100 protein-coding genes, 5 tRNA genes and 5 pseudogenes (1 of these 110 cut by a window edge) are annotated in these 114,136 nt (G+C 68.2%); 75 read left to right on the top strand and 35 right to left on the bottom strand.

Annotated elements, in window-relative coordinates; all coding sequences use genetic code 11:
- The 3 genes from AC0Z9V_RS12770 to AC0Z9V_RS12760 all read left to right on the top strand — a co-directional run.
- On the top strand, positions 1-1,525 hold the 3' end of the coding sequence (locus AC0Z9V_RS12770; protein ID WP_485141744.1) for a DUF6531 domain-containing protein. Its footprint begins 4,373 nt before the window's first position; only the last 1,525 of its 5,898 coding nucleotides appear in the window; the start codon falls outside the window, past its left edge; it ends in the stop codon at positions 1,523-1,525.
- A gap of 885 nt (positions 1,526-2,410) precedes the next feature.
- The gene (locus tag AC0Z9V_RS12765; protein WP_208740507.1) at positions 2,411-3,187 is read left to right on the top strand and encodes a hypothetical protein; all 777 of its coding nucleotides are present in this window, start codon (positions 2,411-2,413) and stop codon (positions 3,185-3,187) included.
- Positions 3,188-3,298: 111 nt separating this feature from the next.
- On the top strand, positions 3,299-4,066 hold the full coding sequence (locus tag AC0Z9V_RS12760) for a type 1 glutamine amidotransferase domain-containing protein (RefSeq protein ID WP_208740508.1): 768 nt from the start codon (positions 3,299-3,301) through the stop codon (positions 4,064-4,066).
- Positions 4,067-4,164: 98 nt separating this feature from the next.
- Here the strand turns inward: AC0Z9V_RS12760 and AC0Z9V_RS12755 are convergent, their stop codons facing one another.
- The gene (locus tag AC0Z9V_RS12755) at positions 4,165-4,920 is read right to left on the bottom strand and encodes a MerR family transcriptional regulator (RefSeq protein ID WP_485141743.1); all 756 of its coding nucleotides are present in this window, start codon (positions 4,918-4,920) and stop codon (positions 4,165-4,167) included.
- Between the two features lie 111 nt (positions 4,921-5,031).
- Entirely contained in the window at positions 5,032-5,556 is a 525-nt protein-coding gene (locus AC0Z9V_RS12750; RefSeq protein WP_485141742.1) for a small multidrug efflux protein, read from the bottom strand.
- Between the two features lie 456 nt (positions 5,557-6,012).
- On the opposite strand from AC0Z9V_RS12750, the gene AC0Z9V_RS12745 reads away from it, so the two are divergent.
- The gene (locus AC0Z9V_RS12745) at positions 6,013-6,543 is read left to right on the top strand and encodes a hypothetical protein (RefSeq protein WP_485141741.1); all 531 of its coding nucleotides are present in this window, start codon (positions 6,013-6,015) and stop codon (positions 6,541-6,543) included.
- Between the two features lie 659 nt (positions 6,544-7,202).
- On the opposite strand, the gene AC0Z9V_RS12740 is transcribed toward AC0Z9V_RS12745, so the two are convergent.
- On the bottom strand, positions 7,203-7,379 hold the full coding sequence (locus tag AC0Z9V_RS12740) for a hypothetical protein (RefSeq protein ID WP_485141740.1): 177 nt from the start codon (positions 7,377-7,379) through the stop codon (positions 7,203-7,205).
- Between the two features lies 1 nt (position 7,380).
- Between AC0Z9V_RS12740 and AC0Z9V_RS12735 the strand changes: the two genes are divergently transcribed.
- A complete protein-coding gene (locus AC0Z9V_RS12735) occupies positions 7,381-8,517 on the top strand; it encodes a YaaC family protein (protein WP_485141739.1) in 1,137 nt (378 codons plus the stop codon).
- 70 nt (positions 8,518-8,587) lie between these two features.
- On the opposite strand, the gene AC0Z9V_RS12730 is transcribed toward AC0Z9V_RS12735, so the two are convergent.
- Positions 8,588-9,697 (bottom strand): hypothetical protein, encoded by a 1,110-nt coding sequence (locus tag AC0Z9V_RS12730; RefSeq protein WP_485141738.1) that lies wholly within the window; start codon positions 9,695-9,697, stop codon positions 8,588-8,590.
- A 335-nt stretch (positions 9,698-10,032) separates the two neighbouring features.
- Here AC0Z9V_RS12730 and AC0Z9V_RS12725 point away from each other — a divergent pair, with 335 nt between their 5' ends.
- Together AC0Z9V_RS12725 and AC0Z9V_RS12720 are read left to right on the top strand one after the other, a co-directional pair.
- Positions 10,033-10,203, top strand: coding sequence for a hypothetical protein (locus AC0Z9V_RS12725; protein ID WP_485141737.1), 171 nt, complete (start codon positions 10,033-10,035; stop codon positions 10,201-10,203).
- A gap of 47 nt (positions 10,204-10,250) precedes the next feature.
- Entirely contained in the window at positions 10,251-10,541 is a 291-nt protein-coding gene (locus AC0Z9V_RS12720) for a hypothetical protein (RefSeq protein ID WP_485141736.1), read from the top strand.
- Between the two features lie 95 nt (positions 10,542-10,636).
- Here AC0Z9V_RS12720 and AC0Z9V_RS12715 read toward each other — a convergent pair whose 3' ends face one another.
- Entirely contained in the window at positions 10,637-11,911 is a 1,275-nt protein-coding gene (locus AC0Z9V_RS12715) for an AlbA family DNA-binding domain-containing protein (protein WP_485141735.1), read from the bottom strand.
- 292 nt (positions 11,912-12,203) lie between these two features.
- On the opposite strand from AC0Z9V_RS12715, the pseudogene AC0Z9V_RS12710 reads away from it, so the two are divergent.
- Together AC0Z9V_RS12710 and AC0Z9V_RS12705 are read left to right on the top strand one after the other, a co-directional pair.
- Positions 12,204-12,601: pseudogene (locus AC0Z9V_RS12710) on the top strand (LexA family protein).
- A gap of 37 nt (positions 12,602-12,638) precedes the next feature.
- Positions 12,639-12,902 (top strand): annotated as a pseudogene (locus tag AC0Z9V_RS12705) (Y-family DNA polymerase); the annotation flags it as partial.
- Between the two features lie 378 nt (positions 12,903-13,280).
- Here the strand turns inward: AC0Z9V_RS12705 and AC0Z9V_RS12700 are convergent.
- Positions 13,281-15,290, bottom strand: a complete 2,010-nt coding sequence (locus AC0Z9V_RS12700) for a hypothetical protein (protein WP_485141734.1) — start codon at positions 15,288-15,290, stop codon at positions 13,281-13,283.
- Between the two features lie 767 nt (positions 15,291-16,057).
- Here AC0Z9V_RS12700 and AC0Z9V_RS12695 point away from each other — a divergent pair.
- From AC0Z9V_RS12695 to AC0Z9V_RS12665, 7 genes and pseudogenes are all read left to right on the top strand, one after another.
- A pseudogene (locus tag AC0Z9V_RS12695) lies at positions 16,058-16,225 on the top strand (Y-family DNA polymerase); the annotation flags it as partial.
- A gap of 231 nt (positions 16,226-16,456) precedes the next feature.
- Entirely contained in the window at positions 16,457-17,086 is a 630-nt protein-coding gene (locus tag AC0Z9V_RS12690; protein WP_485141873.1) for a DinB/UmuC family translesion DNA polymerase, read from the top strand.
- Between the two features lie 90 nt (positions 17,087-17,176).
- Positions 17,177-17,695: pseudogene (locus tag AC0Z9V_RS12685) on the top strand (DUF1643 domain-containing protein).
- Between the two features lie 128 nt (positions 17,696-17,823).
- Positions 17,824-18,276: a hypothetical protein gene (locus AC0Z9V_RS12680; RefSeq protein ID WP_485141733.1), complete on the top strand. Its 453-nt coding sequence runs from the start codon at positions 17,824-17,826 to the stop codon at positions 18,274-18,276.
- A 397-nt stretch (positions 18,277-18,673) separates the two neighbouring features.
- A complete protein-coding gene (locus tag AC0Z9V_RS12675) occupies positions 18,674-19,156 on the top strand; it encodes a hypothetical protein (protein ID WP_485141732.1) in 483 nt (160 codons plus the stop codon).
- A 245-nt stretch (positions 19,157-19,401) separates the two neighbouring features.
- A pseudogene (locus AC0Z9V_RS12670) lies at positions 19,402-20,160 on the top strand (DUF6994 family protein).
- 189 nt (positions 20,161-20,349) lie between these two features.
- A complete protein-coding gene (locus tag AC0Z9V_RS12665) occupies positions 20,350-20,490 on the top strand; it encodes a hypothetical protein (protein ID WP_485141731.1) in 141 nt (46 codons plus the stop codon).
- Positions 20,491-20,735: 245 nt separating this feature from the next.
- Here the strand turns inward: AC0Z9V_RS12665 and AC0Z9V_RS12660 are convergent, their stop codons facing one another.
- From AC0Z9V_RS12660 to tadA, 4 genes are all read right to left on the bottom strand, one after another.
- Complete coding sequence (locus tag AC0Z9V_RS12660; RefSeq protein WP_485141730.1) at positions 20,736-21,878, bottom strand: hypothetical protein; 1,143 nt, start codon at positions 21,876-21,878, stop codon at positions 20,736-20,738.
- Between the two features lie 397 nt (positions 21,879-22,275).
- Positions 22,276-22,365 (bottom strand) — tRNA-Ser (locus AC0Z9V_RS12655).
- 69 nt (positions 22,366-22,434) lie between these two features.
- Positions 22,435-22,923: a pyridoxamine 5'-phosphate oxidase family protein gene (locus AC0Z9V_RS12650; protein WP_133080361.1), complete on the bottom strand. Its 489-nt coding sequence runs from the start codon at positions 22,921-22,923 to the stop codon at positions 22,435-22,437.
- A gap of 39 nt (positions 22,924-22,962) precedes the next feature.
- Positions 22,963-23,460 (bottom strand): tRNA adenosine(34) deaminase TadA, encoded by a 498-nt coding sequence (gene tadA, locus AC0Z9V_RS12645; RefSeq protein ID WP_485141729.1) that lies wholly within the window; start codon positions 23,458-23,460, stop codon positions 22,963-22,965.
- A gap of 23 nt (positions 23,461-23,483) precedes the next feature.
- Here tadA and upp point away from each other — a divergent pair, with 23 nt between their 5' ends.
- From upp to AC0Z9V_RS12625, 4 genes are all read left to right on the top strand, one after another.
- Positions 23,484-24,119: a uracil phosphoribosyltransferase gene (gene upp / locus AC0Z9V_RS12640; protein WP_485141728.1), complete on the top strand. Its 636-nt coding sequence runs from the start codon at positions 23,484-23,486 to the stop codon at positions 24,117-24,119.
- Between the two features lie 111 nt (positions 24,120-24,230).
- A complete protein-coding gene (locus AC0Z9V_RS12635) occupies positions 24,231-25,568 on the top strand; it encodes an amino acid permease (RefSeq protein WP_133080364.1) in 1,338 nt (445 codons plus the stop codon).
- 485 nt (positions 25,569-26,053) lie between these two features.
- Positions 26,054-26,872, top strand: coding sequence for a winged helix-turn-helix domain-containing protein (locus AC0Z9V_RS12630; RefSeq protein ID WP_485141727.1), 819 nt, complete (start codon positions 26,054-26,056; stop codon positions 26,870-26,872).
- A gap of 38 nt (positions 26,873-26,910) precedes the next feature.
- Positions 26,911-27,447: a SixA phosphatase family protein gene (locus AC0Z9V_RS12625; protein WP_459268888.1), complete on the top strand. Its 537-nt coding sequence runs from the start codon at positions 26,911-26,913 to the stop codon at positions 27,445-27,447.
- Between the two features lie 6 nt (positions 27,448-27,453).
- Here AC0Z9V_RS12625 and AC0Z9V_RS12620 read toward each other — a convergent pair whose 3' ends face one another.
- Positions 27,454-28,872: a dihydrolipoyl dehydrogenase family protein gene (locus AC0Z9V_RS12620; protein ID WP_485141726.1), complete on the bottom strand. Its 1,419-nt coding sequence runs from the start codon at positions 28,870-28,872 to the stop codon at positions 27,454-27,456.
- A gap of 94 nt (positions 28,873-28,966) precedes the next feature.
- Positions 28,967-29,039, bottom strand: a tRNA-Arg gene (locus AC0Z9V_RS12615).
- 293 nt (positions 29,040-29,332) lie between these two features.
- Between AC0Z9V_RS12615 and AC0Z9V_RS12610 the strand changes: the two genes are divergently transcribed.
- Positions 29,333-31,213 (top strand): phosphoenolpyruvate carboxykinase (GTP), encoded by a 1,881-nt coding sequence (locus AC0Z9V_RS12610; protein WP_485141725.1) that lies wholly within the window; start codon positions 29,333-29,335, stop codon positions 31,211-31,213.
- Between the two features lie 98 nt (positions 31,214-31,311).
- Here AC0Z9V_RS12610 and AC0Z9V_RS12605 read toward each other — a convergent pair whose 3' ends face one another.
- Positions 31,312-32,718, bottom strand: a complete 1,407-nt coding sequence (locus AC0Z9V_RS12605; protein WP_485141724.1) for a phosphomannomutase/phosphoglucomutase — start codon at positions 32,716-32,718, stop codon at positions 31,312-31,314.
- Positions 32,719-32,811: 93 nt separating this feature from the next.
- On the opposite strand from AC0Z9V_RS12605, the gene AC0Z9V_RS12600 reads away from it, so the two are divergent.
- Positions 32,812-34,926 carry a RecQ family ATP-dependent DNA helicase gene (locus tag AC0Z9V_RS12600; RefSeq protein ID WP_485141723.1) on the top strand — a complete coding sequence of 705 codons (2,115 nt, stop codon included), beginning with the start codon at positions 32,812-32,814 and terminating at the stop codon, positions 34,924-34,926.
- 148 nt (positions 34,927-35,074) lie between these two features.
- On the opposite strand, the gene AC0Z9V_RS12595 is transcribed toward AC0Z9V_RS12600, so the two are convergent.
- Positions 35,075-35,162, bottom strand: a tRNA-Ser gene (locus AC0Z9V_RS12595).
- A 123-nt stretch (positions 35,163-35,285) separates the two neighbouring features.
- Complete coding sequence (locus AC0Z9V_RS12590) at positions 35,286-37,373, bottom strand: prolyl oligopeptidase family serine peptidase (RefSeq protein ID WP_485141722.1); 2,088 nt, start codon at positions 37,371-37,373, stop codon at positions 35,286-35,288.
- Between the two features lie 91 nt (positions 37,374-37,464).
- Here AC0Z9V_RS12590 and AC0Z9V_RS12585 point away from each other — a divergent pair, with 91 nt between their 5' ends.
- The gene (locus AC0Z9V_RS12585) at positions 37,465-39,528 is read left to right on the top strand and encodes an FAD/NAD(P)-binding protein (RefSeq protein ID WP_485141721.1); all 2,064 of its coding nucleotides are present in this window, start codon (positions 37,465-37,467) and stop codon (positions 39,526-39,528) included.
- Between the two features lie 108 nt (positions 39,529-39,636).
- Here the strand turns inward: AC0Z9V_RS12585 and AC0Z9V_RS12580 are convergent, their stop codons facing one another.
- From AC0Z9V_RS12580 to AC0Z9V_RS12570, 3 genes are all read right to left on the bottom strand, one after another.
- A complete protein-coding gene (locus AC0Z9V_RS12580; RefSeq protein ID WP_485141720.1) occupies positions 39,637-44,187 on the bottom strand; it encodes an ExeM/NucH family extracellular endonuclease in 4,551 nt (1,516 codons plus the stop codon).
- A 219-nt stretch (positions 44,188-44,406) separates the two neighbouring features.
- Positions 44,407-44,919, bottom strand: coding sequence for a septum formation family protein (locus tag AC0Z9V_RS12575; protein ID WP_485141719.1), 513 nt, complete (start codon positions 44,917-44,919; stop codon positions 44,407-44,409).
- Positions 44,920-45,070: 151 nt separating this feature from the next.
- Positions 45,071-45,158, bottom strand: a tRNA-Ser gene (locus tag AC0Z9V_RS12570).
- Positions 45,159-45,217: 59 nt separating this feature from the next.
- Between AC0Z9V_RS12570 and AC0Z9V_RS12565 the strand changes: the two genes are divergently transcribed.
- The gene (locus AC0Z9V_RS12565; protein ID WP_485141718.1) at positions 45,218-46,192 is read left to right on the top strand and encodes an NAD(P)H-quinone oxidoreductase; all 975 of its coding nucleotides are present in this window, start codon (positions 45,218-45,220) and stop codon (positions 46,190-46,192) included.
- On the opposite strand, the gene AC0Z9V_RS12560 is transcribed toward AC0Z9V_RS12565, so the two are convergent.
- Positions 46,189-47,220 carry an FUSC family protein gene (locus tag AC0Z9V_RS12560; protein ID WP_485141717.1) on the bottom strand — a complete coding sequence of 344 codons (1,032 nt, stop codon included), beginning with the start codon at positions 47,218-47,220 and terminating at the stop codon, positions 46,189-46,191. The genes AC0Z9V_RS12565 and AC0Z9V_RS12560 overlap by 4 nt on opposite strands.
- A gap of 181 nt (positions 47,221-47,401) precedes the next feature.
- On the opposite strand from AC0Z9V_RS12560, the gene AC0Z9V_RS12555 reads away from it, so the two are divergent.
- The 5 genes from AC0Z9V_RS12555 (at position 47,402) to AC0Z9V_RS12535 (ending at position 51,498) form a co-directional block, all read left to right on the top strand.
- Positions 47,402-47,656: a hypothetical protein gene (locus AC0Z9V_RS12555; protein ID WP_485141716.1), complete on the top strand. Its 255-nt coding sequence runs from the start codon at positions 47,402-47,404 to the stop codon at positions 47,654-47,656.
- A gap of 143 nt (positions 47,657-47,799) precedes the next feature.
- Positions 47,800-50,076, top strand: coding sequence for a carbon starvation CstA family protein (locus AC0Z9V_RS12550; protein WP_133080378.1), 2,277 nt, complete (start codon positions 47,800-47,802; stop codon positions 50,074-50,076).
- Complete coding sequence (locus AC0Z9V_RS12545) at positions 50,076-50,285, top strand: YbdD/YjiX family protein (protein WP_133080379.1); 210 nt, start codon at positions 50,076-50,078, stop codon at positions 50,283-50,285. Before AC0Z9V_RS12550 ends, AC0Z9V_RS12545 begins: the two co-directional genes overlap by 1 nt.
- Positions 50,286-50,417: 132 nt before the next feature.
- The gene (locus AC0Z9V_RS12540; RefSeq protein ID WP_459268897.1) at positions 50,418-51,023 is read left to right on the top strand and encodes a bacterial proteasome activator family protein; all 606 of its coding nucleotides are present in this window, start codon (positions 50,418-50,420) and stop codon (positions 51,021-51,023) included.
- A 7-nt stretch (positions 51,024-51,030) separates the two neighbouring features.
- On the top strand, positions 51,031-51,498 hold the full coding sequence (locus AC0Z9V_RS12535) for a hypothetical protein (RefSeq protein WP_459289257.1): 468 nt from the start codon (positions 51,031-51,033) through the stop codon (positions 51,496-51,498).
- Here the strand turns inward: AC0Z9V_RS12535 and AC0Z9V_RS12530 are convergent.
- Complete coding sequence (locus tag AC0Z9V_RS12530; protein WP_485141715.1) at positions 51,492-53,078, bottom strand: hypothetical protein; 1,587 nt, start codon at positions 53,076-53,078, stop codon at positions 51,492-51,494. The two genes, AC0Z9V_RS12535 and AC0Z9V_RS12530, sit on opposite strands and share 7 nt — an antisense overlap.
- 62 nt (positions 53,079-53,140) lie before the next feature.
- Here AC0Z9V_RS12530 and AC0Z9V_RS12525 point away from each other — a divergent pair, with 62 nt between their 5' ends.
- Positions 53,141-53,980, top strand: coding sequence for an aldo/keto reductase (locus AC0Z9V_RS12525; protein WP_485141714.1), 840 nt, complete (start codon positions 53,141-53,143; stop codon positions 53,978-53,980).
- Positions 53,981-54,062: 82 nt separating this feature from the next.
- Here the strand turns inward: AC0Z9V_RS12525 and AC0Z9V_RS12520 are convergent, their stop codons facing one another.
- The 5 genes from AC0Z9V_RS12520 to AC0Z9V_RS12500 all read right to left on the bottom strand — a co-directional run bounded on the left by AC0Z9V_RS12520 (position 54,063) and on the right by AC0Z9V_RS12500 (position 59,524).
- Entirely contained in the window at positions 54,063-54,434 is a 372-nt protein-coding gene (locus tag AC0Z9V_RS12520; RefSeq protein WP_133080384.1) for a flagellar assembly protein FliW, read from the bottom strand.
- The gene (locus AC0Z9V_RS12515) at positions 54,431-55,306 is read right to left on the bottom strand and encodes a flagellin N-terminal helical domain-containing protein (RefSeq protein ID WP_485141713.1); all 876 of its coding nucleotides are present in this window, start codon (positions 55,304-55,306) and stop codon (positions 54,431-54,433) included. Before AC0Z9V_RS12515 ends, AC0Z9V_RS12520 begins: the two co-directional genes overlap by 4 nt.
- A 12-nt stretch (positions 55,307-55,318) precedes the next feature.
- Complete coding sequence (flgK, locus tag AC0Z9V_RS12510; RefSeq protein WP_485141712.1) at positions 55,319-56,704, bottom strand: flagellar hook-associated protein FlgK; 1,386 nt, start codon at positions 56,702-56,704, stop codon at positions 55,319-55,321.
- A gap of 7 nt (positions 56,705-56,711) precedes the next feature.
- The gene (locus AC0Z9V_RS12505) at positions 56,712-57,197 is read right to left on the bottom strand and encodes a flagellar protein FlgN (protein WP_459268901.1); all 486 of its coding nucleotides are present in this window, start codon (positions 57,195-57,197) and stop codon (positions 56,712-56,714) included.
- Positions 57,198-57,310: 113 nt separating this feature from the next.
- Positions 57,311-59,524, bottom strand: coding sequence for a putative bifunctional diguanylate cyclase/phosphodiesterase (locus AC0Z9V_RS12500; RefSeq protein WP_485141711.1), 2,214 nt, complete (start codon positions 59,522-59,524; stop codon positions 57,311-57,313).
- A 306-nt stretch (positions 59,525-59,830) separates the two neighbouring features.
- Here AC0Z9V_RS12500 and AC0Z9V_RS12495 point away from each other — a divergent pair, with 306 nt between their 5' ends.
- The 13 genes from AC0Z9V_RS12495 (at position 59,831) to AC0Z9V_RS12435 (ending at position 69,917) form a co-directional block, all read left to right on the top strand.
- Positions 59,831-60,661, top strand: coding sequence for a flagellin N-terminal helical domain-containing protein (locus AC0Z9V_RS12495; RefSeq protein ID WP_133080389.1), 831 nt, complete (start codon positions 59,831-59,833; stop codon positions 60,659-60,661).
- Between the two features lie 139 nt (positions 60,662-60,800).
- Positions 60,801-62,174, top strand: a complete 1,374-nt coding sequence (gene fliD / locus AC0Z9V_RS12490) for a flagellar filament capping protein FliD (RefSeq protein WP_133080390.1) — start codon at positions 60,801-60,803, stop codon at positions 62,172-62,174.
- Between the two features lie 15 nt (positions 62,175-62,189).
- Complete coding sequence (gene fliS, locus AC0Z9V_RS12485; RefSeq protein WP_485141710.1) at positions 62,190-62,630, top strand: flagellar export chaperone FliS; 441 nt, start codon at positions 62,190-62,192, stop codon at positions 62,628-62,630.
- The gene (locus AC0Z9V_RS12480) at positions 62,623-62,988 is read left to right on the top strand and encodes a hypothetical protein (protein WP_133080392.1); all 366 of its coding nucleotides are present in this window, start codon (positions 62,623-62,625) and stop codon (positions 62,986-62,988) included. Before fliS ends, AC0Z9V_RS12480 begins: the two co-directional genes overlap by 8 nt.
- Before the next feature lie 125 nt (positions 62,989-63,113).
- Positions 63,114-63,455 carry a flagellar basal body rod protein FlgB gene (locus tag AC0Z9V_RS12475; RefSeq protein WP_485141709.1) on the top strand — a complete coding sequence of 114 codons (342 nt, stop codon included), beginning with the start codon at positions 63,114-63,116 and terminating at the stop codon, positions 63,453-63,455.
- Complete coding sequence (locus AC0Z9V_RS12470) at positions 63,455-63,847, top strand: flagellar basal body rod protein FlgC (protein WP_133080394.1); 393 nt, start codon at positions 63,455-63,457, stop codon at positions 63,845-63,847. The genes AC0Z9V_RS12475 and AC0Z9V_RS12470 overlap by 1 nt, the downstream gene beginning before the upstream one ends.
- Positions 63,847-64,149, top strand: a complete 303-nt coding sequence (gene fliE / locus AC0Z9V_RS12465; RefSeq protein WP_133080395.1) for a flagellar hook-basal body complex protein FliE — start codon at positions 63,847-63,849, stop codon at positions 64,147-64,149. Before AC0Z9V_RS12470 ends, fliE begins: the two co-directional genes overlap by 1 nt.
- Positions 64,149-65,789: a flagellar basal-body MS-ring/collar protein FliF gene (fliF, locus tag AC0Z9V_RS12460; protein WP_485141708.1), complete on the top strand. Its 1,641-nt coding sequence runs from the start codon at positions 64,149-64,151 to the stop codon at positions 65,787-65,789. The genes fliE and fliF overlap by 1 nt, the downstream gene beginning before the upstream one ends.
- Positions 65,786-66,808 carry a flagellar motor switch protein FliG gene (gene fliG, locus AC0Z9V_RS12455; protein ID WP_133080397.1) on the top strand — a complete coding sequence of 341 codons (1,023 nt, stop codon included), beginning with the start codon at positions 65,786-65,788 and terminating at the stop codon, positions 66,806-66,808. The genes fliF and fliG overlap by 4 nt, the downstream gene beginning before the upstream one ends.
- Positions 66,798-67,400: a FliH/SctL family protein gene (locus AC0Z9V_RS12450; RefSeq protein WP_485141707.1), complete on the top strand. Its 603-nt coding sequence runs from the start codon at positions 66,798-66,800 to the stop codon at positions 67,398-67,400. Before fliG ends, AC0Z9V_RS12450 begins: the two co-directional genes overlap by 11 nt.
- Complete coding sequence (locus AC0Z9V_RS12445) at positions 67,397-68,713, top strand: FliI/YscN family ATPase (protein ID WP_133080399.1); 1,317 nt, start codon at positions 67,397-67,399, stop codon at positions 68,711-68,713. Before AC0Z9V_RS12450 ends, AC0Z9V_RS12445 begins: the two co-directional genes overlap by 4 nt.
- A complete protein-coding gene (locus AC0Z9V_RS12440) occupies positions 68,713-69,147 on the top strand; it encodes a flagellar export protein FliJ (protein ID WP_485141706.1) in 435 nt (144 codons plus the stop codon). The genes AC0Z9V_RS12445 and AC0Z9V_RS12440 overlap by 1 nt, the downstream gene beginning before the upstream one ends.
- Complete coding sequence (locus AC0Z9V_RS12435) at positions 69,144-69,917, top strand: C40 family peptidase (RefSeq protein WP_485141705.1); 774 nt, start codon at positions 69,144-69,146, stop codon at positions 69,915-69,917. The genes AC0Z9V_RS12440 and AC0Z9V_RS12435 overlap by 4 nt, the downstream gene beginning before the upstream one ends.
- 457 nt (positions 69,918-70,374) lie before the next feature.
- Here the strand turns inward: AC0Z9V_RS12435 and AC0Z9V_RS12430 are convergent, their stop codons facing one another.
- On the bottom strand, positions 70,375-70,710 hold the full coding sequence (locus AC0Z9V_RS12430) for a hypothetical protein (RefSeq protein ID WP_485141704.1): 336 nt from the start codon (positions 70,708-70,710) through the stop codon (positions 70,375-70,377).
- Between AC0Z9V_RS12430 and AC0Z9V_RS12425 the strand changes: the two genes are divergently transcribed.
- The 3 genes from AC0Z9V_RS12425 (at position 70,709) to AC0Z9V_RS12415 (ending at position 73,184) form a co-directional block, all read left to right on the top strand.
- Entirely contained in the window at positions 70,709-71,491 is a 783-nt protein-coding gene (locus tag AC0Z9V_RS12425) for a flagellar hook-length control protein FliK (protein ID WP_485141703.1), read from the top strand. The genes AC0Z9V_RS12430 and AC0Z9V_RS12425 overlap by 2 nt on opposite strands.
- Before the next feature lie 15 nt (positions 71,492-71,506).
- On the top strand, positions 71,507-71,941 hold the full coding sequence (locus AC0Z9V_RS12420; RefSeq protein WP_133080403.1) for a flagellar hook assembly protein FlgD: 435 nt from the start codon (positions 71,507-71,509) through the stop codon (positions 71,939-71,941).
- Positions 71,942-72,011: 70 nt separating this feature from the next.
- Positions 72,012-73,184, top strand: coding sequence for a flagellar hook protein FlgE (locus AC0Z9V_RS12415; protein ID WP_208741777.1), 1,173 nt, complete (start codon positions 72,012-72,014; stop codon positions 73,182-73,184).
- A 13-nt stretch (positions 73,185-73,197) separates the two neighbouring features.
- Here the strand turns inward: AC0Z9V_RS12415 and map are convergent, their stop codons facing one another.
- Positions 73,198-73,980 carry a type I methionyl aminopeptidase gene (map, locus tag AC0Z9V_RS12410; protein WP_459289286.1) on the bottom strand — a complete coding sequence of 261 codons (783 nt, stop codon included), beginning with the start codon at positions 73,978-73,980 and terminating at the stop codon, positions 73,198-73,200.
- A gap of 66 nt (positions 73,981-74,046) precedes the next feature.
- Between map and AC0Z9V_RS12405 the strand changes: the two genes are divergently transcribed.
- The 15 genes from AC0Z9V_RS12405 to AC0Z9V_RS12335 all read left to right on the top strand — a co-directional run bounded on the left by AC0Z9V_RS12405 (position 74,047) and on the right by AC0Z9V_RS12335 (position 85,891).
- Positions 74,047-74,343 (top strand): helix-turn-helix domain-containing protein, encoded by a 297-nt coding sequence (locus tag AC0Z9V_RS12405; RefSeq protein WP_133080406.1) that lies wholly within the window; start codon positions 74,047-74,049, stop codon positions 74,341-74,343.
- A gap of 81 nt (positions 74,344-74,424) precedes the next feature.
- Positions 74,425-74,763, top strand: coding sequence for a flagellar FlbD family protein (locus tag AC0Z9V_RS12400; RefSeq protein ID WP_133080407.1), 339 nt, complete (start codon positions 74,425-74,427; stop codon positions 74,761-74,763).
- Positions 74,763-75,617, top strand: coding sequence for a motility protein A (locus AC0Z9V_RS12395; RefSeq protein WP_459289288.1), 855 nt, complete (start codon positions 74,763-74,765; stop codon positions 75,615-75,617). The genes AC0Z9V_RS12400 and AC0Z9V_RS12395 overlap by 1 nt, the downstream gene beginning before the upstream one ends.
- On the top strand, positions 75,614-76,540 hold the full coding sequence (locus tag AC0Z9V_RS12390; protein ID WP_347876204.1) for an OmpA/MotB family protein: 927 nt from the start codon (positions 75,614-75,616) through the stop codon (positions 76,538-76,540). The genes AC0Z9V_RS12395 and AC0Z9V_RS12390 overlap by 4 nt, the downstream gene beginning before the upstream one ends.
- Positions 76,541-76,580: 40 nt before the next feature.
- On the top strand, positions 76,581-77,492 hold the full coding sequence (locus AC0Z9V_RS12385; RefSeq protein WP_485141702.1) for a flagellar motor switch protein FliM: 912 nt from the start codon (positions 76,581-76,583) through the stop codon (positions 77,490-77,492).
- Positions 77,489-78,193 carry a flagellar motor switch protein FliN gene (gene fliN, locus AC0Z9V_RS12380; RefSeq protein WP_485141701.1) on the top strand — a complete coding sequence of 235 codons (705 nt, stop codon included), beginning with the start codon at positions 77,489-77,491 and terminating at the stop codon, positions 78,191-78,193. Before AC0Z9V_RS12385 ends, fliN begins: the two co-directional genes overlap by 4 nt.
- Positions 78,193-78,762 carry a FliO/MopB family protein gene (locus AC0Z9V_RS12375; protein WP_485141700.1) on the top strand — a complete coding sequence of 190 codons (570 nt, stop codon included), beginning with the start codon at positions 78,193-78,195 and terminating at the stop codon, positions 78,760-78,762. The genes fliN and AC0Z9V_RS12375 overlap by 1 nt, the downstream gene beginning before the upstream one ends.
- A 44-nt stretch (positions 78,763-78,806) precedes the next feature.
- Complete coding sequence (gene fliP, locus AC0Z9V_RS12370) at positions 78,807-79,646, top strand: flagellar type III secretion system pore protein FliP (RefSeq protein WP_485141872.1); 840 nt, start codon at positions 78,807-78,809, stop codon at positions 79,644-79,646.
- 1 nt (position 79,647) lies between these two features.
- Positions 79,648-79,923, top strand: coding sequence for a flagellar biosynthesis protein FliQ (fliQ, locus tag AC0Z9V_RS12365; protein ID WP_208739138.1), 276 nt, complete (start codon positions 79,648-79,650; stop codon positions 79,921-79,923).
- Position 79,924: 1 nt separating this feature from the next.
- Positions 79,925-80,683: a flagellar biosynthetic protein FliR gene (locus tag AC0Z9V_RS12360; RefSeq protein ID WP_133080413.1), complete on the top strand. Its 759-nt coding sequence runs from the start codon at positions 79,925-79,927 to the stop codon at positions 80,681-80,683.
- Between the two features lies 1 nt (position 80,684).
- On the top strand, positions 80,685-81,785 hold the full coding sequence (locus AC0Z9V_RS12355; RefSeq protein ID WP_133080414.1) for an EscU/YscU/HrcU family type III secretion system export apparatus switch protein: 1,101 nt from the start codon (positions 80,685-80,687) through the stop codon (positions 81,783-81,785).
- A 3-nt stretch (positions 81,786-81,788) separates the two neighbouring features.
- The gene (locus AC0Z9V_RS12350; RefSeq protein ID WP_459289301.1) at positions 81,789-83,837 is read left to right on the top strand and encodes a flagellar biosynthesis protein FlhA; all 2,049 of its coding nucleotides are present in this window, start codon (positions 81,789-81,791) and stop codon (positions 83,835-83,837) included.
- Positions 83,812-85,233: a serine/threonine-protein kinase gene (locus AC0Z9V_RS12345; protein ID WP_485141699.1), complete on the top strand. Its 1,422-nt coding sequence runs from the start codon at positions 83,812-83,814 to the stop codon at positions 85,231-85,233. Before AC0Z9V_RS12350 ends, AC0Z9V_RS12345 begins: the two co-directional genes overlap by 26 nt.
- Positions 85,234-85,237: 4 nt before the next feature.
- A complete protein-coding gene (gene csrA, locus AC0Z9V_RS12340) occupies positions 85,238-85,537 on the top strand; it encodes a carbon storage regulator CsrA (protein ID WP_485141698.1) in 300 nt (99 codons plus the stop codon).
- Between the two features lie 111 nt (positions 85,538-85,648).
- Positions 85,649-85,891 (top strand): acyl carrier protein, encoded by a 243-nt coding sequence (locus AC0Z9V_RS12335; protein WP_485141697.1) that lies wholly within the window; start codon positions 85,649-85,651, stop codon positions 85,889-85,891.
- A 107-nt stretch (positions 85,892-85,998) separates the two neighbouring features.
- Here AC0Z9V_RS12335 and AC0Z9V_RS12330 read toward each other — a convergent pair.
- The 4 genes from AC0Z9V_RS12330 to tmk form a co-directional block, all read right to left on the bottom strand.
- A tRNA-Thr gene (locus AC0Z9V_RS12330) sits at positions 85,999-86,074 on the bottom strand.
- 105 nt (positions 86,075-86,179) lie between these two features.
- Entirely contained in the window at positions 86,180-87,760 is a 1,581-nt protein-coding gene (locus tag AC0Z9V_RS12325) for an alpha/beta hydrolase (RefSeq protein WP_485141696.1), read from the bottom strand.
- Positions 87,757-88,950, bottom strand: a complete 1,194-nt coding sequence (locus AC0Z9V_RS12320; protein WP_133080420.1) for a DNA polymerase III subunit delta' — start codon at positions 88,948-88,950, stop codon at positions 87,757-87,759. Before AC0Z9V_RS12320 ends, AC0Z9V_RS12325 begins: the two co-directional genes overlap by 4 nt.
- Positions 88,947-89,594, bottom strand: a complete 648-nt coding sequence (gene tmk, locus AC0Z9V_RS12315) for a dTMP kinase (RefSeq protein WP_133080421.1) — start codon at positions 89,592-89,594, stop codon at positions 88,947-88,949. Before tmk ends, AC0Z9V_RS12320 begins: the two co-directional genes overlap by 4 nt.
- A 92-nt stretch (positions 89,595-89,686) precedes the next feature.
- Here tmk and AC0Z9V_RS12310 point away from each other — a divergent pair, with 92 nt between their 5' ends.
- Positions 89,687-90,871 (top strand): PLP-dependent transferase, encoded by a 1,185-nt coding sequence (locus AC0Z9V_RS12310; protein WP_133080422.1) that lies wholly within the window; start codon positions 89,687-89,689, stop codon positions 90,869-90,871.
- Positions 90,872-90,945: 74 nt separating this feature from the next.
- Positions 90,946-91,275: a DUF2516 family protein gene (locus AC0Z9V_RS12305; protein WP_133080423.1), complete on the top strand. Its 330-nt coding sequence runs from the start codon at positions 90,946-90,948 to the stop codon at positions 91,273-91,275.
- 7 nt (positions 91,276-91,282) lie between these two features.
- Here the strand turns inward: AC0Z9V_RS12305 and AC0Z9V_RS12300 are convergent, their stop codons facing one another.
- Entirely contained in the window at positions 91,283-92,083 is an 801-nt protein-coding gene (locus AC0Z9V_RS12300; protein WP_133080424.1) for a class I SAM-dependent methyltransferase, read from the bottom strand.
- A gap of 89 nt (positions 92,084-92,172) precedes the next feature.
- Between AC0Z9V_RS12300 and AC0Z9V_RS12295 the strand changes: the two genes are divergently transcribed.
- On the top strand, positions 92,173-92,919 hold the full coding sequence (locus tag AC0Z9V_RS12295; protein WP_133080425.1) for a phosphoglyceromutase: 747 nt from the start codon (positions 92,173-92,175) through the stop codon (positions 92,917-92,919).
- An 84-nt stretch (positions 92,920-93,003) separates the two neighbouring features.
- Here the strand turns inward: AC0Z9V_RS12295 and phoU are convergent, their stop codons facing one another.
- A complete protein-coding gene (gene phoU, locus AC0Z9V_RS12290) occupies positions 93,004-93,663 on the bottom strand; it encodes a phosphate signaling complex protein PhoU (protein WP_133080426.1) in 660 nt (219 codons plus the stop codon).
- Between the two features lie 169 nt (positions 93,664-93,832).
- Between phoU and AC0Z9V_RS12285 the strand changes: the two genes are divergently transcribed.
- Both AC0Z9V_RS12285 and AC0Z9V_RS12280 read left to right on the top strand, forming a co-directional pair.
- Positions 93,833-95,092 carry a sensor histidine kinase gene (locus AC0Z9V_RS12285; RefSeq protein ID WP_485141695.1) on the top strand — a complete coding sequence of 420 codons (1,260 nt, stop codon included), beginning with the start codon at positions 93,833-93,835 and terminating at the stop codon, positions 95,090-95,092.
- On the top strand, positions 95,089-95,769 hold the full coding sequence (locus AC0Z9V_RS12280; protein WP_133080428.1) for a response regulator transcription factor: 681 nt from the start codon (positions 95,089-95,091) through the stop codon (positions 95,767-95,769). Before AC0Z9V_RS12285 ends, AC0Z9V_RS12280 begins: the two co-directional genes overlap by 4 nt.
- 130 nt (positions 95,770-95,899) lie before the next feature.
- Here AC0Z9V_RS12280 and AC0Z9V_RS12275 read toward each other — a convergent pair whose 3' ends face one another.
- Complete coding sequence (locus tag AC0Z9V_RS12275; protein ID WP_133080429.1) at positions 95,900-96,430, bottom strand: hypothetical protein; 531 nt, start codon at positions 96,428-96,430, stop codon at positions 95,900-95,902.
- A 258-nt stretch (positions 96,431-96,688) separates the two neighbouring features.
- On the opposite strand from AC0Z9V_RS12275, the gene AC0Z9V_RS12270 reads away from it, so the two are divergent.
- The 6 genes from AC0Z9V_RS12270 (at position 96,689) to glgX (ending at position 103,306) form a co-directional block, all read left to right on the top strand.
- Positions 96,689-97,171, top strand: a complete 483-nt coding sequence (locus AC0Z9V_RS12270; protein ID WP_028280415.1) for a CarD family transcriptional regulator — start codon at positions 96,689-96,691, stop codon at positions 97,169-97,171.
- A 69-nt stretch (positions 97,172-97,240) separates the two neighbouring features.
- On the top strand, positions 97,241-97,996 hold the full coding sequence (gene ispD, locus AC0Z9V_RS12265) for a 2-C-methyl-D-erythritol 4-phosphate cytidylyltransferase (protein WP_485141694.1): 756 nt from the start codon (positions 97,241-97,243) through the stop codon (positions 97,994-97,996).
- Positions 97,997-98,039: 43 nt separating this feature from the next.
- Complete coding sequence (gene ispF, locus AC0Z9V_RS12260; RefSeq protein ID WP_133080430.1) at positions 98,040-98,567, top strand: 2-C-methyl-D-erythritol 2,4-cyclodiphosphate synthase; 528 nt, start codon at positions 98,040-98,042, stop codon at positions 98,565-98,567.
- 26 nt (positions 98,568-98,593) lie between these two features.
- A complete protein-coding gene (gene cysS, locus AC0Z9V_RS12255; RefSeq protein WP_485141693.1) occupies positions 98,594-100,066 on the top strand; it encodes a cysteine--tRNA ligase in 1,473 nt (490 codons plus the stop codon).
- A gap of 146 nt (positions 100,067-100,212) precedes the next feature.
- Positions 100,213-101,196: a 23S rRNA (guanosine(2251)-2'-O)-methyltransferase RlmB gene (gene rlmB / locus AC0Z9V_RS12250; RefSeq protein WP_133080432.1), complete on the top strand. Its 984-nt coding sequence runs from the start codon at positions 100,213-100,215 to the stop codon at positions 101,194-101,196.
- Between the two features lie 7 nt (positions 101,197-101,203).
- Positions 101,204-103,306: a glycogen debranching protein GlgX gene (gene glgX / locus AC0Z9V_RS12245; protein WP_485141692.1), complete on the top strand. Its 2,103-nt coding sequence runs from the start codon at positions 101,204-101,206 to the stop codon at positions 103,304-103,306.
- An 84-nt stretch (positions 103,307-103,390) separates the two neighbouring features.
- Here the strand turns inward: glgX and glgP are convergent, their stop codons facing one another.
- On the bottom strand, positions 103,391-106,003 hold the full coding sequence (gene glgP, locus AC0Z9V_RS12240) for an alpha-glucan family phosphorylase (protein WP_485141691.1): 2,613 nt from the start codon (positions 106,001-106,003) through the stop codon (positions 103,391-103,393).
- Between the two features lie 134 nt (positions 106,004-106,137).
- On the opposite strand from glgP, the gene AC0Z9V_RS12235 reads away from it, so the two are divergent.
- The 3 genes from AC0Z9V_RS12235 to glgB are packed head-to-tail and all read left to right on the top strand — an operon-like array spanning position 106,138 to position 113,746.
- Positions 106,138-108,177, top strand: a complete 2,040-nt coding sequence (locus AC0Z9V_RS12235) for an alpha-1,4-glucan--maltose-1-phosphate maltosyltransferase (RefSeq protein WP_485141690.1) — start codon at positions 106,138-106,140, stop codon at positions 108,175-108,177.
- The gene (gene treS / locus AC0Z9V_RS12230) at positions 108,177-109,943 is read left to right on the top strand and encodes a maltose alpha-D-glucosyltransferase (protein ID WP_485141689.1); all 1,767 of its coding nucleotides are present in this window, start codon (positions 108,177-108,179) and stop codon (positions 109,941-109,943) included. Before AC0Z9V_RS12235 ends, treS begins: the two co-directional genes overlap by 1 nt.
- Positions 109,943-113,746: a 1,4-alpha-glucan branching protein GlgB gene (glgB, locus tag AC0Z9V_RS12225; protein ID WP_485141688.1), complete on the top strand. Its 3,804-nt coding sequence runs from the start codon at positions 109,943-109,945 to the stop codon at positions 113,744-113,746. Before treS ends, glgB begins: the two co-directional genes overlap by 1 nt.
- Positions 113,747-114,136 lie beyond the last annotated feature (390 nt).

Genomic DNA, 114,136 nt, shown 5'->3' with positions numbered 1-114,136 from the left:
ATACGCCTGGGGCCCCACCGGCCAGCTGAAGAGCACCTGTGAGCGCACCCCCGACGGGGGTGTCACGTCCCGACACGAGCTGTGGGTCGACGCGCTCGGCGAGCTCGCCGGCATCGACGGCACGCGCCTCTGGTGGGACACCGCCAACCCCATCCCCACCCTCACCGACATCACCCCATTCAGTGACAGCATCGCGGGGGCAGGGACCACCGGCATCGCTGGTGTTGGTGGTGGGCAGGTGCTGTCCCTGCCCGGCGGCGTCACCGGGATCGGCGACGCCTGGACCGCGTCGGGATGGCGGGCCGCCCGTCCCACCGACGAGACCGACCCCTGGGCAGCTCTCGGCACCCCCATCATCCCGACTCCCGCTGGGATGACCGGGGCCGGCACTGCCGGACTCGATGCCAGCGCGGGGCCGGCCGGGGTGCTGCCGGCGGGTGTCGGCCTCACCGGTCATGGTGGTGTGGGCGTCGCGGGCCTGGAATGGCTCGGCGCACGCGCTTACGATCCGGCGACCAGGGGCTTCCTCTCCACCGACCCGCTAGCCCCGGTCCTGGGCGCGGGCTGGGACGGCAACCCCTACGCCTACGCCGGCAACAACCCACTGAACACCACCGACCCCACCGGGTTGAGGCCTCTCACCGACGATGAACTGAAGGCCTACGACGGTTCCACCGGCGGTGCCATCGCCGCCGCCGGGGATTGGCTCGGAGACAACTGGGAATACGTCGTCGGAGGTGCGGCCATCGTGGGCGGAGCGGCGTTGCTGTTCGTCCCGGGTGGGCAGGTCGTCGGAGCGGGACTGATCAGTTTCGGCGCCGACGTTGTGATCCAGAAGGCCACCACCGGTGACGTGAACTGGGGGCAAGCCGCCATCTCCGGTGGTCTTGGCATGGTCGGTGGCGGAGTAGGTATGGCGGCCGGCAGGATGGTCAGCAACCCCGTGGCCCGGGTGGCGGTCGCGAACGGTGTCGAGGGGGCGATCAGTGGAGCGGGCGCGTACGTTGCCGGGCCCGGACCTCACACTCCAGCGGGTCTCGCGCGGGCCACCGCTATAGGCGGCGGCACTGGAGCCATTCCGTTGGGTGGTGCCGCCCAGAAGGTCCGACTACCAGCCCCGCCAGTGACGAGACTCGCCGATCTTGCGCCCAACCCCTACGCGGGAGTGCAGGACGCGTCTGCGTGGCTGCAGAAGCTTGGAGTTCCTCGCGAATACAGGAAAGAGGCTCTGCAGTCATTCCAGCCGGGAACGGTATCGTTGGAGGTTGCTGGCTCCGCGCAGTACGGACTGCGATTCTTCGGTGGCGGGTCTGAGGCACTCGGCCGATACATAACGCCTAACCTCCCTGCCACCAGGAGTGATCTGGCTCTGCCGTCTGTGAACACGATGGAACGGTTGGCGCAATTCAGGATTACCGAAGGTTCCGAGTACATATCCGGGAGGGTTGGTCCCAACTTCGGGTATCCAGGCGGCGGCATTCAGTATTATGTCCCCGACCCCAACGTCTTGGTGAGAGTGGAGTGATGACCGTGGACTTGAGTAGCCTGCTGGCCTCTTTGGGGGAAGAATTGGCGCTCGACACTGGAAAACGCGCAACCAGCGCGTCCGACGCGTCTCTTGAATCCGTCATAAGTCTACTTCGAAGAGCTGAAATCTCGGCAGGAGCGGGCCAATCCGAACGAGTTCGAGAACTGTTGGACTCAGCCGCGCGTCAGGTATCGGATTCCTGGTCGTTCAAGTCGAGCTTAGGCAAAGAGATCCTTAGATGTAGTCAAAGGGCTGCTCGCTAGTCTTCGAGCCGGTTCGGGCCGTTCTCGCCACGCTGGACCCGAGATGTCCCGGCCGGCCCACTTCAGCATCCACTGGAATGCAGCTCGGGGAATGCTGCTACCCAAGTGAACCGCACAAAGTCCCAGTGGAAACGTGCTCCCAAGGGCTGCGGCGCCGCAGCCCTTAGGAGGGGCGAGCGGGGATCGGTGGGAAGGGGCATCTGGATTTCCGCCAGGGGTGGCAGCCAGGCAGGGAACTGACCTGTTTATCGCAACGAAGGCCCTGTCGTTTTCGTCTTGATGTAAGTTGCGAAGCCACCGACAGGTACCGCTGATGGGGGCTTATCTCATGAACTCTCCGGCCGGTCTCATACTGGGCTGTTGTTGAGAGCGCGGAATTCGTTGCCGAAAAGACAGAAGTAGCGCCATGGTGAGCGATAGTGTGAGTCCTGGCGCAGGGGATGAGGCCGTACCTGAGGGTTCTCGGGACTGTCATCATCGCTGCTTGCGTCTTCTTCCAAGGGGCGTTCGCGCAAGCGATCCTTGTCGAGGGCGGTTTTTTCGCCGGATAGATCGTCCTGAGCCCACTCATCACTTGTGGGACGGTCGGGTTGGCTGATCAGAGACGATGAAGAGGTTTATGAAACGCACTGCGCATAAAAGCGAGTCGGGGTTGGGATACCTGATCCTCGGCATTGCCATCGCCTGCGGCACTGCTGCGCTGATCGTCCTTGGACAACTCGAGGCGTCGTGGCCCGCATTCACAGCCCTCGCTGCGAGTGTCCTGCTGGGCGCGTGTCTGTTCAGATTCGGGGTGCGTCACGCTTGGTTGGCGCTGCTGTGCTTACTCGGCGCTCTGGCGGTCGGCCTGGTGCTTTTCGTCCGCATCGACGTGGCTGGTTCCGCGGGCATTGCCTGGATAGGAGGGTTCGTGGCCGGGACGCATCTGGGCGTTGCGTGGCGGATCGCAGCGAAGAACAGGAAGCCGGCTCCCGAGCGTGCTGCTTGGACAGTTGGCGGTCGAGGTATGCGCACTGTCGCGGAGGCAAGGGAGGCGGCTGCCGGTGCGTTGCGTGCTCTGGACGGCACGAAGGGCGGGCGGGTGTCCGTCGAGCGGGGTAGCGCGCGGTTCGAGGTGGCCGGTGCCGTGCACCCGGGCTTCATCTGCCATCGCACCACCGACGCCTCCGACGAAGGATCATGGGCGGTCCTGGTGCGCACAGGGCCGGTGCCGGATCAGTCGGTGGAGATACCGATGGGAGGCCCGAAGGGCTTCATGCCTCTGCGGCTCGTTCACGATGTCGAGTCGGTCGAGGAGGCGCTGGGCGACTTCTTCGCGGATCCGGGAGCGTCCTCGTTCGGATCAGAGTGGGAGAAAGGCAACCAGGCCGAGGGCACCCGCCTGCAGGCCCGCTAGTGTCGTTTCGTTGCTGAAAGCTGAAGTGCGGGGAATTGATGGACACCCGTAGACGACGGCCGAGTGCCGATACCCGGGCGTAGGGTGGGGAGCTGACGAAAGGAGCACCCCATGAAGAAGATCCTCATGGTTCTGACCAGCGTTTCCGAGATCGGCGACACGGGGGAGAAGACGGGCTACAACGTGGCCGAGGCTGCACATCCCTGGAAGGTCTTCAAGGACTCCGGGCACTTCGTCGACTTCGCATCGATCAAGGGCGGGCAACCCCCGCGCGACGAGGTGGACACCTCCGATCCCGTGCAGGTGGCCTTCACGGAGGATGAGACCACGCGCGCCGGCCTCTACAACACGGCCCGCGTCGACGTCGTGGATCCCGCCCAGTACGACGCCCTCTACCTCGTGGGAGGGCACGGCACCATGTGGGATTTCCCGGACAGCGAGGGCCTTCAAAAGCTCGTGGCTGCCGTGTACAACGGAGGCGGCCTGGTCGGCGCGGTGTGCCACGGGCCTGCCGGACTGGTGAATGTGGAACTGGACAACGGGTTCCGCCTCGTCGAGGGCCGCACGGTGGCCGCCTTCACCAATGACGAGGAGGTCGCCGCGGGCAAGGACAAGGTCATTCCCTTCTTCCTGGCGGACCGTCTCGAGGAACAGGGTGCAACCCATGTCTTCGCCGACGTCTTCGAGGAGAAGGTCGTGGTCGACGACCGGCTCGTGACCGGCCAGAACCCTGCGTCGGCAGCGGGCGTGGCCAAGGAGATGGAGAAGCTCTTCGCGGTGGTCATCCGCCAGGAGAAAGCCGAGGAACAGCACGAGTCGGAGGCCCTGCGCGCCGAGAAGGATGCGGTCAAGGCCGCGGCGGCCGGCGACGAGGACTGACGTCGGATGGTCTCGTCGGGTGACCCGCGGCGTCCGTTCCGCGGGTCCCCCGACGAGAGTGCGTAGGTCCGGCTACACCGAAGTGACGGGGCCCGGCCTCAGGGCGTCTGCTCGTCCGTCGTGCCCCGTTCCCTCTCGAGGATGGTTCCGGCGATGACGCTTGCCCGCGCAAGGACGTCGAGCTGTGCCGGGTTGTACAGCGACGCGATCGATTCGACGACGGTGTTCCGGGTGACCTCCAGACTTTTCGACAGGTGCTTCCCGGGCTCCGTGAGCCACGGGTAGTTCCTGATCGCATCGACGATGGTTGGTACATAGCGCTCGGCGGGTTCGGCACGTGCTGGTTCGTCGGCGTCAGGGGCCAGCTCGTCGAATTCCCTGCCCGGCGACTCCGGATCCTGCCGGATCATGGACCGCAGATCCTGCATCGCGTCGTCGTCGTACAGCTGGGAGTAGATCAGCATCAGGGACTGGTCCTGCTCGGACAGCCTGGGCGCCACATCCTCGAATCCTGCCGGCACGCCCGTCACGGAGGAGCCCTGGAGGATCGCCTGGATCTCCGCCCTGGCGCGCTGCAGCCTCTCGATGCTCACGGCGAGGTCCGCGTCGATCGACCTCAACGCCTCGAACGATGAATCGCCGTCGAAGGTCACGTCGTCGATCTGGTCGAGCGGGACGTCGAGATCCCGCAGGCGGCGAATCTTCAGGAGACGGACCAGGTGCCTGACCTGGTACTGCTTGTAGCCGTTGGACGTCCTGTCCGGCTGTTCGAGGAGACCGACCTGGTGATAGTGACGCACCGTATTCACCGTCGTCCCTGCCAGCTCGGCGATCTCGCGGGTGCTCCACGCCACTGTCGCCACTCCTTCCGCGTCCTCGTTCGCCGGGTCAGTCGCTGCGTCCGCTGTCCGTCAGCCGGCCCGTGGGGAACCCATCGTCCCACCCGCGGTGGTCGCAGGCTTCGGTCACCACCCGAGGAATCCGACGAGCCCGGCCGCGAGAGCCGCGATGACGCCGGTCCACAGGACGATGGCGATCGCCTGCCAGAACAGGACCCGCTCCTTCCGGACCCCCGATGCTGTGAAGAACGCGGCGGTGAGCTGCGTGGGAAGAGCAAGCGGGGCGAGGAGGCTCGCGCCCGGCACGCCGAATCGGGAGAGCCAGCCCTGCAGGCGGCGCTGCCCCTTCACACGCCGGGCCGATGGAGCAGTGGATGCGGGATCGGCCGGCCCGTCCCCGCCTCCTCGACCGGCGACGACCTTCTCCCGGACACGGGAACTGATCACGACGACGGCGAGCACGCTCAGGAAGTTGCCGATCATGGCAGCGAGCGCCGCCACGACCGGGTTGATCCCGAGGACGATGCCGATTCCGGCAGCACCCTCGCCTTCGATGTAGGGGACCGTTGCGGCGACGGCGACGCCCAGCGGCTGCACGATCTCCGGTAGCTGCTGTACCCACTCCTGCATGCCCTCGTACGGGTTGGCCATGACATTCTCCTTCGTCTCTTCCGGCAGCCGGCGTAGGTTGTCCCACCGCGAGTCAGCGCGTTCTGGTTGTGAAGTCACGAGCGTTGTGCCGGGCTGGATTGCTCCATGTGCTCACCATTGAAGAGGCTGTGCCAGGAACAGGGTCAAGGCGTCGGGACGAGGCATGCGCCACACCGGGGCGTCCACCGCAGCGGATCGGGGGCCGGTGCACTCCGCGCTGCGCAATGTCGCAACGGGCGTGAGGGGAGCAGGCGGTGGCGTCGAGGACATCACTCGATCGACGTTCTACTTCGTCGACTGGACGCCGGAACCGCAGATCCCTTTCCGGGGCGAAGCGAAAGGCCCCCATTCCCTCGTGAAGACGAGGGAATGGGGGCCTTTCAAAGGGCGGTGACGGTGGAGCCGGTGACGGCCCCGACCAAGGGAGCCAGGCCCAAACAAAAGCGGAAGAGGGGCGTGGCCGCCAACTCCGAGTGGTGGACGCGCACCCAGTGGGCGCTGGAGGCCACGCTCTCTGAGAACGAGATGATGAATGGCTACGGTCTCAGAGCGGTGCGCGCTCTAGCAATGAGTGAGGCGGCAAATCTTGAGGAGACGATGATGCTCGATGTTGTCTGGCAAGGATCGTCTACTCGGATGCAAGATGAAGCCATCGAACAACTCCTTGAGGACGCCCGTGAGCTGAAGATCCTTCCAGAGCCACAGAAGGTACCGCCACGCAGTGCAGACATGGACGATACGCCCGAATCGGTCCGTGATACGGCGAGGACTCCTCGCACCCGGTACGGCCCGAATGGGAGGGACCGGGTGCTGAGTGTCCTGCGACGTGAGATCTTGGCGGCAGGGCTCAAAGTAACCCTCGATCGAGAGCTGGGGCGTCCGACCTCGCCCCAGGTGATAAAGCTGTCTCTGTTGGAGCCGCCGCTCGCCAGGCAGGTCCGTGGCGCCGACGATTCCCATGCTGATAGTAGTGGCCCGGAGAGCTAGCGGCACCCGCCGGAGTACCGCATGATGTTTCGCATCCGACGAGTGAGACCATGGGTCTGTGGTCGCTGAAAGCACAGACATTTCTCCTCTAGTGATCCGATGCGAGCACTGGTATGAAGAGCTTGGTCGTTTCGGCGGGTGGCACCACCACGAAGGCCCTCACGCGTGCGACTGGGGGAACCACAATGACGAGTGTCCGTATTGGGCGAGCGTCGGTGGGCGACCGGGCTCCTGCCCTTCAGCCTGACACCGGCGAAAACTCTGCGACCTTTGAAAGCAGCCCGAAGGCTGCAACGTCGTGGACAGAGCTGGTCGAATACCGGTCACGGGTGACCAGAGCTGTGCGGTGACTGGGCGAATAGTGGGCGCCGATGACGCGCTCAAGGACGTCTCGCGTTGATTTAAGTGTGCATTAAGGGTCTGGGGCCATTACTGGTCAGCTTCTCGTTACATCAGGCCCATGATTGGTCCGCAGTTTGCCCGTGACCTGCTGTTGGCTTTCTGACTGGTCGGTCTCAGCCCAAATGCCGCCCGGGATTAGCCCGAGTTAGGGCCAGATGTGGGCTTGGCTGTAGTTCGGCGTACACCTGTGGCCGGATTCTGGTCACAGTCAGCCCACTTGTGGGCTGTATCTGATCAAAGCAGTGAAACTCAGCCGATCAGTCCTTGGCTGTGCTCGGTGCACGCTTGAACGTCGTGGTGAGGAAGCTGATCGCGATGCCAATGAAGTTCAGGGCCAACGCAGGCAAGAGCATCATCGACCCGATGTAGTCCCGCCCATCGATGCCCAGCAGGGGTTTGACGAGGAAAGCGAAGACCGCGTAGAAGACAGCCACGATGGCCAAAGATAAGAGCACAGGAGGTGACCGGGGTTTCCTCACCGGGAGTGCCGCCGTGAACCGGTCGGCATACTCGGCCGGAGCTCCCACCGGGTGCAGACGGGCCACAGCTGGACATCCCCAAAAGAGCAGCAACTTGGCGGAAGATGGTCTAATGCCAAGACGTATCTTCGAAGGTGACTCAGAGGATTACAAGGAAAGCTGGCGCAGAATCCGCGCGCTTCGCTCCAGACCTCCTACCTGGATGCCCGAGAGCCGGACACAACTATTCGTGAGCGCTCTGGAACAGGCTGAACAGCAGTTCAAGGCGGCTGAGCACATCGGTTACGAATCGAGGTCCCTCAACTTGTATTACGGGCTGTCTCAGGCAGGACGGGCGATATCAGCGGCGCTTACACCCACCGATAAAACGACTTCACCTGAGGTGCGGGGGCATGGGCTCAAACTCTTGCACCTAGACAGCCTTAAAGCAGACGCTCTCTTTAGCTGCGAGGTTAGAGGAGACGGCGGAACTGACTCATCATTCAGCAGGCTCGCATGGTTGCTCAATTCAGACCCCCTAAAGACGCCTGTGTCTCTGGCTGCAATTTGGAACATGGTTCTCGAAGTCTCTCTAGATTTCCCACAGCCCAACTACCCCCTTCCGCTCTTCGTCAATCGTGTCTATGACGGTTCGCTTCCAGGGCAGTACAGCCAGCGTCACTTCACGATCCCTCTGAGCGAACAAGACGCAGAGGAGAACGGTGCGGCAATAAAGCGTCAATACCCGGACCTTGAACCGGCCCTACTCGTTACAACCACAGGCAACGGACAGCACATCGATGATGCGGGTGCACGCCTTGATCTAGCAAAGTTTGAGCTTGAGAACTTCGAATCACACCTTCGCGGATACAGGAGGTCCACGGTACTCATGCCGGCGGCCGTTCCAGGACAGAAATCACTGGATCCAATCCTTAGCTGGTGGGTACTGCTCTACGGGCTGTCGATGATCACACGCTACAAGCCCGTTGTGTGGACGCAAGCGGTCGATGTTAACCAATCCCATCACGCAGTGCCGCTGGAGACAGTCCTTTCAAAGGCTAGTGAGGCGCTACCAGACCAGATCCTGTCGCTCCTGAACCGACCACCACGATAGAAGAGCGAGTGCTGAGATGCTGCCGACGCCCGTTTAAGCTATGTCCGCTGCCAGCCGGTGAAGGATGCTTTTATGCGCCGGGCCTCTGCTGATCTGCCTGCTCTTGCAGCTCTTGTAGGGCGCACAAAACAGAGGACATAAGCATCACTGCGACCAACGCATTCCCCTCGGTGTAATGGCCCGTGCTGGCGGCATGGACGGTCACGTGGCGTGACAGCGCCTCGGGTCTTGGCTTGTTCTCATGGGCATACCAGGAGGTGTAAAATACTCCGATGGGAGCAAGAGCCGCTTGGATCCGCACGAGAGTGTATGGAATCTGATCGAAGTTAAGATGTACCTGCTTCTTCACTGTGCCGTAGTTGCTGGAAATTGTCGCGGCAACAGCAGTTTCGGTGACTGTCACGGCAAGGGCCTGGGCCGGTTGATCAAATCCAGCTTCAAGAGCTGCAACAACCCTTTCCGCTAACGGAAGTTGATCCGTAAAGCTGGCGTGTGTGATGCGATGCAAAGATTCGCGGCAGTCGTGTAAAACGTCCTCCCGGTGATCGACCAAGACCTGCAGCCGAGCTATTCGATCGTTCGCAGCGAGCATCGCCGAGATGATTTCTGCCCGCGGCACCCAGACAAGTGGGATGCCTTCGGTATTGAGGATGGACTCCGCTAGATCGAAATCAATGTCCTCAGGCCAGTTGGGTGGGCTGGCTTCAGATATTTTCTCAAAAATCTTACTGAAGTCGGGAATCAGGCTGCTGAAGTCGACTTTCGGCATCTCAATCACACCGATTATCCTGGATATTGAATCCTGATTCGGTAGCGAGCCGAAGAGCTTTGAAACGTCGATCTGTGAAAATGCGCCCAGATTCGTTACATCAATCTTTGGAAATGCGATAGCAGCCAAGTTGGGCGTCTCGACTTTGGGGAAGAGTGCTGACGTGTCCGGCATAACGGGGGAAAATTTCGACATGTCTGGCATCTTGGGGGAATACTTCGATAGGTCTGGCATTTTCGGGAAGAATTTCGACATGTCTGGCATCTTTGGGAAAAATTTTGACATGTCCGGCAATCCGGCTTTTGAGGCCATGAACGGTGTTGATGGCGGCGGATTCTCGTCTGCCGCCATGTCAGCCGATGAAGCCGCTTTCTCGACATCGTCGGGTGTGTCCGCCTCAGATCCCTGCATAGAGCTATCGGGTGTGGGTGTCGTCGAACCCTGTTCTGGCTCCTCGTACTCGTCGTGGTCCTGGTGCTCGCCGTTATTCAATCTGCCCCCAATGGTTGGTCCTAAGTGGAGTTTACCGTCCGGCAGCAGGCGAATCGCTGATTGTGATCACTTCTCTGGCTCACTGTAATCGTGACGTGGTCCAGTCTCACCTACGCAAAGTTGCGGACCAGCCCGGTGACACCCTAGAAGTACCCCGCCCCCTCTGCGTTGGGGGCGGCACAGACCGCCCCGTAAAGAATCCCCTTCCGGGCCATCCGAAATCGATCAGAACGCCCTGAGCTACGCTGCGCTGCATGGATGAAGAGACAACGCCGGCGGATCTGTCGCGCGAGCTCGGCGTAAACGCCAAGAGGATCCGGACCTTTCTGCGGGAGCAGTACGGGCTGCTGTCACCGCATGAGACCCGGTGGTATCTGACCCCCGAGCAAGCCCAAGCTGTCAGAGCGCGCTTCGGCGCCAGCTGACGAGCAGGTCGTCCTATTCGATTCAGCACCAGAAGCGGAGGCGACGGGTGGACAGCGCAGCTGACCAGGTCGATGAGGCACCTCGCTTAGTCAGACCCGCCACCGCATGGGTACTGATGCTTCTGGCCGCAGTCATCGTCCTGCTGCTTCCCGACTGGACTGGTTCCGGCGCTCTTTGCCCTATTTGGATGTTCAGCGTGCCCGTTCTACTCGGCGTCGTCGGAGCGATCTTCGCCTTAAAAGACGGACATCTGTGGTGGGCAGTAATTGCGGCCCTATGGGGCTTCCTGCTGATCCAGGTACTCATCATTGCCACCACCCTCATAAGTGGTCCGTGACGATCGCGGGGGAGGGTTGTGAGGCGTGTTTGGCAACATCAGTTGGCACAACCGTGATTATCGGTGCGTGATCACGCCCCTTAGGGGGAGTGGCATCAGGGCGTAGAGATGACCCTCGGGGACTTCAAAACGTCAGGCCTGACGCGGTTGATCCCGCCGCTGTTGAGCGCATCAAGGACCAACCCACGCACCTGGTCAAGAAGCACATTAGGATCACTTGAAATCGTGAACACTGCGTCGATCGGCTCGAGATCAACGAGTGGAAGCAGTTCTTCCCTGTCAACCAGCTCGCCTTGGTCATACCGGCGGATCCAGATGGGATCCGTGCTCGACGACAGCTGGAAGCGCACATCGAAGTCAGCAGAGATGCCAAGAACCTCAGCGGCCGCCTCAACGAGCTGCGCCATGAACGCCGGCCCCTGATGCACGGACCACTCGTGTACATCGGCTGCTTGGTCTATGTTCTGGGCCGGCCTGTGCTGCCAGGCAAGGACAACCGTTCCGTTGTCGTGCACCTCCAGGAGCGAATGCACACCGGCTCCGGGGATCGGGAACTCGAGCACCCAGCGCCTCAATCCGCGACGCGAGCGGTCCCCAAGAGTTTCCATACGCGAGTCGTTGTCGGCGAGGAAGCGATTCGTGACCGTCATCGCTTTTCTGATCGCACCAAACTCGTTGGGCGTGATCGGTCCATAAGACGCCGGCCGCTCGCTCGTTGGGCTTGCGACAAGGGCGAGGCCTACATGCTCACCCTGAATTCGCTTCCCCGCCCGCACGAGATGAGCGATGAGAGCCGCCTCCCGGTCCGACTGGCCCCTAAAGCGCGCGCGGTACGCAGCCTCAATCTCCCGCTCGGCCATGAACACCGTTTTCGTTCCTGTGCGGCGGGGCACGCGGTGCGTCTCGGCGCCGTAGGACACGAAGTGCGGGGCCCGTGAACTCGCGAGCACATGCACGATGACGACGGTCTTCTCATCCACGAGTACGGAGTTGATGGAGAGGTCGTAGACCGGAGGCTGGATGTTGGATGCGGCCCAGCTACGGAGCTTCCGCTCGACACCATCGCCCCACTCGCCGGCGCCAAAGATAAATTTCGCCGCAGATGTCCCTCCGTCTTCCTCGACACCGAAGACGATCGTGCCCCCACCGCTGTTGGCCATCGCAGCGACGTCTTTCGCGAACTCGCGGTCCGGGGCGAAGTCCTTCTGCTTGGCGGCCTGATCTGGGTTCGGCGACTTCGCGGGAAGCACCTTCTTCCAGTCGAGTTCATTGCTCTCACGAATTTCCAGCTCGATGGCGACCTGCAGGTCGGCTGCCGTGATGTCGCGGTTACGCACGTTCAGGGCTCGGTGCAGAGCGGTGTCTGGCATTACGTGTCCTCGGGTTGGTCACTGGAAGTCCGCCCAGCGTATCGGTGGCTGTCCGAACCGAGACTCTTCTACGCGAGCTGATGTCACGCTCGCGCCGGGTTCATCATATTGTGGTTTAGCCGCGGTCGGGGCCTGGTGCGTCAGCGCCGCCGTCTACGATCGGGTGCTTGGGTTGCGGTAGCGCCCAAGGCCGCCAGGGCAAAGCAGGAAGGTGCGCGGACACATGGATGAGTTTGGCGCCTCAGGCACAGCACTAGGCCGGCCAGCTCCGGCTGCTGCTCGCACGAAGCTCATGCCATCGGGATTCGCATCTCCCGCCCAGGACTGGTTCGAGGACCGGATCGACTTCAACAGGCATCTCATCCCAGACATCACCAGCACCTACATCGTGCGGGTGTCCGGGCACGCCATGGACGGTGCGGGCATCTCCGATGGCGACGAGCTGATTGTCGACCGAGCCTTGCAGCCCAAGGATGGATCCGTCGTCATTGCTGTTCTCGACGGCGAACTCGTCATCCGGCGGCTACGTGTCACCAGCACAGCCCGTGAGGGCAGCCCTGGCTCAAGTACCTCGAGCACAGTCACGCTTATCGCATCCAGCGACGCCTACCCGGTCATCCCTGTCCTGTTCCGGATCCGGAAAGCTTGGTCATCTGGGGCGTGGCGACCAGATGCCTGCACCATGTCTGACCCGGACGCTGAATCTGCTGCCCGAGCCTCCACTTCTATGAGCTCCAGTGTGGCCCTGGTCGACGTCAACAATCTCTACGTCTCCTCCGAGCGGGCCTTCGACCCGTCCCTGGAGGGCAAGCCCCTGGTCGTGTTGTCCAACAATGACGGGTGCGTGAGCACCCGTAGCGCCGAAGCGAAGGCTCTGGGTATCCCGATGGGTGCGCCGTGGTTCCAGATCGCTGATCAGGCTAAAGCATGGGGACTGGAAGCCAGATCGAGTAACTACGAGTTGTACGGGGATATGAGCGCCCGCGTCATGAACCGTGCACTATTGCAGCCATTGCAACTGACGATGGTAGAAATCGAAGATTATCGACTGGCGTAGGCAACTTCATTGGAATTGATGTTAGCGTCCCAATCAAGATTTTCGTATGGGTCTTCTTGAGCTGCTCGGCGTTTCAAGCGAGCAACAGCGAACAGTAATTCATCAGAATAGGGAACTACAACAAACGGCCACCCTAGCTCGGGCGCATTTGACTGGTCACAGTTCGGGCTAATTTGACTGACCATGAAACGTAACGCAACAAGTCACAAATGATGTGGGGCAACGTAACCTCATTCAGCAACTGAGCAGCTAAGAGGTTACTCTTTAAGGCGACCTAGATTAGAAACCGCTCAAACATCCTCAAATTTTTGACTAGCTCTTGCTAACTTGGTTTAGTTTGTTTACTGAAGCCTCCTCTTTTGTATGGGTTCCAGCAGGGGAGTAAACATCATCGGTGAAAGTAAACTCTGTGGGCCACTTATAGCCGCGGCGAAAAGAAGGCACTTTTCGAAGTCTCCATCGCCACAACCAACCTGCGATCCGGAGCGCCAGAACCGTGGCGACTAGTCCTACTAGAAAAATCCATGGCCCCCAAAATCCCTGGTCAGATACCCACCTAAGTGGAACCAGAAGCGGGGTCTCGCCTTGTTCGGCCGGAGGAAAAGTTGAGAGCACCTCCGTAAGCGGAGGGACAGCGACCACAAGACCGATGACAGTAGCTAGGAAGGTAATCCACCAGGCGCGTCCAGCAGCACGTTCAGCACTTCGTGCGGAGTGCGCCGCAGCCGACAAATTGAGAGCGGTTTCGATTGTCCTTCGTGTGTCCGACATCCCAAAGGCATCAAAGTGCTGTCGAACAATTTCTCTCGCTTCGCCGGAACGTAAATTACGCTGACGCAACTCAGAGAATAGGCGGACTGCTTCACGGTAGCGTCGCCGTAACGGTCTTTCCCCGCCTGCCATCCGCGAAACAGCACTTTCTAACGAGTGGAGGCGAACATAAGTAAGTTGGGCGTACTCGAATATCAGTGCTGTGTTCAACTCTCCAATCCCGATCGGCGGGGCTCCTCTCCACTGTAAGTAAATTGCCGAACCTAATTCAGCAAATAATGAATGGTCTTTATCCAGAGATAAGTCTTGTGGAAATTTCACATGATCGGCTATATGCCCATCATGGGAACTTCTAATTGTAAGCCGAATAAGGTCGTCATGATGATTTTGCCTCCACTCCTCCGGTTCACAGCAAGGGCTAGTCGCAACGATTGACACTGGATACAAGCTCCAATAGCTAAATGAGCGCTTGAGTACTTGCAGAACAGCATCCAAATGTATGAATTGGAGATCAATCATTGACACGGGTTTTTCGTGTTCAATCGTTCCAAGAGGCTGGTTTGCGTCTAGTTCGTTTCCTGAAAAATCCATGCAATTTTCCAATTGGGTACCACGAACTAAAGGTAGCGCCATTTGAGAACGTACGAAGAGTGGTTCAGACCCCCATGTCATCGCTAAAATCTGTCGAACATTCAACTTCGTCTCAGCACTCAATACTAAGTCTATTTGCGCTACGCCTGATTCGTGAAGCAGCAAACGGGGTTCGAAAACGACATAGTGTTCTTCTTCCGAGCCAGGTAGGACAAAATGGTGGTAACTTTCTCTCAACATCAAGCGAACAAAACCGTCATTATCTCGATCCTCGCCGCCAAACAAATTAGCATCGCTTTTACGAATTGCGGCGGAAAGAACTTGCCTGTGGAGAAAATTCTCTTCTGCTTCGTCAATAATAGCTAACGTTTCACTCTCTGGGTCGCCTTCCAGCGAGTTTACCTCTGGTTCGTCGTTTTCTTCAGGTGCTCTTTTATGATCGAGCTCGTTTTCCCGATTATTAGAACGTGACACTCGAATGTGTGGTAGAACGTGTTTGACTGTAGAAATCGGAAAACGAAGAAAGAGAATTAGCAGGCTCCTCAAAGATTGATTATCTACAAACCTTGACAGAGAAGGTGCGAATACCGTAGACAACCATTTTCGCCTAAGATACATAAAGCCGTATCGAGGAAACTTCCACGCAAATTTGAGGGCCGCGATCCAAGAGTCCTCCCGCGTTACTTCCCCAAAACTCACCGCTGCAGAACGATTTCTTCTGATTAGACGAGCGTGTTTACGGAATTTATATGATACTCGGACGGCGGTTTCGGAAGGCCAAGCGGCTGAAAACGCAAGATCAGCGTCGAGGAGTTGTCGTACCCAGCGAGCAAGGTCAGTATTACCCTTCAATGCCACAGTGAGAATGTGATGCACCGAGGCGGACTCAAAAGAGGCTGAGTGCATCTTTGGCTTGCGTTTCAAATTTCCTCGATTTATCCAGAACTGAGAAAACTTCATTTGACACTGCAACCTTCCTATGGGGTAGTCCATTCTAACTGCTACTGGACGCTTGCAGCACGATAAATTCGGCGCCTTGAAGCTAGCGACTATCGAGCTAAGATCAGTGAGTAGGTTTGGGATATTATCGGGCGATGGTATGCATTCACGCCCGTTATCACGACGCCACGCGGCTGCGGGAGTGGATCCGTGAAGAGCTGATGCCCATTCGCGGGAATCTTTAGTTGGATAGATTGAGTACAAGCAGTTCTTGATAAAGCCACCTGCTTACAGGAGAGTGAATGGGTAGCTGTAAAGAAGACCGACCTGAATCAGACATACCCATACACGAGGATTGAGCTGCTAGAGCATGTGAATGCCAAGCGTAGGAGGCCTGGCAAGGACAAAACACTGATAGGCCATGATCACCAGGTCCTGTGCTGGAAAGATCATCCTCGTGACAACCCATGCATAACGTGAAAGCACAGCGCCGGTATGACCTGTATTTGTTCTGGTGACCCGGTGCGGCACATGGTCGACCTCACTGACAAGTACTGCAACGAAGTCCGAGGCGACTACCGCGAGTACCTGCGTCTGAGTAAGGCAGCGCGGCAGCGTTCAGGCTAAGTAGCTGTCCCAGAAATCTCGGGCACGCTGGATCCGAAGGAAGCGATTCGCCGTCTCCGGGAGATTAACGACTCCGGTCAGGACATCTAGATGCTTCGACGCACCAAGCAGACGTCCATCAGTGGACGTTGTGATACTCGTCGTTACCAGTAGAGGTCCTCGGTAGACACACCACCGACCTCGAGATCTACAGCATCGACGAAGCATTCCTGACCCTCGGCGGTACTCACCCTAAACAAAACACCACCGGCAGGACCATCAAGCAGAAGCTGCAGAGGAACACCGGGCTTCCCGTCTGCGTGGGCATCGCACTGACGAAGACTCTGGCGAAGCTCGCCAACCGGTGGGCGAAGGGCAACTCTGCTTTCGACGGGGTTTGCCACTGGGATCTCGTCCCGGTACGTCAGTGTGAAGCGCTCCTGCGCAGGCTGAAAGGCACCGACATCTGGGGTGTCGGTGTCAAAAACCCTGCACGCCTGAACGCCCTGGGCATCGACTCGGCATGGGACCTGACTCAGGCAGATCCAGTCCTGATCCGGAAGAAATCCTCAGTCGTGCTGATGCGCACTGTTTTGGAGTTGCAGGGCACGCCCTGCATTACTTCCAGCGAGTCCACCGGCAACGAGCAGGTCATGTTCTCCCGGTCCTTCGCGAATCCGGTCAGCACTCTGGATGCCATGCGGCAAGCCTTAAGCGTCTACGCCCAGGGTGCAGCGTCACGCCTGGCACGCAAAGACCTCCAGGGACGGGTACTTACCGCGTTTGCGGGCACCTCACCCTTCTGCGCCGGCACCAGAAGCTCGCCCAGCATCTGCATTCCATTGCCTGTGCACACCTCGGACCCGCTCGAACTCACCCGGGCCGCGCTCCGACTCCTGCCACTGATCGAAGAAGGCATCTCCTACATTCGCGCCGGTGTCATCATCACCGACCTCAAGCCAGTCGGGACACAGGACACCCTGCTGGACTTTGAGCTGGGCTTGGGCAACGACTCGGACCCGGAGGGCGAGAAAATCAGCGCGAAAGACACCGGCCCGCTCCTACATGAGATCAGCCAGAAGTTCGGGCGCTCCTCTATCGGATTGGGCCACGCCGGTTTGAAAGCCGGCTCGGATTGGACGATGAAACGCGACATGCTCTCGCCCCACTACACAACCAAATGGGCAGATCTTCCGATCGTCAAAGCCTGATAGAGCCACTCACCAGCGAGCAATGCCTCGAGGAGCCGAACCATCTTCAGGCGAGACCTCACCTACGGGATAGTGGGGCAAGATGCTTGTATGTCTGAGATTGTCATGTCGTTGAGACATCCACTAAGAACAGCTGTCGGCACAGCTTCCTTCCGGTACCAGCTCACTCGCCAGTGGCGGCAGAGGGATGAACCGTCACTTCTGACGGTAATCATGCTCAACCCGTCAATCGCTGATGCACTACAGGACGACCGCACCATCAGGCGCTGCATCTCGCTTGCTGATGCAGCAGGCGCGGACAGCCTTCGGGTGGTCAATCTCTTCGCATTGCGCAGCACCGACCCTTAGGGTCTGAAAACAGCCCCCGACGCAATCGGCCCAGAAAACGACAGCTACATCCTTGAAGCAGCTCGAACGAGCACCACGATGGTGGCTGCCTGGGGAGCACATGGTTCCGCTCGGACCAGGGCGCTGGAGGTGTTCGAGGTGCTCAGTCAGGAGGGCGTGAACCTGCAGCGTTGGGGAACAACCAAGGATGGACACCCCCGCCACCCGCTCTACGTCCACAGCTCCACACCGCTTGTATCGTGGAGCCCGCCGGCGGCTTAGACACCCGAGTCTGCACGCGCAGCCTGTCGACCGCGCTCAGTTCTGCCACGAAGCGCCCGATATGAAATTGTGTTTGAGGTAGCTTTCGCAGCGGCGAGGGTCGTACATCGAAACTGGGGCTCAGACGCATGAAGACGAAATTCTGGCTGGTCAGCACTCTCCTCGCCGTAACGGTGGTCGGATGCGGTAGCAGCACTGAACTGCAGATAGAACGTGACGCAGCGCCTGACAGCGTTCAATCATCCCCAGCGCCTACTGCCTCCGAACCCGCGTTGCCCGACGTCGCAGCGTTCGGGGACACCGTGACCTTCTCCGACGGTCTGACAGTGACGATACAAAGCGCAGGTCTGAAGCCTGCCTCGGCCTACGCATCTGGAGCTGTGGAGGGCAAGATCGCCGCGGTGCAGATCACGGTGACGAACGAAGGCGATGAGGTCGTGGACGCGGTCGGCGTCTCAGCACTGACCGCTACCGCAGGAGAGGCCGGAACACCGGCGCCCCCCGCAGGCGATGACGGTATTACCAACTCAAGTCTCGGATCGGTCCTGCCCGGAGAAACGAAGACAGGCGTCTTCGGGTAGGGTCTCTCAGCTGTTGACGCTCAAAAGGTCCGGTTGGAAATCTACGGCAACACTTTCGAGGACAGGGTTGTTTTTGCAGGAGCAATCTCCTGACACGAGTGTCGCGCCGATAAGAATGCGGTTCTCACAGCGCTTCACGGCCGAGTAGTGAGTCCCGCATGCACACATCCTCCCTGGATTCGCTGGGCGCTGCGACTACTGTGACCACACTGACTGCTACAAATATGGGGGGTCTCAGATGCGTCCAGACGACGAGCTATCAGCATTGTTGCGTCAGGCGTACCTGCCCTGCAGTAATTTCGGTATCTGCCGGGAAGCACGGTGGGCACCGACATCTGGGCACATACCGCGCGGATTTCTGGGAGCCACGGGTGCACTTGAGGACGTGGAGCTCGTGATGGTCTTCGCGGAGCCGGGGCATCCCCATCCCGCGGAGATTTATGACACTCAGGACGGTCCGGACACGTTGCTTGAGCATGGGATGCGTCATGCGTATCAGTCCTTTGCGGAGGGAACGGACCTGTTCCATCGCAATGTCCGCTGGTTCATGAATCAGCTGTACCCCGATCTCACCTTTGATGAGCAGCTTCGGCATGTGTGGCTCACCGAGGGCCGCCTGTGTTCAATCGACAACGAGATCGGCGGCCAGAGAGACCACCGATGCGCTCAGCGCTATCTTCGGGCCCAATTCGAGATGCTTCCGAACGCGACAGTCGTCGCCTTCGGAGGGAAGGCACGTGATTATGTTCGGCGCTTGAAAGTCGAACCCGAACATATAGAGGCGTACGCACTGGCACCTCCAGGGGCCAACCACAAGCCGGCGCGGCCGAGCTGGAAAAGGGCGCTCGGACTCATCAAGTCTCGGCAGGTCCAGGATTGACGACGACGAGCACAACCCTCGGTCTCATTCGCAGTAGCCGGCTTTTATTCGGCGTGGTTCGGTGTATGCCGAAAGGTCCGGAAGCGATCGGAGTACATCGAGAGCGCGGCGAGCCCGTCGTCTGGTGGTGCAGTTTGACTGGTGAAGGTAGCTAGGTCGAGGGACGCTGTGATGCCCGCGACACCTGCGACTAAACCGCCAGCCTCCTCCCCGTTTTGGGTCGACGCGCACTTACGCTCGCTGCCATGCGCGTCTTCGACATAACTTTCAACTACAAGTTCGACTCGGGAGGGAGGGACCCTGATTCGCACAGTCCGCGGCTCAAGGCCGACCACCAGCTGCTCTGGACGAAAGAGCTTCCCGACGGACAGATATTCCGCCCGGCGGTCCCGGCGCTGGCGAAGGTACGTCGCTTCAATTACCTGATGTTCGAGCAGAGCGCCGACAGGAGGTTCACGGTCAGCAGTGACGCCATCACGAGTTCCTACACCACATGGCTGACGCCGAAAGCTCTCGTCGAAGCCAGGAATCAACTGACGGATGATCAGCAGCTCCGCTACTTGAACCCGCCGTAAACGATCGGCAGCGCCATGATCTGGCCGATCAGAATGATCCACAAGCCGACCATGAACCAGGCCCGGGGTACACGCCAGAAGATCGCAGACCGGATGGATCTGACCCTCGAGTGCATCCGGTGCCACTACGCGGGAGAGCCCAGCAGCCCCCTCGAGGATGTCCTCACCAACTACAAGGACTTCTTCGAGCTCTTTGGAGGGTTTCGCGAGTTCGTGGACTTCTTCCACTTCCAGGACCTGGTGACGCCTGGCTACGACGCCGTGAAGTACTTCCTGCCGTTCAACGAAGTCACCCATTCGGGACTGCCAACGAGGACGGAGGAATACGTCACTTACCGTGAGGCGGTACTCGACTTCATCGCCGCAAGAGGCACACGGATGGCCACCTGGGTGGAGGAGAACCACCCTGACATAGAGGTCGTCCGGTAGCGTCGATCAACTTCTACGGTGCCTGACCAGTAAGTGCCTGGTCCACAGAATTCAGGAGCATTGCTGCATCACTTGTTGCTGTTGCGCAGCAACTCGGCGGTAAAGCGCCTGGCTGCCATGCAGTCGCCCCGAGTTCCGCGGGCCAACGAGCCATTCACGGAAGTGACTGTTCTCGGGACGTCCCGACTGATGAGCACGGATGAGCTGCTCAGGACACTGCGCCGCGAGATCTTCGCCGCCGAGATGAAGGTTGCTCTCGATAAGGAGCTGGGGCGTGAAACGTCTCCTGCCGTTAGGAAACTGGTCGGGGTGAAGATGTCACCAATCTGAGGTCGGGTCAGCCGTCGTTGCGCGGGAGCGAACATGTCTCGCCGTATTGCGGAAATGCCACAACATAATGTCAGTTATGTTGGGGGGTATCGAAGCCTGTGGCGGATCAAAGCACGACTCCTTCGTCCGTCTGCCACCCTGAGCGGCTGGTCGTAACGGCTTAGCCCCTACAACAGCTGACATACGAGAGCCCCACCGGTTTATGCCCGTGGGGCTCTCGTATTGGTGCTTCTCTCCTCTGGAATTTAGAACACAGGCTCCAGTGCCCACTGGTTCACAGAAAGTCCATCCCGGAAGCGCCACTCCTCGCGGCACTTCGGGCAGATGATCGCAACGTCGTGCTCCCGGAAGCCCGGGATGTTGTCGTGCTCTTCGACAATCAGTCCGTCGCCGCAGGGGCACTGGAAAGTGAGCCGCTCCACGCTGCCGCCGCCGGCCCCGTAGCCGTCAGAGTCCTCGGAGTGTCGGCTGACCCTGCGTGTGCGGATGCCAGGTGACGGTGACAGCGTGTCGAGCCACTCTCTGATCGCGGACCGCGCATCGTCGTAGGCCTCCGGGGAGCGCTGGATCTCGCCGAGCAGCACCAGCAGCTCGTCTGCGGTCGGTGCGATCCGGTGCATGCTCATCTGGATGCTGTCGGCGTAGTCGCCGGCGAAGACGCCGACGGGATCGTCCCGGTCTGCCTGGGCGACCAGCCAGTCGTGGAACGGGGCCAGTTCGGCACCGCCGGCCTCAGGCCCAGCCCAGCGCTCAGGTGCGGGCTCACCGGCCAGCACCTGTGCGATCGCCGTCCTCAGGTGCTCGTAGCCCGGCGGCCGGAAGTGGTGGGCCTGCGGCCGGGTTTGCCCGGATCGCACGGACTTCGACACGTAGCCGTGCTCGTTCTCCGGGATGCCGATCAGCAGGTTCGGCTCGCCGTCCTCGTCGTATTCGGCGATGGGCAGGCCGAGTGCGGCCGCAGCCCAAATGAGCCGGCCGTTGGTCACGTACCCGGCAGGCGTCCCTTTCAGGAAGTCCTCGGCGGTGTGCTTGAGCGTGTAGCTGCCGATCTCGGGGGACTCGGTCGCCGGCTGGCGGGAGAACATGCGCAGCATGTCCGTGATGAGCGCCATCTGGACGAAGTCGTCGCGCCCGTTGAAGGTCCACTTGGTCTCAGCACCGAAGCCCAGCTCGCCGAGTACGAACTCGTCACCCTCCTGGGCGAGGACATCGTGCTGGGTGAGGGTGTCGATCAGCTCCCGTGCGCTGATGCGATCGCCGAGGAAGCCCTGGGCAAGAGGGTTCTGGATTTGGTTCCGCGCGGTGGTGTAGTTGCAGCCCGTGAACTTGGCCCAGGCGTGAGCGTCCTGCTGCAGTGCGCGGTCGTGGGTGTGGTTGTCGGAGGTCATCTCTATCTCTGTTCTGGGCTACGTACCCCACGCCTACCGGCCCTTGTGACACGAGAGAGATCTCTACCTGACAGGGGGTGAATCACTGGATCGGCAACCGTTGTCCTCAGTGTCGTCGTCGCGTGGGAACTCGGACTCGGAGAGGGGCACACCAGCATGCCCACGAACAGGATAGCCGGAAGACACTGGCTCGTCCATGGGTTGAACTGATGGCGGTCGCTACGTCGATTGTCCAACAGCGAATTAGGACGAGGGGCGCCCTGTTTGAACCATCGGCCCACGCTGTGGCGCGTGCGGAAGCACCGCGATGGGGAGTTGATCTTCGAAAAATGCACCACAAATGCACCACCATGGCCCTGGGAATGCAGAAAACCCCCGGTTTCCCGGGGGTTTTCAGTGGCGGTGACGGTGGGATTTGAACCCACGTTGGCTTTTACACCAAACAACATTTCGAGTGTTGCACCTTCGGCCGCTCGGACACGTCACCAACGCCGCTACTTTACCGGGTTGGAGGCGTCAGACAAAAACGGGGCGCGCCGGCCGCCGGAAGGAGGCGCTAGGGCAGCTCGATGACCTCGTTCTTGCCGGAGTCCGGCTTGCTGCCCGTCACCAGACCCTTGACCATCTTCACGGCCGAGACGACGCGCGGCGCATCCATGGACCAGTATTCGGCGGTGTCGGCGTCGACGTGGATGAGGGCGACGGCGGGATCGTCGCGGCCGTTCTCGAACCATGCGGACACCGAGGGACCCCACAGCTCGTCGATCTTGGCCTGGTCCTTGGTCAGGGTCGCCGTGCCGGCGATGGACACGTAGCCCTTGCCCGTGTTCGCTGTGACGTTGACCTGCGGGTTCGCGCGGATCTCGTCGGCCTTCGGGGACGGATCCTCGGTGAAGAACCAGAGATCGCCGTCGAAGTCCCTGGCCTGCAGGGCCAGTGGCCTGCTGACGAGCTTGCCGTCCAGGCTCACCGTCGTGAGATTGGCGATGTCGGCCTTGCCGAGGATGTCCTGCACTTCCTTCAAACCGTCCTGCTGGTCTGCCACGTCTGCTCCTTCGTGAGGTCTGCTGCGTATTTACTAAGCCTACGCACTATTCGTTCGGGGGGCCCGCTGAGTGACGAAGAACTCCCCGAGCAGGCGCGCGCACTCGTCCTCGCGGACGCCCGCGAACACCTCGGTCCAATGGTTCAGGCGGCGCTCGCGCAGCACGTCGAACACCGACCCCGAGGCGCCCGCCTTCTCGTCCCAGGCCCCGAACACGACGCGCGGGATGCGAGCCAGGACGGAAGCCCCGGCGCACATCGCGCACGGCTCGAGAGTGACCACCAGCGTGCAGCCTTCGAGCCGCCAGGCGCCGAGCTGTGCAGCGGCCGCGCGGATGGCCTGTACCTCCGCGTGCGCGGTCGGGTCGCCGAGTTCCTCGCGCTGGTTCCACCCGGTGCCCAGCACGTCACCGCCAGGGTCGACGACGACGGCGCCGATGGGGACATCGGAGCTCGGGTGCGTCCGCACGGCCGCATCCAGCGCCAGCGCCATCCACGCCCGATGCTCGGCGTCCATGGCACGGGGGGAGGGGTTCATGGGCTCAATGGTACTTTTGACCCATGCGCGTACTGGTAGTCGACCACCCCCTGGTAGCCCACAAACTGACGGTTCTCCGGGACAAGGACACGTCGTCGCCGGTGTTCCGCCTCCTCACCGAGGAGCTCGTCACCCTGCTGGCCTACGAGGCCACACGGGACGTCCGCGTCGAGACCGTGTCCATCGAGACACCCGTCACGAAGACGGAGGGAACGGGGCTGGTGAAGCCCACGCCGCTCGTCGTCCCCATCCTGCGTGCCGGCCTCGGGATGCTCGAAGGCATGACGCGCCTCGTGCCGACGGCGGAGGTCGGCTTCCTCGGCATGGCCCGCAACGAGGAGACCCTCGAGGCCATCACCTACGCCGAGCGACTGCCGGACGATCTCACCGGGCGCCAGGTCTTCGTCCTCGATCCCATGCTCGCGACCGGCGGCACGCTCCGTGAGGCCATCAAGTTCCTCTTCGCGCGGGGTGCAGCGGACATCACCTGCATCTGCCTGCTCGCCGCTCCCGAGGGCCTCGCGACCCTGCAGGAGGAGCTGGACGGCCGCAATGTCACCATCGTGCTGGCCTCGATCGATGAGAAGCTCGACGAGAAGTCGTACATCGTGCCGGGCCTCGGCGACGCGGGAGACCGCCTCTACGGCGTCGTCGGCTAGCCGGACCCCGGAGCGTCCGGGCAGGTCCGGCCCACGGCAGGAGCCGGACAAGTTCCGTCGGAAGATCGCTGAAGGGTTGCGCCGGCGCGGTCGACGGGGTCGAATAGGGCGATGACCAAGGACATCAGCGCGACCGAGTCGAGTACCGAGGGCGGTCTGAAGCGGGCGATCGGTACGCCGCTGTTGTTCGCATTCATCGTCGGAGACACCCTCGGAGCCGGCATCTACACCCTCGTCGGCACCATGGCCGACGACGTCGGGGGCGTGATCTGGCTCCCGCTGCTCATCGCGCTGGTCCTGGCGCTCCTCACCGCGGGGACCTATGCGGAACTGATCACCAAGTATCCGCACGCCGGCGGTGCGGCGCGGTACGTCGAGCGGGCCTTCAACATCCCCTACCTCTCGTTCCTCGTCGGGTTCCTCATGATGGCCTCGGGCATCACCACGGCCGCTGCCCTGGCGAACGCCTTCGCCGGTGACTACCTGGCGGCACTCATCGACGTACCGGCTGCTCCGGCCGCAGTGGTCTTCATCATCCTGCTCACGCTGATCAACCTGCGCGGCGTCCGGGAATCCCTCGCCGCGAACCTCGTCGCGTCCGTGATCGAGGTGACCGGCCTGGTGCTCGTGATCGTGCTCGCCGCCGTCGTCCTCGGGAGCGGGAACGGTGAGCCTGCCCGACTCCTCGAGTTCGCTCCGGACGTCCCTCCGCTGCAGGGTGCCTTCGCGGCATCCGTCATCGCCTTCTTCTCCTTCCTCGGCTTCGAGGCTGCCGCCAACATGGCGGAGGAGGTACGTAACCCGTCGAGGGCCTACCCCCGAGCCCTCTTCGGCGCCATCGGGACCGCCGCGGTCGTCTATCTCCTCATCGCCCTCGGCGCGGTCATCGTCCTGCCGCCGGCCGAACTCGCCGAGTCCACCGGACCGCTGCTCGCCGTCGTGACCGCCAGCGGCGTCGGCATCCCGCCCTGGCTGTTCAGCCTCATCGCGCTTGTCGCCATCGCCAACGGCGCCCTGCTGTTCATGGTGATGGCGAGCCGGGTCGGATACGGCCTCGCGGAGGCCGAGCTGCTGCCGCGGGCGTTCAGCCGCGTGCTGCCCGAGCGCCGCACGCCGTGGGTGTCGATCGTCGTCGTCGCCGCTCTGACCATCGTGCTCTCACTCGTGGGTGATGTCGGCACGCTGGCCGAGACCACCGTGCTGCTGTTGCTCCTGGTGTTCCTGTCGGCCAATGTGAGCGTGCTCGTCCTCAAGAAGGACAAGGTCGACCACCCGCACTTCTCGGTACCGCGGGTCGTGCCGATCCTCGCGATCATCGCCAGCATCGCCCTGCTGACCCAGCAGACCGGCGTGGTCTGGCTCGGCGCCATCGGATACGCGGTGGTCGGATCGTTGCTGTTCCTCGCCGCCCGTGCCGGTCGCAAGCGACAGGAGCGCGTCTCCTCCTAGCCGGGGTGCGGCCTCCGGCCCTTCAGGTGCCTGCAGGGCACTGGAGGGTTGCGTCTGCCATCCGCTGGTGCGGGCTCCGGTGTGCGTTCGGACGGCGTTCGTTGTATGGACGGAAGGCGGCAGGACCCGCCAGGGACCGGACGGATCGCCGTGTCGTCGCGGTGGCGCGCTCTCGCGACCATCAGCCGTCCGCCACGCCGAGTGCTCGTATGCTGGACATTCAGGCATTGTTACTTGCGCGTAGGCGATTGTTACATGCAATAATTCGAAATGTGAATACCAACTCACCCGCATCTGCAGCGGTAGTTCCCTCCCTGGACGCCATGTCCGGAGCGGACCTCCGCTGTTATCGAATGCACGCGTAACGGTTATACCCAGACCCTCTTTACGCACTTCAAGCCCAACGGCGGGCATCCTTCTTCATCCCGACCGGGCACATCCCGCATTCGAGCCGCGATGACGGCATACTTCACGAGGTTGTTTTCATGTCAGTAAATCCGGGCTACGTCCATATCTCCCTCCGCTCCCCGCAGAACCGGCAGGCACGCCAGCAGTTCGCTCCCGCCTTCAACGCCCACGCGCCGCAGGTTCCCCACCCCCATTCGCGCCTTCAGTCGGTTCCCGGCGGAGACGCCCAGCCGCTGAGCGCTCCGATCCCCGTGGTCACGCCGAACGGCGTTCCCGGACCGCAGGCGGTCACCGGTGATACCACCGCTCGGGGTTTCGTGCTCTACGTCGCGCTCGACGAGGCCACCGCAGCAGCCGCGGGCACCACGTTCGCCAAGCTGGCGCAGGATGTCCGGTCCTACGTGCGGTCGCTGGTCCCGACGGCGGAGAGCCACGCAGCGGTCGCGTTGGCTCCGGCAGACGCGCCGGGTTCGGACATCGACGTCGTGCGTGCGGCACTCGGTGACCCGACGGTCGCCCGCCGACCCCGTGCCGACGCCATCCCGGCACCGTCGCAGGCCCAGCCCGCCCGCCCCACGGGCGTCCTCATCGACCTGTCGCGCCGCGAGGTGCACCTCGACGGTGAGACGCTGAACCTGACCTTCAAGGAGTTCGAGCTCCTCAACTACCTCGTGGAGAACGCCACGCGCACCGTGGGCCGTGAGGAACTCCTCAGCGGACTCTGGCGCAATGCCGACGAGGTGCCGAACGAACGCACCATCGACGTCCACATCCGGCGCCTCCGCTCGAAGCTCGGTCGCCTGGCCAACACCGTCCGCACCGTGCGGGGGCAGGGCTACCGTTTCTACGACCACCCCGAAGTGGTCGTCTGGGCCGCTCCCGAGTACTCCATCTAGGCTCATGCGCGGCCGGGGGAGGCCATAGACTTCGGACCATGGCCTCCCACCACCTGAAGAAGCTTCTGCTGCTGCGCCACGCGAAGGCCGAGTTCCAGGAGGGCGTGCCCGACCACGAGCGCTCGCTCAGTTCGAGGGGCCACGCGGACGCCCCGCTGGTGGGTCGCTGGATGCTCGACCACGACGCCGTCCCCGACTTCATCCTCGTCTCCACCGCCCTGCGCACACGACAGACGTGCACCTGGGTGTGCAAGGAACTCGGCGACAAGGCGCCCACGCCCAAGCTGGAGGACGACCTCTACGCCGCACGGCCGTCGGAGATCCTCTCCCTGATCAACCACGTGCCGCCGACCGTCACGAGCCTCCTCGTGATCGCCCACAATCCGGGCATCCAGGAGCTGGCGATGCGCCTCGCGTCGGTCCGGTCGAGCGAGCGCGCCGTCATGGATCTCGCGACCGACTACCCGACGGCAGGTCTCACCGTGATGACGTACGACGGCGAATGGGCCGAACTCGACGGCCGCGACGCCGAGGTCACCGACTTCGTGGTGCGCCGCGCGTCGAGCCTTCGCTGACCCCTGCTACATCCCGTACTTCTCCAGCAGCCGCAGCCAGACCTCGCTGACGGTCGGATAGGCCGGCACGGCGTGCCACAGCCGATCGAGGGGCACTTCCCCGACGACGGCGATGGTCGCCGAGTGCAGCATCTCGGAGACGTCCGGTCCGGCGAACGTGACGCCGACGAGCACCTTCCGGTCCTCGTCGACGACGATCTGCGCCCAGCCGCTGTAGTCGTCGGAATGGAGCGACGATCCGGCCACAGCGATCTCGAGTGATGTCTCGGAGGCGTTGACGCCGTCCTTCCGCGCCTGCTCGAGGGTGCGTCCGACCATGGCGATCTCCGGATCGGTGAAGACGACCTGCGGGACCGCCCTCCGGTCCGCGGTCGAGGTGTAGGGGCTCCAGTCCTCCGCGTGGTCCCCGAGTGTTCCCTGTACGCGGGCGGCGATGGCGTCGCCCGTCATGCGGGCCTCGTACTTGCCCTGGTGCGTCAGCTGGACGATGCCGCCCACGTCACCGACGGCGTACAGCCAGCCGCCGGCGTCGGGCACGCGCCCGGTGTCGTCCCGCGTGAGCTTCTTCGGATCGAGGCCGATGCTCTCGAGTCCGATACCGGAGGTGTGCGGGTGGCGGCCCGTCGAGACGAGCAGCTTCTCGGCGGTGACGCTCCGGCCCTCGCCGATGTCGAGCACGAACAGGCCGTTCTCCTTGCGCACCGAGGTGGTGGCGGTGTCCGTGTGCACGGTGAGCCCCTCGGCGCGCAGTGCGTCGAGGACCAGCCCCGAGGCCTCCGGCGGGTAGTTGCCGAGGATGCCGCTCCGCGCGATGACCGTGACCTCCGCGCCGAGCCGCGCGTAGGCCTGCGCGAGTTCGACGCCGGCCACCCCGCCGCCCAGGACGGCGAGGCTGGCGGGGACCTCCTTCGCGGACGTCGCCTCCCGGGTGGTCCAGTAGTCGAGGTCGGCGAGGCCGTCGATGGGCGGGATCGTCGGCGTCGAACCGGTGGCCAGGACGACGGCGTGCCGGGCCTGGTAGGTGGTCGTCGAGCCATCGCCATGGGTGATCTCCACCTCGCGCTCACCGGACAGTTTCGCCCAGCCCCGCTCCAGGGCGATGCCTGCGGAGGCCACCCACTCCTCCTGGGAGGAGTCATCCCAGTTCGAGGTGAACGAGGTGCGGCGGTCGAGGACCTGCCCGGCGTCGAGGGTCCCCGTCACTGCCTCGCGCGCACCGGGAACACCGCGCGCGGCCCGGAGGACGGTGCCGGGACGCAGGAGGGCCTTGGACGGCATGCAGGCCCAGTAGGAGCACTCACCACCGACGAGGTCGCTCTCGACGAGCACCGCCGAGAGGCCCTTCTGGACCACGCGGCCCGCCACGTTCTCCCCGACGGCGCCGGCGCCGATCACAATGACATCGATGGTCTTGGCTTCACTCATGGGCCGAGCCTTCCACCGACACGGCGAAGGATCAACCCGACGCAGAAAGGCCCCGACCGGAGCCGGGGCCTTTCGATGGTTCAGGGAACCGTTGTGCGCGCGAAGGGATTCGAACCCCCAACCTTCTGATCCGTAGTCAGATGCTCTATCCGTTGAGCTACGCACGCATCCGCAGGTCGTCGATCCGCAGTGCGAACCAGTCCTACAAGCGGGCCGTTTGGCCGTAGACAACTCTAGCGTGGATTCGCCGCGGCGCCTAATCAGCCGTGTGACGCGAAGAAAGCTAGACCGGTCTATGTGACCTTTGTCACAGCGAGGGCTGACGTAAGCGTTGGACATCGCCGCCGTGGCGCGGATCTCCGGGGTGCTGTGCCTATTGTTTCCGGGCCCACGCCCTTGCCTGAAATGTCCCACACCTAGCATCGATACACATCGAGCACCCCCAACGAAGGGAAGAGTAATGGGCGATCCCGTACGAGAGCTTGCGGTCGACACACCACCCACGGGTTCCGAGGTCGGAGCACCGGCGGTCGGGTCCGGTTCCGCGCCGACCACGCACGCCGGCCTGCTGGCCTGGGTACGGGACGTGCAGGAGCTGACGCAGCCTGCCGAGGTCGTGTGGGTCGATGGCTCCGAGGCCGAGAACACGCGGCTCGCGGACGGACTCGTCGAGTCCGGGACGTTCGTGCGGCTGAACCCCGAGATCTTCCCCAACTCCTTCGCGGCCTTCTCGGACCCCAAGGACGTGGCCCGGGTGGAGGAGCAGACGTTCATCTGCTCGAAGGACGAGCGGGAGGCGGGCTTCACGAACAACTGGATGGACCCGGCCGAGATGAAGGCCAAGCTCAAGGGTCTCTTCGCCGGATCCATGCGGGGCCGCACGATGTACGTCATCCCCTTCGTGATGGGCCACCTCGACGCCGAGGACCCCAAGTTCGGTGTCGAGATCACGGACAGCGCCTACGTGGTGACTTCCATGCGCATCATGGCGACCATCGGCAGCGCGGTCCTGGACCGGATGACCGAGCTCGGCGCCCCGTTCGTGCCCGCGCTCCACTCCCTCGGCGCCCCGCTCGAGGCGGGCCAGGCGGACGTGCCATGGCCGTGCAACGACGACAAGTGGATCGTGCACTTCCCCGAGGAGCGCTCCATCTGGTCCTACGGCTCCGGGTACGGCGGCAACGCCCTGCTCGGCAAGAAGTGCTACGCCCTGCGCATCGCCTCGGTCATGGCCCGCGACGAGGGCTGGCTGGCCGAGCACATGCTGATCCTCAAGCTCACCTCCCCCCAGGACAAGACCTACTACCTGTCCGCCGCGTTCCCGTCGGCCTGCGGGAAGACCAACCTCGCGCTGCTCGATCCCACGATCGAGGGCTGGAAGGTCGAGACCCTCGGCGACGACATCACCTGGATGCGCTTCGGCAAGGAAGGCGAGCTGCGCGCCGTCAACCCCGAGGCCGGACTGTTCGGCGTGGCCCCCGGCACCGGCTGGCACACCAACCCCAACGCGATGCGCGCCATCGCCAAGGGCAACTCCGTCTTCACGAACGTCGCCCTCACCGACGACGGCGGCGTGTGGTGGGAGGGCATGACCGAGGAGGTTCCGGCGCACCTGACCGACTGGCAGGGCCGGGACTGGACCCCGGACATGGACCACCCCGCGGCGCACCCGAACGCCCGGTTCTGCACGCCCATCGACCAGATCGACATGCTCGCCGAGGAGTTCAACCGGCCCGACGGCGTGGAACTCTCCGCGATCCTGTTCGGCGGCCGCCGCAAGACGACCGTGCCCCTGGTCACGCAGTCCCGTAACTGGGCCAACGGCATCTTCATGGGCTCCACCCTGTCCTCGGAGACCACGGCCGCCGCTGCCGGGGAGGTGGGGCGCGTGCGCCGCGACCCGATGGCCATGCTGCCGTTCATCGGGTACGACGCCGGCGACTACCTGCGCCACTGGCTCACCCTGAGCGCCGCGGCGGACCAGGCCCGGCTGCCCACGATCTTCCTCGTCAACTGGTTCCGCCGCACGGCCTCGGGTGGTTTCGCCTGGCCGGGCTTCGGCGACAACTCGCGGGTGCTCAAATGGGTCATCGAGCGGCTCGAGGGCACGGCCGACGCCGTCGAGACGCCCATCGGTTTCGTCCCCACCGGCGACGCCCTGGACCTCACGGGCCTGGACATGACCCCGGCCGAGGTCGAGGCAGCCGTGCACGTCGACGCGGTCGAGTGGGCCGAGGAACTCGACGGGATCGAGCAGTGGTACGCCCGCTTCGGTGGATCCCTGCCGACCGAGCTCAAGGATCAGCTCGACGAACTCAAGGAACGCTTCAGCAACGCCTGATCAGCCCCTGGAGATGCGAGAGGCCCCTTCCGCCGGAAGGGGTCTCTCGTCGTCCTGGTGCCTGGTGCCGGGATGCTTGATGCTGGGTGGTGGGGCCGCTAGGCGCGGATGACGGCGAGGACGCGCTGCACGAGGTCGTCGAGCGTCTGCGGATCCACGGCCTCCGCATTGAGGCGGAGGTAGGGCTCGGTGTTCGACGGGCGGAGGTTGAACCACCAGTTGCCGTGGCCGGGCGTGAAGGTGAGGCCGTCGAGGTCGTCGACCACCACGCCCTCCTGCTCGAACTCCGCGCGGGCCCGGGCGATCGATCCCGGCACGTCCTTTACCTTCGAGTTGACCTCGCCGGAGGAGAAGTACGGCTCGTACTCGCGGCCGAGCTCGGACAGCGGGCCGTCCTGCTCGCCGAGGGCGGCCAGGACGTGCATGGCGGCCAGCATGCCGGTATCGGCATTCCAGAAGTCCCGGAAGTAGTAGTGGGCCGAGTGCTCCCCGCCGAAGACGGCGCCCTCCGCCGCCATGACGGCCTTGATGAACGAGTGGCCCACGCGTGTGCGCACCGGACGGCCGCCGTCGTGCAGGATCAGCTCCGGCACCGCACGGGAGGTGATCAGGTTGTGGATGACGACCGGCTCGGTCTCACCGGCAGCCTGTGCGCGGGCGATCTCGCGCCGGGCCACCATCGCGGTGATGGCGCTGGGGGAGACGGGGTGGCCCTGTTCGTCGATGATGAAGCACCGGTCTGCATCGCCATCGAAGGCGATCCCGATGTCGGCGCCGTGCTCGACGACGGCGGCCTGCAGATCGCGGAGGTTCTCCGGCTCGAGCGGATTGGCAGGGTGGTTGGGGAACGAGCCGTCGAGCTCGAAGTAGAGCGGGACGATCTCGAACGGCAGGGCGGGGAGGATGCGATCGCCGAGGACGGCGGGCGTCGTGAGGCCGGCCATGCCGTTGCCGGCGTCGACCACGACCTTGAGCGGACGCGACGACGAGAGATCCACCTGCGTCCGGAGGAACCGGGAGTACTCCTCGAGGATGTCGCGGACGCTGGTCCTGCCCTGGACCTCCACAGCGGGGATCGAGCCCTCCTCGAGGTAGCGCTCGGCCCGTTCCTGGACGTCCTTGAGCCCCGTCTCCGAGGAGACCGGGACCGCTCCGGGGCGCGTCATCTTCATGCCGTTGTACTGGGCGGGGTTGTGGCTGGCGGTGAAGGTCACGCCGGCCAGGTCCAGGGTGCCGCTCGCGTAGTACAGCTCGTCGGTCGAGATGAGGTCCAGGAAGAGGACGTCTGCCCCGCGCAGGGTCGCACCGTCCGAGAACGCCTTCGAGAATTCGGGGGAGGAGGGGCGCATGTCGCCACCGACGAGGATCGTCTGGCCGGCCAGTCCCAGCGAGTCCACGAAGGCCGCTCCGACGGCCCTCACCGAGTCCACCGTGATGGTCTCGCCGACGATGCCGCGGACGTCGTAGGCCTTGAAGGACGCAGAAAGATCGAAGGTTGTAGTCACGCTCCGAAGTGTATCGGGTGGCATCACACCGTCCGTTGCGCACAGGGTGATCCCCCGACGGTGGCTGTCGGAGGTGGCTGGGATACTGGGTGGATGTCGCCGACCACCACGCTGAACGAGCAAGCAACCGCCATCCTGCACACCCTCGTCGGGTCGCCGGACGCGCACTTCCACGAGGGGCAGTTCGAGGCCATCGAGGCCCTCGTCGAGGGTGGACGTCGTGCACTGGTGGTGCAGCGGACGGGCTGGGGCAAGTCCGCCGTGTACTTCGTCGCGAGCCTGCTGCTCCGCGCGCGGGGTGCTGGTCCTATACTCATCGTCTCGCCCCTCCTCGCCCTCATGCGGGACCAGGTGGCCGCGGCGGCACGGGCCGGCGTCCGCGCCGAAGCGATCAACTCGGCCAATCAGACCGAGTGGCAGGAGATCACGGCCAAGCTTCAGGCCGATGAGGTGGATGTCCTCCTCGTCTCGCCCGAGCGGCTCAACAATCCGTCCTTCCGGGAGTTGTACCTGCCGGAGCTCGTGCGGCGTACCGGCCTGCTCGTCATCGACGAGGCGCACTGCATCTCGGACTGGGGCCACGACTTCCGGCCCGACTACCGGCGTCTGCGCGAGCTGATCATGGGGCTTCCGCAGGGCGTCCCGGTGCTCGCGACCACCGCGACGGCGAACTCCCGCGTGGTCAAGGACGTCGAGGAGCAGCTCGGGGCGGGCGGCACGGATGTCTTCACGCTGCGCGGCGAGCTGGCACGGAAATCCCTCCGGCTCGGTGTGCTGCGCCTGCCGAGCCCCCGGTTACGCCTCGCGTGGCTGCTCACGCACCTGTCGGACCTGCCCGGGAGCGGCATCATCTACGCCCTGACGGTGTCTGCGGCGGAGGACACCGCGCGCCTGCTGCGTGAGAACGGGCACGCCGTCCGCGCCTACACGGGACGCACCGATCCGGCCGACCGCGAGGCCGCGGAGACGGCGCTGAAGAACAACGAGGTGAAGGCCCTGGTGGCCACGAGCGCTCTCGGGATGGGCTTCGACAAACCGGACCTCGGATTCGTGGTGCACCTTGGGGCGCCGTCCTCGCCCGTCGCCTACTACCAGCAGGTGGGACGGGCCGGCCGCGGGACGCCGAACGCCGACGTGCTGCTGCTGCCGGGCGCCGAGGACCGCGACATCTGGGAGTACTTCGCCACAGCCTCGATGCCCTCCCAGGATGCAGCCCTCCGGGTACTCGACGCCCTGGAACCCGGCATCGTGCTGTCCACGCCGGCCCTCGAGACCCGGGTCAACCTGAAGCGCTCGCCGCTCGAACTGCTCCTCAAGGTGCTCGACGTCGACGGCGCCGTCCGCAAGGTGACCGGCGGGTGGGAGAGCACGGGGGTGCCCTGGACCTACGACGCCGAGCGGTACCGACGCATCAGCGAGGCGCGGATCGTGGAGCAGCGCTCCATGCTGGACTACGAGAACACCACAGGCTGCCGCATGGAATTCCTGTCGGCGTCCCTCGACGACCCTTCCGCCACGCCCTGCGGGCGCTGCGACAACTGCGCGGGGCCCTGGTACTCGGACGAGGTGGCCCACGAGGCATCGGACTCCGCGAGTCAGGCCCTCAGCAGGGTCGGCGTGGAACTCGAGCCGCGCGGCCAGTGGCCCAGCGGGATGGACAAGCTCGGTGTCCCCCTCAAGGGGAAGCTCAAGCCGAACGAGGTCAGTCTGCCCGGCCGCGCCCTGGCCCGTCTCACGGACCTCGGCTGGGGCAACCGGCTGCGTGAGCTGATGTCCGATGCCACCCCCGACGCTCCGCTGGACCCTGCCGTGATCGACGCCGTCGTGCGGGTCCTCGCGCAGTGGGGATGGGAGGAGCGGCCCGTCGCCGTGGTCAGCATCCCCTCCAGGCGGCGCCCGGAACTGGTCGGGTCGCTGGCGCAGGCCCTCGCGACCGTCGGCCGCATCCCCTACCTGGGGCGGCTGGACACACCGCACGGCTTCCCGCAGGGACAGCCCGGCGGCAACAGCGCTTTCCGCCTGGCCTCCGTCTGGGACCACTTCGCCGTTCCCGACGAGGGTGCCGCCTGGTTCGCGGCGAACCCCGGGCCCGTGCTGCTCGTCGACGACTTCGCCGACAGCCGGTGGACCATGACCGAGGCAGGGCGGGCGCTGCGCACCGCCGGGGCATCCAGCGTGCTGCCGTTCGCCCTGGCGCTGAAGGCCTGACCCGGCCCTGGTCCAGCCCGGGCCCGGTCCCGGGCGCTGCCCGGCGTCCGGGACCGGGCCCGGGTGCTGACCGGAATCCGCGACGGTCCCGGCGCGGTCCCATGGTTGAGCAAACGAAAAGACCCCCGCAGCTGCGGGGGTCTTTCAGCGGAGACGGGGGGATTTGAACCCCCGGTAGGCTTTAGGCCCACACTTCATTAGCAGTGAAGCCCATTCGGCCGCTCTGGCACGTCTCCATCGGCTATCTCTAGCCTCCCAAGGTTACCCAGAAGGTGACGGCAAGAGCAAAACCGCGGCTGCGGTCCGTACTGTGGGGCCGTACCGCGGGGCCGCACTGTGGGACTGCGCAGAGGATGCCGTCAGAGCGAGCCCATCAGCGCGCGCCAGAGGAACTCGAAGCTCATCGCGTGCATGCGGGCCGCCTGCCGGTTGTCGGCTGCGCCGGCATGCCCACCCTCCAGCGCTTCATGGAACCAGACGTCCTGGACGCCGAGGTCCTTCATCCTCGCTGCCATCTTGCGGGCCTGGACCGGGCCCACGCGGTCGTCGCTCGTCGCCGTCCAGATGAGGGTCTTCGGGTACGCGACGTCCTCGCGCAGGAGGTGGTAGGGCGAGAAGGTCTGCACGTACTCCCATTCCTCCGGCTTGTCGGGGTCACCGTATTCGGCGATCCAGGAGAAGCCGGCGGACAGTTTCGTGTAGCGGCGCATGTCCAGCAGCGGCACTCCGCACGAGATCGCACCGAACAGGTGCGGGTAGGTGGTGAGCATGTTGCCGACGAGCAGCCCGCCGTTGCTCCTGCCCGTGCAGCCCAGCAGCGCCGGCGAGGTGACCCCCCGCCGCACCAGGTCCTCCGCGATCGCCGCGAAATCCTCGTAGGCCCGGTGCCGGTCGGCATGCAGCGCGGCTCGGTGCCACTGGGGCCCGTACTCGCCCCCGCCGCGGATGTTCGCCAGGACGTAGACGCCGCGTCGGCCGTCCTGCGTGGTGCGCTCCAGCCACCCGCGGCCGATCACGCCGCTGTAGGCCGGGGTCATGGAGTGCTCGAAGCCGCCGTAGCCGGAGAGCAGCGTCGGGTTGCCGCCGTCGAGCGCAAGGTCCTTCGCCGCGATCTGGAAGTACGGCACGCGCGTGCCGTCGCTGGACACGGCGAAGTGCTGCTCCACGGCGTAGAGATCCTCGTCGAAGTAGGAGGGGGAGGATTTCACCGCGGTGGACTCCCCACCGATCGTGCCCCGGTACAGCGTCGACGGTGTCAGGAAGCCGGTGGCGACGAGCCAGTAGTCGTTGCCTGCCGCGTCGTCCTCGCCGTCGACGGCATAGGCGTCGACCGAGTGCAGCGGCGGGCAGGCGTCGAGAAGCTCGGCCGCCCAGTCCTTCGCCGGGTCGAGGATGCGGATCTCGGACGACACGTCGTGCAGCAGGTTGAGCAGCAGGTAGTCGCGGGTCCAGCTCCAGGACTGCAGCGACGTGGAGGCGTCCGGCGCGAAAACGGTCACGAAGGAGCGGTCCCCGGCGAGGAAGGACTCGAGCGGGATGACGAGCAGTGACCCGGCACCGTGGGTCGTGGATCCCGTCGTCCAGTCGGTGCGGGGCCGGATGATCAGCCACTCGCGGTGCAGCGAGATGCTGGCGTCCTCCGGCACCTCGATCAGGTGCCACGCGTCGTCCTGCCGCAGGTAGCTCCGGCGCGTGTAGAAGTCGATGGTGTCCACCGCGAGGTCCCTCTCGAACCCGGGGGTGGAGTCGTGCAGGACGAGGGCCATCATGTGGTCCTCGTCCACCGCGAAGTACTCTTCGGCCGACCCGAGGTCGCCGCCGCGCCGGAGCGTCCGCACGGTCCGCGGGTAGGAGCTGGACGTCATGGACCCGGGACCGAAGTCCGTACCCACGTACAGCGTGTCCTCGCCGGCCCAGCTGATGCGGCTCTTCGCCGTCGGGATGTCGAAACCGGCCTCCACGAAGGAGAGGGTCCCGAGGTCGAACTCGCGGTACCGGGTCGCATCGCCGCCGTCGGGGGAGAGCGCGACGAGCACCCGCGCGTGTGGCGTGCCCTCCGCCGGCCGGAGGAAGAGGGCACCCGCCCAGACCCACTCCGTTCCCTCGGCTGCACTGAGGGCGTCCACGTCGAGGAGGAGCTCCCAGTCGGGGTCGTCGGAGGCGTAGCTGTCCCACGACGTCCGGCGCCAGATGCCCTGGCGGTGCTCGGCGTCACGCCAGAAGTTGTAGTAGAAGTCCCCGTGCTTCCCCGCCATCGGGATGCGGTCGGTCGAGTCGAGTACTTCGAGGATGCCCCGCTCGCGGTCCTCGAAGGCCGGGGTCACCAGGGCGTCCTCGGTCAGGGCGTTCTGCGCACGGACCCACTCGAGCTGCCTGTCACCGTAGATGTCCTCGAGCCAGAGGAAGGGGTCGTCCGTTGTCGCGGTGGTCTCCGTCGGGTGCGTCATGGGGCAATCCTATGCAGGGCGTTCCGGGCGCTGCCATCGCAGCCCCCTGCCACCGGGCAGGGCGGGGTGCCGCGTTCGTTAGTCTTGACGGGTGGAGAACCAGGAGTCACGGCAGGTGGCCGTCATCGGCGGCGGACCTCGTGGCACCTCCGTGGTGGAGCGTCTCATCGCCCGGCACCGCGCCCTCGGCGCGGCCGCTGCAGGGCTCGTCATCCACGTCGTCGAACCTCACGACCCCGGTCCGGGGCATATCTGGCGCACCGACCAGTCGCGCCTCTTCCTGATGAACACGCCATGCCTGTACCCCACGGTGGTCCCGGTCGGACCCGCCGCGGCGGGTATCGCCGAGGCGCCGATAGCGGTGTCCTTCGACGAGTGGCGCCGGCGGGTGAACGAGGGCCTCGTTCCCGGCACGCAGCCGGCGGACATCGCCGAGTGCGCGGCGCTGGCGTCGAGCGATTTCCCGAGCAGGGCGCTCTACGGCCGGTACCTCACCTGGATGTTCGCTGAACTGGTGCGGCAGGCCGGCCCCGGCATCCGGGTGGAGCACCACCGCAAGGAGGCCGTGGGGCTGGCCCGGGGCGATGGGGACAGCGACGGCACCGGCGGCAGCGACGACAGGAAGGGCAGGAACGGCGGACAGGGCACCGACGGCACCGGCGGCAGTGACGGCACCGACGGCACCGGAACCACCGGCGGGACCGGTGGTTCCGTGCGCAGGTGGCGGATCGCCCTCGACGACGGCTCGGAGCTTCTCGCCGACGACGTCGTCCTGGCTGTGGGCCACGTTGCCGCGACCCTCACGCCCGAGCAGGAGAAGCTGCAGGATGCGGCCGCCCGGTACGGCCTGCAGTACTGGCCGCCCGCCGTCCCGGCCGAGGTCTCCTGGAACCGGCTGCCGGCGCGGAAGACCGTCCTGATCCGCGGCCTCGGCCTGAACTTCTTCGACGCCATGATCCAGCTGACGGAAGGGCGCGGCGGGCGGTTCACACGCCGCACCGACGGCCGGCTCGACTACGAGGCCTCCGGGAGGGAACCCAGGCTGGTCGCCGCCTCACGGCGCGGCGTACCCTACCGGGCCAAGGCATCCCTCGACTCCTACATCCCGCGCAGTGTCACGCTGCGCTACTGCACGCCCGACCGCGTGCTCGCGTTCCGGAGGTCCGGCATCCAGCCGGGCTTCGACCACGACGTCTGGCCCCTGCTGCACCGGGACGTGCTGTGGGCCTATTACTCGACGCTGTGCCGCACGTCGCCGCGAGCTCTCGGGGTGCCGCGGGCCGCGTTCCTCGAGGAGCTCGCGGCAGCGCTCGCCACGAGCGGCCCGGAGTGGGAGGACGCCGCCGGGTCCGCCGTCGGACGGTCCGTTCCGGAAGACCTCCGGCTGGACGTCGAAGCGCTCGCGCATCCCTTCGCGGGCCGCCACTTCGCGGACGGCGACGAATTCACCGATGCGGTGCTGGCCTACCTCGACGCCGATGCCGCCGGGTCGGCGAAGGGCGAGGACGATCCGCTCAAGATGGCGATAGGTGCCATGAACGCCGGCCGCTCCGTGGTCAAGCAGGCCGTGGCGGACGGCGGCATCTCGGATTCGTCGTGGAACGCGGAACTGCGGGGGTGGTTCGAACCGCTCGTCGAGGGCCTCGCCAGCGGGCCGCCGCCACTGCGGATCGCGCAGCTCGCGGCGCTCGTCCGGGCGGGGATCGTCCGGTTCGTCGGCCCGAACCCGGGCTTCGGCTTCGATCCGGACGAGGAGCTGTTCCGTGCCACCTCGCCGTGGGTCCAGGATGAATCCTTCTCCGCGCGCTACCTCGTCGAGGCGATGATGCCTGCCAACCGGGTGTCCACGAGCCTGTCGCCGCTCATGCGGAACCTCCTCGATCGGGGCACCGTCCGGCCGAAGACGCACATGTCGGAGGACGGGGTCCCGGTGACGTCGGCCGGGCTCGACGTCACCGCCCCGCCCTACCGCGCCGTCGACAGCAGCGGCAGGAAGCAGGAGTCCCTGTTCGTGATCGGTCTCCAGCTCGCGTCGGTGCAGTGGGGGACGGCTATCGCGGCGGAGGCCGGAGCGCCCCTCGATGCGGGCAGCAGGACCCTCCTCGACGCCGACGCCATCGCCGGGGAGATCCTCGCGCGGACCGTCCCCGCCTGAGACACGCCGGCCGGGCGTCCCAGATCCGGGTCCGATCCCGAAAAAGGGGACCTCCACCAGCATGGTGGAGGTCCCCTCGGTTCTTCGGGCCGGAGCCCGGCGATCTACCTAGCCTTCGAGGCAGCGGTGGTAGTTCGCCAGGTGGGCACGGTAGCTGGCCCAGCTGCCGTTGTTGGCGCCCTCGGCCGGCAGGGCCGGCTCGGAGCAGGCGGGCTTGCCCGGCTTGCCGGGTTTGACCGGCTTGACGGGCTTCTCCGGCTTGCCGGGCTTGGGCGGCTCGACCGGAGTCACCGCTTCGACCGTGACCGGAAGGGTCACCGTCGTCGCGCTCGGCGCGGCGGTCAGGACGATGCGCCCCTGTCCGCCGGCGGTCGCCGGGATCGTGAGGTCCACGGTGGCGTTGCCGTCCGAGACGGGAACGGACCCGAGTTGCGTCGTCGTACCGTCCGCCGCGACGAAGCTTGCGGCCAGCGTGGTGTTCACCGGGCTGCCCAGCGACGTGAGGTCGAGCTTCGAGACGGTGAAGGAGACGGCGGTGCCGGCCTTCACCGTGGTCGGGGCGCCCTGAACCTGCACACTGCGGCGATCGAAGGAGGGCGACAGCGGGCTGTTGGCCCGGATGTAGTCGATCCATGCGTCGCGGTCCACCAGTCCCGACTCGCGGGTGTCGGTTCCCTCACGGAAGGCCGTGAAGTTGTCGCCACCCTGCGCGAGGAAGCTGAAGGTCCCGATCCGGTAGTCCTTGGCGGGATCGAGGGGTGCGCCGTCGATCAGGACCGACGTGATCCTCGAACCGCGCGCGAGGGCCGGGTCGTAGGTGACGCTCACGTTGTCCGACAGGCCGAGGGCCAGGAAGGACCGTGAGCTGCCGTCCGGCTGCCACTGCTGCTCGAGCACTGCCTTGAACTGCGCACCGGTCAGGGTCGTGGTCCAGAGGTCGTTGACGAACGGCAGTACGGCGTTCGCCTCGGCGAACGTCACGACGCCGTCGGGTGCGTAGTAGAGCTCGTTGCGCAGGCCGCCTGGATTGACGACCCCGATCTCGGCTCCGCCGCGTTCCGCGGAGGAGAGGCTCGCCCTCAGCGAGTCGGCGACGAGGTTGCCGAGCGTCGACTCCGAGGTGCGGTCGTCACGCGTGGTGCCCGTGAAGGCCGTCGTGATGTCCTTGGTGACGGAACCCACCGGCTGGTTGCCGATGACCGCCGCCTGGGCGAGGGCCGCGTCGACGATCGTCTTCACCTCGGCGACGCGGGGGAAGGCGGCCACGAGGGCTGTGTCGGCGTCCGTGGTGCGGGCGACGTTGCGGGCCGTGTAGGACTCCACGTCGCCGGTCTCCGTGTCGACGCTCAGCGTGATCTGACCGACGAACTCGCCGTACGAGCCGGTCTGCAGCACGGGCCGGGTCTCGCCGGCCGCGCCCGGCACGGGAGCATCCCACGCGTACTGCTTGTGGGTGTGGCCCGTGAAGATCGCGTCCACCAGCGGCGTCGTCTCCGTGACGATCCGGGCGAACGATCCGCCGGCGGCGAGCTCCTGCTCGAGCGTCGCCCCCTCGACGACGCCGTCGCCGGCGCCCTCGTGGTACTCGGCGACGATGACGTCGGCGAGGTCCTGCTCCTCGATCTCCGCTGCGACGCGGTTGACGGCGTCGACGGGATCGCCGAAGTCGACGCTCGCGATACCACCCGGGCTGACGAGTGCTGCGGTCTCCTGCGTGACGACGCCGATCACGGCGACATCGACGCCGTCGACGGTGATGATCGAATACTCGTCGAGCGCAGGCTCGGTGGTGCCCTTGGTGTAGACGTTGGCCCCGAGGTAGGGGAAGTCCGCCTCATCGGCGACGCGTCCGGTCAGGTCCGCGAGACCCTTGTCGAACTCGTGGTTGCCCACCGCGGATGCCCGGAGGTCCAGTGCATCGAGGACATCGAGGGTCGGCTTGTCGTCCTGCAGCGCGGAGGCGAACAGCGACGCACCGATGTTGTCCCCGGCCGAGAGGAAGGCCGTCCTGTCCTCGCCGAACTCGGCGCGCAGCTTCTCGACGGTGCCCGCGAAGCGGACCGTGTTGGCGTCGATGCGGCCGTGGAAATCGTTGATGTTCAGCAGGTTGAGTTCGGCCGTCGTGTCGGCCGGCGCGAGGTCGAGTCCCACGATCACGGGATCGTGGTCGCTGGCCCGGTAGGGATCGGCGGCGTAGTAGTCGGTGACATTGTTGTTGAACCGGCTGTACTCGAGGGCGACCGACTCGACGGAGTTGATGTTCCAGGTGTCGACCCCGGTCACCGCGGCATCCGCCGCGGGCGAAGCCAAGATGTGGTCGAGGGAGCCGCTGAGGCCCGAGAAGACGTAGGAGTAGCTGTCGTCCTTCTCGCCCTGGTTGACGTATCCCGCCTCGTAGAGGACCTGCATCGGGTCCTCCTTCGTGTACGAGTTGAAGTCGCCGGTCAGGAAGACCTTGTCGGTCCCGGCCGACTCCTTCATGGAGTCCGCGAAGGCCACGAGTGCCTTGGCCTGGGTGACGCGTGCGGCGTTCCAGGCGCCCTGGCCGTCACCGTTGTCCGCATTGGTTCCGGAGCTCGGGCCCGAGCCCTTGGACTTGAAGTGGTTGACGATGGCGAGGAACGTCTCGTCCTCGGTACCGCCGGCCGGCTTGAAGGCCTGGGCGAGGGGCTTGCGTGCGTTGGAGAAGGCGACGTCGTCATTGAGGATGACGGACTCACCCACGGGCTCCACGACGGCCTTCTTGTAGATCAGGGCCGTGCGGATCAGGTCCTCGTCGGCGAGCGCCGGGACGGCGGCCGGCGAGCGGACATAGTCCCAGGTGCCTGGGGCCCTCTCGTTGAGTGCCTCGACGAGCGTCGCGAGGGCCGCGTCACGGTCCTGGCCGAACTGCGCCGAGTTCTCGATCTCCATGAGGGTCACGACGTCCGCGCCGAGGGCGTTGATCGCCGCGACGATCTTCGCCTCCTGGCGTTCGAAGTTCTCCTTGTCGGCAGCACCGCGGGCGTCGCAGCCGCCGTTGATCGTGATCGGGTTGCCGGCGCGGTCCGTGAAGTAGGTGCACCCGGCGAGGTCCTCACCCGTGGTGGGGAAGTAGTTGAGCACGTTGAACGAAGCGATCTTGACGTTGCCGCCGACCGGCTGGGGCGCGGCCGGACGCTCGCCGGCGAACTGCACGGGCTGCACGCCCGAGGGGGCCGCTCCATCGAGCTCGGCGAGCGGCTGGAACTTCCAGGCGCTGTTGCGGTAGTCGAGGACCACCGGGGAGGTGAAGGACGCGCTGTAGCCGACACGCACGGGCTGGGACGGCGTGAGGTACGGAAGAACCTTGCCGCGGTTGGCCTGCGTGAAGAAGTTGGTCGTGGCGCCGTCGTCGAGCCGGATGCTGCGGGCCGCGTTGTCGGCGGCGACCGCGGCGTTCTCCGGGGTGCCCGGACGTGCGACGTCGGTGGGCTGGAGGAGGCGCTCGGTGCCGGCCGCGAGGGTGACCTCGCCGTACTGGTTCAGGGTGTAGTTGTCGGCGACCGTGAAGTCGCCCGAGGGCTGGAACAGCATGCCCTCGACCGCTTCGCGGGCTGCCTCCGTGGCGGGGAGCGCAATGGTGGACGCCTTGGGCTCCTCGGCAGCCTCGGCGAGCTTCGTGGTGCCGCCGGCCGCGACGGTGAGCTGCGTCAGGTTGAAGAACTCTCCGGCGGTGCCGGTGACCTCGACGTAGTCACCCACGGCGACGGATGCGACGGTCGCGGGGGAGTAGACGAAGAGGGCGTCCGAGGCGGTCTGGTCGGCTGCTGCCGAGCTGCCCGCGGTCTGGAGGTAGAAGCCGGCGAAGCCGCCCGTGGGGTAGGCGGCGGTGACCTTGCCACGCGTGGTGACCGTCTGGCCGCTGAGCGGCGTGGCGGTCCCGGTGCCCTGGATGTCCCGGATGGGCGTGACCTTGCCGGGGGTGGGCGGCGTGGGGGTCGGCGTGGGAGTCGGCGTCGGAGCCGGACCGCCCGGGGTCGCGCCGCTGTTCGTCGGCGTGGTGTCCTGGAGGGTGAAGTCGGCGCCGTTGTCGTCCGTGTCGGCGAAGCCCGTGCGGTTGGCCGACTTCGGGCTGCCGCTGCCGGGAGCGGTGGCGACCGTGCCTTCGAAAGCGGTGGCGTTGCCGTAGCCGAGGGCGTCCACGACGCCCGGCGTCCCGTTGATGGTGCCCGTGGGCAGGACTCCCACCGTGGTGGCCTGGTCGGACAGGACCAGGAGGCCGCCGTTGGCGCCGGGGGCGAAGGAGGTTGCGAGGTCCGGGGTGGGCAGCGCCGAACCGGCCGTGCCGTTCGAGTTGCCCTGGACCAGGAAGTATCCCTTGGCAGGGATGGTGCCGCGGAGGGCGGTCACTCCCGGTGCGACAGTGCTCGAAGCGGGTGCGCGGTACTGCAGCGACCACCCGTCGAGGCTCACCGGCGCGTCCGTCGGGTTGTAGAGCTCCACGTACTTGTTGGTGAACGGCGTGCCCGCCGAGCCGCCCGAGACGAACGCCTCGTTGATGATGACACCGTCTCCTGCGACGGACGCCGTGGCCGGTGGGGTCTCCACCGCCGCGGCTGGCAGTGCGATCATCGGTGAGGCGATCAGCCCTGCCGACAGCGCCGCACCGAGCGCTCCCTTCCATGACGAATTACTCATTCGTTGGTTCTTCTCCTTGACGATGGCTGCGCAGCAGCCGCGAGTGAAGCCCGCCGACCCTCGATGGGTGGGCGCGTTGGCATGAGCACCATATGTGACTCAGGTGACATTTCCGTTTCCGGGAGAAGCCAACCAGTAGATCGTTAACAATGGGTTACCAAAAAGCCAGTGGCTCCGGAAGAATCGGGGCCCGCGGGCCTTATCCGTGGACGAATCGTCCTAGCGTGCGGCGTCCCTGAGCGTTCCGGTCACCGGTGTCTCGCCCGCGTCCGCGACGAAGCAGAGGATCTCCCGGTCGTCGTCCGAGGTCCAGCTGTCCTCGACCGGGTAGAAGTAGAGCAGTTCGAGCGCTGACGCGTCGTATGCCAGACCGACGAACGCAGCGAACTCCTCAGCGCAGAATTCGCTCGCGGCGGTGTTGGCGGCGGGCAGGCCGGGATAGTCGCCATCGGGCATCTCGGTCCTCGCGAACGCCTCGAAGGTATGCAGTTCGTCGCAGGGGAGGACGGTGATGTCCGAGACGTCCTCGGTGCCCGGGTCGTCGATGCAGTCGCCCACCTCGATCGAGAAGGCGTTGGTCCGGGCTTCCGCGGTCACGGTGCCCTCGGCGTCGCGCTCGGGGCCGTCCGGGGAGAGGATGCCGCAGCCCGTTGCGAGCGTGAGGGTCCCCAGGAACGCCGCCATCACCGCCCGACGGCGCAGCAATTCCCCCGTGTGTTCCCCAGTGCGCATCGAGACCCCGTCGTCGGCCACGGACCCGTGGCACGGCTGTTGCTCCTCGGGACAGTACCGCACCGACGACGGAGGACACCATCGCCGGGGTGCGCCGCCGGCACCGGGGAGGCAGAAAAGGAGGCCCCGCGGTGCGGGACCTCCTGATGAGCGGAAGGTAAGGGATTCGAACCCTTGAGACGGGGTGACCGCCCACTGGTTTTCAAGACCAGCTCCTTCGGCCGCTCGGACAACCTTCCGCCGCTAGTGTTTCATGAAGGGCGGGTGACGCCCAAATACCCAGCAGGTGGAGGCCGGTATGCGTGCAGTGGTGATCGATGGGGCGGGTGGACCCGAGGTGCTGTCGGTGCAGGAGGTCCCCGACCCGGTCCCGGGCGAGGACGAGGTGCTCATCGACGTCGTCGCGGCCGGGCTGAACCGCGCTGACGTGCAGCAGCGCCGCGGCTTCTACCCGCCTCCCGACGGGGCATCCCCGATCCCGGGCCTCGAGGTGTCGGGCCACGTCGCGGACCCGGGGACGTCGGCCTTCCACGAGGGGGATGCCGTCGTCGCCCTGCTGGCAGGCGGCGGCTACGCGGAGAAGGTGGTCGTGCCGTCCGGGCAGGTGGTGCGGGCGCCGGAGGGAGTGGGCCTGCTCGAGGCCGCCGCTCTCCCCGAGACGGCCGCGACCGTCTGGTCCAACCTCGTGCTGCAGGCCGGACTCGAGGAGGGCGACGACATCCTGATCCACGGTGCATCCGGAGGGATCGGCGTGATGGCCATCCAGGTGAGCCTCGCCCTCGGGGCCGTGCCGCACGTGACGGCCGGGTCCACGGCGAAGCTCGGTGTCGCCCGCTCCCTCGGTGCCCGGACGCTGATCAACTACCGGGAGCAGGACTTCGTACAGGAACTCCGGACGGCGACCGCCGGTAGGGGAGCGGACGTCATCCTCGACGTCGTCGGTGCGAAGTACCTGGCGCGGAACGTCGAGTCCCTGGCGACCGGCGGGCGTCTCGTGGTGATCGGGCTGCTGGGCGGGACGACGGCGGAACTGGACCTCGGCACCCTGATGGGCAAGCGGGCGAGTATCGCTGGCACCACCCTGAGGGCGCGGCCCGTCGGCGAGAAGACGGCCATCATGGCTGCGGTCCGCGACTGCGTCTGGCCGCTCGTCGCCTCGGGTGGCGTGCGGCCGTTCGTCGACCGCGTGTTCCCCCTGGAACAGGTCGCGGAGGCGCACACCTACTTCGATGGGGGCGAACACACCGGCAAGATCCTGCTGTCGATGCGCTAGGCGCCCGCGGCGGCCGACCGCGCACCGCGCTGCGCGGCGTGGAGCGCCAGCACGAGAGCGATGCCGACCGCGGCGCCGATGACCGTCTCGATCGCCCGGTCCGCGAGGAGACCGGCCGGGTCGGTCGGGTGCGCCAGTTCGGTGCTGACCAGGGCGAGCGGAGTGACGAACGCCTGCGCGAGGGCGTACTGCCGCAGGACGAACATCTCAGCGGCGAACTGTGCGACGGCGATGACGACGACAAGCTGCCACGCTGCAAGCCCGGGCAGGAGGACCAGGGCGGTCAGGACGAGCCCGGCGAAGGTGCCGAGGATCCGCTGCAGGCCCCGGTTGACCCGTGCCCGTGCGGACTGCCCCACGAGCGGGACGGTCGCGGCGACCATCGCCCAGTACGAGTGACCGATCCCGAGCGCCGTCGCCGTGCTGCCGGCGAGCAGGGCTGCCACGACGTAGAGGCCGGATTCCCGGCCCAGAGCCGCCAGGTGGTGGGCGGTGGGCCGGCCGGTGCCTCCCCGGGTCCAGCCGGTCCGGTGCTTCGGCCACAGGGCGCCCGACTGCCCGAGGAGCACCGCGAGTCCCACGGTGGCGACCGCCGTGGCGAGCCCCTGCCACAGGGGAGGCTGCCCGGGCACGGAGGCGATGGCCGCGAAGGCGAAGATGTGGAACAGCGAGCCGCCCGGACGGAGGCGGAACAGACCCGCCGCGAACGTGCCCAGCCCGGCGACCGCGCTGGTGAGCAGCACGAGCGTCCACGGTCCGACATCGGCGTGGGCGGTCAGCGCGGCAGCGAGGACCACCGCGAGCATCAGCCCGCCGCCGCGCAGCTGCGTCGCAAGGCGTTGCCGGTGAGGCTCGTTGCGGCCGTAGATCCCGGCGAACGCGCCGAACGTGGCGAAGATCGCGAGATCCAGGCGCCCGAGCACCAGGACGAGGAACAGCGGGATCCCCACGCCGGCCGCGCAGCGGAGCGCAGGATGGTGGTCGTCGGCGGAGGGGGCGATGCTCACGAGGTCGCGGAAGAGAGGCACGGACTGCGGGCTTTCGGTCGAAGGGATCGACGGCGCCGCTGGCATCGGGTGGCTCAGGCCACCGATCAACTTTACGCCCGTCCCGGTCCGATCGTCAGCACCGGCGGAATCACCAGCCTCCTTCCGGTGGCCGTGCGCCTGTGGAAGGGTGGCAGGACAGCCAACCGGAAGGAGTAGGACGGTGACCACCACCCAGCACGGCCACGACGGCGACGAGGGCGGCCTGCCGCGGGCGGCCGACAGCTTCGCCGAGAACCTCGGCGACCAGGTGCCCGACGGCGTCGACAACGGACCCACGGACGACGCCGACGAGCCGGCCGACGACCGCACCCGAACCCACTCGAGCATCAGCGAGGGCATGAACGCGAACGACGACGACGAGCCGCCCGCCGTGCTCGACGACGGCCTCGACGGAGGCAGTCACGGCTCCTCCTGATGGGGAGGACGGAAGCGCCGGCCACTCGCCGCACGGGCACGTGCGTTCGGCGCTTCCGAGGGGTTCGGGCGCTTGCCCTGTGACGCAGCCCTCACTAGGTTGCTACCTTCGTGTGCATCACACTTCCGCACCCGAGGAGCATCATGAGCAAGAAGCAGAACGGGTCCCACCGGCACGCCGACGTGCTGGCGACGGATCCGGACCTGCCCGCGGTCGCCGTCGACCCGCAGCAGGCCGAAGCAGAAGACCGCCGGTGGACACCGGCGAAGATCGCACTCTGGGTAGGCATCGCACTCCTCGGCGGAATCGCCTGGACGATGCTCGCCATCGTCCGCGGAGAGACCGTCAACGCCATCTGGTTCGTCTTCGCCGCGGTCTGCACCTACCTCATCGCCTACCGGTTCTATTCGAAGTTCATCGAGCGCAACCTCCTGAAGCCCGATGACCGGCGCGCCACCCCCGCCGAGTACAAGGCCGACGGCAAGGACTACGCCGCCACCGACCGCAGGGTCCTCTACGGCCACCACTTCGCCGCCATCGCCGGCGCCGGCCCCCTCGTGGGCCCCGTCCTCGCAGCGCAGATGGGCTACCTCCCCGGAACGCTCTGGATCATCATCGGCGTGATCTTCGCGGGCGCCGTGCAGGACTACCTCGTCATGTTCTTCTCCATGCGCCGCGGCGGCCGTTCCCTCGGCCAGATGGCACGCGAGGAACTCGGCGTCATCGGCGGGACCGCGGCCCTCATCGCCACCCTGACGATCATGATCATCATCGTGGCCATCCTGGCGCTCGTCGTCGTGAACGCGCTCGGAGAGAGCCCGTGGGGTGTCTTCTCCGTCTCCATGACCATCCCGATCGCACTCTTCATGGGCGTCTACCTCCGCTACCTGCGGCCCGGCAAGGTCACCGAGGTCTCCCTCATCGGCTTCGCCCTGCTGCTGCTCGCCATCGTCGGCGGCGGCTGGATCTCCGAGACCGCCTGGGGCGTCGAGATCTTCACCCTCGACCGCATCACCATCGCCTGGGGCATCATCATCTACGGCTTCATCGCCGCCGTCCTTCCCGTCTGGCTCCTGCTGGCTCCGCGCGACTACCTCTCCACCTTCATGAAGATCGGGACGATCATCATGCTCGCGGTCGCGATCGTCATCACCCGCCCCGAGATCAGCGTCCCCGCCATCACGCCCTATGCGACCTCCGGCACGGGCCCCGTCGTCGCCGGCACGCTGTTCCCGTTCCTGTTCGTCACGATCGCGTGCGGCGCCCTCTCCGGGTTCCACGCGCTGATCTCCTCGGGCACGACCCCCAAGATGATCGAGAAGGAACGCCAGACCCGGTTCATCGGGTACGGCGGAATGCTGATGGAGTCCTTCGTGGCCATCATGGCGCTCGTCGCCGCCCTCTCGATCGACCGCGGCATCTACTTCGCCATGAACTCCTCGGGAGCGGCGACCGGAGGCACCATCGAGGGAGCCGTGACCTTCGTCAACGGCCTCGGGCTCACGGGCGTCAACCTGACGCAGGAGGCACTCAGCACGATGGCCTCGAACGTCGGCGAGGAATCGATCGTCTCCCGCACCGGCGGCGCCCCGACCCTCGCGGTCGGTATCGCACAGATCATGCAGGGGGTCTTCGGCGGCTCGGGCATGATGGCGTTCTGGTACCACTTCGCCATCATGTTCGAGGCGCTGTTCATCCTCACGGCGGTCGACGCCGGCACCCGCGTTGCGCGCTTCATGCTGCAGGACAGCATCGGCAACTTCGTGCCCCGCTTCCGCGACACCTCCTGGCGGGCGGGCGCGTGGATCTGCACGGCCGTCATGGTGGCCGGCTGGGGGGCGATCCTGATCATGGGCGTCACCGACCCCCTCGGCGGCATCAACACCCTCTTCCCGCTCTTCGGCATCGCCAACCAGCTGCTCGCGGCCATCGCGCTCGCGGTGTGCATGGCGATCTGCGCCAAGAAGGGCCTCTTCCGGTTCCTGTGGATCCCGGCCCTGCCGCTCGCCTTCGCGGCAGTGGTGACCATCACGGCGTCGTTCCTGAAGATCTTCTCGCCGGTGCCGGCCATCGGTTACTGGGCGCAGCACACGGCCTTCAAGAACGCGCTGGCGGCCGGTGAGGAGAGCTTCGGCACGGCCACGAGCGTGGCCGCCATGGAAGCGGTGGTGCGCAACACCTTCATCCAGGGCACGCTGTCGATCATCTTCGTGGTGCTGTCGATCATCGTCATCGCGACGGCGATCCTCGCCACCATCCGGGCCTACCGGCACGGCGGCGGCAAGGAGAACGAGGACACCCCGGTGCCGTCGCGCATCTTCGCACCCGCCGGCCTGATCGCGTCTCCCGCCGAGAAGGAGCTCGAGGCGCAGTGGTCGGCCCTGGAGCCCGGCAGGCGGCCGGCGAGGACGGGGCACTGATGACCGTCCCACAGGTCCTGCACCGGGCACGCGACACCGCTCGCGAGCTGGCCTGGCTGTTCAAGGGCGTGATGGGGGAGAACGCCTACCAGGCGTATCTCGACCACCACGAGCGCACGCACCCCGGCGGCCTCCCGATGACCGAGCGTGAGTTCTGGCGGGACAAGACCGACCGCCAGGACGCCAACCCCGAAGGCCGCTGCTGCTAGGCAGCCGCCTCCTCCACGAAGCCCGGCGCGATCAGCGCCGGGCTTCGTCGTGTCCGGAGGCCGCCGCCACGGTACGGGAGCAAGGCCGGATCCGACGTGCCCGCCTTCCGGCGGTTGTGGGAGCATAGCGTCATGACTGAACAGCAGCCAGCCAGTCCCTTCGATCCAGCCCCCGGGGTGTCGCCCGGCACGCCTGAGGATCCCCGGCAGGGTGGCGGCAGCGAGGCTCCGGCGGACAACCGCCCGACATCGCTCGCGGAGCTCGTGGACGAACCGGCGAAGGTCATGCGCATCGGCACCATGCTCAAGCAGTTGCTGGAAGAGGTCCGCACCGCACCGCTCGACGACGCCGGCCGCACCAGGCTCGCCTCCATCCACGAGCGCTCCGTCAAGGAACTCGAGGACGGCCTCGCACCCGAACTGGTCGAGGAACTGCACCGGATCAACCTGCCGTTCGACAGCGAGTCGGTGCCCACCGACGCCGAACTGCGCGTGGCCCAGGCGCAGCTCGTGGGCTGGCTCGAGGGTCTCTTCCACGGCATCCAGGCGGCGCTGGCAGCGCAGCAGATGGCGAACCAGCAGCTCGCGGCCCGCCTCCAGTTGCGCGAGCTCCCTCCGGGCACCGTCATCGCGCCCGGGGTGGTCATCGGCGAGGACGGCGAGCCGAAGCGGACCCCGCCCGTGCGCCAGGCCCAGGCGGCCAGGGCGGACAGCCACGGGCCCGGCCAGTACCTGTAACGCGTAGGTGGCATTCTTCGCAGCAGCTCGACAGGGACGGAAGGACGACGCCGAACTCGGGACAGGGGTCTGGCGTCGGGCCCATGACCGCTTCCGCCGTGGGCTGGACCGCTACCACCAGATCCTCGAGGGCATCGAGGACGACGACGTCTACAACGAACTCGTGGTGATCGCCGACGACCTCGGCGCCATGCTCCCGCGCGTGCGTGCCGTCTGCACGAGCGCCCAGGCCTCGTCGCCGAGCACCGGCCTCGACATCCCCGGCGCACTCCTGCAGGTGCACCGCGCCCTGTCGCGTGCGGGCAATACCCTTGCGACGACCGCCGAGGCGGCCGCGATGACCCGGCTCGACGGCGAGCGGTGGGGCATCGCGTCCGCGGGGCTGGACAACGTGCGCCGCCGGGCCCAGCTCGTGGCGGACGACGTCGAGGAGGCCGAACGGGCGATGCCGGGCGGCCGGCCGCAGGGTCAGTAGAACAGCAGGGTGCTCCCCGGCGCGACGGCGATGTCCCAGACCTCCAGGTCCTGGCCGCCGCACACGCCGCGGCCCCCGGTCGGCACTCCCCGGATGAAGGGAGCCGACCGGTACTCGTCCACATAGGGGTAGCCGCGCTCGTTCAGCACGGTCAGCACGCGCCGCTCCGCCTCGGGGTCGCGGTCGGCGGAGGCCCGGGACGGCTCGCGCAGGTAGGCGGAGAAGCCGTCGGGCCAGCGGATCAGGACGGAGCGGCCGTTGAACTCGAACCAGACGCATGCCCCGCCCGCCCCGGTGCCCGCCCGGAACGTCCCGAGCAGGCTCTGCGGCAGGTTCTGGGCGTCCCGTCCCTCGGCCGGCCGGATGCCGACGATCGATTCCGGGTCCAGGGAGCCCGGAGCCGCACCGCTCGTCGCGAGCGGCAGCTCATCCTCCGGCATCGCATCGATGGCATCGCGCAGCTCGTCCGGAAGCACCGCCGGGTCCCCGGCGATCGTCGTCGCTTCCCCTGTCCGGCGGTCGGCCAGGGTGAGCACCGAGCCGTCGCCCTCGACCGGGCTGAGCACGCCGCCCGCGTCGCGCACCAGGAACACGAGCTGGTGTGGCGGGAAGAAGTTGCGGCTGTAGGGGCGCTCCAGGGTGCTCCGGCCGGTGACGTCGAGGGTCAGTACGTCCGGGTCCGCCTCGCCCTTCACGATCTGGACCACGGGGGCCCGCTGCAGGATCCGCATCTCGCCGTCGACGACCGTCGGTTCCACGCTGGTGGCGGCGATGACCGCGACCACGTCCGCGAGTCCGAACAACCGTGCCGCCCTGCCGGCGGGACCGGGTGCGGTCCGGGGCACGAGCGCTACGGCCAGGGCCGCGACGACCAGGACGAGGCACACCGCACCGACGACGGTCTGGATCCGTCGACGGCGTACCGGACCCCGCCCGTCTGCAACCGGCATCGGCCCGCCGTCCGGTCGGTCGACCGGTATCGGCCGACCGACGGTGCGGCTCTCCCCGGTGACGGCGGCACCGGGGAGGCTGCTGCGGCTGTGCTCGAGCTCCCGGTCGGGCAGGGTGCGGGCCGGGTCGACGGCGGCGAGGACGGCCGGCAGCGCCACGTCCGGGGCCGGCCCCATGGACAGCATGCCTGCGCACCTGGCCTCGACGGCGGGAAGCTGACGCACGTCCTGCCCCGCGGCCCGGGCAGCGTCCCCGGCGCTCAGGCCGTCCCAGTGAAGCAGGAGCAGGAACTCCCGCTCGCCGGGGGAGAGTGCCGCGAGTGCGCCGTAGAGGGGTGAGGTGCTGGGGACACGGGGTGGCAGGTCCTGAGGGACGTACCGTTCGAGGGCTGCCCGGGCCGCCAGCAGGACCGGTACGACGTCGGCAGCGGTGGCGGGCTCGATGTCGGGCTCGGTGTCGAGGACCCCGACGGCCTCCAGCGCTGCCGCCGAGGCGAGCCGCACCGACAGCGAGCGCCGGAAGGCATACCGGAAGGCGTCGTCGTGCAGCACGGCCCGCCGCCCGTCCCGCGTCGCGCGCATCGTCCGCACCCCCGCCTCCGGCCCGGTGCCGCCGTCCGGCGATACCACGCAGGCTGATAGTTGTCGGTGGGAACAGAAATAAATGGGAAGTGCCGTTGGTTCCCGCCTGTATGACTACTTCACCAAACCTTACGTTCAACGACGGCCAGATCATCCCCCAGCTCGGGTACGGAGTGTGGCAGGTCGAGGACAGCGTCGCCGAGGACGTCGTGGGCAAGGCCTTCAAGGCCGGCTACCGGCACATCGACACCGCCATGATCTACGGCAACGAAGCCGGCGTGGGACGCGCCATCGCCTCGTCCGGCCTCAGCCGGGACGAACTGTTCATCACCACCAAGCTGTGGAACGCGGACCAGGGCTACGACAGCACGCTCAAGGCGTTCGACGCGTCCATGGAGCGACTGGGACTCGAGAGCCTGGACCTGTACCTGATCCACTGGCTGCAGCCCAAGCAGGGCAAGTACCTGGGCACGTGGAAGGCGTTCATCGAACTGCAGAAGCAGGGTCGCGTGAAGAGCATCGGCGTCTCCAACTTCACCGTCGGGGCCCTCGACGAGATCATCGAGGCGACCGGAGTGGTGCCCGTCATCAACCAGGTCGAGACCCACCCGTACCTCAACCAGTCCGAGCTCCGCGCCTTCGAGGCGGAGAAGGGCATCCTGCACGAGTCGTGGTCGCCCATCGGCTCCGGCAAGGGACTGCTCGACGACGCCGTGCTGCAGGACATCGCGCAGAAGCGGAACGCCACACCGGCGCAGGTCGTGCTCGCCTGGCACGTAGCGCTCGGCAATGTCGTGATCCCGAAGTCGGTCACGGAGTCGCGCATCATCGAGAACTGGGAGTCGCTCGACGTGAAGCTCGAGGACGAGGACATCGACGCCATCAACGGCCTCGACAAGGGCGCCGCAGGCCGCATCGGCGCTGATCCGGCGACGTCCGACTTCGCCTAGGCCGCCCGCAGGCACCGCCTGCTGCACGGATGACAGGAGCCGCCCGGCGACGCCGGGCGGCTCCTGTCGTATCCTCCGGTGGTCAGGCGGCCTGGGTCAGCGCCGCGCGCAGCGGGTAGTCCGACCCCTCGAGGACCACCTGGGCGCACCGCCCGGTGGCAGGATCCAGGACGATCGGCGCCGCCAGGTTCACCGTGGTGCCGCCCGGGGCGGGATTCGCGACGACGAAGAGGTGGGCTTCCGGCACGTCCGGTCCGAGCACGTCCCGCTGCGCGTCCGAGAAGCGCGGGCTGTAGGCCGGGACGTACGTCGCGGCGTCGAGCAGGAACAGGCGCACGCCGGTGTCGTCGGCGGAGGTGAGGGTGAACAGCCCGTCGGCTCCCTGCACCTCCTCGAGGCGGAACTCGGTGCGCGGCGCGAGGCCCGGGGGAGGGGTCACGAAATCGGCCCTCATCGCAGGAAGTCCATGAGGGAGGGCTGGAGGACGCGCGCCGAGACGGCGAGGGCGCTCTGGTAGGCGGTCTCCTGCAGTTTGAGGTCCAGGATGATGGACGCGAGGTCGATGTCTTCCACGGCGGCGCGTTCTCCTTCGAGTGCCAGCGAGGCGTCGGCGACGGTGTCCTTGGCTTCGAGGAGCCGTGCGTGGCGTGTGCCGATCTCGCTGTGATGTGCGGTGAGGTCCTTAATGCGTTGCTGGAGTGGCGCGAGGTGGACGGACACGTCCCTGCCGGCGCGCAGGTCGGCGGCGATGGTGTCCAGCAGGGCGAATGCCGAGCCGGCGCCGCTGCCGAAGACCGCGGCCCCGTCCGCATCGACGCGCACCGTCCGGTCCGGTCCCACCCGTCGCTCGACCGTCCCGCCGGCGGGGAACGTGAGGTCCGCGCCGAGGGCGGTGGGGGCGTCCGTGTTCCCGGCGAACAGGAACCGGCCCGCATAGGTCGCGTTGGCCTGTGCCGCGAGGTCGCTCCGCAGGGATTCGATGTCGAGCGCGAGGGCCTCGCGGGCCGCCGGCGGCAGCGAGGAGTTGGATCCCTGCAGCGTGAGGTCGTTCACCCGGTCCAGTGCGCGCTTCGAGGTCGTCATCGCGTTGTCGAGCTGGGCCAGCCAGCCCTCCCCGTTGGAGATGTTCCGCCCGTACTGTTCGGTGGCGCGGATCTCCGCACGCACACGCAGTGCCTCGGCCGCCCCGGCAGGGTCGTCGGACGGGCGGCTGATGGCCTTCTGGCTGCTCGCCTTCTCCTGCAGGTCCGCGAGTCGTGCGAGGTTGGACTGCAGGGAGCGCTGGGCTCCGTGCAGCATGGTCTGGTTGGTGACGCGTGTGATCATGGTGGCCTTCCCCTAGCGTCCGACGATTCCCATGCGGTTGATGAGGACGTCGAGCATCTCGTCGACGGCCGTCATCACGCGCGCAGCGCCCTGGTAGGCGTGCTGGTACTCCAGCAGGTTGACCTGTTCCTCATCCATGCTGACGGAGGTGGCGCCGAGCTGCTGCTGCAGTGCGGTGGTCGCCGACACCTCGGCGAGCGCGTTGCCCTGCAGTTCCATCCGTGCCGCAGCGCCGAGGTCGGCGACGAAGGCGGACCAGGCGGCATCAGGGGAGCCGGTACCGGTGCCGATCCCGGAGATCGCATCGGCGACCGAGCCGTCGTAGGCGCCTGCACCGGGAGCACCCGCGGCGAGGTCCCCGAGCCGGACCGGGAGGACCGTCAGGGACGCGGCTGCACGGTCCGGCTGGTAGGCGAAGAACGGACCCTTGCCGGCGCCGCTGTGGAGCGTGTTCACCTGGTCGGCGAGCTTCGCGGCGAACGCGTCGTACCCGGCAGCGGCCTGCGCCAGCGCTCCTCCGGCGTCGGCGGGGGCGAGGAGCGAGAGCGTCGCTGCCAGTTCGCCGCTCTCGACGCCGGCGGAGGCGCCCGGCCGGTGGGTCCACTCGACCTGGACGGTGCCGGCGCCGTCGAACCGTGCCGGTCCGGTGACCTGCAGGGCGCGCGCCGTGGTGCCCGAGACCAGCGCGTTGCCGGCCAGCAGGACGTCGGCGGTGCCGTCGGTGTTGTCACGGACCGTGGCGCCGGTCAGCCCGGCGAGTGCGGCCGTCAGGGTGGTGCGGCGGTCCAGGAGCTCGTTGGCGGAGGTGCCCGAGGCGACGGCGGACCGGATCTGCCGGTTCAGGTCGGCGACCTGCGTGGCGGCGTCATTGACCTCGGTGACGAGGGCGCCGGCCGAGGAGCGGAGCGAGGCCCACTGGTTCTCGACATCGCGGTATCCAGCCGAGACGCGCGCCGTGAGTTCGCCGGCCGCGGAGAGCAGGGAGGACGCCGAGGCGTCCTTCTCGGGATGGTTGGACAGTTCCTGCCAGCCTGCCCAGAAGCCCTGCAGGGAGGCGGAGACGCCATGGGTGCCCGGCTCGCCCAGGCTGCCCTCGAGTGCAGAGTAGGCCTGGGCACGCACGGCGGTGTAGCCGGCTGCGCCCGCGGTGGTGCGGACCCGCGCCTCGAGATGGACGTCGTTGAGCCTCGCGATGCCCTCGACGAGCACACCCTCCCCGGCCCGCGTCCCGCTCGTGAACATCGTGGGACGGACCGGGGCCGCGGCCGAGGTCTCGAGCCGCTGGCGCATGTAGCCCTGGGTGGTGGCATTGGCGATGTTCTGCCCTGTGACGTCGAGGCCGGCCCGCGCGGCGGCGAGGCCGGAGTAGGCAGTGTTGAGTCCGCTGAAAGTGCTCATCGTCCCGCTAGAGGTCCTTGTTGAGAAGGGTCGGTCGGCCATGGCCCTGGGTGGTCACACCATCGGCCGCGTAGGTGCCCGCGCCCGTGTTGATGCCCGCCAGGGTTTCCTGCGTGGAGCGGCTCGCCGCCCGGAGGAACTGCTGGTTGCTGTCGCGGACCGCGGCGATCTGCGCCACGAGGACCGTCATGGCCCGGAGATGGTCGGCGAGGAGTTCCCCCCACGGCCCCTCCGGGGCGGCTGCCGCGAGTTCACGGAGACTGGCGCCGTCGTGGATACCCCACTCCGTCGCGACGCCGGAGGCGTGCACTGCGCGTGCGAGTCCGGTGTCGCGCAATCGCCCGAGTACCTGCTCCACCTCACGGGTGGCATGGTGCAGCCAGCGCGTCTTGCCGGAGGTCAGCAGGAGCTGTTCCTCCTCCAGCTTGAAGACGAGGAGTTCGAGTAGTTCACGCTCCTGCCAGAGCAGGGCGGAGAGATCCTGGGCGCTCACGGTGCCACCTCCTTTCCGGTGCCACGGGACGGGTGGAACCGGAAGAACTATCGGCAGGGCCCGGTGCGATGTAAGGCCGCCGGGCGTGTCGTCGACAATCTACCAGTCGGGGCCTATCCGAGGAGGGGGCTCCCCGATACGACCGGGGAGTGCCTGGTGATCCAGGGGGCCACCTCGGCGGCAGGGAGCGGCCGGGCGAAGTGGAAGCCCTGGGCGAGATCGCACCCCAGTGCGCGCAGCTCCACCAGCGTCTCCTCGTTGTCGACCCCCTCCGCCACCACCCGCAGGTCGAGGCTGTGCGCCAGGTCGATGATGGAGCCCACGAGCCCGCCGGCGCGTCGATCCGAGCGCATGGCGGTGATGAAGGACCGGTCCAGCTTCAGTTCGTCGGCGGGAAGGTCACGCAGGTACGCCAGGGAGCTGTAGCCGGTCCCGAAGTCGTCGATCGACACCTGGATGCCGTCGGCGCGGAGCCGGGCGAGGATCTTCGCGGAGCGGGCCGGGTCGGCCATCAGCATGTCCTCGGTGATCTCGAGCGTGAGGCACCCGGCGGGCATGTGGTGCCGCTCGAGAAGCGTGCGGACCTGTCGGGGCAGGCCGGGCTGGATGCAGGACCCGGACAGGTTCACGGCGACGCTGATCGTCAGCCCGTCGGCACGCCAGCGCGAGACCTGGTGCACGGCGGCCTCGAGCACGAGCGTGGAGAGCTCGGGCATCAGGCCGGCCTCCTCGGCGAGGGGGAGGAACGACGTCGGGGGCAGCTGCCCGATGACGGGATGGTTCCAGCGGATCAGGGCCTCGACGCTCGTGACGGCGTCGTCCGGCAGGTGCACCTTGGGCTGGTAGTGCAGCTCGAACTGGCCCTCGGCCAGCGCCGTGCGGAGCTCCTGCAGCGTGCGCAGCTTCCGTGCGCCGCCGTCGTCGTCCAGGGAACTGTAGAGATGGTGGCCGCTGCGCTCGGACTTGGCCCGGAACATCGCGATGTCCGCCTTGCGCATCAGGAGCTGGATGTCGGTGCCGTTCTCCGGTGTGAGGGCGATGCCGATGCTGACCCGAATGGTCAGGGCGGCCGTGCCGATCCGGACCGGTTCCAGGAGTTCCGCTTCCAGGCGCCGTGCCACCTTCAGGGCCTCCTCCCGGGTGACGCCGTCGAGGAACACCGCGAATTCGTCCCCGCCGAGGCGCGCCAGCAGGTCGTTGGGCGTCAGTGGCCGGGCGAAGCGCTCACCGACCTCGACGAGGAGGGCGTCCCCGACATCGTGGCCCAGGGCGTCGTTGACGTCCTTGAACCGGTCGAGGTCCAGGAAGAACAGGGCACCGGAGCGCTGTCCGCCGAGCCGACCGCCGAGATCCCGGACGAGCCCCCGGCGGTTCGGCAGGCCCGTCAGGTCATCCGTGGTCGCGAGGGCGGCCAGCAGGCGGTTCCGGAACAGGAGGGGCGCCGCGGCCAGGAGGACGGTGAGGGCGGCGAGGACCTGGGCGAGGGGCGCGATGGGCACCTGGCACCCGATGAGCAGGACGGACACGGCCGAGCCGGTGGCCACCATCAGCATGGTGACGGCGGGGAGGCCGCGGTCGTGGTGGCGGAGGACCGTGCCCGCTCGGGCGACGCCGTCGATCCACAGGGCGATGGCCACGATTCCCAGGATCCAGCCGGCGTCGATCACCGATCCGGCGCTGTACCCGTTCGTGCCCAGCGCGTAGGCGATGTCCGCGGCGGCGAAGAGCATCAGACCGGCCACGAGCAGCGGCCAGCGCGGCCCGAGATCGAGCCCGCGGGAGGTCATCAGGCCGCCGATGGTACTGATCAGCAAAAGATCCAGAAGGGGGTAGACGACGACGACCACCATCTCGAAGGTCGTGCTGCTGCCGGCTCCGGCCTGCAGGACCGGCGCGAGGAGCATGGCCATGACGGACGCGGCGGCCAGGGCTCCCACAAGGCTGTCCAGGAGCAGGGGCCAGGTGAGGCCCCTCAGCTTCCGCACGGTCATCACGAGGGTGCCGAGCATCAGCGGGTAGAACGCGAAGTACGCGACATCCGCAGCGGACACGACCGCGAGGGAGTGCTGCCCCTGCAGCACCAAGAGATAAAAGGCGTCGCCTGCCGTGTAGACGGCCACCGCCGCGGCGCCGAGCCCCACCTGCCACTGCGAACGGCACCGTGCCAGGACCGCGACGACGCAGACGGCGACAGCGGCGAGTTCCGCGGTGATGCCGAGCCACACCCCGACGACGTCGAACGGTGCCAGGTCGCCGAGCAGGAGACTGACGACATACAGTGCCGCAACGACCAACGCCGCGATGACGGGGACCCGGGAGATCCTCACCCGTGGGGCGCCATCCCTACCGATCTCAGGCGCATCAGCAGACACCGGGTACTTCCTCTCCTCAAGGATCAGGAACCTGATCATCGAAGACACTAAGGCTGTGATGCGGGCACGATCCCCGGTCCGGCCTCCCAGGGCCCAACCCACAGGGAAAACTGGGCGTTTGTTGCGTCGATCTGTGCCCGTCGAGGAATTCGGGAAAAAAGTTCTTCCGATTCCTTACATCCCGGAACGGACCTCCGATAGCTACTGGTGCCGGCCCATGGATGGGCAGGCGTTCGCAGCCCTTTCACGGAGGAATACATCATGGGTTTCCAGATCAACACCAACACCGCGGCCAACACCGCATACCGCAACCTCTCCAGCACCCAGAACGACATCTCGAAGTCGCTCGAGAAGCTGTCCAGCGGTCTCCGCATCAACCGCGCAGCCGACGACGCCGCCGGCCTGTCCATCGCCGAGGGCCTGCGCTCGCAGGTCAACGGCCTCGGAGTTGCAGCCCGCAACGCCCAGGACGGCATCAGCGTCGTGCAGACCGCTGAAGGTGCGCTGACCGAGGTCCACAGCATCCTGCAGCGCGTCCGCGACCTCGCGGTCCAGTCGGGCAACGACTCGAACAACGCGGACGCCCGCACGGCCATCAAGTCCGAGGTCACGGCGCTGTCCGAGGAGCTCACCCGGATCGGCAACTCGACGAACTTCAACGGGACGAACCTCCTGGACGGCAGCGCTACGCTGACGTTCCAGGTCGGCGCAGGTAGCACCGCGGCGAACGACCAGATCGAGGTCGACCTGTCGGGCGCGGACATCAAGACGCTCGGTACGACCATCGGTGCGCTGAACTTCGACACCGCGGCGAACGCACTGACGACCATCGCAGCACTGGACACGTCCATCAAGGACATCTCCACCTCGCGCTCCGAGCTCGGTGCCGTGCAGAACCGCTTCGAGTCCGCGATCAACAGCATCAACGTCTCGCAGGAGAACCTCTCTGCCGCCGAGTCCCGCATCCGCGACACCGACATGGCGAAGGAGATGGCGAGCTTCACCCGCTCGAACATCCTGTCGCAGGCCGGTACCGCGATGCTGGCCCAGGCCAACCAGATGAACCAGGGTGTCCTTCAGCTCCTCCGCTAGACGGTGAGCTCGTAGGCGAAAGGTGCACGGGGCGGGACCGATCCTGGACCGAGAGGTCCCGCCCCGTGCATTCGCCTGACCGACGGCACTCCAGCCGGTAGACCCTGATACACCGTCCCAGCCCCCGAGAGGTAGACCCATGGCGTTCTCCATCGACGGCATCGCCAGTGGGCTGGACACCACGAACATGATCAACCAGCTCATGCAGCTGGAAGCACGCCCGCAATCGATGCTCAAGGCGAAGGCGACCTCCACGCAGGGTTTCATCACCGCCCTGCAGCAGCTCAACACGCGGCTCGGATCCCTGACCGAACTCGCCACCAGGACGGCGAAGCCCGGAGCCCTCGACGTCTACAAGGCCACCGCCACCAGCGACTCCGTCACCGCGACGGCCACCTCGACGGCGGCCGCAGGCTCCCTCGACTTCTCCGTGAAGCAGCTGGCACAGTCCCAGTCCTCCGTCACGGGTGCGATGACGGCCTTCTCGCCGACCGCGACCACGCTGACCCTGCGCGCGGCGGACGGCACCACCACCGAGGTGAGGACCACCGGCACGCTCGACGACGTCGTCGCCTCCGTCAACAAGGCCGGTGCCGGCATCACCGCCGCGAAAGTGGGCGCCGGGACGAACGCCGACGGCGTACCGCAGTACCGGCTCCAGTTCACCGCGACGGAGTCCGGTGCCGAGCACGGCTTCGCCGTCTTCCGTGGAACGGCCGACGAGGTCACCGCCGGCACCGCGACCGACCTCTTCACGGAGACCGGAGCGGCGACCGTCCGAGCCGCCCAGGACGCGGAGGTGGTCCTGTGGGGCGGGACAGCCGCGGAGCAGGTGGTGACGTCGGCATCGAACACCTTCGCCGACATCCTGCCGGGTGTCTCCGTCACCGTCAGCAGGACCACCACCGAGCCGGTCTCCGTGACCGTCTCGCGCGACGCCGAGGCCACCACGAAGGTGGCGCAGGAGCTCGTCGACGCGCTGCGCAGCGTCTTCTCCTTCGTCGACACCAATACCAGGGTCACACCCGGCACGACCGCCGGTGCCGCGCCGATCTCGGGCCGGTTCACGGGTGACAGCGCCGTGCGGGGCATCGCCCAGTCCGTGCTCACCGCGGCGACCGCGCCCGTCGGCGGGACGTCGACGTCGGAGTTCGGCATCACGCTCACCCGCTCCGGGACCGTCGAGTTCGACGCCGAGAAATTCGCCGCCGCGCTAGCGAAGGACCCCGCGGGCACCAAGGACGTACTCATGCAGCTGTCCGCCCGGGTGGCGGATGCCGGCAAGGCAGCCTCGGACAAGTACGACGGCGAACTCACGCGCCGCATCACGAGCCAGGAATCGACGGTCCGCAACCTCAACGACCGCGTGTCCGACTGGGACCAGCGGCTCGAGAAGCGGCGCGCGACGCTCGAACGCACCTACTCGGCGCTCGAGGTCCAACTCTCACAACTCCAATCACAGGGGGACTGGCTGTCGTCACAGCTGGCGAACCTCCCCACGACCGGAAGCTAGCTCCAGATGCTCCAGATGAACGGTTACCAGGCCAAGCGCTCGCAGTACGTCCAGGACGCCGTCCTGTCCGCGACACCCGCGGGGCTGCTGACGATGCTCTACGACAGGCTGCTGCTCGATCTCGCCCGTGCCGGCGCAGCGCAGGAGGCAGGGGAGTGGACCGTCGCCTCGGAGAACCTGCTGCACGCCCAGGACATCGTCGGCGAACTGATGTCCTCGCTCCGCACGGACATCTGGGACGGCGCCACGGGACTGATGGCCCTGTACGCCTTCGTGCGCCAGACCCTCGTCGAGGCCAATGTCACGCGGGACCGCACCAAGACCGCCGAGTGCGCCGAGGTGCTGGAGCCGCTGCGCCAGGCCTGGCACGAGGCTGCCCGCACGGGCCAGCCGGCCGACGTCGCACCTTCGGACCACGACGCGCCGAGGGCCCTGGGAGTACTCGGCATTGGCTGACGACGCACGGCCGGCGGAGCACGCCCGGCCCACCGACACGGCAGCCCTCCTCGCCTGGACCTCGGTCCTGGACGCGCTGGAGGCGGCCGTCGACGACGCCGCGGCCGGTGACGTCGCGCCCACCGCGCTCATGCGGCAGACCGCGGTTCTCGGCAGCTGGACCCCGCCGGTCGTGGACGGCCCCATCCCCGGCGCCCTGGTGGCACGCGCCCGGCGCATCAGCGAACGCCAGCGCGCCGCACTCGCCCGCCTGACCGCCGAAGCCGGGACCCTGCGGCGGCATCGTTCGGCCCTCGGCTCGGTCCAAGCGGCCACGACGGCGCAGCAGTCCGCCGTCTACGTCGACGTCACGGGCTGAAAGTTCCTCCCGGAAGTACCTAACGACTGCCCGGAGACCATCCGATAGTCGCCACCGAGCATGGATCGCTCACCCCCCAGGCCATGGATCGGCCGCTCAGCCTTTTTCCAGAAGGTCCTGCCGCCGTGCTCGATTCCGTGTCCTCGCTCGCCCTCCGCAGCGCCCTCGATGGGCTCGCCCTGCGCCAGCGCGTGACGGCGAACAACATCGCCAACGTCAACACCCCCGGCTTCCACGCGCAGCGCGTGGACTTCGAGGACGCCCTGGCACGCTCGGTGTCGATGGGGAACGGCAGCGTCCGGGCCACCACGGACACCTCCCTCGAGCCGACCCGGCTCAACGGCAGCAACGTCAACCTGGACACCGAGACCCTCTCCAACATCGACACCGTGCTGCGCTTCCAGTTCGCCGCACGCGCCGTCGAGGGCCCCTTCACCAGCATCCGCACGGCCCTGAGGACCTCCTGATGACCTTCGACGCCATCGGGATCTCCGGCACCGGCCTGACGCTGCACCGCAAGTGGCTCGACGCCGTGGCGGACAACATGGCCAACTCCAACACCGTCACCTCCACCGACGGCGCGGCCTTCCAGCAGCGCTACATCACTGCGCGGGCCGACGAGAACGGCCAGGGCGCCTACGTGGCGGGGGCCGAGTTCGGCAGCGCCGAGGGCCGCCTGGTCCACGAACCCGACCACCCGCTCGCGGACGAGGACGGTTACGTCCGTTACCCCGACATCGACATGAGCGCCCAGATGGGCCAGCTCATCATGGCGCAGCGCGGCTACCAGGCCAACGCCGCCGTCGTCGACCGCGCCAAGGCCACCTACGAAGCAGCCCTCCAGATCGGACGCTCCTGATGCCCGTTCCCGCCATCGGCGCGGTCCAGCCCGTCGCCACCTCCTACCTGCCGTCCGCCGGTGCGGTGTCCGACGCCGGAGGTTCCGGCTTCGCGACGTCCCTCACCTCGGCGGTGGACAACCTGCAGTCCCTGCAGTCGACGTCGAACGGGCTCGCCGTGCAGGCCGTCACCGGCGACCTCACCGACATCCACAACGCCACGCTGGCTTCGACGCGCGCCCAGGTGACGCTCGAACTCGTCGCGGCCGTCCGCAACAAGGGCGTTGACGCCTTCAACGAGATCATGAGGATGCAGGCCTGATGCCCACGCCGATGTCCACCGCCGCAACCCGCCTCGGGGATGCCGTGAAGAGCTTCACCATCGCCCAGCGCACCATCGCCATCATCGGCGTCGCCGTGCTCGTGCTCGGCGGTATCGCGCTCACCTCCTGGCTCTCCAAGCCGTCCTACACGCCGTTGTTCTCCGGGCTGAGCGGTGAGGACGCGAGCACCATCGTCGACCAGCTCCAGACCGACGGCGTGCCGTACGAGCTCACGAGCGGAGGCGGCACCATCCTCGTGCCGGAGAACGCCGTGTACGACCAGCGGATCAAGGCCGCCTCCTCAGGCCTGCCGTCGTCGTCCACCGGAGGCTACTCCCTGCTCGACGACATGGGGGTCACGTCCTCCGAGTTCCAGCAGTCCACCACCTACAAGCGTGCTCTCGAGGGCGAGCTCGCCGCGACCGTCTCGGCGATCGACGGCGTCAAGACCGCCACGGTCCGTCTCGCCATCCCCGAGGACACCGTCTTCGTGGCCGAGCAGGGCAAGCCGACCGCCTCCGTCTTCGTCGAGACCAATCCGGGTGCAACCCTGTCCAGCGACCAGGTGCAGGCGATCACGCACCTCACCTCCGCCTCGATCGACCGCATGGACGCGGCGGACGTCGCCGTGATCGATGCCGAGGGCCGCGTGCTCTCCGCCGTCGGTGTCGGCGCCACCGGCGGGACGGACCAGCAGGCCTCCGACTACGAGAAGCGCGTCCAGGGTTCCGTGCAGGCCATGCTGGACCGCGTGGTCGGTGCCGGCAACGCCACCGTGGCCGTGGCCGCGGACATGAAGCTCGAGAGCGCGGAGCGTGTCGAGGAGACGTTCACGACGCCCGAGAACGCCCCTGCCCTGAACGAATCCACCACCACCGAGGCCTACGAGGGAGCCGGCGGCGGCAATGCCGGCGTCCTCGGCCCGGACAACATCGCGGTGCCCGAGGACGGCGCGGCCGGCGACGGGACGTTCAACTCCGAGTCGAGCACGCGCAACAACGCCGTGAACAAGACCACCGAGTCCACCACCGTGCCCGCGGGCGGGATCAACCGCCAGACCATCTCCGTCGCCGTGAACCGGGGCGCCACGGCCAACATGGACGTCGCGGCCCTGACGGCGCTCGTCGGCAGCGCCGCTGGTGTCGACGCGGCCCGCGGGGATGTCGTGACGGTCGAGGAACTGCCGTTCAACCAGGCCGGTGCGGATGCCGCCGCGGACGCCCTCGCCCAGGCGGAGGCGGCGCAGGCGGAGCAGCAGCGCGCCGAGCTGATCCGCACGCTGTCCATCGTCGCGGCCATCCTGCTCGTCGCCATCGTGGCGCTGATCATCTACGCCCGCCGGTCCCGCCGGCAGCGGCGCGAACCGCTGGACCTCGGCGAACTGCAGGGCGTCTACCCCGCGATCCCCGGCCCCGTGGCACCCGCGATCGATCCCGCCGTGGGACTCCTCAGCGCCGTCGAGCCCGCTCCCAGCACCACCACGATCGACGTCGCCGCCGTGCAGCAGGCACTGCAGGCAGGGTCCGCGGAATCGGACCTGGAGCGCATGCGCGCGGACATCGACGCCCTCGCATCCCAGGACCCGGCGAAGACCGCCGAGTTCCTGCGCAGCATGATGGATGACAGGCAGAGCGTATGAGCACCGTCGCACGCACATCGGTGACGGGTACGCAGAAGGCCGCGATGGTCCTGATGCAGCTCGACCAGGGCAGGGCCGCCGAGATCCTCAAGCAGATGTCCGAGGCCGAGGCCGAGGAGATCGTCGCGGAGATCGTCCGCCTGCGGCGGGTCGAGCCGGCGGCCGCGGAGGAGGCTCTCGCCGAGTTCCACGAACTGACCATCAGCGGCCGGCACCGGACGCGCGGTGGCATGGACGTGGCCATCGGCCTCCTCGAATCGTCCTTCGGTGCCGAACGTGCAGCCGGCGTGGTGGGCCGCCTCGCCTCCACCGCAGCCGGCCGGTCGTTCGACTTCCTCGACAGCGTGGAAGCCGGCCAGATCCAGACCGTCCTCGAGGGCGAGCTGCCGCAGACCATCGCCCTCGTCCTCGCGCACCTCAAGCCGGAGCGCGCCTCCGCCGTGCTCGCCGGGCTCAACCCCTCGAGCCGCACCGACGTCGCCCAGTGCATCGCGACCATGGGATCCGCGACCCCCGAGGCCGTGTCCGTGGTGGCGGACACCATCAAGATCAGGGCCGGTGGCGTCGCCGCACCGCGCCACGGCATCTCCGCGATCGGCGGCATCCAGCCCCTCGTGGACATCATCAACCGGGCCGACGTCCTCACGGAACGCGAGCTGCTCGACGGCCTCGAGGACCGCGATCCCGCCCTGGCCGAGGAGGTGCGCGCCCGCATGCTGACCTTCGCGGACATCGTGAACCTCGAGCGCCGCGACGTCCAGCAGGTGCTGCGCGGCATCGACTCCGCGGTGCTCGCCCTCGCGATGAAGGGCGCCGCCGAGGCCGTGGTGACAGTGATCCGGGCGAACGTGTCCGAGCGGAACCGGGAGATCCTCGACGACGAGATCCGCGGCGTCGGGCCGGTCCGCATCTCGCAGGTGGAGGAGGCCCGCGCCGAGGTGGTGCGTGCCATCCGCGACCTCGAGGCGCAGGGCGTCATCACGATCCAGCGCGGGGACGAGGACGAGTATGTCGACTGATGCACTGACCCCCGTCACCTTCCCGTACCTCGGCCGGGGTTCCGGGCAGGCCGCACACGACACCGCCGTGGCGCAGGGCCACTCCGCCGGCTATGCCGACGGGCTGGCGCTCGCGCGCGCGGAACTCGCCGAGCGCAGGGCTCGGCTCGAGGCCGAGGCCGCGTCCGCACGCCTGCAGGCGGAGGCCCTGCTCGCACAGCGGCTGCGGGTCCTCGACGCCGCGGCGCGTGCCCTCGAAGCCCGGACAGCGCCCGTGCTCGACCAGGCCCGGGAGCGCATCCTCGACGCCGCCTTCGGCATCACCGAGGCCCTGCTCGGGCGCGCCCTGGCCGACGGTCCGACGTCCGCCCGGAACGCCGTCGCGCGTGCCCTCGAGGGTGCGGACGGCGAGGACGTGCGGGCCGTCCGCCTGCACCCCGCCGACCTCGCCCTGCTGGCGCCGGGTGACGCTCCCCAGGGCGTGACGCTCGTCCCCGACGCATCCCTGGGCAGGGGCGATGCCGTCGCCGAGTGCACGAACGGGTCCATCGACGCGCGGCTCGGTACCGCCCTCGCGCGGGTCCGCACCGCACTGGCGGGAGGGACGGCGTGACGCTCGCCATCGACGACGCCGTCCGCCTCGCCCGCCTCGCGGCCGCACCCCAGCGCGTGGGACGCGTCGCCTCCGTCGTCGGCCTCGGCGTCGACGTCGTGGGACTCGACTGTGCCATCGGGGACCTCGTGACCATCGGCGACGACGCACCCGTGGACGCCGAGGTGGTCGCCGCCTCCCTGACCGGGCTGCGCTGCATGCCCTACGGCCATCTCTCCGGCATCCAGGCCGGAGCGCCCGTGCGCGCCCAGGGTGCACCCCTGCTGGTGCCGGCGGGGCCCGGACTGCTCGGGCGCGTGCTCGACGGCGTCGGCCGGCCCATCGACGGACGTGGTCCGCTCACCGACGTGACCTGGGTGTCCCTGGACAACACGCCGCCCGGAGCCCTCGAACGCACGCGCATCACCGAGCCCCTGCAACTCGGCGTGCGGGTGATGGACACGCTCACCACCGTGGGCCGCGGGCAGCGCATGGGACTCTTCGCGGGATCCGGCGTCGGCAAGTCCTCCCTGCTCTCGATGATCGCCCGGGGCACCGACGCCGCCGTCTCGGTGATCGCCCTCGTGGGCGAGCGCGGCCGCGAGGTCCGGGACTTCCTCGAGGACGACCTCGGGCCCGAGGGCCTCGCCCGGTCGATCGTCGTGGTCTCGACCTCGGACGAGCCCGCGCTCCTGCGCCTGCGCGCCGCCTTCGTCGCCACGCGGATCGCCGAATCCTTCCGCGACGGCGGCGCCGACGTCATGCTCATGATGGACTCGCTGACGCGCGTCGCCATGGCCCAGCGGGAGATCGGCCTCAGCGTCGGCGAGCCCCCCGCAACCCGCGGGTACCCGCCGTCCACCTTCTCCCTGCTCGCCCAGCTCCTCGAACGCGCGGGGACCGGGGCCGTCGGCTCCGTGACCGGGATGTACACAGTGCTCGTGGACGGCGACGACCACAACGAGCCGGTCGCCGACGCCGCGCGGTCCATCCTCGACGGGCACGTGGTGCTCGACCGCAAGCTCGCCGTCGCCGGACATTTCCCGTCCATCGACCCCCTCGCCTCCATCTCCCGCGTCGCCTCCCGTGTCACCACGCGCGAGCAGGCCGGCGCAGCCGGTGCACTCCGCAGGACGCTGGCCGCGCGCAAGGCCGCCCAGGACCTGATCGACGTCGGCGCGTACCACCGGGGGACCAACCGGCTGGTGGATGCCGCCGTGGACCACGAAGCCGCGATCAACGCCTTCCTGCAGCAGCGCATGGACGAACAGACGCCGTCCGGCGACGCCTGGAACCGCCTCGCCCACCTCACCGCATCGATGGGAGTCTCCTGATGCCACGACAGTTCCCCCTCGCCGGCCTGCTCCGGCTCCGACAGCTGCGTGAGGACGAGGCCGCAGGGTCGCTGGCCGCCGCCAACGAGCGGCTGCGCGCCTCGCGGGCCCGCACGGACGGCATCAGCGATGCCCTCGACGGCACGGACGTCAACCCCGCGGAGTCCGCGTCCCTCTACGCCGTGGCCGCTGCTCGTGCCTCCGCGCGCAGCACGCTCGCCGACCTCCACGCCCTCGAGGCCCAGCTCCAGGCGGACCAGGAGCGTGCACAGGACCACTACCGGGCCGCACGCGCGGCGACCGTGGGCCTCGAGAAGCTCGAGACACGGCACCGGGACACCGAGGCGACGGCGCTGCTCGGCGCCGAGCAGCGCGTGCTCGACGAGATCGCTGCCGCCGGCCGGCGGCAGCACACAGCAAAGGACCGGACATGACGATGACCGACGCGGTGGGCCGCATCCAGCAGATCCAGTCCACCCTCACCATGCTCTCCGCCCCGGTGGCGCGGACGCAGGCCGGCGCCACCACCGGTTCGACGACAGTCGCCGGTTCGACGACGGCCGCCGGTACCCCTGCGGCGTCTGCGCCGACGGCCTCCGCGGACCTGTTCGCCGACGCCCTCGCCGGCGCCGCAGCACCGTCCGCCGTGGCGGATACCGGAAGTGCCGCGGGTGCCTCCGGTGCCGCGCCGCTGCCTGCCCCTGCCTCGGCCGACGCCGCCCGGCTCATCGAGGCGGCGCGCACGTACGAGGGCGTGCCCTATGTCTGGGGCGGTACCGATCCGGCCTCGGGCCTCGACTGCTCGGGGTTCGTGCAGCGTGCCTATGCCGACATCGGCATCCAGATCCCGCGTGTGACCTGGGACCAGATGAACGCGGGGACGCACGTCCCGTCCCTCGCCGAAGCGCAGCCCGGTGACCTCCTGTTCAGCCACGACGGCGGACACGTGTCCATGTACCTCGGCGGAGGCAAGGCGATCGACGCACCGCAGCCGGGCCAGACCGTGGCGGTCCGCGACATGTGGGAGACGGACGCGAACATCACGACCATCCGCCGCATCCTGCCGGCAGCGCCGGAGGGCGCCGCCTCCGTGGCACCAGCAGACCTCGCCGCCGCCTCCGTGGCGCCGGCGTCCGCGGCGCCGGGCGCTGCCGATACCGCGTACGCGGCCCAGGCGGCGTTCCTCGCGAGCATGGCGCGATGAGCCCCGTGCAGCTTTCCCCCTCCACGGCGCCGGCCCGCGACGCCGTGCATGTTCCCAGGCTGTCCTCCGGTGCGCGGGGCCCGGCCGACGGCGCATCCTCGTTCGGTGAGCTGTACCGCCGCCACGCGGCGGACCGTCCCGGCCCGGGTCCCGTCCCTGCCGGTCCGCGCCTGTCCGCGTCACCGTCCGCCTCCCCGTCGGCTCCGTCCGACGCGCCTTCCGCCGTGTCGACACTTTCCGCCGTGTCGGCTCCGTCCACAGCGTCGGACTCCACGACCGCGACCGTACCGGGTGCCGTCCCTCCCGCCGGAACGGCACCTGCCGCCCCCGATGCCGGAGGCAGCGTTCCTCCGCCTCCGGTCGACGGCACCGCTGCCCCCGACCTGCCGGCGACGCCGCCCCCTGCTGTCCAGGCTCCGGCTCCGTCGGCGGGTGCGCCGGTGGGCGGAGCCGTCGTTCAGAGGATCGGGAGCCCGTCCGCCGGACCGGGAACGGCATCGGCTCCTGCGGCATCCGCTGTGGCATTCTCCGCGACGAGCACGGCGAGCACGGCGAGCACGACGGTCCCGACGGCCGAGCCCCGTTCCGCCTCGACTGCAGGACCGTCGGACGGGGGAGCGGTGCTCGCCGCGCCGGAGGTGACGGCCGATGTCGTGGCTGGGGCGCAGCCGGATCTCCCGACGTCCGGAGCGACGGCGTCGACGGCCACCCCGGACGCCGCTCCCGGCGGTGTCCCCGCAGCAGCGGGGGCGTCCAGCGCACCCGGCGGTGGAGCCGGAACCGGGATCGCCATGTCAGGCTCCCCGTCGGATCCCGTGGACCAGGCTCCGACAGCGACGGGCACCTCTCGAACCGTCTCCGCCCCGCGCGCCGGCGTCCCGAGCGAGCAGGTCTCGGCGCCGGCGGGCACCTCAGGGTCGGTCAGCCCCGACGCGACCGGTCCGGACGTGGTCAGCCCCGACGCGACCGGCCCCGACGTGACCAGCGGCACGGGCGGCGCCGCGCCGTCGGCCGCGGTGCCGGATGTGCCCGCGGCGCCGGCCGACACCGGTGCTGTCCCTCCGTCCGCCATGCGCATCGAGATGCCGGTCGCCGCACAGCCGACAGCCGCAGCCCCGGGCGGCGCCACGGAGTCGCAGGCGCCCGTCCGCGCAGGGACCGCACCGCTGCCCCAGCAACTCGGCACCCCCGCCTTCGCGCTCGCCCGGGCCGCAGCCGATGCCCCGGGCGGTACGAGCACCATCACCGTCACGGTCGCCCCCGACGACCTCGGGCCCATCACCATCCGCGCGAGCATCTCCGCGGACGGCACGAGACTCGAGTTCTTCTCCACCACGGACGGCGGCCGCGACGCCCTCAGGCAGGCGCTACCCGACCTGCGGCGCGAGGCGTCGTCGTCGGGCCTGTCCGCGTCGCTCGACCTCGGGACCGGCACTCCCGACGACGGCAGGGACGGGCCGCGGGACGACAGGCCGCGGCACGCCCCGCCCGGGGGAGAACGACCAGTGCCGACCCCCATCCCCTGGACCGGCCGCCCCGCAGCGGGCTCCCCGATCCTCGACCTCTTCGCCTGATCCGGAAGGACTGCCATGCCCGTAGACCCCGTCGCCTCCGCGACCTTCGCCCCTCCCGAGGCATCCGCCACGGGAACCCGCAAGCAGGCCATGGACTCCGAGGTCTTCATGTCGCTGCTCGTCAGCCAGCTCCGCAACCAGGACCCCAGTGCGCCGATGGACACCAACCAGATGATCTCCCAGACCACGCAACTGGCCATGATGGAGAAGATCACGCAGATGACCGGCATCAGCGAGGAGAACTTCCACCTCCAGATGCGCTCCTCGGCCGCCGCGCTGCTCGGCAACGAGGTCTCCTACACCGGGACGGACGGCGTCGAAGCGCGCGGCACCGCGACCGCGGTCTCCTACAGCGGCCCCGTCCCCACCGTCACGATCGGCGGCAAGAGCATCGCGCTCGACCTCGTCTCCGGGGTCGGGACAGTGCCCGCGCCCACCCCCACGACCTGATCCCGCCGATTCCTTCCTGATCCTGCACCGAACCTCCCGCACCTCCCGCTCCGCACCGAAAGGCACCACCATGCTTCGCTCGCTCTACTCCGGTATCTCCGGGCTCCGCTCCCACCAGACCATGCTCGACGTCACCGGCAACAACATCGCCAACGTCAACACGACGGGCTTCAAGGCCTCGGCCACCCAGTTCCAGGACACGCTGTCCCAGATGACCCAGGGAGGGGGCGCTCCCCAGGAGGCCCTCGGCGGTACCAACCCCGCCCAGGTCGGCCTCGGCGTGCAGGTGGCCGGTATCGTCACCAACTTCTCGCAGGGCTCGGCCCAGGCCACGGGCCGGGCCACCGACATGATGATCTCCGGCGACGGCTTCTTCATCTCGCGCCTCGGCGGCGAGACCCTGTACACCCGGGCCGGCGCCTTCACGCCCGACGCCGAGGGCAGGCTCGTCACTCCGGACGGCTCGCTCGTCCAGGGCTGGCCCGCCGTCAACGGCGTCGTCCAGCAGGGCGGGGCCGTCGGTGACCTGCGGATGCCCAAGGGCGCGGTGTCACCGGCGCAGGCGACGACGACCGCCCGCGTCACGGGGAACCTGCCCTCCGATGCCGCAGTGGGCACCCAGATCACGCAGGAGGTCGAGGTGTACGGCGCGGACGGCGCCGCACGCGATCTCACGCTGACCTTCACCCGCTCTGCCGCGGGCTGGAACGTCGCGGGCCAGGACGCGAACGGTGCTACCGGCGCCGGCCAGCTCGTGCTGCCCGACGGCCAGGCCTCGGCGGGTTCATCCGTCGCCGTGGGCGGGATCGCCGTCGACCTCTCGGCCGTCACGGGCTTCGCCGAGCTCAGGACCGTCTCCATCTCGGAGCGCAACGGACGCACCGCCGGCACCCTCGACTCGTTCACGGTCGGCGCCGACGGCACCCTGGTCGGTGCCTTCAGCAACGGCAGCCGGCAGCCCCTGGGCCGGGTGGCGCTCGCCGGCTTCGTCAACCCCGCGGGCCTCGAGAAGGCGGGCGGGTCCTCCTACCGTGCGACGGCGAACTCGGGGGCCGCGGAGATCGGCACGGCCGGCTCCAACGGTCTCGGGTCGCTCGACGCGGGCACCCTCGAGATGTCGAACGTCGACCTCTCGCAGGAGTTCACGAACCTGATCGTCGCGCAGCGCGGTTTCCAGGCGAACGCACGCATCATCACCACGTCGGACGAGGTGCTGCAGGAGCTCGCGAACCTGAAGCGCTAGCCGGACCGGCCGATCAGGGGCGGACCTGACCGGGCAGGGTCAGGATCTCCGCCCCGTCGTCGGTGATGGCGATCGTGTGCTCGCTGTGCGCCGTCCGGCAGCCCGTGGCGCTCCGGAGCGTCCAGCCGTCGGCGTCGGTGACCAGGGCGGCGGTGTCCACCATGACCCAGGGCTCCAGCGCCAGCAGGAGCCCTGGGCGCAGGACGTAGCCGCGCCCCGGCCTGCCGGTGTTGGCGATGTGCGGGTCCTGGTGCATCGTCGACCCGATCCCGTGTCCGCCGAAGTCGGTGTTGATGGGATAGCCCGCCTCGCCCAGGACCGAGCCGATGGCGAAGGAGATGTCGCCGATGCGGGCTCCTGGTCCGGCTGCTGCGATGCCTGCGGCCAGCGCGCGTTCGGTGGCTCCGATCAGCGCGAGGCTCTCCGCCGGCTGCGTCTCGCCCACGACGAAGCTGATGGCGGAGTCCGCGGCGATCCCGGCCTTCGACACGGCGAGGTCGAGTGTCACCAGGTCGCCGTCGGCGAGCGCGTAGTCGCGGGGCAGCCCGTGGAGGACGGCGTCGTTCACGGAGGTGCAGACGTAGTGGCCGAACGGGCCGCGCCCGAAGGACGGCGCATAGTCGACGTAGCAGGACTCCGCCCCGGCCTCGGCGATCATGTCCGCGGTCCACCGGTCGATGTCCAGGAGGTTCGTGCCGACGGCGCTGCGGCCCTTCAGCGTGTGCAGGATGTGCCCGACGAGCGCGCCGGTCTCCCGTGCCCTGTCCAGCTCGGAGGAGGTGAGGATCTCGATCATGCGGTACCTTTCCGGGGAACCCAATAACTATACCGGTAATAGTATCCCGGTACTAGACTCGGAGCCATGGTCAGACTGCCGCTCACGCCGGGGGAGGTCGAGCGCGGACAGCGCCTCGGCGCCCTCCTGCGGCGCGCCAGGGCCGAGCGTTCCATGCTCGAGACCGCACTCGACGCCGGCGTCTCGCCGGAGACCCTCCGCAAGATCGAGTCGGGTCGTGTGGCCACTCCCGCCTTCCCGACCATCGCTGCCATCGCCGACGTCCTCGGTCTCTCCCTGGATGTCGTGTGGGCCGAGATCAACCAGCCCGAGCGCGACGTCGAGCCGGCCCGCCGCGACGGGCGGGAGCGACTGGCGTCCTAGGGGCGTCCTTACGAAGCTGCGGCACGTGCCGACAGTGGAGGAAAGAGGCCCCGCCGGGGCGTCCCGACTCCAGGATGTCCGATGATCGTGGTGACCCGGCTCAACGAGAGCCAGTTCGCGGTGAACCCTGACCTCATCGAGCGCATCCACGAGAATCCGGACACCACGCTCGTGATGGTCGACGGCGCGAAGTACATCGTGACCGAATCCCTGCACGAGGTGATCGACCTCATCGCGGCCTATCGGGCCCGTATCCTCTCACTCGCCCGGTTCCAGCCGGTGGAACCCACGGATCCGACCGGGCAGCGACCGCTCGGGCTCGTCCGCGATCGCGACGCCGCCGCGGCGCCTGCCCGCCCGGGCACCGACGTCGATCCCGGCGCCGGCACGCCCGTCCAGCTCAGACCAAGGAACAACTGATGGATCCCGCAACACTCGTCGGCATTCTCCTCGCTTTCGGTGCGCTGTACGCGATGATCACCCTCGAGGGTGCCCACGTGCAGTCACTCCTCCTGCCGGCGCCCATGGTCCTCGTGTTCGTCGCCACCCTCGCGGTCGGCATCGCCGGTGGCACCCTGAAGGACTTCATCGTCGCGGTGAAGGCCGTCCCGCCGGCGATCATGGGCAAAAGCACGCCTCCCCAGGACACCATCGACAGCGTGGTGGTGCTCGCGGAGAAGGCCCGCAGCGAGGGACTGCTCGCGCTCGAGGAGGAGGCCACCACGGCGAAGGACCCGTTCCTCCGGGGCGCACTGCAGAACATCGCGGACGGGACGGACGGCGAGGAGCTGCGCGAGATGCTCGAGGACGAGATCGATTCCGCCTCCTCGACCCACCGCACGGCGTCCAAGTTCTTCATGAGCCTCGGGGGCTATGCGCCGACCGTGGGCATCGTCGGGACGGTGGTGTCCCTGACGCACGTCCTCGAGAACCTCTCGAAGCCCGACGAACTGGGCCACATGATCGCCGCGGCGTTCGTGGCGACCCTCTGGGGCCTGCTCTCGGCGAACTTCCTCTGGCTGCCGATCGGTACCCGCATCAAGCGCCTCGGTGACATGGAGACCGCCCGGATGACCCTCCTGATGGAGGGCGTGCTGGCGGTCCAGGCCGGCAGCCAGCCGCGCCTGCTCGGCGAGCGGCTGAAGGCCATGGTGCCGCAGCACGCCCTGGGCAAGGGCGGGAAGGGCGGCAAGGACGACGGAAAGGCTCCGAAGGCCGCGAAGGGCGCCAAGGGAACGGGCGACGGCGCGGCGCAGGGCAAGGCCGCGGCGTGAGCAGGCGCCCCCACCGGAAGAACCGGGGCGAGGACCACGCCGACGAGCATCCGGACGAGCGCTGGATGGCGTCCTACATGGACATGGTCACCGTGCTGATGTGCATGTTCATCGTCCTCTACGCCATGTCCACCGTCGACCAGGCCAAGTTCGAGCAACTGCGCGTCTCCCTCGCCACGGGTTTCGGGGCGGTGGAGACGGCGACCGTCGACACGGCCGAGGGCACCGTGGTGCCCGCCGAGTACGCCAACGAGGAGGGGGAGTCCTTCACGGGGGGCGCGGCCCTCACGGATGCGGAGCCGGAGACGGAGCAGGAGGAGCCCGGTGCTGCGGCGGTGGCCGCGCCGACGCCGTCGCCCTCGCCGTCGGCCGGTGGTGACACCGCCGAGCCCGTGACGGACCGGGAACGCGCCGTCGAGGAGGTCGAGAACCTCCGGGCCCTGCAGGAGCGCATCGATGCCGGGCTGAAGGAGCGCGACCTCGCCGAGGCCGTCCGCTACGTCATCGACGAGCGCGGCCTCACCATCCGGCTCGTCAGCTCGGAGACCTTCTTCCTCCCGGACAGCGCCCAGCTGACCGACCAGACGCTGCGCATCCTCGAGAGCGTGGGCCCCGTCCTCGCCTCGATCCCCAACGAGGTGGGCGTCGAGGGCCACACGGCACGCCTGCCCGACTCCGTGCCGCGGCCGCTCGACTGGGAGCTGTCCACCGAGCGGGCGGTGAACGTGGTGCGCCACCTCATCGACACGGGTGGCGTGCCCGCCCTCCGGCTCTCGGCCATCGGCTACGGCGAATCCCGTCCGCTCGCCCCCGGGACCAGCGAGGCGGAACTCGAACTCAACCGCCGCGTGGACATCGTGGTGCACTCCGACCAGCCCGAGAGCGTCCGCGGCCTCATGCCGGAGATCGCCGCCGGCGGCTGAATCGCTAACGGCCCGCGCAGGCCGGCCGATAGTGGCTGGTGTGACGGTCCAGGAACAACTCTCCTTTGGCGTGCCCTCGGGCTCCGCCAGGGCGGTGGATGTCTATGACTTCCGCCGGCCCACCACTCTCGCGCGTGAACACTCACGCGTGCTCGAACTCGCCTTCGAGACGTTCGCGCGCCAGTGGGGCACGCAGCTCACCGCGAAGGTCCGCGTGATCTCGCAGGTGACCAGCGAGCAGGTCCTCATGCAGACGTACAACGAGTACGCCGCATCCCTGCCGCCCACGACGGCGATGGTCCTCTGCGCCATCCAGGACCATGCCAGCAAGGCGGTCATCCAGTTCCCCGCGTCCGCGGGCCTGTACTGGGTCGACTCCATGCTCGGCGGCCACGGCACGGTCCCTCCCGGCGAGCGGAAGTTCACGCAGATCGAGCAGGCGCTGATCCGGCGCCTCATGGACGACGCCCTCGAGGGACTCCACTACTCGCTGGGCTCGGTCCTGACCCAGCAGCTGGGCATCGACTCGATCCAGTACAACTCCCAGTTCGCCCAGGCGGCGTCGACCACCGAGCTCATGATCGTCGGGACCTTCGAGATCCGCGTCGGTGAACGCTCCTGCCCGGCCACGGTCGCCATCCCGGCGCAGCTGCTGCTCGCGCAGCTGGGCGACGCGAACCCCACCGCCACCGGCGAGGACGCACGCGAACTGATCGAGCAGCAGGTCACGCACGTGCCGGTGGACGTCGCCGTGCAGCTCGCGGCGCTGCCCGTCCTGCCGTCCCGCATCCTCGACCTCGCCGTCGGGGACGTCCTGAAACTGCCGCACCCGCAGCACCGGCCCTTCGAGCTCGCCGTCAACGGGCAGCGGCTCGGCGAGGCGGCCCTGGGCCAGAACGGCTCCCGCCTTGCCTGCGTAGTAGTGACCACCGAGGAGAACACCGCACCATGAACACCACCACCGTCGAGCACGAGGCCGCAGCGTCCCTCGCAGCACGACTCCCGCTTCCCGGCCCCCTCACGGCCGAGCCCTGCAGCGCCTCCGAGGTGCCGTCCGCGAGCGCGTCCACCGCGATCGTCGCGTCCTTCGTGGGCGCGTCCTCCGCGGATCTCGCCGTCGTCCTGATCGACGCGCAGCCCCTCGCCGCCGCCGCCGGCACGTCGTCACCCCTCGTCTCCCCGGCCGACGTGCTCGTCCCCGCGCTCGAGGCGGCGTCGGCCGCACTCGGCGACGGCGTGCTCGGCGTCCCGGCGGTGCAGGACGCGCTGCCGCTGTTCCGCGACGCCGAGACCTCGGTGTTCCGCCTCGCCGGCAGGTCCGGTGCCGTGGGCTGGTTCGCCGTCCGCCTCCGCGGTGCCCGTCCGGGTGCAACCCCCCGCCGTTCCGCCGCCTCCGCCGGTGCCGCCAACCTCGGCCGCATCAGCAATGTGGAGATGGCCATGACCGTGGAGATCGGACGTACCCGGATGTCGGTGCGCGATGTCCTGGACCTCGAACCCGGCGCCGTGATCGAGCTCGACCGCTCGGCCGGCGCCCCGGCGGACGTGCTGCTCAACGGGCGCCTCGTCGCCCACGGCGAGGTGGTCGTCGTCGACCAGGACTACGCCGTCCGCATCACCCAGATCCTCGACGTCGCCGACGGCGCCCTCTAGTGGACGTCGTGGTCCTCGCGCTGAGGGTGCTCCTGTCCCTCGGCGTGGTACTCGCGCTGCTCTTCGTGCTGCACCGCAAGCTCTCGAAGGTCAACGGCGGCCGTGCCGGAGCCGGCCTCGTGTCCGTCGTGGCACGCCAGGGCATCGGCGCGAAGGCATCCCTCGTGGTGGTGGAGGCCGAGGGCACGCGCTTCTACCTGGGCGTGACCGAGCAGTCGGTGTCGGTCCTCCACTCCTCGGCCGCGCCACGCGCGCTGCAGGCCGTCCCGGAGTCCGACGACGCGGTGCCCGCGGTCCAGGCGCGGGCGGCCGCGATCTCCGCGGGACCGGGCACACCGGAACCGGCCGACGCCCGTTTCGCCGCATCCCTGCGGCTGGCCGCTACGGCTCCCGCTACGGCTCCCGGTCCGGATCGCACCGCCGGCGCCGAGCCGATCAGCCGCCGTGCCGCACGTGCAGCCCGATCAGCGGAGCGGGCGCATGCCGCCGCGACCCTCCAGGGGTCGATCCTGTCGCCCGCCACCTGGAAGCAGACCGCAGCCTTCCTGCGCCAGGGACGGGCCGGGTGACGACGGCCGTCCTGCCGTCGGCACCCTCCGCACGCGGAAACCGCCTGGCCCGGTTCCCGCTCCTCCCGGCAGTCGCAGCCGTGCTGCTCGCCGTCGTCGTCGTCCTCCTCGGAGCCGCCGCCGGCCATGCCGGCGAACTGGATCCCGCCGTTCCCGCGCCCACGGCACCGTCCGCCCCCGCCGACCCCACGGCACCGGCCGAGCCGGGCAGCGGGGACGGGCTGTCCGTCGAGATCAACGGCGTCAACGGGGAACCGAGCTCGGCCGTCCTCACCCTCATCGGGATCACGCTGCTGTCCGTGGCGCCGGCACTGCTGCTGATGATGACGTCCTTCACGAAGATCTTCGTGGTGCTCGCGATGACGCGGAACGCGCTCTCGCTGCCGTCCATCCCGCCCAACCAGGTACTCGCGGGGCTGGCCCTGTTCCTGTCGCTGTTCATCATGGCGCCGGTCCTGACCGAGATCAACGACCTCGCCGTCCAGCCCTACCTCAGCGGCGCGACGACGTTCACCGAGGCCCTCACGGACGGCGCCCGTCCCCTGCAGACCTTCATGATGGCGCACACCCGTGAAGAGGACCTGGCACTCATGACGCGGGCCGCCGGCCAGCCGAATCCCGAGGACGCCGCGAGCGTCCCGCTGACCACCCTGATCCCGGCGTTCATGATCTCCGAGCTGCGGGCCGCCTTCATCATCGGCTTCGTGATCTTCGTGCCGTTCCTCGTGATCGACCTCGTGGTCTCCGCGGCGCTGATGTCCATGGGCATGATGATGCTCCCGCCGGTCATGATCTCGCTGCCCTTCAAGATCCTGCTGTTCGTCCTCGTGGACGGGTGGGGGCTCATCATCACGTCGCTCATCAACAGCTACCAGGGCGGCTGAGGTGGATACCAACGCCGTCCTCGACATCGGACTCGCCGGCATCTGGGCCGCGGCCAAGCTGTCCGCACCCGTGCTCCTGACCGCCCTCGTGGTGGGGTTCGCGATCTCGCTGCTGCAATCCATCACGCAGATCCAGGAGGTCACGCTCTCCTTCGTGCCGAAGGCCGCCGCCGTCTGCCTCGCCCTGCTCGTCTGCGGCCACTGGATGATCTCCGAGATGATCTCGTTCACGCACGAGATGTTCGAGCGCATCCCCGGACTCCTCGGGGGCGGCTGAGATGGAGATCGAACTCGACCAGGGCCGGATCGAAGCCGTCATGCTCGCCGGCGTGCGGATCGTCGCCTTCCTCGTCATCGCACCGCCCTTCTCGTACAAGGGCATCCCGGCACGCGTGAAGGCCATGCTCGCCGTCGGGCTGGCGCTCGCGGTGTCCCCGCAGGTCGCCGGGAGCTACGAGACGGGCGGCACGGGCCGGTACATCGGTGCCCTGGTCCTCGAACTCGTGGTCGGCGCCGCCCTGGGCTTCCTCGTGCTGGTCGTCTTCTCCGCGATCCAGTCCGCCGGGAGCCTGATCGACCTGTTCGGCGGGTTCTCCCTGGCCCAGGGATTCGATCCGCAGTCGATGGTCAACGGTGCCCAGTTCGCGCGCCTGTTCCAGCTCACGGCCCTGACGCTGCTCTTCACGTCCGACGGCTACCAGCTCATCATCGGAGGCCTGGTCCGGACCTTCAGCGCGCTGCCGCTCGGCGGGGGGCTGGACCTGGCCGAACCCGTCGAGGCGCTCACCGGCGCCGTCACCGGACTCTTCCTGGCCTCGGTCCAGATCGCCGGTCCGCTGATCGTGGTCCTCTTCCTGGCCGACGTCGGCCTCGGGCTCCTGACGCGCGTCGCACCGGCACTGAACGCCTTCGCGCTCGGGTTCCCGCTCAAGATCTTCATCACGCTCAGCCTCGGCGGCGTGGTGTTCGTCGCCCTGCCGCGCGTCGTCTCGACCCTCGCGGACGACGCCGCAGCACTCCTGATGGGGGTGGGCTGACATGGCGGAGGATTCCGGCGAGCGGACCGAGCAGGCCACCGACAAGCGGATGAGGGACGTCCGCTCCAAGGGCCAGCTCGCCAAGTCCGAGGACTTCACGGCGTGGGTGGGCGTCGGAGCGGCAGCGCTGATGCTGCCGTCCCTCATCTCCCGCTCGTCCGACGCCGCGACCGAACAGCTCGTCCGCGTGGCCGACACCATCGCGAACCCCGATCCCGCGTCGGCCCTCGACGCCCTCGCCGACGGTGGCGCGTCCCTGGGCGTCATCCTGGGCCCCTTCCTGGGTGTGCTGCTGGTGGCCGTGCTCGGTACCGCCGCCCTGCAGGGCGGCATCCACGTGAAGAAGTTCTCCGGCAAGTTCGAGCAGTTCAACGTGGTCAACGGCCTCAAGCGGATCCTCGGCGGACAGGCCCTGTGGCAGGGCGCGAAGGCGCTCCTGAAGACCGCCGTGGTCGGGCTGGTGCTCGTCGTCGTCGTGCAGAACCTCATGCCGGTGCTGATGGCCGCCGGGGGACTCTCGGTCGCCTCGCTCCTGAACACCGCGGGCGACGGCACCGCCGCGCTCCTGCGGGCCGCCGTCGTCGCCGGTCTGGCACTCGCAGCGATGGACGTCCTCGTGGTGATGCGCCGGAACCGCAAGAAGACCCGCATGACCAAGAAGGAGGTCAAGGACGAGAACAAGAACTCCGACGGCGACCCCCTCATCAAATCCCAGCGGCGCTCCCGCCAGCTGGCGATGAGCCGCAACCGCATGATCGCCGCCGTGGGCGGTGCCGACGTCGTCCTCGTCAACCCGACGCACGTGGCGGTGGCGCTCACGTACGAGCCCGGGCGGTCCGCACCGCGCGTCGTCGCGAAGGGTTCGGGCGTGATCGCCGCGAAGATCCGCGAGGAAGCGGAGAAGAAGCAGGTGCCGATGGTCTCCGACATCCCGCTGGCCCGTGCGCTGCACGCCGCCTGCGAGCTCGGCCAGGAGATCCCGTTCGAGAACTACGACCAGGTGGCCCGCATCCTGGCGTTCGTCATGTCCCTCAGGACCCGGGGGGCCGCCCGCGGCCTCCACACCCTTCCCGCCCGACCCTCAGCCGCCGGAGGCTTCTAGACCATGCGTTCCTCCCTCCCGAAATTCCTGGTCCCGGTCGGCGTCGTCGGCATCATCCTGCTCCTCGTGGTGCCGGTGCCGTCGGTGCTGCTGGACGTGCTGATCATCGTCAACATCCTGCTGGCGCTCGTGATCCTGCTGAACACCATGTTCGTCCGCAAGCCCCTGGACTTCTCCGTGTTCCCCTCCCTGCTGCTCGTCGCGACGCTGTTCCGGCTCGGCCTGAACGTCGCCTCGACCCGGCTGGTGCTCGGGGACGGCTACGCGGGGGAGGTCATCGCGGCCTTCGGGCACGTCGCCGTCGGCGGCTCGATCATCATCGGCGCGGTGGTCTTCCTGATCCTCGTGGTGATCCAGTTCGTGGTGGTCACCAAGGGTGCCGAACGCGTGGCCGAGGTGGGCGCCCGCTTCACCCTGGACGCCATGCCGGGCAAGCAGATGGCCATCGACGCCGACCTCAACGCCGGACTGATCACGGACACGCAGGCGCGCGAACGCCGCGCGGAGGTCTCGGCGGAGGCCGACTTCTACGGCGCCATGGACGGTGCATCGAAGTTCGTGAAGGGCGATGCCATCGCCGGGATCATCATCATCATCATCAACATCGTCGGCGGCCTCGCGATCGGCATGCTGCAGGACGGCCTGCCCATCTCCGAGGCCCTCACCACCTACGGGCTGCTCACCATCGGCGACGGGCTCGTCACCCAGATCCCGGCACTGCTCATGGCCGTGTCCACCGGCATGATCGTCACGCGGTCCAACGCCGAGGCGGACATGGGCTCGACGGCGGCCCAGCAGCTCGGGCAGTCGCAGAACGCGCTGCGCATCGCGGGTGCGGCGGCGATCGTCATGGCGCTCATCCCGGGCATGCCGAAGCTGCCGTTCATCGTGGTGGGCGCAGGCCTGATCGTGATCGCGCAGCGGCTCAAGAAGTCCGACGACGACGCCCGCACCGCGGCGGCGGCCCTCGAGGCCGAAGCCGCCGCTCCGTCCGCCGACAGCACGGACGACCTGCTCGAGCAGATGCGCGTCCACGCCCTCGAGGTGCTGCTCGCACCGGACCTGGTGGACGTCGTCACCGGCGCTCCCGACGACCTCCTCGGACGCGTCCGCGCCCTGCGCCGCAAGGTCGCGCTGGAACTCGGGGTCGTCGTGCCTCCCGTCCGCACGCGGGACAGCATCGACCTGCCGCCCGCCACCTACGTCATCAAGATCGCGGGTGTCGAGGCCGGCCGGGGCGAGGCTCCGCGCGGCAAGGTCCTCGCGCTCGGCGACCACCTCGCGCACCTGCCCGGTGCCGCCGTCGTCGAGCCCGTCTTCGGACTCGCCGGGAAGTGGGTGCCCTCGGAGCTCCGGCACAATGCGGAGCTCGCCGGCGCCACCGTGATCGACCGCGTCTCGGTCCTCGTGACCCACCTGTCCTCGGTCATCACGGCCAACGCCGCACGGCTGCTGACGCGCGAGGACGTCCGGGTGCTGACCGACGGCGTCCGCCAGGTCAGCCCCTCCGCCGTCGAGGAGCTGGTTCCCGGACTGATGTCCCTCGCCGAGGTGCAGCGTGTGCTGCAGGGGCTGCTGTCCGAGCAGGTGCCGATCAACGACCTCGCCCGCATCTACGAGGCACTGACCCTGAAGGCGAAGTCCTCGTCCGATCCGGAGGGGCTGGTCGAGGCGGCCCGGCTGGCACTCGGGCCCGCCGTGACCCAGCAGTATCTCGACGGCACGCTGCTGCGGGTCATCATGATCGATCCGCTGCTCGAGCAGTCCATGCTCGAGGGGCTGCGCCCGTCCGACCAGGGCACGCAGATCCTCCTCGATCCCGCACGGACCGAAGCCGTCCTCGCCTCGATCCGCTCCACGGTGGCCGATATCGAGGCCACCGGCCGTTCCGCGGTGCTGGTGTGCGCGCCGGCGCTGCGCCCCGCGCTCAAGCGGCTCGTGGGTCCCCAGGCGGCGGGGCTGCCCGTGCTCTCGTACCAGGAAGTGACGAGTGCGAACGTCGCCATCGAGACCATAGGAGTGGTGCGTGGCTCCGCAGTTATTTCATCTTGAGGGTCCCTCCCTCGAGGAGCTGAAGACCCAGGCCGCGGCCCTGTACGGTCCGCGGGCACTCATCGTGTCCGCGGAACTCGTCACGGTCGGCGGTATCCGCGGCGTACTCGCCCGCAGGCACTACGAGATCGTGGTCGAGGTGCCCGAGCCTGCCACCGGACACGCCGACGGCTACCGGTCCACGCCCGGTTCACCCCCTGGTTCCACCCCCGGTACCCGGCGGGGACGCCGCAGCGCCGCAGCGCCGGCGGGTATCGACGCCCTGCTCCAGCAGGCCGAGCTGGACGAGGTGCGGATAGCGGGCGGGTCCGCTCCCGCCGGGTCGCCGGCGGCAGGATCCCGGGGTGCCGCAGCCGGTGCCGCAGCCGGTGCCGCAGCCGGTGCTGCAGCCGGTTCCGGCAGGCCGGGATCCGGTGTGTCCGGCGCCGGTGCGGGGGAGCCCGCCGCCGTCTCGACGGACTCGGGCCTCTTCGCGGCGCTGATGGACAACCTCACCTTCGCGACCTCTCCCTCGACATCCGGTCCAGGTGCCGACCCGTCGGCCGCGCGGCGCCGGCCCGGCGACGACGCGCCGCAGGCACTCCCGGACGTCGGACCGACCCGGACCGGACCTCCCGCCGGACCGGTCACCACCGACCCTGTCGAGCGCGGATCCTCCGGCGGATCGACGCCGTGGGGCGCGCGCCCGGACGACCGGCCCTCCACCGCGGCGGGTAGTAGTGAGGCATCCGATGATGCACCCGCCGTCGTACCGCACCTCGCTGCGCACCCGGGCGACCCGGCACAGCTGCCCGACCTCGCGGGCCACGTCGTCGACACCTCCGCTGCACCCGACCCCGCGCCGGCGGTCCTCTCGGCACCCGGCGACCTCGTGATCATCGTCGGAGCGCCCGCCGTGGTCTGGGAGGTCGCGGCGTCCATGGCGGCGGCGTTCGGCCGGGGGGCCCCGGCCGCGGTGGCCGTCGCCGGACCGGAGGGCTGGCTGACCCGGGACGCACGCAGGATCGACGACCGCCTCGACGCCAACGCGGCCCGTGCCGCCGGAGTGGACGGCGGGCATCCGGTCTTCCTGGCGCTGTCCTCGGAGGATCCCGTGACCGACGCCCGGCTCCTGCTCGCCCTGCGCCCGGACCAGGTGTGGCTCGCGGTGGACGCCGGACGGAAGGAAGCGGACACTGCCGCCTGGGTCGGAGCCCTCCGCAGGAGCATGGAGCGCGCCGAGCTCGCACCGTCGGGGCTGGCGGTCGTGGGATCGGGGTCGACGGCGACGCCGGGCACGGTGGACGCGCTCGGTCTGCCCGTGGGCTGGCGTGACGGCGGGTCCCCGGAATCCCCGACGCGGCGCCGCGCTGCCTCCGTCGGTCGACGCCGGGCCGAGTCCGCCGGGATAGAGTGAAACGATGCTTGTTCTAACGCGAAAGGTCGGCGAGCAGATCCTGATCGGCGACGACATCGTCATCACGGTGCTCGATTCCCGCGGTGACGGCATCCGCATCGGCATCGATGCCCCGCGCGGCGTGAAGATCCAGCGCGAGGAGGTCCTGCGTGCCGTCACGGAGGCGAACCTCGCCGCTGCGGCTGCCGACGCCGAGGCCGCCGATGCGCTCAAGGCGCTGCTCCGGTCCGGTGCGGTGGTCGCGGCGGAGGATCCTGCCGACGGGCCCGCCGATGCCCGCCGCGGTCCGGCCGACCCCGCCTAACAGACTCTCCCCGCACTGGCGAGCAATCCGGATCCCTGATTCTGCGTTGTCGCCCGAAATCCGCCGGACCTAGCCTGACACCACCTGTTCATACCAACACGGAGGTGCCTCATGGCTACTGGAGAAACCGGATTCAACGACGTCTCTTTCGACCTCATCTCGCTGCAGTACCACTCGCTCAAGGCAGGGCACGACTACGGGCAGTACGTGCGTGACGCCCGGAACGCCGGTCGCGACGACATCGCCGAGTTCTTCGAGCAGGTCATGGCCCAGGACTCCGAGCGCGCCGCGAAGTGCCATGCGTTCCTCGGTGAGCTGACGAAGTCCGACGAGTCCGGTCCCGCGATGAGCTGACCGTCGTCCGCCGGCAGTGGCGGGTGCCTGCGGGCGCCCGCCACTGCCGTGTCTCGGGGGAACGGACGCACGGAAAAGCCCCGGCGGCGGACCGTCCGGGGCTTACGTGGAGCCTCCTGCCAGAGTCGAACTGGCGACCTTCTCATTACGAGTGAGACGCTCTACCGACTGAGCTAAGGAGGCAATGCTTCCCGGTACGGGCGATGCCCGGGGCCGATCCACAAGCCCCAACTTTATAGGAGGTTCCGGCCCGGGGTCAAAATGGGCGCGAGGTCCCGGAGCCGGCCCTCAGCAGCGGGTCCCGTCCTCCGGCACCGTCCCGTCGATGAAGTAGGAATCGACGGTGTCCCGGATGCAGTCGTTGGACCGGCCGTAGGCGGTGTGCCCCTCACCCTGCCAGGTCACGTGCACACCGGACTCGAGCTGGTCCGCCAGCGCCGTGGACCAGGCGTACGGCGTGGCCGGATCACCGGTGGTGCCGATGACCACGATCGGGTCGGCGCCTTCGGCCTGCAGGGGGGCCGGGCCCAGCACCGGCGGATACGCCCACGGCGCGCACAGCACACCGCCGTAGGCGAGGAACCGGCCGAACGTCGGCGACGCCGCCACGAGCTCCTGCTCGTCGGCCCGCATCTGCGCCGGATCGCTCGTCATCGGGTAGTCGAGACAGTTCACGGCGAGGAACGCCGCCGTCGAATTCGTGGCGTAGGTCCCGTCCGGCCGGCGCTCCGCCGAGAGATCGGCGAGGCGCAGCATGGCGTTCATGTCACCCGCCAGGGCCGAGGCCACGGCCTGCGTCAGGGTGGGCCAGTTCCCGTTGTCGTAGAGCGGCAGGATGAACCCCTGGACGAACGTGCTGATCGGGACCAGCCGTCCGTCCTCGGCCCGCGACGGCTCGCGTTCGACCGCGGCGAAGAGGTCCCGGATCCGGGCAACGCCGTCGTCGACCGTGCCCGGATAGGGGCAGTCGGCGCCCTGCTGGCAATCGGCGACATAGGCGCGGAGGGCGTTCTCGAACCCGCTCGCCTGGCCGAGCGTGATGTTCTCGTTGCTCAGGGACGGGTCGATCGCCCCGTCGAGGACGAGCCGGCCCGCCCGCTCTGGGAAGAGATCGGCGTAGGTCGCCCCCAGCTGCGTCCCGTAGGAGAACCCGAGGTAGTTCAGCTTCTCGTCGCTGACCACGGCGCGCAGGATGTCCATGTCGCGGGCCGCCGACTCCGTGTCCACGAAGCCGAGCAGTTCCCCGGTGCGCTGGGCGCACAGGCCGGCGTACTCCTCCGCGTCGGCCGTCATGAGCGCCAGCAGCTCCTCCTCGGAGGCGTCCACGGGGTAGCTCTCCTGCCGCGCCTCGTCGAGCTCCGCGTCGGTGTAGCACTTCACAGCACTGGACCGGTTCACTCCGCGGGGGTCGAAGCCGAGGACGTCGAAGTCCTCGCGCAGTCGCTCACTCGTGACGTAGTCGAGCGAGTCCCTGACGATGTTGAAGCCGGAGCCGCCGGGTCCGCCGGGATTGACCAGGACGGTCCCCTGAGCCTCGCCCGTCGCATCCGAGCGGATGGCGGCGATCTCGATGCTGCTGCGGCCGGGGTCGCTGTAGTCCAGCGGGACCTCGATGGTGGCGCACGAGAAGGATCCCTCGCAGCCCTTCCACTGCACTTCCTGCATGTAGAAATTGCGGAGGTCCTCGTCCACCTCGCCGATCGCGGCGGGATCGGCCGTCTCCACGCCGGTCGCGGGCGCTTCCTTCCACGAGGGGGAGAACAGCGTGCAGCCGGAGAGCCCGAGCACGACGGCGGCGGACGCCGCGAGGAAGGCCATGCTCCGACGGCGCGGTGTGCGGTCGGGGGAGTCGAGCGGTCCGAGGGTCATCGGTCGAGGTCCTTCCGGGACAGGAGGCTCACGGTCATGGCTTCGATCGCGAGGAGCGGGGACACATTGGTGCTGACAAGGCGTGTGCGGACCTCGTTGATGGCTTCGAGCCGCAGGAGGGTGTCCTCGGAGCTCTCCCTGCGGGCGAACTCCTCGAGCTCGGGTCGCAGGGGCTCGTTGACGAGCGACTGCCCGCTGGAGAGCTGCAGCATGAGCACGTCCCGGTAGAAGGAGATGAGATCCGTCAGGGCGCGGTCGAAGTAGTCGTTCTTGGAACGCTTGGCGCGCCGGGTCTGGTCCTCCTCGAGGCGCTTGATCTGTGCCCGCATGGACGGCGGCAGGGTGCCGGTCTCCGGTGCCCCGAGGGTGGCGAGCAGTGCGGCCCGCTCCTCGGCGTCGCGCTGCTCGAAGGAGCTCTGCGCCTCCGCCTCGGCGAGTTTCACGAGATCCGCCGCGGCACGCATGGCTCCGGCGACGGAGCGCAGCGTCAGCGGCAGCCGGACGATCTGGTTGCGTCGTTCCCGCGCGCCGTCGTCGGTCGCGAGCCTCTTCGCCACCCCGACGTGGCTCTGCGCGGCCCGGGCGGCCGCTTCCGCCGTGGCGGGGTCGATGCCGTCGCGTGCCACGAGCAGGTCCGCGACGTCCTGCACCGGCGGCAGACGGAGTCCCACGGACCGGCAGCGCGACCGGATGGTGACGAGGACGTCGCCGGGACTGGGGGCGCAGAGCAGCCAGATGGTCCGCGGGGGCGGCTCCTCGATGGCCTTGAGCAGCACGTTGGTGCTGCGCTCCTGCATGCGGTCGGCGTCCTCGACGATGATGATCCGCCAGCGGCCGGTGGACGGCTTGTCCTGGGCCTTGCGGACGAGTTCGCGCGCCTCGTCGATGCTGATCGTCACCTTCTCGGTGGTGACGTTCGTGAGGTCGGCGTGCGTTCCCGAGAGGACCGTACGGCACGCCTTGCAGGTGCCGCAGCCGCGGTCGCCCAGCGACTCGCGGTCGCAGAGCAGCGCGGCCGCGAAGGCCCGGGCGGCGTTCGACCGGCCGGAGCCGGGCGGTCCCGTGAACAGCCAGGCGTGGGTCGGTGCGCCGGACTCGGCGGCCCGACGCAGCTGCTCGACCACCTGTTCCTGTCCGCGCAGCTCGGCCCACACGCCGGTCGCCGGGAGGCTGTGCCCGATGGTGCTCATGCCGCTACCCGGGGCAGCGCTCCGAGGATCGCCCGGTGGAGTTCCTCGGGCGTGTCGGACGCGGCCAGCACGAGATAGCGTCCGGGCTCCTGCCGGGCGAGGTCCAGGAACGCGGACCGGATGCCGGCGTGGAAACCGTCGGGCTCGGACTCGAGCCGGTCCTCCGCGGCGGCGCCGGCAGTACGGCGGCTGCGGCCCTCGGCCGGGTCGACGTCGAGCAGTACCGTCAGGTCGGGGCGGAGTCCGTCCGTGGCCCAGAGGTTCACGTCGAGCACGGCCTGTGCCCCGAGGCCGCGTCCCGCCCCCTGATAGGCGACGGAGGAGTCGATGTAGCGGTCACACACGACGACGTCGCCGCGCTCCAGGGCCGGCACGATCACCTGCTGCACGTGCGCGGCACGGGACGCCGCGAACAGGAGGGCCTCCGTCCGCGCGTCGATCTCGCCGTGCCCGTGCTCGAGGACGAGGGACCGCAGTTTCTCGCCGATGACGGTGCCGCCCGGTTCGCGGGTGCGCACGACCGTGCGGCCGCTGTCCGCGAGCGCCCGGCAGAGCATCGCCGCCTGGGTGGACTTGCCGGCGCCGTCACCGCCCTCGAGCACGAGGAAGAGCCCGGGAAGCCCGTGCGGGAGGGGAAAGGTCACGCGCCAAGCCTACCGAGTGCGGAGGACGTTTACCCGCGGTAACACTCGCCCGGCACGTGCCGGTCCCACGGACCCGGCGCTAGGCTCGTGGAATGGCACTCGAGCTCACGGACCTGGCCCCGGACACCCTCACCGTCGCGGCAGGACGTCCTCCCCGCGAGCACGACTCGCCCGTCAACGCACCGATCGTCCTCTCGACGACGTACCACGAGACGCGCGCACCGGAGGCGGGCGACCGCATCTACGCGCGCGGCTCCAACCCCACCTGGGACCCCTTCGAGGAGGCGCTGGGCGCACTCGAGGGGGCGGACCTCCCCGCCCTCGTCTTCGGCTCGGGTCTCGGGGCGGCCGCCGCCGCGCTGTCCCTCGTGCCCACCGGGGGAGCCGTCGTCATGCCCCGCCACGCCTACGCCGGCTCGATCAGCCTCGCCGCGGACCTCGCCGCGCAGGGCCGCTTCGAGCTGCACGCCGTCGACATCGCCGACACCGCGGCGGTCCTCGCGCTCCTCGACGCGCTCGCCGGGCGGTTCGACGCCGGCCAGGTCATGCTCTGGCTCGAGAGCCCCACGAACCCGATGCTCGAGGTCGCGGAGCTGTCCGTCCTGACGGACGCCGCCCACGCGACCGGCGCCGTCGTCGTCGCGGACAACACCTTCAACACGCCCATCGTCCACCGGCCGCTCGAAGCCGGCGTCGACGTCGTCCTCCACTCCGTCACCAAGTGGCTGGCCGGCCACTCCGACGTCGTCCTCGGTGCACTCGTCACCTCGGAGGCGGACCTGCGCGCGCGGCTCCTGGCGCACCGCACCCTGCACGGCGCCATCGCCGGGCCGTTCGAGGTCTGGCTCGCCCTGCGCGGACTGCGCACGCTCGCACTGCGGATGGAGCGGAGCCAGTCCACGGCCGCGTCGCTCGCGCACCGGCTCGCCGACCATCCCGCCGTGCGCCGTGTGCGCTACCCGGGGCTGCCGACGGACCCGGGCCACGAGCGCGCTGCCGCCCAGTTCAACGGCTTCGGCGGCATCGTCAGCATCGAGCTCGAGGACGTCGCCACGGCCGACGCCCTGGTCTCGGCGGTGCAACTCTGGCTGCCCGCGACCTCGCTCGGCGGCGTGGAGTCGCTGGTCGAACGGCGACGGCGCCAGCCCGCCGAACCGGTCACCGTCCCGGAATCGCTCGTGCGCCTGTCGGTCGGTATCGAGAACCCCGACGACCTGTGGGCGGACCTCGAGCAGGCGCTCCGCCGTGCAGCGGGCAGGCGGGACGGCGGTCTCTGATCCTGCAGGGCGCCGCGGGCACGCCGGGCGGCGTCCCGGTGCGTCTCGGAGCGCAGGCCAGCTAAGCTGACTGCGTGGCTCTCGTATACGGCATCCAGTACTACCTGTACCTCGCGCTCGGCCTCGTGGCGCTGGGGATCGAGGTGTGGGCCTTCTCCGACTGCATCCGGCGTCCCGGGACGTCCTTCGAGGCGGCGTTCAAGCGGACCAAGGGTTTCTGGCTCGCCCTCACCGGTGGTGCCGTGGTCGTCGGACTGCTGTCGGCCCTCGGCGGCCGCGGCGGCTTCAACCTCTTCCAGCTGGTCGCCATCGTCGCCGCCTGCGTCTACCTCGCGGATGTGAAGCCCGCCGTGAGCCAGACCTCCGGCCGCGGCGGGAACCAGGGACCGTACGGGCCCTGGTAGGCCTCCGCTAGCCGGGCGCGACCGCGCTCCAGGCCACGGTCACCTCACCCAGCCGCCAGCGTGACGCGTCGCCCAGCAGCGGCCACCCGTCGCCCTTCATCGCACGGCACGTCTCGACCCACCGCTGCCGGTTCCCGAACGATGCGAGCGCTGCGGCATCGAGCCAGGCCCTGTCCAGGGCGCGCAGGTAGCCGTGGACGCGTTCGCCCTCGACGTTCCGGTGGATCAGCGCCTTCGGGAGACGTTCCGCCACATCGGACGGGAGCGTGAAGGCACCGAACCGGAGCGAGATGCTCAGCGACACCGGTCCCTCCGGATCGAGAGCCGCCCACGTCGACCGGCGCCCGATCTCGTCGCACGTCCCGTCGACGAACAGCCCGCCCGGCGCCAGTCGGGAGCGCACCTCGTCCCAGTAGGCCGCGTACTCCTCCTCGCCGTACTGCCGCAGCACGTTGAAGGCACGCACGAGAACGGGCCGCCGCCCGTCGAGGGGCAGTTCGAACCCGCCCTGCCGGAAGGCCAGGCCCGGGCGGGCGAGGGGTGCCGCCGCCGCCACGCGTGCCGGATCGATCTCGATCCCGACCACCTCGACGTCGTCGCGTACGGCCCGCAGGCGCATGAACAGTTCGACGGCGGTGACCGGAGCCGCTCCGTACCCGAGGTCGACCACGAGCGGATCGACCGCACGGCGGAGGCGGTACGCCTCGGGGCCGGCGAGCCAGCGGTCCACGCGGCGCAGGCGGTTGGGGTTCGTGGTGCCGCGCGTGATGGTCCCGAGGGGCTTCGGGGAACGGGGACGCGGGGGCACTCATCAAGGGTAGGACACCCGCTTAACACTGGGCGGAACAGGCCGCCTCCGGCATGACCCGTGCAGCGCGATACGGCAGACTAGGACGCATGACCTACACACTGATCCTGCTGCGCCACGGGCAGAGCGAATGGAACGAGAAGAACCTCTTCACCGGCTGGGTGGACGTGGCCCTGACGGAGAAGGGCCGCGAGGAGGCCACCCGCGGCGGCCACCTGCTGACGGAGGCCGGCATCCTCCCCGACATCGTCTACACGTCCCGGCAGAAGCGTGCGATCATCACCGCGAATCTCGCGCTCGAGGCCGCCGACCGCAGCTGGATCGACGTCAAGCGCAACTGGCGCCTCAACGAGCGCCACTACGGCGCGCTGCAGGGCAAGGACAAGGCCCAGACCCTCGCGGAGTACGGCGAGCAGCAGTTCATGGAGTGGCGCCGGTCCTACGACACCCCGCCGCCGCCCCTCGACGACGCCAGCGAGTACTCGCAGGCGAACGACCCGCGCTACGCGGACCTCGGCGACGACGTCCCCCGCACGGAGTGCCTCAAGGACGTCCTCGAGCGCTTCCTGCCGTACTGGGAGTCCGACATCACGGTGGACATCCGGGCCGGCAGGACCGTCCTGATCGCCGCCCACGGCAACTCGCTGCGCGCCCTCGTGAAGCACCTCGACGGCATCAGCGACAAGGACATCGCCGCGCTGAACATCCCCACCGGGATCCCCCTCGTGTACGAGCTCGACGACGACCTCAAGCCCGTGAAGGCCGGTGGCACCTACCTCGACGCCGATGCCGCAGCCGCGGCCATCGAGGCCGTCGCGAACCAGGGCAAGCACTAGTCCCGACGCCCGGACAGGAACGACGGCGGTCCCTGCGGGGGCCGCCGTCGTTCTCGTCCTGTCCGGGCCTCCCGGCCCGGTGGATCAGCTCAGCGGTGCGCTGGGCTGCCACTCGCCCGTGACGAGGTAGGCGACCTTGCGGGCCACCGAGACGCCGTGGTCCGCGAAGCGCTCGTAGTAGCGGCTCGCGAGCGTGACGTCGACGGTCGTGGGCGCGCTCTCGTTCCAGTCCTCCGCGGCGACGGCCTTGAAGACGCTGGCGTGCAGCTCGTTCACGCGGGCGTTGGCGGCATTGATCTCGTTGCTTAGCTCGAGGTTGCGGGTCTCCAGGAGTTCGGTGACCTTGGCAGCGATCTGCACGTCCAGCTCGGCGAGCTCGTCGAACGTGGGCCGGATCCCCTCGGGGATGACGTTCGCGGGGAAGCGCAGCCGGGCGAGCTGCGCCACGTGGCGGGCGAGGTCGCCCATGCGCTCGAGCGATGCGCTCATCCGCAGGGCGCCGACGATCATGCGGAGGTCGGACGCCACCGGCCCCTGGAGTGCGAGGACGTCGATCGCACGCTCGTCGAGGGAGTTCTGGAGGAAGTCGATCCGCGCGTCCGCGGCGATGACCTCCTGCGCGAGCTCGGTATCGGCACCCTGGAAAGCGCTGTTGGCCTTCTGGATGGCCTCGGACACCAGCTGCGAGATCTCGATCAGCTCCTCGCCGATCTGGTGTAGCTCGGCCTGAAAAACCTTGCGCACGTGGGCTTCCTTCCCTGGAAGTTCGAATCGACCGTTGTCACAGTTCCGCCGACGACACTTCCAGCCAGCGGTGAACTGTTTCCCCGCTTCCGATGAACGTTAGTTGAACCCCTTATCTATTGCCACCGGATCGGCCGGGACCGCCGGGGACAGCGCATAAGCTATGTCCGTGGACCCCCTTCTCCTGACGCTCGTGGCCGGGCTGGTCGGCCTCGCCCTCGGCGTGAGCGGCATGGCGGCGTTCCGTGCGAGCGAGGCACAGCGGCTCCGGCTCCTCTACGAGGACGAACCCACGCTGCCCGACGGCGCCGCGGAGGTCCTCTCGATCATCGGACGCGCGTACGTCATCGTGGACGCGATCGACGGCGTGGTCCGCGCGAGCCCGGCCGCGTACGCGTTCGGCCTGGTCCGGGGACACACCATGGTCCACTCGGAGCTGCTGGACCTCACGGCGCGCGTGCGGCGCGACGGCGTGATCGAGCAGCAGCAGCTCGAGCTGCCCCGCGGGCCGCTGGGGCAGGGCACCATCGTGGTCCAGGTCCGCGTCGCCGCCCTCGGCGCCGAGTACATCCTGATCCTCGCGGACGACCGCACGGAGATCACGCGCAGCGAGGAGATCCGCAACGACTTCGTCGCGAACGTCTCGCACGAACTGAAGACGCCGGTGGGTGCCATCTCCCTCCTGGCCGAGGCCATCGACGAGGCCGCCGAGGACGAGATCGCCGTGCGGCGCTTCGCCCAGCGCATGCACAAGGAGTCCGGGCGCCTGTCCGCGCTGGTCCAGGACATCATCGAGCTCTCCCGGCTGCAGGGCGCCGACGTCGTGCGCCGCGGGAAGCCGGTGGACGTCAACTCGGTGATCGCGGAGGCCGTGGACCGCAACAAGCTGCCCGCCGAGAGCAAGCAGATCGACATCGTGGTCGGCGGCTCCGTGGCGACGCCGGTGTACGGCGACCGCGAACTGCTCATGACGGCCTTCCGCAACCTCATCGACAACGCCATCCGCTACTCGCCCGAGGGCACGAGGGTCGGCGTCGGGGTCCGGGCCAGGGACGGACTCGTCCAGGTGTCGGTCACGGACCAGGGCTCGGGCATCACGCCGGAGGAGCAGGAGCGCATCTTCGAACGGTTCTACCGGATCGACGCCGCACGGTCACGGCAGACGGGCGGCACGGGCCTGGGCCTCAGCATCGTCAAGCACGTCGTGTCCAACCACGGCGGTGAGGTGACCGTCTGGTCGCAGGCCGGCCAGGGCAGTACCTTCACGGTCCGCCTGCCGGAGATGGAGGGGACCCCCGACGACGCGGTCGGCGACGCGGTCCCGGGTGGAGCCGCCGCGGCGGCTGCGGACCGGGCCGCGCAGGGGCCGGACAGGACGTCAGGGAAGAAGGACAGCGCCGCTGTCCATGAGCAGGGAGTCAAGGCTTGAGCCGCATTCTGATCGTCGAGGACGAGGAGTCGTTCAGCGACCCGCTGTCCTACCTCCTCGGCAAGGAAGGCTTCGAGGTGTCCGTCGTGGACAACGGCCTCGACGCCGTGACCGAGTTCGACCGCACCGGTGCGGACCTCGTGCTGCTGGACCTCCAGCTGCCGGGGCTCTCCGGGACGGAGGTGTGCCGCCAGCTGCGCCAGCGCTCGAGCGTCCCGGTCATCATGCTCACGGCGAAGGACGCCGAGATCGACAAGGTGGTGGGCCTGGAGCTCGGCGCCGACGACTACGTGACCAAGCCGTACTCGTCGAGGGAACTGGTGGCGCGCGTCCGGGCGGTCCTGCGGCGCCAGGGCGAGCCCGAGGAGCTGATCCCGAACACCATCCAGGCCGGACCGGTCCGCATGGACATCGAGCGCCACGTGGTCAGCGTCGACGGCGAACAGGTGGCGCTTCCCCTGAAGGAGTTCGAGCTGCTCGAGATGCTGCTGCGGAACTCCGGCAGGGTCCTGACGCGCGGCCAGCTCATCGATCGCGTCTGGGGCTCCGACTACGTGGGGGACACCAAGACCCTCGACGTCCACGTCAAGCGGCTGCGCGGGAAGGTCGAACCCGACCCCTCGAACCCCCGCTACCTCATCACCGTGCGAGGGCTCGGCTACAAGTACGAGCCCTGAGCCGCGCGGGGCTCCCGTGGTCCGGCGGGGAGCCAGGACCGGGACGCCCCGGTGCTGCGGCACGGACACGAATGCCCGCCTCCGATCGATCGGAGGCGGGCATGCGTGTCTGCGGGAGTGGGCGGAGGGCCTACTCGCCCTCTTCGGCTTCCTCGGTGGCGGCGGGCTCGCTCGGCCTCGGCGTGTAGCCGCCGGGGACGAATTCACGGTACTCCTCCAGCGTCCCGTCGAGCACGGGAACCTCGAAGGTCGCCTCCTCGCCCTCGACATCGAAGTCGACGTCGACGAGGGACCCCGGGAGATCCTCGATGCCTTCGAGGGTGGCGTCGTCCGTGGTCTCGTCCTCGAACGTGAACTGGCCCTGGCCCTCGATCGTGACGCTGGTGGCGGCGCCGCCGGCCTGGATGGACAGGTCCACGGGATCATCGCTCGTGTTGAAGACGGTGCCCACGAGGCGGCCGGCGGTCTCGTCGTCGCGGCCGACGATCAGGATGTTGCGCAGCAGAACCGGGCCGAGATCCTTCACGATGCCGTCCGACGCGGCGTACGGATCGGCCGTCGACTGGTCCGCGGTGAAGCTGCAGCCGGAGACGCCCAGCATCAGCAGCACGGCGCCGGCAGCAACGGCCTGCTGCGCTCGGTTCTTCGGTGCACAATTCACAGCACAAACTCCTGGGGGTTCAACAGGTGGGACAGGGACGTAATCCGGTGCGGACCTATCCAACAGACTATCGGCAACGGGCTCGAACCGTGGTGTCCGTTTCGTCGCACCCGCGCGTGGAGGATCACCAAAAGCACGTCCCGTCAAGAGGCGAATCATAGCCAAATGGGCTTGTTCCGGCGGCCTGACCTGCGAAAACGCGGGGTCGGGCGTGTCGTTGCCGTGATAAACTGACTGGCGGGAAAGGGGAAAGTCCACATGGTTTTTGAGGTCGGCGAAACAGTTGTTTACCCTCACCACGGCGCAGCGAAGATCGAAGAGATCAAGATGCGCGTCATCAAGGGCGAAGAGAAGATGTATCTCAAGCTCAAGGTGGCACAGGGTGATCTGACGATAGAAGTACCAGCAGAGAACGTTGACCTCGTAGGGGTTCGCGACGTGGTGGGCAAGGAAGGGCTCGAGCATGTGTTCGACGTCCTGCGGGCCGAATTCACGGAAGAGCCCACCAACTGGTCGCGCCGCTATAAGGCGAACCTCGAGAAGCTCGCGTCGGGCGACGTGATCAAGGTGGCAGAGGTCGTCCGCGACCTCTGGCGCCGCGACCACGACCGTGGGCTCTCGGCCGGGGAGAAGAGGATGCTCGCGAAAGCGCGCCAGATCCTGATCTCCGAACTCGCACTCGCGGAGAAGACCGACGAAGAGAAGGCGGCAAGCGTTCTCGACGAGGTCCTCGCCTCCTAGGAGTCGGACCGCACGGGAAGAGGGACCTTCGGGTCCCTCTTTTTTGTTGCTCTGTCATAGGGTGACGGAGTGTCCGAGAACAACGTGCCTCCTGCCGCCGATGCCCCGACGGGCGTCATCGTGGTGGCCGCCGGTTCGGGTCAGCGCCTCGGGCAGGGCATCCCGAAGGCCCGCGTCCTCTGCGGTGGCCGCACCCTCCTGCAGCACTCCCTGGAAGCGGTCGTGGCGTCGGGGGTCGCAGCGGTCGTCGTGGCGGTCCTGCCCGCCGGCGACACCGTGCTGTCCGACGTCGTCGCGCGCGCACAGCAGGCCTCCGGGGACTCCGGGCCGCGCATCTCGGCCGTGACCGGCGGCGCCACGCGGTCCGCGTCCGTGCGCGCAGGGCTCGAGGCCCTGCCGCCGTCGGTCGGCGTCGTCCTGGTCCATGACGCGGCCCGTGCCCTGACCCCGCCCGCGGTCTTCCAGCGGGTCGCCGCAGCTGTCCGATCCGGCGCACCGGCGGTGATCCCGGTGCTGCCCGTCGTGGACACGGTGAAGACTGTGGAGGGCGACGTCGTCACCGCGACTCCGGATCGCGCCACCCTGCGCGCCGTGCAGACCCCGCAGGGCTTCGCCGCCGACCGCCTGCGCGCTGCGCATGCCGGTCCCTCTGCGGGTGACCCCGGGGTCACCGACGACGCCATGCTGATGGAGGCGGGGGGCACCACGGTGCGCGTCGTCGACGGCGACGCCCTCGCCTTCAAGGTCACCACGCCCCTCGACCTCGTGGTCGCGGAGGCGGCGCTCGCGCAGCACACCGCGGCGCGGCCGGTGGCCGACCCCTGACGCACTCCCAGCCCCGCCCCACCGACCCAGCACAGGAGCGCACATGTACCTGAGTGAGCACGACCGTCTTCCCCGGACCGGGATCGGCGTCGACGTCCACGCCTTCGCCTCCGACGACGCCCCGCTCTGGCTCGCCGGCCTGCTCTGGGAGGGGGAACGGGGGCTGTCGGGTCATTCCGACGGCGACGCCGTCGCCCACGCGGCAGCCGACGCGCTGTTCTCCGCGGCGGGCGTGGGGGACCTCGGCACCCACTTCGGCACGGATCGCCCGGAGTACGCAGGCGCCTCCGGACATGCCCTGCTGTCCGCCGCCGCGGGAATCGTGAGGGAGGCGGGCTTCGACATCGGCAACATCGCGGTGCAGCTCATCGGCAACCGGCCCAAGTTCTCCCCCCGACGCGCAGAGGCGGAGGCGGCGCTGTCGGATGCCGCGCAGGCACCGGTCAGCATCTCGGCCACCACCACCGACGGCCTGGGCCTGACCGGCAGGGGAGAGGGCATCGCTGCCATCGCGACCGCCGTCGTCGTACGTTCCGCACACCGCCCGACGCCGGCGGGACCGGCAGCCTGACCGCCGCCGCCGGGTAATCTGGACCGGTGAGCCTGCGATTCTATGACACCGCCCGCGCCGAGGTGCGCCCCTTCGAGCCCCTCGAACCGGGCCGGGCGAGTCTCTACTACTGCGGGGCCACCGTCCAGGGCCTGCCCCACGTGGGCCACGTGCGGTCAGCGATCGCCTTCGACCAGCTCACGCGCTGGCTGGAGGCGCGCGGACTGCGGGTCACCGTCGTGCGGAACGTGACGGACATCGACGACAAGATCCTCGCCAAGTCCGAGGACTCGTTCCGCGAGGGGGCCGCGGAGCAGGACCCCTCGGTGGTGCCCGAGGAGCCGTGGTGGGCGCTCGCGTACCGGTTCGAGCAGGAATTCCACCGCGCCTACGCGGCCCTCGGCGTCCGACCGCCCACGTACGAGCCGCGCGCCACCGGACACATCCCGGAGATGCACGCACTCATCCAGCTCCTGATCGAGCGCGGTCATGCCTATCCGGCGCCGGACGGGTCGGGCGACGTCTACTTCGACGTCCGCTCCTGGCCCGCCTACGGCAGCCTGACGCGCCAGGACATCGACGACATGCAGGCCGCGCCCGACGCCGATCCGCGCGGCAAGAAGGATCCGCGCGACTTCGCGCTCTGGAAGGGTTCCAAGGACACCGATCCCGCGACCGCGTCGTGGACCAGTCCCTGGGGTACCGGCCGGCCGGGGTGGCACCTCGAATGCTCGAGCATGGTCACGAAGTACCTCGGGACGGAGTTCGACATCCACGGCGGCGGCCTGGACCTGCGCTTCCCCCACCACGAGAACGAGATGGCCCAGTCGCAGGCGGCCGGGCACGCCTTCGCCCGCTTCTGGATGCACAACGGGATGGTGACGTACGGCGGCGAGAAGATGTCGAAGTCGATCGGCAACACCGTCAGCCCCCGGGAGATGATCGAGGCGGCGGGTCCCCGCGTGGTCCGCTACTACCTCGGGCAGGCCCACTACCGCTCGGTCCTCGACTACCGCGCGACCTCGCTGCAGGAGGCGGCGTCCGCGGTGGCGCGGATCGACGGCTTCATCGCCAAGGCGTCCGCCCGCGTCGGCGCACCGGCGCGCGGACCCGTCAGCGCGGGAAGCCTGCCGCCGGAGTTCGCCGCCGCGATGGACGACGACCTCAACGTGCCCCAGGCCCTCGCGGTCCTCCACACCACCGTGCGCAGTGGCAACACCGCCCTGGCCGCCGGGGACGACGCCGCCACCCGGACCGGCCTCGCCGCCGTCGTCGCCATGACCGCGGTCCTCGGGCTCGACGACGCCGCGGACCCCGCCGCGCCGACCGTGGCGGGGGCGGGGGCGGGGGCGTCGAGGGCCCTCGACGCCCTGGTCCAGGACCGCATCGCCGACCGTGCGGATGCACGGAGTGCACGGGACTGGGCGCGGGCGGACGCCATCCGGGACGCACTGGCGGCCGCGGGGATCACCCTCGAGGACTCGGCGGACGGCGTCACCTGGTCCCTCTCGGGGGACTGACGGCGGGGCGTCCGACGCCGTCCCGTCCAGGGGCGGATCACGTCCGGATCGCGTCCGGATCGCGTCCGGATCGCGGATGCCGGGGCACTGCACCGGCTCCGCGTAAACTGGAGGGGATTCTTCTTCTATATAAAGGTGTTCTCTCCATGGCCAGTCACGGACGTCCAGGCGCGGTTCGCAAAACGAAAAAGGGCCCCACCATCGGCACCGGCGGCCACGGACGCAAATCGCTCGAGGGCAAGGGACCCACTCCCAAGGCGGAGGACCGCCCGTACCACAAGGCGTACAAGAACAAGGAGCTCTCGGAGCGTTCCGCGGCCAAGCGCGCCGGCGGGAAGAACGCCGGCACGGGCCGCACCAAGGGCAAGGCCGCCGAGGAGGTCGTGACCGGCCGCAACTCGGTGGTGGAGGCCCTCCGCGCGGGCATCCCTGCGAAGGCGCTGCACGTCGCGATCCGCATCGAGATGGACGACCGCGTGCGGGAGTCGCTGAAGATGGCGGCCGAGCGCGGCATCCCGGTCATGGAGACGGGCAAGCCCGAACTCGACCGCATGACGGACGGCGCGGTGCACCAGGGCCTCATGCTGCAGGTCCCGCCCTACGAGTACGCCGATGCCCTGGACCTCGTGGACGAGACGATCGAGCGGTACAGGCGCGGCCACATCGGGAACGCCCCGCTGTTCGTGGCCCTCGACGGCATCACCGATCCCCGCAACCTCGGGGCCATCATCCGCTCGGCATCCGCCTTCAGCAGCCATGGCGTCATCGTGCCGGAGCGGCGTTCCGTCGGTGTAACGGCGTCGGCCTGGAAGACCAGCGCCGGTGCCGCCGTCCGGGTCCCCGTCGCGCGCGTCGGCAACCTGAACTCGGCCCTGAAGTCCTTCAAGGACAAGGGCATCTTCGTCCTCGGGCTCGACGGCGACGGCGACGTCTCGCTGCCCGAGCTGTCCCTGGGCCGCGACCCCATCTGCATCGTCGTCGGCTCCGAGGGCAAGGGCCTGTCTCGGCTCGTCCGCGAGAACTGCGACCAGATCGTCTCCATCCCGATCGACTCCGCCATGGAGTCGCTCAACGCGTCGATGGCGGTGGGGATCACGCTGTACGAGGTGTCCCGCCAGCGTTCGGCCTGACCCGGGCATGGTCAACCCCGCACCGCTGACGCGCGCCTCCCGCGAGTTCCCGCTCGGGCTCCACTCCGTCAAGGGGGCATGGAGCCAGGACGGGCACGCGAATGCCGCGGTGTGGGCGCCCGGCATCGCCTCCATGGACGTGCACTGGTGCCGCGCCGACGGCACCTGGACGTCCGAGACGCTCGTGGGGCTCGACGGCGGCGTCCACCACGGTGTGGTGGGACCGGTGGCGCCGGGGGCGCTCTACGCCTTCTGGCCCACCGGCGAGGACCTTCCCGGAGCTCCCGGGACGGCCCAGCTGCTGCTCGATCCCTACGCACGCGCGGTCGAGCCGATCGGACCCGCCGCCGGGACCGATGAGCCGCCGTCGCGCTCCTACTACTCGGTCTTCCTCGAGCACACGTTCGACTGGGGGACGAGTGAGCACCCGCGCACGCCCTGGCGCGACAGCGTCATCTACGAAGCGCATGTGAAGGGTCTCACGAAGGCCCACCCCGGGATCCCCGAGGAGCTGCGGGGCACCTACGCCGGACTGGCGCACCCGGTGATGACCGGATACCTCCGCGATCTCGGGGTGACCGCGGTCGAGCTGCTGCCGATCCACTTCTCCATCGACGAGCCGCACCTCGAGCCGCTCGGCCTGGGCAACTACTGGGGCTACAACACGCTCGGATTCTTCTCGGCGCACTCCGCCTATGCCACAGCGGCCGCGCGCGAGGCGGGACCGGACGCGGTGCTCGACGAATTCAAGGGCATGGTCCGCGCCCTGCACGAGGCCGGGCTCGAGGTCCTCCTCGACGTCGTCTACAACCACACGGCCGAGGGTGAGCAGCACCGCCCGGCCCTGTGCTGGCGCGGGCTCGGGGATCGGGACTACTACCGGCACGACGACGCCCGGCGGTACGTCGACACGACCGGGTGCGGCAACAGCCTGGACTTCTCGCAGCCCCGGGTCGTGGAGTTCGCGCTCGACTCGCTGCGCTACTGGGTCGAGGAATGCCACGTGGACGGCTTCCGCTTCGACCTCGCCGTCACCCTCGCCCGCGACGAGAACAACACGTTCACGCCGCGCCACCCCTTCCTGGTCGCGGCCGGCGCCTCGAAGGCCCTGCGCGGCACGAAGCTCATCACCGAGCCGTGGGACCTCGGGCCGGACGGCTGGCAGACCGGGAGGTTCCCGGTGGGCTGGGCGGACTGGAACGACGGCTTCCGGGACACCGTCCGCGACTTCTGGCTGCGGGACGTCGCGTCCATCGCGGCCGGTGGCACGGGGTCCTCGCCGGCACGCCTGGCCGGCCGGCTCGCCGGGTCGGCCGATACCTTCGCCGGATCCGGCCGGAGCCCGCTGGCGTCGGTCAACATGGTCACGGCCCACGACGGCTTCACGCTGGCCGACCTCACGGCGTACGAGCGCAAGCACAACGAGGCCAACGGCGAAGGCAACCGCGACGGGTCCAACGACAACCGCAGCTACAACCACGGGGCCGAGGGCCGCACGGAGGACGAGGGCATCCTCGCAGCCCGTGAGAAGAGCGCCCGCAATGTGATGGCCTCGCTGCTGATCTCGCTCGGCGTCCCGATGATCACCGCCGGGGACGAACGGGGCCGGACGCAGCGCGGCAACAACAACGCGTACTGCCAGGACAACGACCTCGCGTGGGTGCAGTGGTCGGACGACGCCGCGTCCCGGGACATGCTGGCCGCCACGCGCACGCTGCTGTCCATCCGACGCGACTTCCTGGCCGCGCAGCCCGCCACCTTCCCGTCACGGAGCGACCAGTCCACCCTCCTGTGGTTCAACGCCGCGGGCCTGCCGATGACGGCGCAGGAGTGGAACGACCCGGCCACCCGGACCGTCCAGCTCCTGCTGGGCTCCACGGGCGGGAGGATCAACGGCCTCGTGGTGATCAACGGTTCGCTCCGCGAGACGCGCATCCATCTGCCGTCGGCCTGGATCCTGCAGGGGCAGGGCGTGACCGGCGAACAGCCGCGCTCCTTCACGCAGACCTTCGACTCCGCGGCGAGGGGTGCGCCGACCGACGCCGGCCGGCTGCTCTCGGGCGAGGCCGACACCGTCGCCGCCGACTCGGTGCGGATCTACCGCTGCTGAGTCCGTCCGGCCCACGCCGGGAACGACGAAGCCCGGGACCGTCCGGTCCCGGGCTGCGTCGCGTCCGGAGGGGCGCGTCGTCGATCAGGCGTTGACGACGAGTCCGAGCTCGGCCTTCGTGGCGAGGGTCGAGTGCTTCGGGAGCACGCGCACGGTGTAGCCGAAGGACCCCGAGTGGTCGATCCGGATACTGCCCGTGAAGAGGTAGCGCCCGCTGCCGAGGTTCTCGGCGACGGTGAGGTCGTCGACGGCCACGTCGCTCAGCTCGTCGCTCTCAAGTGCGCGGCCGTAGGCCACCTCGACGGCCACGTCGTCCGGGTCGAGCCCGCCGAGTGCCACGTAGGCGTTCACGGTCAGGGAATCACCGATCTGCGGGTCCTCGGACACGCCGGTCGAGTCCACGTGCTCCACCTGCACGGCGGGCCAGCTGCCCTGGACGCGTGAGCGCCAGGCCGCGGTCCGCTTGGCGAGGGCGAAGGAGTCCGACGCCGCCGCCTGGCCCGAGCGCCAGGCGGGACGGTAGAGCTTCTCCACGTAGTCCTGCAGCATGCGGTCGGCCGACACGGCGGGGCCGAGCGTCGCCATGGTGTGCTTGATCATCGCGATCCACTGGTGCGGCACGCCGTCGCGGGAGGGCTCCGACGGACCGGCGGCGCCGGCCCCCTCGGCGGGGACCAGCGAGTAGAAGCGCGGGCCCACCTGCGTCTCGAGGAGGTCGTACAGTGCTGCCGCCTCGATGTCGTCGCGCTCGTCCGCGGAGGCACCGTTGTTCGCGGTCGGGATCGCCCAGCCGTTGTCGCCGTCGTACATCTCGTCCCACCAGCCGTCCAGGACGGACAGGTTGAGCCCGCCGTTGATGGCCGCCTTCATGCCGGAGGTGCCACAGGCCTCGAGCGGGCGCAGCGGGTTGTTCAGCCAGACGTCGCAGCCCGGGAAGAGCGTGAGCGCCATCGCGATGTCGTAGTTGGGCAGGAAGACGATGCGGTGGCGTACCTCGGGATCGTCCGTGAAGCGGACGAGGTCCTGGATCATGCGCTTGCCCTGCTCGTCGGCGGGGTGCGACTTGCCGGCGATCACCAGCTGGATCGGGTGCTTCGGATGCAGGAGCAGCGCCTTCAGGCGGGCGGGGTCGCGCAGCATGAGCGTGAGCCGCTTGTAGGTCGGCACGCGGCGGGCGAAGCCGATGGTGAGGACGTCCGGGTCCAGCACCGAGTCCGTCCAGGTCAGCTCGGCGTCCGCGGCGCCGCGCTTCTTCCAGGAGGCACGGAGCCGGCGGCGGACATCGTCCACGAGATTGGAGCGGAGGCTGCGGCGCAGGGCCCAGATGTCCGTGTCGGGCACGTCGTAGACCTTGCTCCACTGCGCGTCGAGCACCGACTCGGCGCCGAAGTGGGACAGCGCGAAGTCCGCGATCTGCGGGTCGACCCAGCTCGGGACGTGGACACCGTTCGTGACGGAGGTGATGGGCACCTCGCGTGCGTCGAATCCCGGCCAGAGACCCGAGAACATGCCCCGCGAGACCTCGCCGTGCAGCTTCGCGACACCGTTGGCCCGCTGCGCCAGGCGCAGGCCCATGACCGCCATGTTGAACTTCGTCGGATCGCCGTCCGCGTAGTTCTCGGCGCCGAGGGCCAGGACGCGGTCCGTCGGGACGGCCGGCGCGAGGCCCGCGTGGAAGAAGTGCTCGATCTGGGCGCGGTCGAAGCGGTCGATGCCCGCAGGAACCGGGGTGTGGGTGGTGAACACGGTCGACGCGCGGCCGGCCGTCAGGGCCTCCTCCCAGCTCATCGGGGACTCGTTGGACGGGTCCATCAGCTCACGGATGCGTTCGATGCCGAGGAAGCCCGCGTGGCCCTCATTCGTGTGGAACACCTCGGGCGCCGGGATCCCGGTCAGCCGCTGGAAGATGCGCAGCGCCTTGACGCCGCCCATCCCGAGGAGCAGTTCCTGCTGCAGGCGCTGGTCCCCGCCGCCGCCGTAGAGGCGGTCGGTGACGTTGCGCGCTGCGTCGTCGTTCTCCGAGACGTTGGAGTCGAGCAGCAGGAGGGGGACGCGTCCGACGTCGGCACGCCAGATGTGCGCGGACAGCTGCCGGCCGTTGGGCAGGGGGAGCACGACCTTCGCCGCCGAGCCGTCCTCCTCACGGAGCAGGGTGAGAGGGAGGCCATCGGGGTCGAGGACGGGATAGGTCTCCTGCTGCCAGGCGTCCCGGGAGAGCGACTGCTTGAAGTAGCCGGCCTGGTACAGCAGGCCGACGCCCACCAGGGGCACGCCGAGGTCCGACGCGGACTTGAGGTGGTCGCCGGCCAGGATGCCGAGGCCGCCGGAGTACTGGGGGAGGACGGCGCTGATGCCGTACTCGGGGGAGAAGTAGGCGATGCTGCGGGGCGCGTCGTCACCGAGGCCCTGGTACCAGCGCGGTTCCGTGAGGTAGCTCTCGAGATCGGCGCCGAGCTCCTGGATACGCCGCACCAGCTTCTCGTCGCCTGCGAGCTGCTGGAGCTGCTCGCGCGTGACCGACCCGAGGAAGGACACCGGATCGTGGCCGCTCTCCTCCCACGCCACCGGGTCGATCTCCTCGAAGAGACGCGAGGTCGGCAGGTGCCACGACCACCGCAGATTACCCGCGAGTTTGCCGAGCGGCGCGATGCTCTCGGGGAGGACGGTTCGGACGGTAAATCTGCGGATTGCCTTCACCCCGGTTACGCTAGCGCACTTGCCCAGCGCTGGGGAGGGCTTCCCGCGCAAACGCTTGCGTTCTCCGAAGTACGCCCCGATGTTACGCAAAGCTCCCTTAGCATTTCGGCCCATTACTCGCTAACGTCGTACGGGTGACGACTCCTACCGAGCAGAATCGAAATGCCCCGTACCCCGAAGGACTGCGTTTCGGCCGCATCCCCATCACCGCCGTGACCCCTGTCATCGAGGATGGACGCTTCCCCGCCAAGGCGATCCCCGGCTCGGACATCGCCGTCGGTGCGACCGTGTTCAGGGAGGGCCACGACCAGCTCGGCGTATCGGCCGTGCTCTACGACCCCCGCGGCAAGGAGGTGCAGCGCGTCCGCATGACGCCGGTGGGGTCCGGACTCGACCGGTGGGCCGGCACCCTGACGCCGCGCGCCAAGGGCCCGCACACATTCACCATCGAGGGATGGTCGGACCTCTTCGGGACGTGGGAGCACGACGCGACCATCAAGATCGCGGCAGGGGTCGACGTCGAGCTCATGCTCGCCGAAGGCGCCGCGCTGTTCACACGGGCAGCCGAGGAGCGCACCGCGCGGGACGCGACCCTCTTCCGTCGCGCCGCCGCGACCCTCGCCGACACCTCGCAGAGCGTTGAGGCACGTCTCGCCGCCGGTCTGTCGGCGCAGATCCACGAGGCGATCGCACGCCAGCCGATCCGCTCGCTCGTCACCGCCTCCCCGGCGTACCCCATCAACGTCGAGCGCGAACTGGCCGGACGTGCCGCCTGGTACGAGTTCTTCCCGCGGTCCGAGGGCGCGACCTACGACCCGGAGACGGCGCAGTGGACCTCCGGTACGTTCCGTGAGGCGACGAAGCGCCTCGACGCCATCGCGGCGATGAACTTCGACGTCGTGTACCTTCCCCCGATCCACCCCATCGGGCGGACCCACCGGAAGGGACCGAACAACACGCTGACCGCCGGGCCCAACGATCCCGGATCACCGTGGGCCATCGGGTCCGAGGCCGGGGGCCACGACGCGATCCATCCCGACCTCGGGACGTTCGACGATTTCGACGCGTTCGTGGCGCGGGCACGGGAGCTGGACCTCGAGGTCGCACTCGACCTCGCACTGCAGGCAGCGCCCGACCATCCCTGGGTCACGAGCCACCCCGAGTGGTTCACCACGCGGGTGGACGGGTCGATCGCCTACGCCGAGAACCCGCCGAAGAAGTACCAGGACATCTACCCCATCAACTTCGACAACGATCCCACGGGCCTCGCGAAGGAGATCCTGCGGATCGTCCTCATGTGGATCCAGCACGGCGTGAAGATCTTCCGGGTCGACAACCCGCACACCAAGCCCGTGCAGTTCTGGGAATGGCTGATCGCCCGGGTCAACAGGAAGCACCCCGACGTCATCTTCCTGGCGGAGGCCTTCACGCGTCCGCCCATGATGCACGCCCTCGGTCGTGCCGGTTTCCAGCAGTCGTACTCCTATTTCACCTGGCGCAACACGAAGACGGAGCTCGAGGAGTACTTCACCGAGATCAGCAAGGTCTCGCCGTCCTACTTCCGGCCCAACTTCTTCGTGAACACCCCGGACATCCTCACGGAGTACCTCCAGTACGGGGGCCCGGCCGCCTTCAAGATCCGGGCCGTGCTCGCGTCCATGGCCAGCCCGCTGTGGGGCGTCTACTCCGGCTACGAGCTGTTCGAGCACGTCGCCCGCCCGGGCGCCGAGGAATACATCGACAACGAGAAGTTCCAGTACCGCCCCCGGGACTACGCCGCGGCCGAGGCCGAGGGGCGCTCGCTGGCGCCGTTCATCACCCGGCTGAACGCCATCCGCCGCTCGCACCCCGCGCTCGGCGACCTCGAGAACCTCAGCATCCACGGCAGCAGCGATCCCGCGACCGTGGTCTTCGCCAAGCACAAGCAGACGGCGGAGGGCAAGGACACGATCATCGTCGTCGTGAACATCGACCCGCACAGCACGAGGGAGAGCACGGTGTCGCTCGACCTCGCGCGGTTGGGTCTCGATGCCGCGGACTTCGACGAGAACGGCACGTTCCTCGTGGACGACCTCATCACGGGACAGACCTTCACCTGGGGCGAGCACAACTACGTGCGGCTCGACGCCCACGTGGAGCCCGCCCACATTCTCTCGATCAGGAGGCAGCGCTAGTGCCCAACCCTTTCCAGCTCAACGCACCTGGACTGGCCCACGACCCCCACTGGTACCGCAAGGCGGTCTTCTACGAGGTCCTGGTCCGCGGATTCGCCGATGCGAACGGGGACGGCTCCGGTGACCTCTCGGGTTTGATCGACAAGCTGGACTACCTCCAGTGGCTCGGCGTGGACTGCCTGTGGCTGCCGCCCTTCTTCAAGTCCCCGCTCCGCGACGGCGGCTACGACATCTCGGACTACTACGACGTCCTCGACGAGTTCGGGTCCCTGGGCGACTTCAAGCGGCTCGTCGCCGAGGCTCACGCCCGCGGCGTGCGGGTCATCATCGACCTGCCCGTGAACCACACCTCGGACCAGCACCACTGGTTCCAGGAGTCCCGCAGGGATCCCGAGGGCCCGTACGGCGACTTCTACGTCTGGAGCGACACCGACGAGAAGTACCAGGACGCGCGCATCATCTTCGTGGACACCGAGGAATCGAACTGGACGTTCGACCCCGTGCGCCGGCAGTTCTTCTGGCACCGGTTCTTCAGCCACCAGCCCGACCTCAACTTCGAGAACCCCAAGGTGCAGGAGGCGATCTTCGACGTCGTGAAGTTCTGGCTCGACCAGGGCATCGACGGCTTCCGCGCGGATGCCATCCCCTACCTGTTCGAGGAGGAGGGCACCAACTGCGAGAACCTGCCGAAGACGCACGAGTTCCTCAAGCGGCTCCGCGCGATGGTGGACGAGAACTACCCGGGCCGCGTCATCATCGCCGAGGCGAACCAGATGCCGGACGAGGTCGTCGAGTACTTCGGCGACGAGGACGGCCCCGAGTGCCACATGTCCTTCCACTTCCCGATCATGCCGCGGCTCTTCTACGCGCTGCGTGACCAGAAGTCGGCACCCATCATCGAGACGATGAAGGAGACCCCGGCCATCCCGGCCGGCGCGCAGTGGGGCACGTTCCTGCGCAACCACGACGAGCTCACGCTCGAGATGGTCACCAACGAGGAGCGCGAGGCGATGCTCGGCTGGTACGCGCCGGATCCCCGGATGCGGGCCAACGTCGGTATCCGGCGGCGCCTGTCGCCGCTGCTCGACAACTCGCGCGCGGAGGTGGAACTGATCCACGCCCTGCTGCTGTCCCTGCCGGGCAGCCCGTTCCTCTACTACGGGGACGAGATCGGGATGGGCGACAACATCTGGCTGGAGGACCGTGACGCGTCGCGGACCCCCATGCAGTGGAACCCGGACCGCAACGCCGGCTTCTCCCCGGTGGACCCCGGGAAGCTCTACCTCCCGGTCGTCCAGTCCCTCGTCTACCACTACAACCACGTGAACGTCGAAGCGCAGATGGCGACGTCCAGTTCGCTGCTGCACTGGGTCCGCCAGATGCTGGCCGTCCGCAAGGCCCACCCGGCGTTCGGGCTCGGCACCTACCGCAACGTCCCCGTCGAGTCGGAGCACGTCCTGGCGTTCCTCCGCGAGGTCGATGCCGACAACGCCGAGGGCGAGCCCGAGGAGTCGGTGCTGTGCGTCTTCAACCTGTCGCAGCACCCGGTGGCGGCGCGGATGCGCCTGCCCGAGTTCGGCGGCCGCGGCCTCCGGGACCTGTTCGGCGGTTCGATCTTCCCGGTGTTCGCGGAGGACGGCGAGATGACCCTGACGCTCGGCAGCCACGACTTCTTCTGGCTGCGCGTGCGCTCCGCCAGTTCGAACACGTCATCGCCGCACACGCAGGCGATGCCCGTCATCCCCGTCCCGGAGGCGATCCGATAATGGCGACCCACACCCCCTTCATCCCGGAGATCCTCACCGAATGGCTTCCGTCCCAGCGGTGGTTCCCCGCGAAGGGACGCGAGGTCGCTCTGACGGTCGTCGGCGGGACGGTCCTGGAGGACCCTGCCGGCGCTGCAGGCTTCGAGGTGCACTTCCTGGCCGTCGAGTCCGGACGGCGCACCGACGTCGTCAGCGTGCCGATCAGCTACCGCAGCGAACCGCTCGACGACGTCGCCGGGCTGATCGGGCAGGTCGAGCACCCCGGGCTCGGGACACGCTGGGCGTACGACGCCACCCACGACGCCGATTTCGTGCGCCTCTGGGTGGACTTCATGCTGTCCGAGTCCGGTACCCCTGACGGGCGGCTGACCGGCGTCGTGGTCAAGAAGCCGGAACACCAGGAATCCGGCTCGGCCCAGCCCGTCAAGGTGCTGCAGGGCGAGCAGTCGAACACCTCGGTGGTCTACGGCTCCGGTCCCGGCTCCATGATCGTGAAGTTCTTCCGTGTGCTGGCGGCCGGCGACAGCCCCGACGTGCAGATCAGCGCCGGCCTCACCGCCGGCGGGTCCACCGACACCCCCGACACGTTCGGGTGGGTCACGGGCACCTGGCAGGAAGCCCATGCGGGTCCCGGCCACCACGTGAGCGGGCACGTCAGCGTCCTGCGCGATTTCGTCGAGGGCAGCACCGACGCCTGGCGCACGGCTTCCCTCGCCGCCTCGACCGCCGCCGACTTCACCGCTGAGGCGCGCGGCCTCGGCCGGGCCGTCGCACGGATCCACCGGCAACTGGACGGCGCCTTCGGAAGCCGCACGGCGACCGCGGAGGAGGAAAAGGACTTCAAGGAAGCCCTCGCGCAGCGGATCCGGTGGGCCTGGGAGGAAGCAGGCGACGCTGTCGGCCCCCTGGGCGCCGAGGTGGACCGCATCGTGCGGGACATCGAGGTCCTCGAGGACATCCCGCCCCTCCAGCGCATCCATGCCGACCTCCACCTCGGCCAGGTCCTCCAGGCTCCGGACGGCACCTGGCTCGTCATCGACTTCGAGGGTGAGCCGCTGCGGCCCACCGCCGAGCGCAGCGTCCCGGACGTCCCGGTCCGCGACGTCGTCGGGATGGTCCGCTCGCTGGAGTACGCTGCCGCCTCGCGGGGAGCAGCGCCGGTCGGTTCGCCCGAGGCCGCCGTGACCGAGCAATGGTCCGACGCCGCGCGGAAGGCCTTCCTCGACGGGTACGCGGAGGAGTCCGGCGCCCCCGTCGACACCTCGGGTCCGCTGTTCCGGGCGCTCTGGCTCGACAAGGCCCTGTACGAAGTCGTCTACGAGATCCGCAACAGACCGGACTGGGTGGAAATGCCTGTCCGGGATGTCCGACGCGCACTGGGGGCACACCCCGGAGCGGACGCTACGAAAGCAGCTGACATGAATTCTCCGAAGAACCCCGACGAGGGCCCGGCCGAGGAGTCGCTCGCGGCCAAGGCCGCGAAGGCCGCCAAGACCGTCACGGGCACGGCGAAGGCCGTGGCCGAGACCGCGAAGACTGCGACGGCCGGCCTGAAGGACAAGGTGCGGGAGACCGTGGGGGACACGGCGCCGGATGCGGCCGCCCCGCCCTCCGCCAACCTGACTCCCGCCTCCGTCGATCCCTCCGTGCTGCAGCAGGTCTCGGAGGGCGTCTACCACCAGCCTCACGCGGTGCTGGGTGCACACCTCGACAGCGACGACGTCGTCACCGTGCGGACATTGCGCCGCCTGGCGCAGTCCGTCGTCGTGGTCACGGGTACCGGCCGTACGGAGCTCCAGCACGAGCACAACGGCATCTGGGTCGGTGCCCTGGCGGCCGAGAATCCCGGGCACGTACCCGACTACCGGCTGGAGGTCACCTACGACGGCGGACCGACGATCGTCGACGACCCCTACCGGTTCCTGCCGACACTCGGTGAGATCGACATGCACCTGATCGGCGAGGGCCGGCACGAGACCCTGTGGACCGCCCTCGGCGCCCATGTCCGCCACTACTCCTCCGTGCTCGGCGAGATCGAGGGCGTGTCCTTCGCGGTGTGGGCGCCCAACGCGCGCGCGGTCCGCGTCATGGGCGACTTCAACGGCTGGGACGGCAGCGTCAACGCCATGCGGGCGCTCGGCAGTTCGGGCATCTGGGAGATCTTCATCCCCGGCGCCGGTGCCGGCACCTGCTACAAGTTCGAGATCCTCGGCAGCGACGGGCAGTGGCGCGAGAAGGCGGACCCGATGGCGCGCGGAACCGAGATCCCGCCGCTCACCGGATCGAAGGTCGTCGAGTCGACCTACGTCTTCGGCGACGACGAGTGGATGCAGGCCCGTGCGGCGAACGACCCCCACAACGGCCCGATGAGCGTCTACGAGGTGCACCTCGGATCCTGGCGCCAGGGCCTGAGCTACCGCGAACTGGCGGAGCAGCTGGTGGAGTACGTGACCTGGCAGGGCTTCACGCACGTCGAGCTCATGCCCGTGGCCGAGCACCCGTTCGGCGGGTCGTGGGGCTACCAGGTGACGTCCTACTTCGCGCCGACGTCACGCTTCGGTTCACCGGACGACTTCAAGTACCTGATCGACGCGCTCCACCAGGCCGGCATCGGCGTCATCATGGACTGGGTCCCGGCCCACTTCCCGAAGGACGCGTGGGCGCTGGCGAAGTTCGACGGCGGCACCCTGTACGAGCACGGCGACCCGTTCCTCGGAGAGCACCAGGACTGGGGCACGCTGATCTTCGACTTCGGCCGTCGCGAGGTGCGCAACTTCCTGGTGGCGAACGCGCTGTACTGGCTCGAGGAGTTCCACATCGACGGGTTGCGCGTGGACGCCGTCGCCTCGATGCTCTACCTGGACTACTCGCGTGAGGAGGGACAGTGGCGCCCGAACAGGTTCGGTGGGCGCGAGAACCTCGAGGCCATTTCCTTCCTGCAGGAGGTCAACGCGACCGCCTACAAGCGGGCGCCGGGCATCGTCATGGTCGCCGAGGAGTCGACCGCGTTCGACGGCGTGACCAGGCCCACCAGCTCCGGTGGTCTCGGGTTCGGCATCAAGTGGAACATGGGCTGGATGCACGACACCCTTCAGTACATCTCCGAGGACCCGATCAACCGGGTGCACCACCACGGCAAGGCGACGTTCTCGATGGTGTACGCCTACACCGAGAATTTCATGCTGCCCATCAGCCACGACGAGGTCGTGCACGGCAAGGGATCGCTCCTGCGCAAGATGCCCGGTGATCGCTGGCAGCAGCTCGCCAACGTCCGTGCCTATCTCGCCTTCCAGTGGGCGCATCCGGGCAAGCAGCTGATCTTCATGGGTTCCGAGTTCGCTCAGGAGGCCGAGTGGGCCGAGCACCACAGCCTCGACTGGTGGCTCACGGAGACCCCTTCCCACAAGGGGGTGCAGGAACTCGTCCGTTCGCTCAATACGATCTACCGGGACACCCCGGCCCTCTATGCGCGGGACAATGAGCCGGCCGGCTTCCAGTGGATCGACGAGAACGACGGCGAGCACAACACGCTGTCCTTCATCCGCTGGGACCACCAGGGCAACCCGCTCGTCTGCATCGCCAACTTCGCCGGGGGACCCCACGAGGGCTTCCGGGTCGGACTGCCGTGGGCGGGGGAGTGGACGGAGGTCCTCAACACGGACTACGAGGAGTTCGGCGGCTCGGGTGTCGGCAACAGTGGCTCCATCACTGCGCAGGAGGGTGCGCACAACGGGCAGCCGGCGTTCGGCGACGTCCGAGTACCGCCTCTCGGCGTGCTGTACCTGAAGCCGGCCGCATCCTGATGATCGCCGCCTGACCGCAGCCTCCGACAGCAGCGGCGGACCCCCTTCCCGAAGGAGATCCGCCGCTGTTGGCATTCCGGGCGAACCGGTGCTATCGTTTATATCCGCGCTGATGAAGTCATCTGGTCGGCCGACAACCACAGAATCGAAGCTCTCCTCTCGTCCGTATGGATGGGAACGGGAGCGGAGGACATGGGAACCGGCCGATTTGGACAAACGGAGTCAGAGCGGGTAAGCTTGGAAAGTTGCTTCGGAGCGAGGACATGGCGGTTTGGTCGTGTTTGGTGCCGGTAGCTCCTGTTGTTTGAGAACTCAATAGTGTGCCAAGTTTGTTGATACCGATTGTTTTTTGATTGGTTGAATTTGCTGGTTGCCGCACCCCGTGTGGTG

The sequence above is a fragment of the Arthrobacter sp. UYP4 genome, from assembly GCF_057291175.1.
The sequence above is the reverse complement of the archived record's forward strand: the minus strand, read 5'-3'. Positions and strand labels throughout refer to the sequence as shown.

What these genes read in the sequence shown, in the direction of transcription:
- AC0Z9V_RS12425 (WP_485141703.1), top strand. Translation starts at nt 70,709, where the DNA reads ATGTCAGGCTCCCCGTCGGATCCCGTGGACCAGGCTCCGACAGCGACG.
- AC0Z9V_RS12405 (WP_133080406.1), top strand. Translation starts at nt 74,047, where the DNA reads ATGGTCAGACTGCCGCTCACGCCGGGGGAGGTCGAGCGCGGACAGCGC.
- AC0Z9V_RS12310 (WP_133080422.1), top strand. Translation starts at nt 89,687, where the DNA reads ATGGCACTCGAGCTCACGGACCTGGCCCCGGACACCCTCACCGTCGCG.
- AC0Z9V_RS12735 (WP_485141739.1), top strand. Translation starts at nt 7,381, where the DNA reads ATGGCCAAAGATAAGAGCACAGGAGGTGACCGGGGTTTCCTCACCGGG.
- AC0Z9V_RS12335 (WP_485141697.1), top strand. Translation starts at nt 85,649, where the DNA reads ATGGCTACTGGAGAAACCGGATTCAACGACGTCTCTTTCGACCTCATC.
- AC0Z9V_RS12690 (WP_485141873.1), top strand. Translation starts at nt 16,457, where the DNA reads ATGCGCACTGTTTTGGAGTTGCAGGGCACGCCCTGCATTACTTCCAGC.
- AC0Z9V_RS12270 (WP_028280415.1), top strand. Translation starts at nt 96,689, where the DNA reads ATGGTTTTTGAGGTCGGCGAAACAGTTGTTTACCCTCACCACGGCGCA.
- AC0Z9V_RS12450 (WP_485141707.1), top strand. Translation starts at nt 66,798, where the DNA reads ATGTCGACTGATGCACTGACCCCCGTCACCTTCCCGTACCTCGGCCGG.
- AC0Z9V_RS12545 (WP_133080379.1), top strand. Translation starts at nt 50,076, where the DNA reads ATGACCGTCCCACAGGTCCTGCACCGGGCACGCGACACCGCTCGCGAG.
- rlmB (WP_133080432.1), top strand. Translation starts at nt 100,213, where the DNA reads ATGGCCAGTCACGGACGTCCAGGCGCGGTTCGCAAAACGAAAAAGGGC.
- AC0Z9V_RS12610 (WP_485141725.1), top strand. Translation starts at nt 29,333, where the DNA reads ATGGGCGATCCCGTACGAGAGCTTGCGGTCGACACACCACCCACGGGT.
- fliD (WP_133080390.1), top strand. Translation starts at nt 60,801, where the DNA reads ATGGCGTTCTCCATCGACGGCATCGCCAGTGGGCTGGACACCACGAAC.
- AC0Z9V_RS12400 (WP_133080407.1), top strand. Translation starts at nt 74,425, where the DNA reads ATGATCGTGGTGACCCGGCTCAACGAGAGCCAGTTCGCGGTGAACCCT.
- AC0Z9V_RS12550 (WP_133080378.1), top strand. Translation starts at nt 47,800, where the DNA reads ATGAGCAAGAAGCAGAACGGGTCCCACCGGCACGCCGACGTGCTGGCG.
- glgB (WP_485141688.1), top strand. Translation starts at nt 109,943, where the DNA reads ATGGCGACCCACACCCCCTTCATCCCGGAGATCCTCACCGAATGGCTT.
- AC0Z9V_RS12760 (WP_208740508.1), top strand. Translation starts at nt 3,299, where the DNA reads ATGAAGAAGATCCTCATGGTTCTGACCAGCGTTTCCGAGATCGGCGAC.
- ispF (WP_133080430.1), top strand. Translation starts at nt 98,040, where the DNA reads ATGTACCTGAGTGAGCACGACCGTCTTCCCCGGACCGGGATCGGCGTC.
- AC0Z9V_RS12420 (WP_133080403.1), top strand. Translation starts at nt 71,507, where the DNA reads ATGCCCGTAGACCCCGTCGCCTCCGCGACCTTCGCCCCTCCCGAGGCA.
- AC0Z9V_RS12765 (WP_208740507.1), top strand. Translation starts at nt 2,411, where the DNA reads ATGAAACGCACTGCGCATAAAAGCGAGTCGGGGTTGGGATACCTGATC.
- AC0Z9V_RS12360 (WP_133080413.1), top strand. Translation starts at nt 79,925, where the DNA reads ATGGAGATCGAACTCGACCAGGGCCGGATCGAAGCCGTCATGCTCGCC.
- fliS (WP_485141710.1), top strand. Translation starts at nt 62,190, where the DNA reads ATGAACGGTTACCAGGCCAAGCGCTCGCAGTACGTCCAGGACGCCGTC.
- AC0Z9V_RS12715 (WP_485141735.1), bottom strand. Translation starts at nt 11,911, where the DNA reads ATGCCAGACACCGCTCTGCACCGAGCCCTGAACGTGCGTAACCGCGAC.
- AC0Z9V_RS12700 (WP_485141734.1), bottom strand. Translation starts at nt 15,290, where the DNA reads ATGAAGTTTTCTCAGTTCTGGATAAATCGAGGAAATTTGAAACGCAAG.
- fliE (WP_133080395.1), top strand. Translation starts at nt 63,847, where the DNA reads ATGCCCGTTCCCGCCATCGGCGCGGTCCAGCCCGTCGCCACCTCCTAC.
- AC0Z9V_RS12575 (WP_485141719.1), bottom strand. Translation starts at nt 44,919, where the DNA reads ATGCGCACTGGGGAACACACGGGGGAATTGCTGCGCCGTCGGGCGGTG.
- AC0Z9V_RS12320 (WP_133080420.1), bottom strand. Translation starts at nt 88,950, where the DNA reads ATGAGCACCATCGGGCACAGCCTCCCGGCGACCGGCGTGTGGGCCGAG.
- AC0Z9V_RS12515 (WP_485141713.1), bottom strand. Translation starts at nt 55,306, where the DNA reads ATGATCACACGCGTCACCAACCAGACCATGCTGCACGGAGCCCAGCGC.
- AC0Z9V_RS12520 (WP_133080384.1), bottom strand. Translation starts at nt 54,434, where the DNA reads ATGAGGGCCGATTTCGTGACCCCTCCCCCGGGCCTCGCGCCGCGCACC.
- fliF (WP_485141708.1), top strand. Translation starts at nt 64,149, where the DNA reads ATGCCCACGCCGATGTCCACCGCCGCAACCCGCCTCGGGGATGCCGTG.
- AC0Z9V_RS12395 (WP_459289288.1), top strand. Translation starts at nt 74,763, where the DNA reads ATGGATCCCGCAACACTCGTCGGCATTCTCCTCGCTTTCGGTGCGCTG.
- AC0Z9V_RS12730 (WP_485141738.1), bottom strand. Translation starts at nt 9,697, where the DNA reads ATGCAGGGATCTGAGGCGGACACACCCGACGATGTCGAGAAAGCGGCT.
- AC0Z9V_RS12625 (WP_459268888.1), top strand. Translation starts at nt 26,911, where the DNA reads ATGGCCTCCCACCACCTGAAGAAGCTTCTGCTGCTGCGCCACGCGAAG.
- AC0Z9V_RS12675 (WP_485141732.1), top strand. Translation starts at nt 18,674, where the DNA reads ATGGTCTTCGCGGAGCCGGGGCATCCCCATCCCGCGGAGATTTATGAC.
- tadA (WP_485141729.1), bottom strand. Translation starts at nt 23,460, where the DNA reads ATGAACCCCTCCCCCCGTGCCATGGACGCCGAGCATCGGGCGTGGATG.
- AC0Z9V_RS12590 (WP_485141722.1), bottom strand. Translation starts at nt 37,373, where the DNA reads ATGACGCACCCGACGGAGACCACCGCGACAACGGACGACCCCTTCCTC.
- upp (WP_485141728.1), top strand. Translation starts at nt 23,484, where the DNA reads ATGCGCGTACTGGTAGTCGACCACCCCCTGGTAGCCCACAAACTGACG.
- AC0Z9V_RS12440 (WP_485141706.1), top strand. Translation starts at nt 68,713, where the DNA reads ATGCCACGACAGTTCCCCCTCGCCGGCCTGCTCCGGCTCCGACAGCTG.
- AC0Z9V_RS12470 (WP_133080394.1), top strand. Translation starts at nt 63,455, where the DNA reads ATGACCTTCGACGCCATCGGGATCTCCGGCACCGGCCTGACGCTGCAC.
- AC0Z9V_RS12295 (WP_133080425.1), top strand. Translation starts at nt 92,173, where the DNA reads ATGACCTACACACTGATCCTGCTGCGCCACGGGCAGAGCGAATGGAAC.
- fliN (WP_485141701.1), top strand. Translation starts at nt 77,489, where the DNA reads ATGAACACCACCACCGTCGAGCACGAGGCCGCAGCGTCCCTCGCAGCA.
- AC0Z9V_RS12725 (WP_485141737.1), top strand. Translation starts at nt 10,033, where the DNA reads ATGGATGAAGAGACAACGCCGGCGGATCTGTCGCGCGAGCTCGGCGTA.
- AC0Z9V_RS12600 (WP_485141723.1), top strand. Translation starts at nt 32,812, where the DNA reads ATGTCGCCGACCACCACGCTGAACGAGCAAGCAACCGCCATCCTGCAC.
- AC0Z9V_RS12525 (WP_485141714.1), top strand. Translation starts at nt 53,141, where the DNA reads ATGACTACTTCACCAAACCTTACGTTCAACGACGGCCAGATCATCCCC.
- AC0Z9V_RS12415 (WP_208741777.1), top strand. Translation starts at nt 72,012, where the DNA reads ATGCTTCGCTCGCTCTACTCCGGTATCTCCGGGCTCCGCTCCCACCAG.
- flgK (WP_485141712.1), bottom strand. Translation starts at nt 56,704, where the DNA reads ATGAGCACTTTCAGCGGACTCAACACTGCCTACTCCGGCCTCGCCGCC.
- AC0Z9V_RS12350 (WP_459289301.1), top strand. Translation starts at nt 81,789, where the DNA reads ATGCGTTCCTCCCTCCCGAAATTCCTGGTCCCGGTCGGCGTCGTCGGC.
- AC0Z9V_RS12665 (WP_485141731.1), top strand. Translation starts at nt 20,350, where the DNA reads ATGAGCACGGATGAGCTGCTCAGGACACTGCGCCGCGAGATCTTCGCC.
- glgX (WP_485141692.1), top strand. Translation starts at nt 101,204, where the DNA reads ATGGTCAACCCCGCACCGCTGACGCGCGCCTCCCGCGAGTTCCCGCTC.
- AC0Z9V_RS12565 (WP_485141718.1), top strand. Translation starts at nt 45,218, where the DNA reads ATGCGTGCAGTGGTGATCGATGGGGCGGGTGGACCCGAGGTGCTGTCG.
- AC0Z9V_RS12325 (WP_485141696.1), bottom strand. Translation starts at nt 87,760, where the DNA reads ATGACCCTCGGACCGCTCGACTCCCCCGACCGCACACCGCGCCGTCGG.
- AC0Z9V_RS12630 (WP_485141727.1), top strand. Translation starts at nt 26,054, where the DNA reads ATGTCAGTAAATCCGGGCTACGTCCATATCTCCCTCCGCTCCCCGCAG.
- AC0Z9V_RS12435 (WP_485141705.1), top strand. Translation starts at nt 69,144, where the DNA reads ATGACGATGACCGACGCGGTGGGCCGCATCCAGCAGATCCAGTCCACC.
- fliG (WP_133080397.1), top strand. Translation starts at nt 65,786, where the DNA reads ATGAGCACCGTCGCACGCACATCGGTGACGGGTACGCAGAAGGCCGCG.
- csrA (WP_485141698.1), top strand. Translation starts at nt 85,238, where the DNA reads ATGCTTGTTCTAACGCGAAAGGTCGGCGAGCAGATCCTGATCGGCGAC.
- AC0Z9V_RS12430 (WP_485141704.1), bottom strand. Translation starts at nt 70,710, where the DNA reads ATGGCGATCCCGGTTCCGGCTCCACCGCCGGGTGCGCTGGACGCCCCC.
- map (WP_459289286.1), bottom strand. Translation starts at nt 73,980, where the DNA reads ATGATCGAGATCCTCACCTCCTCCGAGCTGGACAGGGCACGGGAGACC.
- AC0Z9V_RS12495 (WP_133080389.1), top strand. Translation starts at nt 59,831, where the DNA reads ATGGGTTTCCAGATCAACACCAACACCGCGGCCAACACCGCATACCGC.
- AC0Z9V_RS12355 (WP_133080414.1), top strand. Translation starts at nt 80,685, where the DNA reads ATGGCGGAGGATTCCGGCGAGCGGACCGAGCAGGCCACCGACAAGCGG.
- AC0Z9V_RS12635 (WP_133080364.1), top strand. Translation starts at nt 24,231, where the DNA reads ATGACCAAGGACATCAGCGCGACCGAGTCGAGTACCGAGGGCGGTCTG.
- AC0Z9V_RS12580 (WP_485141720.1), bottom strand. Translation starts at nt 44,187, where the DNA reads ATGAGTAATTCGTCATGGAAGGGAGCGCTCGGTGCGGCGCTGTCGGCA.
- AC0Z9V_RS12620 (WP_485141726.1), bottom strand. Translation starts at nt 28,872, where the DNA reads ATGAGTGAAGCCAAGACCATCGATGTCATTGTGATCGGCGCCGGCGCC.
- AC0Z9V_RS12680 (WP_485141733.1), top strand. Translation starts at nt 17,824, where the DNA reads ATGAAGACGAAATTCTGGCTGGTCAGCACTCTCCTCGCCGTAACGGTG.
- AC0Z9V_RS12750 (WP_485141742.1), bottom strand. Translation starts at nt 5,556, where the DNA reads ATGGCCAACCCGTACGAGGGCATGCAGGAGTGGGTACAGCAGCTACCG.
- AC0Z9V_RS12540 (WP_459268897.1), top strand. Translation starts at nt 50,418, where the DNA reads ATGACTGAACAGCAGCCAGCCAGTCCCTTCGATCCAGCCCCCGGGGTG.
- AC0Z9V_RS12660 (WP_485141730.1), bottom strand. Translation starts at nt 21,878, where the DNA reads ATGACCTCCGACAACCACACCCACGACCGCGCACTGCAGCAGGACGCT.